Origin of the sequence: Psychrobacter sp. WY6, from assembly GCF_018448495.1 — a bacterium.
Classification (GTDB): Bacteria; Pseudomonadota; Gammaproteobacteria; order Pseudomonadales; family Moraxellaceae; genus Psychrobacter.
In genome coordinates, this window is sequence record NZ_CP049902.1 from 807402 (window position 1) to 922744 (window position 115343).

The 115343-nt window shown below is 42.5% G+C and carries 84 protein-coding genes, 2 tRNA genes, 24 pseudogenes and 1 riboswitch (2 of these 111 cut by a window edge); of the genes and pseudogenes, 86 read left to right on the forward strand and 24 right to left on the reverse strand.

Annotated features, from left to right (window positions below):
* Positions 1 to 846, reverse strand: a pseudogene (gene pilB / locus G7Y90_RS04070) (type IV-A pilus assembly ATPase PilB) (it extends 862 nt beyond the left edge of the window).
* A 639-nt stretch (positions 847 to 1485) separates the two neighbouring features.
* Here pilB and G7Y90_RS04075 point away from each other — a divergent pair.
* The 14 genes and pseudogenes from G7Y90_RS04075 to pnp all read left to right on the forward strand — a co-directional run bounded on the left by G7Y90_RS04075 (position 1486) and on the right by pnp (position 15363).
* The gene (locus G7Y90_RS04075; protein ID WP_250163469.1) at positions 1486 to 1677 is read left to right on the forward strand and encodes a hypothetical protein; all 192 of its coding nucleotides are present in this window, start codon (positions 1486 to 1488) and stop codon (positions 1675 to 1677) included.
* Positions 1678 to 1691: 14 nt separating this feature from the next.
* Positions 1692 to 2300 carry a triose-phosphate isomerase gene (gene tpiA / locus G7Y90_RS04080; protein WP_250163470.1) on the forward strand — a complete coding sequence of 203 codons (609 nt, stop codon included), beginning with the start codon at positions 1692 to 1694 and terminating at the stop codon, positions 2298 to 2300.
* Between the two features lie 214 nt (positions 2301 to 2514).
* Positions 2515 to 2823 (forward strand): preprotein translocase subunit SecG, encoded by a 309-nt coding sequence (secG, locus tag G7Y90_RS04085; protein WP_025652589.1) that lies wholly within the window; start codon positions 2515 to 2517, stop codon positions 2821 to 2823.
* Positions 2824 to 3009: 186 nt separating this feature from the next.
* Positions 3010 to 3093, forward strand: a tRNA-Leu gene (locus tag G7Y90_RS04090).
* A gap of 125 nt (positions 3094 to 3218) precedes the next feature.
* Positions 3219 to 3295: transfer RNA gene (locus G7Y90_RS04095), tRNA-Met, on the forward strand.
* A 445-nt stretch (positions 3296 to 3740) separates the two neighbouring features.
* A pseudogene (gene rimP, locus G7Y90_RS04100) lies at positions 3741 to 4239 on the forward strand (ribosome maturation factor RimP).
* Positions 4240 to 4397: 158 nt separating this feature from the next.
* Positions 4398 to 5882 (forward strand): transcription termination factor NusA, encoded by a 1485-nt coding sequence (gene nusA, locus G7Y90_RS04105; protein WP_055123697.1) that lies wholly within the window; start codon positions 4398 to 4400, stop codon positions 5880 to 5882.
* A gap of 180 nt (positions 5883 to 6062) precedes the next feature.
* Positions 6063 to 8724, forward strand: a pseudogene (gene infB, locus G7Y90_RS04110) (translation initiation factor IF-2).
* 203 nt (positions 8725 to 8927) lie between these two features.
* Positions 8928 to 9332 carry a ribosome-binding factor A gene (locus G7Y90_RS04115; protein WP_045443024.1) on the forward strand — a complete coding sequence of 135 codons (405 nt, stop codon included), beginning with the start codon at positions 8928 to 8930 and terminating at the stop codon, positions 9330 to 9332.
* A 16-nt stretch (positions 9333 to 9348) separates the two neighbouring features.
* Entirely contained in the window at positions 9349 to 9486 is a 138-nt protein-coding gene (locus tag G7Y90_RS18845) for a hypothetical protein (protein ID WP_502937452.1), read from the forward strand.
* Positions 9443 to 10424 (forward strand): annotated as a pseudogene (gene truB, locus G7Y90_RS04120) (tRNA pseudouridine(55) synthase TruB). The gene G7Y90_RS18845 and the pseudogene truB overlap by 44 nt, the downstream one beginning before the upstream one ends.
* Before the next feature lie 449 nt (positions 10425 to 10873).
* Positions 10874 to 11323 (forward strand): annotated as a pseudogene (locus G7Y90_RS04125) (type 1 glutamine amidotransferase domain-containing protein); the annotation flags it as partial.
* 924 nt (positions 11324 to 12247) lie between these two features.
* Positions 12248 to 12514, forward strand: a complete 267-nt coding sequence (rpsO, locus tag G7Y90_RS04130) for a 30S ribosomal protein S15 (protein ID WP_045443035.1) — start codon at positions 12248 to 12250, stop codon at positions 12512 to 12514.
* A 746-nt stretch (positions 12515 to 13260) separates the two neighbouring features.
* Positions 13261 to 15363 carry a polyribonucleotide nucleotidyltransferase gene (pnp, locus tag G7Y90_RS04135; protein WP_060490177.1) on the forward strand — a complete coding sequence of 701 codons (2103 nt, stop codon included), beginning with the start codon at positions 13261 to 13263 and terminating at the stop codon, positions 15361 to 15363.
* Positions 15364 to 15491: 128 nt separating this feature from the next.
* Here the strand turns inward: pnp and G7Y90_RS04140 are convergent, their stop codons facing one another.
* The 4 genes and pseudogenes from G7Y90_RS04140 to G7Y90_RS04155 all read right to left on the reverse strand — a co-directional run bounded on the left by G7Y90_RS04140 (position 15492) and on the right by G7Y90_RS04155 (position 19190).
* A complete protein-coding gene (locus tag G7Y90_RS04140; protein WP_250163471.1) occupies positions 15492 to 16082 on the reverse strand; it encodes a hypothetical protein in 591 nt (196 codons plus the stop codon).
* 287 nt (positions 16083 to 16369) lie between these two features.
* Positions 16370 to 16636: a hypothetical protein gene (locus G7Y90_RS04145; protein ID WP_250163472.1), complete on the reverse strand. Its 267-nt coding sequence runs from the start codon at positions 16634 to 16636 to the stop codon at positions 16370 to 16372.
* Between the two features lie 113 nt (positions 16637 to 16749).
* Positions 16750 to 17007, reverse strand: a complete 258-nt coding sequence (locus G7Y90_RS04150) for a YheV family putative zinc ribbon protein (RefSeq protein ID WP_250163473.1) — start codon at positions 17005 to 17007, stop codon at positions 16750 to 16752.
* Positions 17008 to 19190: pseudogene (locus G7Y90_RS04155) on the reverse strand (M3 family metallopeptidase). It lies immediately after the preceding gene.
* A gap of 577 nt (positions 19191 to 19767) precedes the next feature.
* Here G7Y90_RS04155 and G7Y90_RS04160 point away from each other — a divergent pair.
* From G7Y90_RS04160 to G7Y90_RS04175, 4 genes are all read left to right on the forward strand, one after another.
* On the forward strand, positions 19768 to 20751 hold the full coding sequence (locus G7Y90_RS04160; RefSeq protein ID WP_250163474.1) for an AOC03_06830 family ribosome hibernation factor: 984 nt from the start codon (positions 19768 to 19770) through the stop codon (positions 20749 to 20751).
* A 242-nt stretch (positions 20752 to 20993) separates the two neighbouring features.
* Positions 20994 to 21659 carry a M949_RS01915 family surface polysaccharide biosynthesis protein gene (locus G7Y90_RS04165; protein WP_250163475.1) on the forward strand — a complete coding sequence of 222 codons (666 nt, stop codon included), beginning with the start codon at positions 20994 to 20996 and terminating at the stop codon, positions 21657 to 21659.
* Positions 21660 to 21663: 4 nt separating this feature from the next.
* Positions 21664 to 22422, forward strand: coding sequence for an endonuclease/exonuclease/phosphatase family protein (locus G7Y90_RS04170; protein WP_045443058.1), 759 nt, complete (start codon positions 21664 to 21666; stop codon positions 22420 to 22422).
* 87 nt (positions 22423 to 22509) lie between these two features.
* Positions 22510 to 23514, forward strand: coding sequence for an NADP-dependent oxidoreductase (locus G7Y90_RS04175; protein WP_250163476.1), 1005 nt, complete (start codon positions 22510 to 22512; stop codon positions 23512 to 23514).
* 185 nt (positions 23515 to 23699) lie between these two features.
* On the opposite strand, the gene G7Y90_RS04180 is transcribed toward G7Y90_RS04175, so the two are convergent.
* From G7Y90_RS04180 to G7Y90_RS04190, 3 genes are read right to left on the reverse strand one after another with little or no spacing between them, the layout of a single operon-like run.
* A complete protein-coding gene (locus tag G7Y90_RS04180) occupies positions 23700 to 24332 on the reverse strand; it encodes an alpha-ketoglutarate-dependent dioxygenase AlkB family protein (RefSeq protein ID WP_250163477.1) in 633 nt (210 codons plus the stop codon).
* A 17-nt stretch (positions 24333 to 24349) separates the two neighbouring features.
* Positions 24350 to 25240, reverse strand: a complete 891-nt coding sequence (locus tag G7Y90_RS04185) for an alpha/beta fold hydrolase (RefSeq protein WP_250163478.1) — start codon at positions 25238 to 25240, stop codon at positions 24350 to 24352.
* A gap of 51 nt (positions 25241 to 25291) precedes the next feature.
* Positions 25292 to 27196, reverse strand: coding sequence for an ABC transporter ATP-binding protein (locus G7Y90_RS04190; protein WP_250163479.1), 1905 nt, complete (start codon positions 27194 to 27196; stop codon positions 25292 to 25294).
* Positions 27197 to 27514: 318 nt separating this feature from the next.
* Between G7Y90_RS04190 and G7Y90_RS04195 the strand changes: the two genes are divergently transcribed.
* The 4 genes from G7Y90_RS04195 (at position 27515) to G7Y90_RS04210 (ending at position 31782) form a co-directional block, all read left to right on the forward strand.
* A complete protein-coding gene (locus G7Y90_RS04195) occupies positions 27515 to 28363 on the forward strand; it encodes an EamA/RhaT family transporter (protein WP_250163480.1) in 849 nt (282 codons plus the stop codon).
* 200 nt (positions 28364 to 28563) lie between these two features.
* A complete protein-coding gene (locus G7Y90_RS04200; RefSeq protein WP_349773412.1) occupies positions 28564 to 29427 on the forward strand; it encodes a fructose bisphosphate aldolase in 864 nt (287 codons plus the stop codon).
* Positions 29428 to 29734: 307 nt separating this feature from the next.
* A complete protein-coding gene (locus tag G7Y90_RS04205) occupies positions 29735 to 30412 on the forward strand; it encodes a hypothetical protein (protein WP_250163481.1) in 678 nt (225 codons plus the stop codon).
* 404 nt (positions 30413 to 30816) lie between these two features.
* A complete protein-coding gene (locus tag G7Y90_RS04210) occupies positions 30817 to 31782 on the forward strand; it encodes a hypothetical protein (protein ID WP_250163482.1) in 966 nt (321 codons plus the stop codon).
* A 161-nt stretch (positions 31783 to 31943) separates the two neighbouring features.
* On the opposite strand, the pseudogene thiC reads toward G7Y90_RS04210, so the two are convergent.
* A pseudogene (gene thiC / locus G7Y90_RS04215) lies at positions 31944 to 33794 on the reverse strand (phosphomethylpyrimidine synthase ThiC); the annotation flags it as partial.
* Positions 33795 to 34043: 249 nt separating this feature from the next.
* A riboswitch (TPP riboswitch) is annotated at positions 34044 to 34188 on the reverse strand.
* A 292-nt stretch (positions 34189 to 34480) separates the two neighbouring features.
* On the opposite strand from thiC, the gene pstS reads away from it, so the two are divergent.
* The 5 genes and pseudogenes from pstS to phoU all read left to right on the forward strand — a co-directional run bounded on the left by pstS (position 34481) and on the right by phoU (position 39717).
* A complete protein-coding gene (gene pstS / locus G7Y90_RS04220; RefSeq protein ID WP_250163483.1) occupies positions 34481 to 35644 on the forward strand; it encodes a phosphate ABC transporter substrate-binding protein PstS in 1164 nt (387 codons plus the stop codon).
* Positions 35645 to 35818: 174 nt separating this feature from the next.
* The gene (gene pstC, locus G7Y90_RS04225) at positions 35819 to 36772 is read left to right on the forward strand and encodes a phosphate ABC transporter permease subunit PstC (protein ID WP_198330500.1); all 954 of its coding nucleotides are present in this window, start codon (positions 35819 to 35821) and stop codon (positions 36770 to 36772) included.
* A 91-nt stretch (positions 36773 to 36863) separates the two neighbouring features.
* Positions 36864 to 37769 (forward strand): phosphate ABC transporter permease PstA, encoded by a 906-nt coding sequence (gene pstA / locus G7Y90_RS04230; RefSeq protein ID WP_250163484.1) that lies wholly within the window; start codon positions 36864 to 36866, stop codon positions 37767 to 37769.
* A gap of 97 nt (positions 37770 to 37866) precedes the next feature.
* On the forward strand, positions 37867 to 38793 hold the full coding sequence (gene pstB, locus G7Y90_RS04235) for a phosphate ABC transporter ATP-binding protein PstB (protein WP_427549924.1): 927 nt from the start codon (positions 37867 to 37869) through the stop codon (positions 38791 to 38793).
* Between the two features lie 119 nt (positions 38794 to 38912).
* Positions 38913 to 39717: pseudogene (gene phoU / locus G7Y90_RS04240) on the forward strand (phosphate signaling complex protein PhoU).
* 89 nt (positions 39718 to 39806) lie between these two features.
* On the opposite strand, the pseudogene G7Y90_RS04245 reads toward phoU, so the two are convergent.
* Both G7Y90_RS04245 and argH read right to left on the reverse strand, forming a co-directional pair.
* Positions 39807 to 40096, reverse strand: a pseudogene (locus G7Y90_RS04245) (oxidative damage protection protein).
* A 305-nt stretch (positions 40097 to 40401) separates the two neighbouring features.
* Positions 40402 to 41775 carry an argininosuccinate lyase gene (argH, locus tag G7Y90_RS04250; protein ID WP_250163927.1) on the reverse strand — a complete coding sequence of 458 codons (1374 nt, stop codon included), beginning with the start codon at positions 41773 to 41775 and terminating at the stop codon, positions 40402 to 40404.
* Positions 41776 to 42026: 251 nt separating this feature from the next.
* On the opposite strand from argH, the gene G7Y90_RS04255 reads away from it, so the two are divergent.
* The 7 genes and pseudogenes from G7Y90_RS04255 to G7Y90_RS04285 all read left to right on the forward strand — a co-directional run bounded on the left by G7Y90_RS04255 (position 42027) and on the right by G7Y90_RS04285 (position 48058).
* Positions 42027 to 43052, forward strand: coding sequence for a histidine kinase (locus tag G7Y90_RS04255; RefSeq protein WP_250163485.1), 1026 nt, complete (start codon positions 42027 to 42029; stop codon positions 43050 to 43052).
* Positions 43053 to 43355: 303 nt separating this feature from the next.
* Positions 43356 to 44093 carry a LytR/AlgR family response regulator transcription factor gene (locus G7Y90_RS04260; protein ID WP_045443089.1) on the forward strand — a complete coding sequence of 246 codons (738 nt, stop codon included), beginning with the start codon at positions 43356 to 43358 and terminating at the stop codon, positions 44091 to 44093.
* Between the two features lie 230 nt (positions 44094 to 44323).
* Positions 44324 to 45335, forward strand: a pseudogene (gene hemC / locus G7Y90_RS04265) (hydroxymethylbilane synthase).
* 98 nt (positions 45336 to 45433) lie between these two features.
* Entirely contained in the window at positions 45434 to 46048 is a 615-nt protein-coding gene (locus G7Y90_RS04270) for a uroporphyrinogen-III synthase (RefSeq protein WP_250163486.1), read from the forward strand.
* 93 nt (positions 46049 to 46141) lie between these two features.
* On the forward strand, positions 46142 to 46435 hold the full coding sequence (locus tag G7Y90_RS04275) for a hypothetical protein (protein WP_250163487.1): 294 nt from the start codon (positions 46142 to 46144) through the stop codon (positions 46433 to 46435).
* A gap of 174 nt (positions 46436 to 46609) precedes the next feature.
* Entirely contained in the window at positions 46610 to 47512 is a 903-nt protein-coding gene (locus G7Y90_RS04280) for a hypothetical protein (RefSeq protein ID WP_250163488.1), read from the forward strand.
* 58 nt (positions 47513 to 47570) lie between these two features.
* Positions 47571 to 48058, forward strand: a pseudogene (locus tag G7Y90_RS04285) (acyl-CoA thioesterase).
* A gap of 105 nt (positions 48059 to 48163) precedes the next feature.
* Here G7Y90_RS04285 and ribBA read toward each other — a convergent pair.
* Positions 48164 to 49276 carry a bifunctional 3,4-dihydroxy-2-butanone-4-phosphate synthase/GTP cyclohydrolase II gene (ribBA, locus tag G7Y90_RS04290; RefSeq protein ID WP_055123670.1) on the reverse strand — a complete coding sequence of 371 codons (1113 nt, stop codon included), beginning with the start codon at positions 49274 to 49276 and terminating at the stop codon, positions 48164 to 48166.
* 320 nt (positions 49277 to 49596) lie between these two features.
* A pseudogene (locus G7Y90_RS04295) lies at positions 49597 to 50885 on the reverse strand (replication-associated recombination protein A).
* Positions 50886 to 51323: 438 nt separating this feature from the next.
* Here G7Y90_RS04295 and G7Y90_RS04300 point away from each other — a divergent pair.
* Together G7Y90_RS04300 and G7Y90_RS04305 are read left to right on the forward strand one after the other, a co-directional pair.
* Positions 51324 to 51830, forward strand: coding sequence for a type IV secretion protein Rhs (locus G7Y90_RS04300; RefSeq protein WP_250163928.1), 507 nt, complete (start codon positions 51324 to 51326; stop codon positions 51828 to 51830).
* Between the two features lie 72 nt (positions 51831 to 51902).
* A complete protein-coding gene (locus G7Y90_RS04305; RefSeq protein ID WP_250163490.1) occupies positions 51903 to 52847 on the forward strand; it encodes a hypothetical protein in 945 nt (314 codons plus the stop codon).
* Between the two features lie 70 nt (positions 52848 to 52917).
* On the opposite strand, the pseudogene G7Y90_RS04310 reads toward G7Y90_RS04305, so the two are convergent.
* Both G7Y90_RS04310 and gltA read right to left on the reverse strand, forming a co-directional pair.
* Positions 52918 to 54014 (reverse strand): annotated as a pseudogene (locus G7Y90_RS04310) (RNA-guided endonuclease InsQ/TnpB family protein).
* A 189-nt stretch (positions 54015 to 54203) separates the two neighbouring features.
* Positions 54204 to 55482, reverse strand: a pseudogene (gene gltA, locus G7Y90_RS04315) (citrate synthase).
* A 1029-nt stretch (positions 55483 to 56511) separates the two neighbouring features.
* Here gltA and sdhC point away from each other — a divergent pair.
* The 15 genes and pseudogenes from sdhC (at position 56512) to G7Y90_RS04395 (ending at position 77030) form a co-directional block, all read left to right on the forward strand.
* Positions 56512 to 56898 carry a succinate dehydrogenase, cytochrome b556 subunit gene (gene sdhC, locus G7Y90_RS04320; RefSeq protein WP_083475612.1) on the forward strand — a complete coding sequence of 129 codons (387 nt, stop codon included), beginning with the start codon at positions 56512 to 56514 and terminating at the stop codon, positions 56896 to 56898.
* A gap of 20 nt (positions 56899 to 56918) precedes the next feature.
* Complete coding sequence (gene sdhD / locus G7Y90_RS04325) at positions 56919 to 57305, forward strand: succinate dehydrogenase, hydrophobic membrane anchor protein (protein WP_227500963.1); 387 nt, start codon at positions 56919 to 56921, stop codon at positions 57303 to 57305.
* 463 nt (positions 57306 to 57768) lie between these two features.
* Positions 57769 to 59619: a succinate dehydrogenase flavoprotein subunit gene (gene sdhA / locus G7Y90_RS04330; protein WP_087813903.1), complete on the forward strand. Its 1851-nt coding sequence runs from the start codon at positions 57769 to 57771 to the stop codon at positions 59617 to 59619.
* A 209-nt stretch (positions 59620 to 59828) separates the two neighbouring features.
* Positions 59829 to 60539, forward strand: coding sequence for a succinate dehydrogenase iron-sulfur subunit (locus G7Y90_RS04335; RefSeq protein ID WP_055123743.1), 711 nt, complete (start codon positions 59829 to 59831; stop codon positions 60537 to 60539).
* 504 nt (positions 60540 to 61043) lie between these two features.
* Positions 61044 to 62344, forward strand: a pseudogene (locus G7Y90_RS18400) (RNA-guided endonuclease InsQ/TnpB family protein).
* A gap of 737 nt (positions 62345 to 63081) precedes the next feature.
* A pseudogene (locus G7Y90_RS04345) lies at positions 63082 to 65960 on the forward strand (2-oxoglutarate dehydrogenase E1 component).
* 152 nt (positions 65961 to 66112) lie between these two features.
* Positions 66113 to 67353, forward strand: a pseudogene (gene odhB, locus G7Y90_RS04350) (2-oxoglutarate dehydrogenase complex dihydrolipoyllysine-residue succinyltransferase).
* Positions 67354 to 67574: 221 nt separating this feature from the next.
* Positions 67575 to 69023 (forward strand): annotated as a pseudogene (lpdA, locus tag G7Y90_RS04355) (dihydrolipoyl dehydrogenase).
* Between the two features lie 154 nt (positions 69024 to 69177).
* Positions 69178 to 70346: pseudogene (gene sucC, locus G7Y90_RS17705) on the forward strand (ADP-forming succinate--CoA ligase subunit beta).
* A gap of 149 nt (positions 70347 to 70495) precedes the next feature.
* Entirely contained in the window at positions 70496 to 71371 is an 876-nt protein-coding gene (gene sucD, locus G7Y90_RS04370; RefSeq protein ID WP_250163492.1) for a succinate--CoA ligase subunit alpha, read from the forward strand.
* A gap of 189 nt (positions 71372 to 71560) precedes the next feature.
* Positions 71561 to 72811 (forward strand): sulfate adenylyltransferase, encoded by a 1251-nt coding sequence (gene sat, locus G7Y90_RS04375; RefSeq protein ID WP_250163493.1) that lies wholly within the window; start codon positions 71561 to 71563, stop codon positions 72809 to 72811.
* Between the two features lie 495 nt (positions 72812 to 73306).
* The gene (locus G7Y90_RS04380) at positions 73307 to 73969 is read left to right on the forward strand and encodes a sulfotransferase family protein (protein ID WP_284143860.1); all 663 of its coding nucleotides are present in this window, start codon (positions 73307 to 73309) and stop codon (positions 73967 to 73969) included.
* A gap of 454 nt (positions 73970 to 74423) precedes the next feature.
* Positions 74424 to 74663: a galactosyltransferase-related protein gene (locus G7Y90_RS04385; RefSeq protein ID WP_250163494.1), complete on the forward strand. Its 240-nt coding sequence runs from the start codon at positions 74424 to 74426 to the stop codon at positions 74661 to 74663.
* Positions 74645 to 76084: a hypothetical protein gene (locus tag G7Y90_RS04390; RefSeq protein ID WP_250163495.1), complete on the forward strand. Its 1440-nt coding sequence runs from the start codon at positions 74645 to 74647 to the stop codon at positions 76082 to 76084. The genes G7Y90_RS04385 and G7Y90_RS04390 overlap by 19 nt, the downstream gene beginning before the upstream one ends.
* A gap of 172 nt (positions 76085 to 76256) precedes the next feature.
* Entirely contained in the window at positions 76257 to 77030 is a 774-nt protein-coding gene (locus G7Y90_RS04395) for a hypothetical protein (RefSeq protein ID WP_250163496.1), read from the forward strand.
* A gap of 178 nt (positions 77031 to 77208) precedes the next feature.
* On the opposite strand, the gene G7Y90_RS04400 is transcribed toward G7Y90_RS04395, so the two are convergent.
* Positions 77209 to 78090 (reverse strand): IS982 family transposase, encoded by an 882-nt coding sequence (locus G7Y90_RS04400; RefSeq protein ID WP_250163497.1) that lies wholly within the window; start codon positions 78088 to 78090, stop codon positions 77209 to 77211.
* 150 nt (positions 78091 to 78240) lie between these two features.
* Between G7Y90_RS04400 and G7Y90_RS18850 the strand changes: the two genes are divergently transcribed.
* From G7Y90_RS18850 to G7Y90_RS04435, 8 genes are all read left to right on the forward strand, one after another.
* Positions 78241 to 78591 carry a glycosyltransferase family 2 protein gene (locus tag G7Y90_RS18850; RefSeq protein ID WP_284143824.1) on the forward strand — a complete coding sequence of 117 codons (351 nt, stop codon included), beginning with the start codon at positions 78241 to 78243 and terminating at the stop codon, positions 78589 to 78591.
* Entirely contained in the window at positions 78579 to 79271 is a 693-nt protein-coding gene (locus G7Y90_RS04410) for a glycosyltransferase family protein (RefSeq protein WP_284143825.1), read from the forward strand. Before G7Y90_RS18850 ends, G7Y90_RS04410 begins: the two co-directional genes overlap by 13 nt.
* 1 nt (position 79272) lies before the next feature.
* Positions 79273 to 79839 carry a beta-1,6-N-acetylglucosaminyltransferase gene (locus tag G7Y90_RS17715; protein ID WP_284143826.1) on the forward strand — a complete coding sequence of 189 codons (567 nt, stop codon included), beginning with the start codon at positions 79273 to 79275 and terminating at the stop codon, positions 79837 to 79839.
* A complete protein-coding gene (locus G7Y90_RS17720) occupies positions 79791 to 80222 on the forward strand; it encodes a beta-1,6-N-acetylglucosaminyltransferase (protein WP_284143861.1) in 432 nt (143 codons plus the stop codon). Before G7Y90_RS17715 ends, G7Y90_RS17720 begins: the two co-directional genes overlap by 49 nt.
* A 68-nt stretch (positions 80223 to 80290) precedes the next feature.
* Positions 80291 to 80839, forward strand: coding sequence for a hypothetical protein (locus G7Y90_RS04420; RefSeq protein WP_250163498.1), 549 nt, complete (start codon positions 80291 to 80293; stop codon positions 80837 to 80839).
* 30 nt (positions 80840 to 80869) lie between these two features.
* Positions 80870 to 81460, forward strand: coding sequence for a hypothetical protein (locus G7Y90_RS04425; RefSeq protein ID WP_250163499.1), 591 nt, complete (start codon positions 80870 to 80872; stop codon positions 81458 to 81460).
* Between the two features lie 235 nt (positions 81461 to 81695).
* The gene (locus G7Y90_RS04430) at positions 81696 to 82478 is read left to right on the forward strand and encodes an IS30 family transposase (protein ID WP_250163930.1); all 783 of its coding nucleotides are present in this window, start codon (positions 81696 to 81698) and stop codon (positions 82476 to 82478) included.
* A gap of 443 nt (positions 82479 to 82921) precedes the next feature.
* The gene (locus tag G7Y90_RS04435; RefSeq protein WP_250163500.1) at positions 82922 to 83974 is read left to right on the forward strand and encodes a polysaccharide pyruvyl transferase family protein; all 1053 of its coding nucleotides are present in this window, start codon (positions 82922 to 82924) and stop codon (positions 83972 to 83974) included.
* Between the two features lie 52 nt (positions 83975 to 84026).
* Here the strand turns inward: G7Y90_RS04435 and G7Y90_RS04440 are convergent, their stop codons facing one another.
* Both G7Y90_RS04440 and G7Y90_RS04445 read right to left on the reverse strand, forming a co-directional pair.
* Complete coding sequence (locus tag G7Y90_RS04440) at positions 84027 to 84545, reverse strand: IS630 family transposase (protein ID WP_250163931.1); 519 nt, start codon at positions 84543 to 84545, stop codon at positions 84027 to 84029.
* Positions 84520 to 84870, reverse strand: coding sequence for an IS630 transposase-related protein (locus G7Y90_RS04445; RefSeq protein WP_201541006.1), 351 nt, complete (start codon positions 84868 to 84870; stop codon positions 84520 to 84522). Before G7Y90_RS04445 ends, G7Y90_RS04440 begins: the two co-directional genes overlap by 26 nt.
* An 82-nt stretch (positions 84871 to 84952) precedes the next feature.
* Between G7Y90_RS04445 and G7Y90_RS04450 the strand changes: the two genes are divergently transcribed.
* The 13 genes and pseudogenes from G7Y90_RS04450 (at position 84953) to G7Y90_RS04510 (ending at position 95476) form a co-directional block, all read left to right on the forward strand.
* Positions 84953 to 85558: a hypothetical protein gene (locus tag G7Y90_RS04450; protein ID WP_250163501.1), complete on the forward strand. Its 606-nt coding sequence runs from the start codon at positions 84953 to 84955 to the stop codon at positions 85556 to 85558.
* The gene (locus tag G7Y90_RS04455) at positions 85558 to 86055 is read left to right on the forward strand and encodes a hypothetical protein (RefSeq protein ID WP_250163502.1); all 498 of its coding nucleotides are present in this window, start codon (positions 85558 to 85560) and stop codon (positions 86053 to 86055) included. Before G7Y90_RS04450 ends, G7Y90_RS04455 begins: the two co-directional genes overlap by 1 nt.
* Before the next feature lie 33 nt (positions 86056 to 86088).
* Positions 86089 to 86685, forward strand: a complete 597-nt coding sequence (locus tag G7Y90_RS04460) for an IS630 transposase-related protein (RefSeq protein WP_250163503.1) — start codon at positions 86089 to 86091, stop codon at positions 86683 to 86685.
* Complete coding sequence (locus G7Y90_RS04465; RefSeq protein ID WP_250163504.1) at positions 86613 to 86936, forward strand: transposase; 324 nt, start codon at positions 86613 to 86615, stop codon at positions 86934 to 86936. The genes G7Y90_RS04460 and G7Y90_RS04465 overlap by 73 nt, the downstream gene beginning before the upstream one ends.
* Before the next feature lie 67 nt (positions 86937 to 87003).
* Positions 87004 to 88016, forward strand: a pseudogene (gene galE, locus G7Y90_RS04470) (UDP-glucose 4-epimerase GalE).
* Positions 88017 to 88074: 58 nt separating this feature from the next.
* On the forward strand, positions 88075 to 89802 hold the full coding sequence (locus G7Y90_RS04475) for an SLC13 family permease (protein WP_250163932.1): 1728 nt from the start codon (positions 88075 to 88077) through the stop codon (positions 89800 to 89802).
* A 54-nt stretch (positions 89803 to 89856) separates the two neighbouring features.
* Positions 89857 to 90455 (forward strand): annotated as a pseudogene (gene cysC / locus G7Y90_RS04480) (adenylyl-sulfate kinase).
* Between the two features lie 10 nt (positions 90456 to 90465).
* Positions 90466 to 91221, forward strand: coding sequence for a hypothetical protein (locus tag G7Y90_RS04485; protein WP_250163505.1), 756 nt, complete (start codon positions 90466 to 90468; stop codon positions 91219 to 91221).
* 29 nt (positions 91222 to 91250) lie between these two features.
* Entirely contained in the window at positions 91251 to 91451 is a 201-nt protein-coding gene (locus tag G7Y90_RS04490) for a hypothetical protein (protein ID WP_502937416.1), read from the forward strand.
* A 59-nt stretch (positions 91452 to 91510) separates the two neighbouring features.
* A complete protein-coding gene (locus tag G7Y90_RS04495; RefSeq protein ID WP_250163506.1) occupies positions 91511 to 92395 on the forward strand; it encodes a UTP--glucose-1-phosphate uridylyltransferase in 885 nt (294 codons plus the stop codon).
* 3 nt (positions 92396 to 92398) lie between these two features.
* A complete protein-coding gene (gene pgi / locus G7Y90_RS04500) occupies positions 92399 to 94057 on the forward strand; it encodes a glucose-6-phosphate isomerase (RefSeq protein WP_250163507.1) in 1659 nt (552 codons plus the stop codon).
* A 37-nt stretch (positions 94058 to 94094) separates the two neighbouring features.
* On the forward strand, positions 94095 to 94823 hold the full coding sequence (locus G7Y90_RS04505; protein ID WP_250163508.1) for a hypothetical protein: 729 nt from the start codon (positions 94095 to 94097) through the stop codon (positions 94821 to 94823).
* Positions 94799 to 95476, forward strand: a complete 678-nt coding sequence (locus tag G7Y90_RS04510; RefSeq protein ID WP_250163509.1) for a hypothetical protein — start codon at positions 94799 to 94801, stop codon at positions 95474 to 95476. Before G7Y90_RS04505 ends, G7Y90_RS04510 begins: the two co-directional genes overlap by 25 nt.
* A 113-nt stretch (positions 95477 to 95589) precedes the next feature.
* On the opposite strand, the gene G7Y90_RS04515 is transcribed toward G7Y90_RS04510, so the two are convergent.
* Positions 95590 to 97080, reverse strand: coding sequence for a phosphohexomutase domain-containing protein (locus G7Y90_RS04515; protein WP_284143828.1), 1491 nt, complete (start codon positions 97078 to 97080; stop codon positions 95590 to 95592).
* 156 nt (positions 97081 to 97236) lie between these two features.
* On the opposite strand from G7Y90_RS04515, the pseudogene mazG reads away from it, so the two are divergent.
* From mazG to yjgA, 8 genes and pseudogenes are all read left to right on the forward strand, one after another.
* Positions 97237 to 98114: pseudogene (gene mazG, locus G7Y90_RS04520) on the forward strand (nucleoside triphosphate pyrophosphohydrolase).
* Positions 98115 to 98185: 71 nt separating this feature from the next.
* Positions 98186 to 98485, forward strand: a complete 300-nt coding sequence (locus tag G7Y90_RS04525) for a ComEA family DNA-binding protein (protein WP_320157970.1) — start codon at positions 98186 to 98188, stop codon at positions 98483 to 98485.
* Between the two features lie 166 nt (positions 98486 to 98651).
* Positions 98652 to 100929, forward strand: a pseudogene (gene pcnB / locus G7Y90_RS18855) (polynucleotide adenylyltransferase PcnB).
* Positions 100922 to 101452, forward strand: coding sequence for a 2-amino-4-hydroxy-6-hydroxymethyldihydropteridine diphosphokinase (gene folK / locus G7Y90_RS04540; protein WP_198332284.1), 531 nt, complete (start codon positions 100922 to 100924; stop codon positions 101450 to 101452). The pseudogene pcnB and the gene folK overlap by 8 nt, the downstream one beginning before the upstream one ends.
* A 126-nt stretch (positions 101453 to 101578) precedes the next feature.
* Complete coding sequence (gene panB / locus G7Y90_RS04545) at positions 101579 to 102379, forward strand: 3-methyl-2-oxobutanoate hydroxymethyltransferase (protein WP_198332283.1); 801 nt, start codon at positions 101579 to 101581, stop codon at positions 102377 to 102379.
* A 41-nt stretch (positions 102380 to 102420) separates the two neighbouring features.
* Positions 102421 to 103329, forward strand: a complete 909-nt coding sequence (gene panC / locus G7Y90_RS04550) for a pantoate--beta-alanine ligase (RefSeq protein ID WP_087813877.1) — start codon at positions 102421 to 102423, stop codon at positions 103327 to 103329.
* A gap of 42 nt (positions 103330 to 103371) precedes the next feature.
* Complete coding sequence (gene rapZ / locus G7Y90_RS04555; protein ID WP_087813876.1) at positions 103372 to 104337, forward strand: RNase adapter RapZ; 966 nt, start codon at positions 103372 to 103374, stop codon at positions 104335 to 104337.
* A gap of 100 nt (positions 104338 to 104437) precedes the next feature.
* Entirely contained in the window at positions 104438 to 104956 is a 519-nt protein-coding gene (gene yjgA / locus G7Y90_RS04560) for a ribosome biogenesis factor YjgA (RefSeq protein ID WP_045443152.1), read from the forward strand.
* Between the two features lie 201 nt (positions 104957 to 105157).
* Here the strand turns inward: yjgA and G7Y90_RS04565 are convergent.
* Positions 105158 to 105773 (reverse strand): annotated as a pseudogene (locus tag G7Y90_RS04565) (thiol:disulfide interchange protein DsbA/DsbL).
* 449 nt (positions 105774 to 106222) lie between these two features.
* Here G7Y90_RS04565 and ubiG point away from each other — a divergent pair.
* From ubiG to G7Y90_RS04590, 5 genes are all read left to right on the forward strand, one after another.
* Positions 106223 to 107062 (forward strand): bifunctional 2-polyprenyl-6-hydroxyphenol methylase/3-demethylubiquinol 3-O-methyltransferase UbiG, encoded by an 840-nt coding sequence (gene ubiG / locus G7Y90_RS04570; protein WP_238034385.1) that lies wholly within the window; start codon positions 106223 to 106225, stop codon positions 107060 to 107062.
* A gap of 75 nt (positions 107063 to 107137) precedes the next feature.
* Complete coding sequence (locus G7Y90_RS04575) at positions 107138 to 107848, forward strand: HAD family hydrolase (RefSeq protein WP_238034386.1); 711 nt, start codon at positions 107138 to 107140, stop codon at positions 107846 to 107848.
* Positions 107849 to 107947: 99 nt separating this feature from the next.
* Positions 107948 to 108784 carry a YciK family oxidoreductase gene (locus G7Y90_RS04580; protein ID WP_198332282.1) on the forward strand — a complete coding sequence of 279 codons (837 nt, stop codon included), beginning with the start codon at positions 107948 to 107950 and terminating at the stop codon, positions 108782 to 108784.
* 160 nt (positions 108785 to 108944) lie between these two features.
* A complete protein-coding gene (locus G7Y90_RS04585; RefSeq protein WP_087813872.1) occupies positions 108945 to 109211 on the forward strand; it encodes a DksA/TraR family C4-type zinc finger protein in 267 nt (88 codons plus the stop codon).
* A 210-nt stretch (positions 109212 to 109421) separates the two neighbouring features.
* Positions 109422 to 110729: an RNA-guided endonuclease InsQ/TnpB family protein gene (locus G7Y90_RS04590; RefSeq protein WP_087813871.1), complete on the forward strand. Its 1308-nt coding sequence runs from the start codon at positions 109422 to 109424 to the stop codon at positions 110727 to 110729.
* Positions 110730 to 110784: 55 nt separating this feature from the next.
* Here the strand turns inward: G7Y90_RS04590 and G7Y90_RS04595 are convergent, their stop codons facing one another.
* From G7Y90_RS04595 to ompR, 4 genes are all read right to left on the reverse strand, one after another.
* On the reverse strand, positions 110785 to 110931 hold the full coding sequence (locus G7Y90_RS04595; protein ID WP_250163511.1) for a hypothetical protein: 147 nt from the start codon (positions 110929 to 110931) through the stop codon (positions 110785 to 110787).
* Complete coding sequence (locus G7Y90_RS04600) at positions 110921 to 111271, reverse strand: hypothetical protein (RefSeq protein WP_250163512.1); 351 nt, start codon at positions 111269 to 111271, stop codon at positions 110921 to 110923. Before G7Y90_RS04600 ends, G7Y90_RS04595 begins: the two co-directional genes overlap by 11 nt.
* A 1-nt stretch (position 111272) precedes the next feature.
* Positions 111273 to 112058 carry a CobW family GTP-binding protein gene (locus G7Y90_RS04605; RefSeq protein ID WP_250163513.1) on the reverse strand — a complete coding sequence of 262 codons (786 nt, stop codon included), beginning with the start codon at positions 112056 to 112058 and terminating at the stop codon, positions 111273 to 111275.
* Positions 112059 to 112152: 94 nt separating this feature from the next.
* On the reverse strand, positions 112153 to 112911 hold the full coding sequence (ompR, locus tag G7Y90_RS04610) for an osmolarity response regulator transcription factor OmpR (RefSeq protein ID WP_055123637.1): 759 nt from the start codon (positions 112909 to 112911) through the stop codon (positions 112153 to 112155).
* A 495-nt stretch (positions 112912 to 113406) separates the two neighbouring features.
* On the opposite strand from ompR, the gene G7Y90_RS04615 reads away from it, so the two are divergent.
* Positions 113407 to 115343 carry the 5' portion of a helix-hairpin-helix domain-containing protein gene (locus G7Y90_RS04615; RefSeq protein ID WP_250163514.1) on the forward strand. Its footprint extends 610 nt past the window's final position, so 1937 of the gene's 2547 nt are visible here — the first part of the coding sequence; the start codon lies at positions 113407 to 113409; its stop codon lies off the right edge, out of view.

Sequence of the window (115343 nt, forward strand, 5' to 3'; positions counted from 1 at the left end):
TCGCCAAATAGGGTAGGCAGACAGCTTACTCGAAAGTCGATGGCTTTATCTTTAGATATCTTGAGCTTGATACGTCCATCTTGTGGCACACGGCGCTCTGAAATATCCATCTGCGACATGACTTTTAAACGGGCCGCAATTTTCCCAGCCAGTTGTACAGGTGGATTGGCCATTTTTTGCATCACACCATCGACACGAAAGCGAACGCGATAGGTTTTTTCATAGGGTTCAAAGTGCAAGTCAGAGGCACCCATACGAATGGCATCAACCAGCATTTTATTAACAAATTTTACAACGGGTGCTTCCTCGACACCATCACTAAGCTTGGTCTCGCCTTCCTCTTCTTCACTTTCATCAAAGCCAACATTTAAATCGCTATCAGAGAAGCTATCAAAATTTTGCATAGCATCAGCGTAAAGACTCTCAATACGCTTTTTTAACTTGTCTTCTTCGACGACAATAGTTTCAATAGACAGCCGTGAATTAAAAGCAATAGCGTCAATTGCATCCACACGAGTTGGATCACTTAATGCGACGATAAACGCTGTCCTCGTTTGAATAATGGCAACGCATTAAATTTACGATAATTTTTTCATCTACTAAGTCTTTTGGAATGACATCAACATGTAAAGCATCAAGATCGAAAAGAGGATCGCCAAACGCTTGTGACAACATCTGCGCAAGATGATAAGCATCTGCCAATTTATTGTCGACTAGGTAGGGCACTAGTCCTACTTGTTGCTGTTGCGATTCTGTCTGCGCGATTTTCATATTCGCTTCGCTGACGATACCTTCGCTGATTAGCTGGTGCGCTAAACCACCATACTTGCTCGTGGTGATAGACATTACGACTTCTCCTTAATACCCAATATGCTATATATTTGTCTGAAATCCATACACTTCTGAAAGCCACTTACTATTGTAATTTTTAACAAATACCTGCTATAAGTCATTGTTAGCCTTTGAGCTATCATTAATAACAGTCAATGCAGAGATGCTTATAAGAGATTTAGCAGAGAAACCGTTTTAATAGTGTAGGTTATCAGTAGCTTAGTTGTTAGATTCTTGATAATGTTCTGTTATATATAGACACAATACTATAAAACATTACTTTAGTTTAAAGATTTTATATGGACGATTGAGTGCTTGACCCAAAAAATCATAGCTCGAGACAATGTCTAGAGCATATCCTCAATTTAATAGACTATCCTCTAAATAAGTTGAAAATGGTTGGATTTTGCCAAACATCGTCGAGTAGCCTATCAATATCTCGATAATATTTGCGCTACTTTCATTGTTTGACAGTAATTTATCTCATTTTTATCATCATTTTTTAGAGTAGTGAGGATACGCCCTAGTAAATATTCGCACTGACTGTCTGTTTTTCTGCTGGCGGCAGCATACTATAGCACTTGAGAATTATTTGTTATACTGGCGCGCATATTAGCCAAATTGGCAAGAATAGATGAAACAAGGTAGATGAGTATGCAAGCTTGGGTAATTGGTAATTGGAAACAGAATCCAGCAACGAGTCACGACGTCGATTTATTGTTGAATAATTTGTTGACTACAATTGATGCTAAAGAGCAAGCCGACACAGAACGGTCAAGTAGTCGCTGTCAGTTGATGGTGGCACCAAGCTGTATTCATCTGGCAGCTGTCAGTGCGCGCGTTTAGCTGGTAGTTCGATATTGAGTGCAGCGCAAGACGTCAGTGCGCATAGTGCCAGTGTTGGCGCTTATACGGGTGATTGCTCAGCACAGCAAATAGCAGACGCTGGGGCAACTTGGACGATACTGGGTCATTCTGAGCGTCGCCAGTATCATAGCGAGTCTCACGATACGTTATTGCAGAAAGTGACTCACGCACTCACCCAAGGTTTGGGCGTGGTATTTTGTATTGGCGAAACTCAGGCTCAATATGATGATAAGCAAACCCTTGACGTAATTGACACTCAGTTATCAGTAATAAAAGAAGTGATTACTATCCAACCAGATCTCATGTCATCACTATCTAATCGACTGATCATTGCTTATGAGCCAGTGTGGGCGATTGGTACTGGCAAAGTCCCAACCGTGAGCGAAGTCAGTCAAACGCATCAGCATATTAAGCAAACCATCACAGGCTTTGCAGAATCACTAAAGATAATGAGTGTGCTATATGGTGGTAGTGTCAATGCGGACAATGCCGATAGCTTCGCTGCAGATCCTATGATTGATGGGGCATTGGTTGGCGGCGCATCATTAAAGGTAGAGAGTTTTTTGGCAATTGCCAATGCCTTTAGTCGAGCTAAAGACTAGTCAATAAAGATAAAACGTGCATTTCATGGCGGTCTCGATTATAAAATGTCTTTATCAGTTGGCAAAAGTAGGTTTAACAGTGCCCTTGCAATCGTGTACAATGCGCCTTATTTATATAATCGATTTGGCAGCATTACCCGTCAATTGCTATTCCTATTAACCGTAAGATTTATTTTCCGTTATCAGTCGTCATTACGCGGCAAAAGAGGCCACCATGTTTACGTTTATATTAGCCCTGCATATTATCGTGGCGATTGCCATGATCGGCTTGATTTTGATACAGCATGGTAAAGGGGCAGACGCTGGAGCTTCTTTTGGCGCTGGCTCGTCAGGTACGGTCTTTGGTGCGGCAGGAACAGCGAACTTTTTAACGCGTGCGACAGCAGTATTAACAGTGATATTTTTTATCACCAGTATGACGCTAGCCGTTCATGCGCGCAAACAGGCTGAAGATCAGTTCCGTTTAGATGCACCTGTGTCAGCACCACAAACGCCGCGTCCATTGACACAGAATCCTCAATAACTGTACTTTAAAGACACTTGCCTTTACTAGCTGTCTTTAGTCATTGCCTTTTAATTGAGGCAGCTCTTGCTATTTTAAGGCGTTAGATTTACAATGCTTTTCTGTTTTAGCAGTCTGATTCTATCGATGCCTACCTTAAGCATCTATTATGATAGATTAGATAGTAATAGTAGAGCAGTGAAAAATGCGATTGTGGTGGAATGGTAGACACGCCATCTTGAGGGGGTGGTGGCGCAAGCTGTGGGGGTTCAAGTCCCCCCAATCGCACCAAGTTTTTAAAGTTGTAACGTATTAAGTACGGCGTTAGTAATATAGGTAAGAAATTTAGTCTAATTTATTTAAAATAAAGATTGACACTTATATAAAACCCCCATATAATACGCACCATAGATTGATGCGGGGTGGAGCAGTCTGGTAGCTCGTCGGGCTCATAACCCGAAGGTCGTTGGTTCAAATCCAGCCCCCGCTACCACTTTTTATACTGATGTTTTGTACACTAAATTTGTCAGTAACGATTAGCCCACCATTATGTTTGTGGGTTTTTTTGTATCTGACGGTCAGTGGTATCGCGGTATCTATCCTACTTATGCTAAGCTCTAGTTCTATAGAGTGCGATATTATTCGTTATTGGTTGTCACCTGCCGCTATCGGCGCGCTGCTTCTTAAGCACACTATCCTTTATTCCTCACTCCTTTATCGATAGTACTGCTTTGTGAATAATAAAAGCATTGTCTGGCTGAGCTTGATGTTTTTTGTGCTCATCCCTATATAAGCGCATATCATATAAATAATATGTTTGTGATTTAAGATAGTATAATGACTGTGTCTCTTACTAATAAATAAACTCCATGAGTGAGCGACAATTACGCGGTTTACTAAGTACGATAGATACGTGAATAGGAAAAGATAAATAGATTATGAAGCTTTCAACCAAAGTTACAGAACTGACCAATATTATTGCTCCTGCCGTCGCGGCTTGCGATGTGGCATTATGGGGTATCGAGTTTGCACCGCAAGGCAATCGCTCTTTATTACGCATTTATATTGAGGCATTGCCAGAAGAGCAGGCCCAAAATAAACAAGTAACCATTGAAAACTGTGCAGCAGTGAACCATCAAGTGAGCGGTATTCTTGAGGTTCATGATCCGATTGCTGGTGAGTTTATCTTAGAAGTTTCTTCACCAGGTTTCGACCGCATTCTTTTCCGATGAGCAGATGCATGCCTATGTTGGTCAAACCGTCAGCTTGCGTTTAATACAAGCGACTGGTGAAGGTGATCAAAAACGTCGCAAAGCGACAGGTACTTTAGATAGTATCGATGCAAATGTCTTAAATCTGACATCAAGCGATGGTCAGCAGTTTGAGATTGCGCTGAGTAATATTGATAAAGCCAATTTGATTTATGAAGATGCCTAAGCTTTTGTACAGCTTGGTTTGATTTGAAAACTTGAAGTAACAAATCATCCATCAGCATTTTAATATCCAAACAGCTTATATAGCTTACGGTGAAAATATAATAGCAATACATAAATTATAAAATTTAAGTCAATTAAAAATGATAGGACAGGTATAGCATGAGTCGTGAAATCTTAACGGTAGTAGAAACTGTCAGTAATGAAAAGGGCTTAAATCCTGAAGATATCTTTGAAGCGATAGAAGACGCTTTGGTGGTATCGACTAAGAAAAAAGTATACACCGAACAGCCAGAAGTGGCAGTACGGGTTGCTATCGACCGTACAACGGGTGATTATGATACTTATCGTTACTGGACAGTGGTTGCAGATGAAGACCATGAAATGCCTGCTTGTCAGCTAGCCATCAGCGATCTTGATCCAGAAGAATGGTCAATCGGTGATGTTAAAGAAGAACAGATTGAATCGATTGAGTTTGGTCGTATTGCTGCGACGCAAGCCAAACAAGTCATCATCCAAAAGATTCGTGAAGCTGAGCGTAATTTAGTAGCAGATGCTTTTGAGCCGCGTGTTGGCGAGATGATGTATGGCGAAGTCAAGAAGCAGACTCGTGATGGCTATATCATTGATCTAGGTGACAATGCCGAAGGCTATTTGTCACGTGATCAGATGCTGCCGCGTGAGCAATTACGTGCAAAATCACGTATCAATGCTATTTTGTATCATGTCAACCGTGAAAACCGTGGCGCTCAGTTGTTACTGTCTCGTACTCATCCTGAAATGCTTTCAGCATTGATGCAAAAAGAAGTACCAGAGATTGCCGAACAAATTATTGAAATCCGCAACGTCGCGCGCTTGCCGGGTACTCGTGCTAAAATAGCTGTGAAAACCAACGATCATCGTATCGATCCAGTTGGCGCTTGTATTGGTATGCGTGGTACACGTATCCAAGCCGTACAGCAGGAGCTTGATGGCGAACGCATTGATGTGGTGGTGTGGTCAGATGATCCAGCACAGTTCATTATTAGTGCTTTAGAGCCAGCTGACGTCAGTAGCATCATCTTGGATGAAGATACGCAGACAGCTGATATTATCTTTAGCACCAATGATCAGTTGGCACGTGCGATCGGTTCACAAGGTCAAAACGTACGTTTGGCGTCTGAGCTAACGGGCTATAAGCTTAATATGATGCTAGAAGAAGAATATCAGCAGCGTCAACAGAACGAATCGAAAGCCTTTATCGAATTATTCTATGAACGTTTAGAAGTGGATAAAGACTTAGCACAAGCACTGGTCGATATTGGTTTTACCAGTATTGAAGAAGTGGCTTACGTACCAGTTGAAACCTTTTATGATATCGAAGGTCTAGACGATGAAGCGATTGAGATGATTCAAGAGCGTGCAAAAGAAGTCGTCATCGCTGATGAGCTGGTCAAACAACAGAACATGAAAGAGCCAAGTCAAGAGCTACAAGAGCTTGAAGGTATGACAGTCAATTGGGCTTATAAAATGGCACAAAAAGACATTATTACCGTTGATGATTTGGCAGAACAAGCAGTCTTCGATCTCGAAGATATCGAAGGTTTAGACTCTGAAACCGCAGGAAAACTCATCATGAAAGCTCGGGAATCTTGGTTCAATGAATAAGCGGTAACTGCATATCGCTGTCTTTTAGTGATATGCTATCGATAATAAAGTGCTGGTATGAACGCAGTACCAATACCAGCCTTACCCCAATCATTTGTAGCCAACTGAATTGAACATATAGCAAATAATAGACAGTAGGTGATAATAAATGGCAGATAGACCGTCAAAGAACTGGCAGATATGGTAGGCAAACCGCAAGTGCTGTACAACAGCAATTGGTAAATGCTGGACTGCCTGCTCGTGCAGGGGTGACCTAGTCACTGAGCTTGAGCAAGAGAAGTTGGTGACGTATTTAAAGCAAAGTCATGGTCAGCAAGAAAAGCGTCGTATTAGTCTTAAATCTAAGACAACTAGCACTGCGCGCGTGACCGGTCTTCAGGTAAATCTAAGAGCGTCAATGTGGAAGTGCGTAAAAAGAAAGTATTTGAAAAGCCTGATCCAGAAAAAATGGCTGAAGAGTTGGCGCGCGTGAGCAAGCGATGATTGAGTCGCAAGAACGTGCTGCTAAAGATGCTGCTGAGCGTGCTGCTACCAAAGAAATCTGAAGAACGTCAAGCTGCAACCTTGGCGGCAATGCGTGCAAGCTTAGGCTCTAGCAAAAAGTCAGATGATAAAAACGACGATATCTCAACCTCAGTGGTTGTGAAAAAGGTGGCAAAACCACTGTCGAAGTCACCTAAAGACCAAGAAGAAAAAAGTTGCAGCGACGAAACCGAAAGTTGAAACGGCGGTTGAGCGTAAAGCGCGCGAATTGCGTGAGAAAGAGAAGCTCGTTTACGTGAAATCGAAACAGAAAACACGCCGCGCTCAAGCTGAAGAAGCACAAAAACGTACGCTTGAACAAATGCGTAAAATGGCTGGAAAATATACAGATCAGCCTGCTTCTGAAGTCGTAAAGACGAGCCACTAGCTGAAGGTTTGGTTGGTGATGCCTTAGAAGATCGTTTGAAAAAGAACGTCGTGAAATCAAGCGTGGCACCAGTAGTACTAGTGCTCGTGGTCGTGGTCGCCGTAAGAATCAAGATGAGCGTGAGATCAAAACCGTAAAAAACGGTTTGCGTTCAACGCAAGCATCACAGCATAAGTTCGAAAAACCTGTTGAAAAAATTGTTTACGATGTTGAGATTAGTGAACAAATTACCGTTGCAGATCTTGCTCAACGTATGGCAGTTAAAGCGCGCGAAGTCACCAAATTGCTTATGAAAATGGGTGAGATGGCTCGTGAGTCAGATACGATTGATCAAGCGACAGCAAGTTTGCTCGTTGAAGAGATGGGTCACAATCAGTACTGGTTAGTGATACGTTGAAGACGATCTACAAGACGCCGTGATGAGCGTAGCAGTAACGTTCAAACTCGTCCGCCAGTCGTCACAATCATGGGTCACGTCGATCACGGTAAGACATCGTTACTTGATAAAATTCGTGAAACAAAGTGGCAACTGGTGAAGCAGGTGGTATTACTCAGCATATCGGTGCTTATCACGTTAAGACCGATCGTGGTGTGATTACTTGATACTCCGGGTCACGCGGCCTTTAGTGCTATGCGTTCACGCGGTGCACAGGCGACTGATATTGTTGTGTTAGTTGTTGCCGCTGATGATGGTATGATGCCGCAAACAGCAGAAGCTATTGATCATGCTCGTGCTGCTGGTACGCCAATTATCGTTGCAATCAATAAAATGGATAAGCCAAGCGCTGATCCAGATCGGTCCTTAATGAATTGACTGCTAAAGAAGTCGTTCAGAAGAGTGGGGCGGCGATACCCCAATGGCTCGCATCTCAGCCAAAACCGGTGATGGTATTGATGAGCTGTTAGAACTTATTAGCCTACAAGCTGAACTAATGGAGCTAGAAGCACCGTTAGATGGCGCTGCTCAAGGTGTGGTCATTGAATCAAGACTTGAAAAAGGGCGCGGTCCGGTTGTTAGTGTCTTAGTTAAAAAAGGCACATTAAAGCAAGGCGACTTGGTCTTGGCAGGCGAGCATTACGGTAAAGTTCGTGCGATGACTGATGAACATGGTAAGCGTATTCAATCAGCGGGTCCTTCTATCCCTGTAGAAATTTTAGGCCTACCTGAAACGCCAGCAGCTGGCAGCGAGTTCTTAGTCTTAACCGACGAGAAAAAGCTCGTGAAGTGGCAGAGTTTAGAAGCAACCGTGAGCGTGAGCGTCAACTTGAACGTCAGAATGCCATGCGTTTAGAAAGCATGTTTGATCAGATGGAACAAGGTGATGTGTCATTCTTGAATATCGTATTGAAAACCGATGTTCGTGGTTCGCTTGAAGCACTGCTTTCAGCATTGAATGAGCTATCAACTGATGAAGTTAAAGTCAGAGTAATCAGCTCAGGCGTCGGTCCTATCTCTGAATCTGATGTGACACTTGCAGAATCTAGCGAAGCGGTATTGTTAGGTTTCAACGTTCGTGCTGATGCGACCGCACGTCGCAAAGCGGATGCCGCCAACATGGATATCCGTTATTACAGCGTTATCTATGGTTTGATTGATGATGTCAAAGCAGCTATGAGTGGTATGCGCCAGAACATCGTGAGAAAATCCTTGGTGTTGCAGACGTTCGTGAAGTATTCCGTTCTAGTAAGTTCGGTGCTGCTGCTGGTTGTATGGTGGTTGAAGGTACAATTTATCGCAACAAACCTATCCGCGTATTGCGTGATGACCAAGTTATCTTTACCGGTCAATTGCAATCATTGCGTCGCTATAAAGAAGACGTTAATGAAGTACGTACTGGTATGGAATGTGGTATGGCTGTTCGTGGCTATGATGTCGAAGCTGGCGATAAGATCGAAGTCTTTGAAATCCAAGAGTTTGCACGTACTATCTAACGTTACAGTTCGATAGCAGGATATCTAATCATGCAATATGCTTAATCAGCTGAGCAGATTAGTATCTTCTTAATATCTAGCTGTACTTAGGCCTATCAGGTACATCCTGCTAGGCCTTTTTTACCAACTATTAGTCCTAAAATTTGTTAATAAGCCAATATATCAATCAGTGAAAATAAGCCATATTAAAGTAAGGTAACAATATGAACCAACGTCTACAACGCTTAGCCGACCAAATTCAACGTGAGCTTGCTGTTCTCATTCGTGATGCAGTCAATGACCCTCGTTTGACTGGTTTTGTCACTATTTCCAGTGTCAAGGTTAGTCCTGACTTAGGATATGCTGATGTCTATGTCACCATCATGGAGCCTGAGCTTAACGATTCCATGAATAAGACCAATCATGAAGAGAGTATCAAAGTACTTAATAAAGCGGCGGGTTTTTTGCGTACCGAATTAAGCCATAGTCTCAAAACACGTACCACACCACGCTTGCGTTTTCATTATGACGAAGTGACTGCTCGTGGTAATTACATGATGGATTTAATCAGTAAAGCAGTTATTAAGACTGAAGAAAATGAGTCTGACGAGCAAGAAAACGAAGAGTAGAAGGGTAAAAGTCGTTATGTCTATCGCATCTACGCAAGCGGATAAAAAGTCTAGTAATCACTCTAACAAGATTAAAGTCTCAGTGTTATTTAGTCGACAAGCCTCAAGGTATGACCTCTCAGCAAGTCGTATCGAAGGTGAAGTATCTTTTTAAATCGCCAAATCATGATAGTAAAAAAGCGGGGCACACAGGGACACTTGATCCAATGGCAACTGGTCTATTGCCGATTGTATGGGTGAAGCGACAAAATTTAGTCATTATCAGCTAGATGCAGATAAATCTTATCAAGCAACTATTCTACTTGGCGGTCAAACTGATACTGGTGATGCCGATGGTCAAATCGTTGCACAAGCACCCATTCCAAAATTTGATGATGTACTTTTAGACAAAGTCGCCCAGCAGTTTTTAGGTGCTCAGCAGCAGATACCACCGATGTATTCTGCACTAAAAAAAGATGGCAAAAAACTCTATGAGTATGCTCGTGCGGGAATTGAGGTAGAACGAGCGCCTAGAGATATTGTAATCAAGGCCATTGATTTAAAAGCGCTTGATCATGAGAGAATTCAATTGACAGTGACCTGTACTAAAGGTACTTATGTGCGTGTACTCGGTGAAGACATCGCCAAAGCGATGGGTACATTAGGGCATTTGACTGCATTACGCCGTACGCAGGTTGGTGATTTCAAAATCAATGATGCGATTACTTTGTCAGACTTGGAAGCATTAGCGTTTGATAACAGGCAAGAGCAATTGATGCCGGTAGATGCTTGCATTAATATTGAAGCTGAGATGGTGTTGACGTTTGAGCAGTGTGAGCGTATACACATGGGTCAACGCTTGAATGTATTTGAGCAACTGACAGACAGTCTGCGCGACTATATTTCAACTAGTATCAGTCATCAGTCGTCTGTGTCAGAAACGACGATATCCAACTAGATAGTGATATTGTTAGTAGTGACGATGACCAACAACCCTTGATCCATGAGATTCCAGTTGATATTCGTTTGATAAATCAGCAAGGTCAGTTTCTTGGATTGGGTGCCGTAAGTCTCAACGGTAGATTGCAGCCTAAAAAGCTAATCCAGCGTTAATGTTACGGTTCTTATATAACCCTCGTTTAAACACGATTTAGCTTACTAATAGTTTACACTAATCACATATCCTCACATTTTATTGCAGGTTTCACCTATGGTGGAACCTGTTTTTTTTGTACTTTAGATCTACCGGATAGGAAGTCTGGATAGAAAAATAAATCGAACTAAGACTCTAAGAATAAGAACATAAAAAAATAATAAGATAAAAGTCATATATCAAAAATAAAAACTAGGTTCGAAAGAGAATATTTAATAGGAACAAGATGGGTCAGAGGAAGACTATATAGCCAATAATAATAACGACTCATAAAAATAAAGTATGAATAATAAAACAACTAAAAGAAAATCACTCATAACGAAAAAAGGAATATCATGAAAACCATCGCTTTTTACTACACAATAACTTCGAGCAAGCAGAATACGAAGAGGTTAATAATCAACTCAAAGATAAAGGTTACAAGACACTTCTTATAACCACAAATAAAGAAAAAGAAGTGCAAGCCATGCAGCAAGATGTAGACAAAGGCGACACCTTTATTGCTGATATTTTTGCAAAAGACGCAAGCATTTCTGATTATGATGCGTTGGTGCTACCAGGTGGTACTGTCAATGCGGATACGATTCGTGGCAATGAAGAGGCTCATAGTATTATCAATGCTATCAATGATGCAGGCAAGCCATTAGCTGTCATTTGCCATGCTCCTTGGGCACTTATCAATACAGGTATTGCCAAAGGTAAAACGCTCACTGCTTATCATACGCTGCAGATAGATTTAGAAAACGCTGGTGCAAAATTTGTAGATCAAACAGTACAGGTAGACGGTAATTTGATTACCTCACGTAATCCAGATGATATCAGCAATTTCGTTTATGCTATTGATAAGGCATTATCTTAATTTTTCTACCCACTTACTGAGTAATTAATTACTTATATTTCTTAAACATTCACAACTGTAACTGAGGAAAATATTATGTCAAACTCTAACCCAAGCGATACCAAGCTTGAGCAACAACGTTCTGAGTCAGCAACTGCAGCGCTTAAAAGCCAAACTGAGAACAATCATACTGATAGATAGTGAAGCCGCAGCAGATCGTATTGCAGACAATGTAAAAAACGCTAAAGAAGACAAGTAGAGTATGTGACGTGTCATCCATAACAAGGTGACACTGATATATTTGCTGATTATCTCTACATCTCAATATCACTGATGACATTTGCATCTCAATGTAAAAAGTATAAAACAGCTACTTCAAAAAATAATAATTCAGGAGCTAATATGAGTAATTCATTGAATAACATGGATGAGCAAGAAAAAGAGATTGAAAGGCTTGCAGAGACATGAATCCTAGCGAGCATGCTACTCCTGATAGTTTAGCAGAAGTTACCACAGCTGCACCGCTTGAAGATGATGAACTAGGCGGTAACGCGACGGAAGATGACGTCAAGAAATAAGCAAATTCTATTGCCTATTGACGGATGATTTAACTATAAAAAATAAATCTGACTTTACAAGTATTATGAAAAACTGCTGCTAGTTCAGCAGTTTTTTGTTATAATCACCGTCACATTTACATTAGGTTGAGATCAGACATCGTGCTTCATAGACTGTCCAAAACGGATAGTTATATTAAGTGCTCTCTCATCGCAACTTATCCTAAATGGTCGTTATGACTCATTAGCTTGTCGTACACTAGGTCAACTCTAGTAATGCAGGGTTGTCCTGAATGACGTGCAGGCTATTTTATTTACTATTCTACTGCTTTAGATCTTACTCAAATTCGAGAATGTCTTAAAGTTTTTAGCATTGCCGGAGATATTTATGCTAACTAATACCGATCGCGAACAAATCATTGCTCAATACCAACGTGGCGAAAATGACACTGGTTCTCCAGAAGTTCAAGTAGCTCTATTGAGTGCTCGTATCAACGATTTGCAGAACCATTTTAAAGCACATAAAGCTGACCATCATAGCCGTCGCGGTCTTATCCGTATGGTTAACACGCGTCGTAAATTGCTTGATTACCTAAAAGGTAAAGATCTTGGTCGTTACACCACGCTTATCAGCCAGTTAGGTCTACGTCGTTAATCTAACGACAATAGTACGAGTGGATGCTAAAATAAAAGAAGCCATCATATGGTGCTATTTTAGAATTTTTGCTGATTCGCTTGGAACTTGCTTGTTGCTATCGATAAAATAGATTTTTCTAAAAACGGTGTGGAATAGTTTCACGCCGTTTTTTTATGCTTATTCATTTTCAAGATTGATTTTGGATAGCATTGGTATAAAGACCAATTCAAAGTAGGTAATAGAAGTTTTCGTAAAAACAGTAACACTAGAGCCTAGAGCTAAGTGTTTTCTATCGATAATTGCTCTGTTCCGCAATTCATTGGTCAATGGCTATAAATCACTGTAAAATAATGCCTTGTGAGTTTGATAGTATATCTACTACATATATGGTGACTATTTATAAAATACCCGTTTCTTAGCTTATAGAATAGCTAGCTGCGCTAATATCCAACTCTCAAAAGCGCAGAAAAATAGCCTGTAGGGTTTTTAGCACCGAAGTCTTTTGACTTAAGGTCTTTTTGATAGTATTTATAGTAAAGCCAAAATTGAATGACCAAATATACACAATAGTACGATGTCTAGCACCGATAGGCATATGGAATAACTAGGTAATGTTATTGGCACTGGTTGAGATGATTTCTGAGAGAAAGACTGTCAATTATTAGTCATATACACTAGTAGTCACATACACAGAGTTTTAATGAAAAATATCAGCTTTTTATAATGCTGATATTACTTTCGTCAGTCAACATTAGGAAGATTATATGACAATGTTTAACACCATTAAGCGTGAATTTCAGTATGGCAACCAACAGGTTGTGATCGAGACAGGTCGTATTGCTCGTCAAGCAAACTCTATCTTAGTACATATGGGCGGCGTTACGGTACTTGTCGCAGCAGTGGTAAAGTCAGAGGCTAAAGAAGGTCAAAACTTCTTTCCGCTAACGGTTAATTATCAAGAAAAAATGTATGCAGCGGGCAAAATTCCAGGTGCCTATGGCAAACGTGAAGGTCGTGCAAGCGAGTTCGAAACCCTAACCTCGCGCTTAATCGATCGTCCGATTCGTCCGCTATTCCCTGAAGGTTACGTTAACGAAATCCAAATTACGGCAACGGTTGTTTCATCAGATAAGACTCAGTCTGCAGATATCGCAGCCTTAATCGGTGCTTCAGCAGCATTGGCCATCTCTGATGCGCCATTCAATGGTCCAGTCGCAGCTGCTCGTGTTGGCTTTATCAACGGCGAGTACATCCTGAACCCAACGATTGAGCAGCTTAAAGAGAGTGACCTTGACCTAGTGGTTGCCGGTACTAAATCTGCTGTATTGATGGTTGAGTCAGAAGCAGCTGAGTTGTCAGAAGATCAAATGCTAGGCGCGGTACTATATGGTCATCAGCAACAGCAAATCGTTATTGATAACATTGCTTCAATGGCAGAAGAAATCGGTACTGCTAAGCAGCAGTATACTGCCCCTGAGCGTGATCAAGCGCTTACTAGCAGCATGAAAGAGCAGTTTGGCGAGCAAGTTGCTGACGCTTATACGATTACTGATAAGCAAGCGCGCTACACTAAGCTTGATGAAATCAAGCAATCAATTATCGATGCGCTCGCTGGTGATGCTGAGTCAGAAACTTACGCTGATACAGTATCTGAGCTAAAAGAAATTTATAACGATCTTAAATATCGTACGGTTCGTGACAATATCTTGTCAGGTAAGCCGCGTATTGATGGTCGTGATCTTGAGACTGTTCGTGCCCTTGACGTACAAGTTGGTGTATTGCCATACACGCATGGTTCAGCATTGTTCACACGCGGTGAAACGCAAGCATTGGTTACGACCACGCTTGGTAACAGCCGTGATGTCAACATGATTGACTCACTAGGTGGCACGATTCGTGACCATTTCATGCTGCACTACAACTTCCCACATTTCTCAGTAGGTGAAACGGGCCGCGAAGGTATTCCAAAACGTCGTGAAATCGGTCATGGTCGTCTAGCTCGCCGCGGTGTACAAGCGATGCTACCGGATAGCGAACGCTTCCCGTATGTCATCCGTGTAGTATCAGAGATTACTGAGTCAAACGGTTCATCTTCTATGGCGTCTGTTTGCGGCGCAAGTTTGGCATTGATGGATGCTGGTGTTCCACTAAAAGCACCAGTTGCTGGTATCGCCATGGGTCTGGTTAAAGAAGGTGAGCGTTTCGCTGTCTTGTCAGACATCTTAGGTGATGAAGATCATCTTGGCGATATGGATTTTAAAGTTGCTGGTTCTAAAGACGGTATTACTGCGCTGCAGATGGATATCAAAATCGAAGGTATTACGCCTGACATCATGGAGCAAGCGCTTAAGCAAGCCCATGCCGGTCGTATCCATATTTTGGACGCGATGAATAAAGTATTGCCTGAGAGCCGTACTGAAATCAACGCTCATGCACCAAACTATGCGGTAATTGAGATCAATCCGGATAAAATCCGTGACGTAATCGGTAAAGGCGGCGCGATGATTCGTCAGCTAACCGAAGAGACTGGCGCAGTTATCGATATCGATGATGGCGGCACGATTCGTATCTTTGGTGAAAACAAAGCGGCAACTAAAGCAGCTATCGGTAGAATCGAAGCGTTGACTGCAGAAGTTGAAGTGGGCAAAACTTATGAAGGTACGGTTGCTCGTATCGTTGATTTTGGCGCGTTTATTAACGTCTTGCCAAACACTGATGGCTTGGTACACATCTCACAAATCGCTGAAGAGCGCGTTGAGAATGTTTCTGACTACCTAAAAGAAGGTCAGATCGTTAAAGTCTTCGTCCAAGACGTTGATAACCGTGGTCGTATTAAATTGACTATGAAAGGTATCGAACAAAGCTAATCGATATCTAATATAGTCAACATCTAAAAACCGCTTTAAGTCTCTCATCATGAGTGCATAAGGCGGTTTTTTTATGGGTGTAAAATCTTATTTGCAGTAGAATATCTTATTAAAGTAACTGGTCTATATCAAAGTGATTGGTCTATATTAAAGTCTTTAGGAAGATGAATATCGATACGAACTTTAGGCAAATCTTGTAGGTGCTGTAAGAGTAACGGTAAGATATCAGCGTGCCAGTCTAACGCAAGTGAGCCTGCGTTTGCTAAATTGGCTGCGTTGGACACGTTAGCTCTATCATTTCGTGAGTGGTTATGAATAAGTGGGCGTGCGAGGAGGGCAATTCTACGAATACCTTGATAACGGATGAGCGGGATAAGCTGCTCAGATAAATCATTCAGCGCGGCAATCAACCATTGTGACCGTGTGGGGTGGTAAGGATGATTTGATACCACAAGATTAGCGATATAACTGGGCTGATTACCATTACTGCTGATACTTAAACCAGCTTGCTCAAGCGCGCGTTTATGCAGTAAGCAGCTGCCAACACTCAGACTGCCATCGCGGCATGCGCGATAGTAACGTTGATAATTATCAGCAAATAAAGTCTTAGCTTTTGTGAGAACAGGATCTAAAAGAATCCCTGCAGTATTGACTGGTAGAATAAGCAGCTGCGCGCTACTATTTAAGATAGGGGCATGGGTTAGTTGTATATTTGCCATTGTCAGCCCCTTGATAAAAGTCTAATAATTAGCTACTGTTTGTCGCCGTTTGTCTCGGCTTCTAATTGCGCTATTTGTTGTTCAAGTAGGGTGATTTGCTCTGCTTTCATATCAGTTAATTGCTTGTTCATCGTCAGTTGTTCAGCAGCCAGTTTTTCTTGTTCGGCTAAGCGCTTACGCTCGTCTTCTAAGCGATCTATTCTTCTTTAGCAAGACTATCTGTTTCTGGCAAAGCCGCATTTAAGATCGCATCAGCATTAGGTATTTGATTAACTGTAGTTGTCTCATTAGTTTGACGTTAAGTCACTATTGTTTAAACTATTGTCATTATTACCTAAGGACGTAGCATCTAATTGAGTAGCGCTATCTTGTTCGGTCGTCGGTGGTGTACTTTCGATAGGCGCAGTATTAGTGTCTATCGAATTGTTTTTCCAGACCAAGTAGCCAATCAGTAATGCCGCTAATATAATAATTGACCACCATTTCTGGCGTGACTTAGTGGGCTTTTTTTTCAGTGATTTGGTTGACAGAGGACGCATTTTTTGGCTTTTCATACTATAGTCGATTTATGTTAGAAATGTAAGTAGCCATACTATAGCAAACTCAAAATAAAAAGCCTATCTATTGCTAGATAGGCTGGTAGCTATTAAGACTTGACGCTTAATATTTAAGGCTTGAATTTTACTGTGCCGCTAGTACCAGTAGCCATAGCATCACGTATAAGCTGATCTTCCGCATGGTTTTTGGCACTGATTGCATCAGGATCAGGGCGATGTTCGCTATGTCCACATAATGTGCATTCGATGTACTCATCAGGTTCTGGGGCGACGATGTTTATTTGTACCACCGCATCCATCACTTGACACTTAGGGCAGCGAACACCAGATAAAAACTGCCGCTTTGGTCGCGTTGATTGATAGCGCATTTAAATCATTCCATGTGTTGTTGAGGCATTAGCAGCAGCACGGCCTTTTTTAGTATCAGCAAAACCGCTATGACGTAACAACGCATCGATACTGGCACTGCGACCACGGAAGTTTTCAAAGTTGGTCTTGGCAGGGAAGCTACCACCGACTGATAGGATAGTATCACGGAAGGCTTTACCAGTGACAGGGTTAAAAATACCTTCTTCTTCAAACTTGCTAAAGGCATCTGCCGATAGCAGCTCCGCCCATTTATACGAGTAATAACCTGCCGCATAGCCGCCTGCAAAGATATGACTAAAGCCGTTGGCAAAACGGTTGTAGTCAGGTGTCTGCATGATAGCAATGTCGTCTCGAACGCTATTTAGCGTGGCTAATATACCGTCATAATCTAGCGCTGGCGTATGCGCATGAATCAATAAGTCAAACAGTGCGAATTCGATTTGACGTAGGGTTTGCATGCCGCTTTGGAAATTCTTCACCGCCAATAACGCTGCAAGTTTGTCTTTTGGTAATGGCGCACCCGTTTCGACGTGGCTACTAATCAGCGCAATACCTTCGGCATCCCATGCCCAGTTTTCCATAAACTGACTGGGCAGCTCGACCGCATCCCATTCAACGCCATTGACCCCAGCGACATCACCGACCGTCACTTGGGTTAATAAATGATGGAGACCATGACCAAACTCATGGAATAGAGTCAATACTTCATCATGCGTCAATAGACTTGGTTTGCCATCGAGGGCAGGGGTAAAGTTGCCCACCATAAAGCAGACGGGCAATTGCTGATGATTTTTTTCATCATAACTATAACGCGACTGAAAACCACTCATCCACGCGCCGCCGCGTTTACCACTACGAGCAAATAAGTCAAAGTAAAAACCACCAAGCACGTTATCATCAGCATCAAACAACTGATAAAAGCTAACATCATCGTGCCAGCGTGATACGAATGCCGTTTGCTCTTGGACTTTGATACCATATAGACGCTCAACGATGGCAAATAACCCGCCAATTACTTTTGGCAGTGGAAAATATGGGCGTATTTCTTCTTGCGATAAACTAAACTCACTTTGCTTTACTTTTTCGGCGATATAAGCACTGTCCCACGCCTGTAACTCCTCAATACCGTAATCCTGCGCATACTTTTGCAACTGAGCTAAGTCTTGCTTAGCCGCTGGAGTTGCTTGCGTGGCCAAACTCCGTAAAAAGGTTTCTACTTCTGCCACGTTATCTGCCATTTTAGTCGATAGTGAGACTTCTGCATAATTGTCAAAACCCAATAGCTTGGCTTTTTGCTCACGTAATTGCAGGATTTGACCCATGATATCGGCGTTGTTTAGCGACTCACCTTTGGCATTGGTATGCGCATCAAACTCAGAAGCACGGGTGACATAAGCACGGTACATAGTCTCACGCAAACTGCGATCATCCGCATGGGTCATGATGGCAAATAAACAGGAATATTTAAGCTTGCCACGTAATAAGGACTTGGTAACGCATCGACTTCTACTTGCGTAAGCGTACCGTTAGCAAGCTGGCGGGCTTTATATTGTTCGCCAGCGTCTGCGAGTAGCGCCAGCCCACTTTCGGTTAGACCTGCCAATTGCTCTTGCTGCAGCGGTAAGGCATAAGCTTGAGTGGCATCCAATACGTTATCTGAAAAGGTCGCTGATAAGGTGGAAAGCTGACTTTGAATAGCCGCAAATTTTTCTTGTTCATTTTGGTAATGCGACGCCTGACAGCTCAAAACTGCGTAGCGCAAGCTCAATAGCCCGCGCTCGTGCAGGCTCAAGCGTAGCAAAAATGCTGTGTCATTGACGATGGTTTGATAGCGACTAAATAGCGGCTGATGCTGTCCCACTCGTGTGCCATAAGCAGATAATTTAGGTAGCAGTTCATGATGGACATGACGAATGTCGTCATTGCTCATGACACTATTGAGGTGCGATAAAATACCCCAACTGCGATCCAATGCCAGATTAATATGATCAAAAGTCATCACATCGGCCAGTGCTTGCTCAGCACTGATATTAGTCGGGCTGTTATGGCTGTCAGTATCTGCGCTCATCTCATCTAAAAATGTATTGGCTGCATCGATTGCACTGATGACATGGCTTTGTAATGTACTTGGCGAAACGTTGTCAAAATCGACAAGGCGTAAATCTGTAGGAAGGGTTTTCATAAAAGTATCCGATATCTGATCGTAGTGAATGAATTATTATTGAGTAAACGTCGTTTTGTATAAGAGATTGGCTTGTCGCAAAATCTAGAACGTCAGTAGCTTTCTGTTATTTTTCTTTTTTGCTGTCTCATTGATAAGCTATATAAAAGATGGGTTCGTTTGACGAAAATGCAACCTAAGCATTAACTATAAAGAAAGTGAATCGAGAAGATAGTGGATATTTAAGGGGTTTAAAAGGGATCAGTCAGTCTTTTAGAACAATACAGAGTGTTCTACTTACAAAGCGCTATCATTTGCTTGCAAATTAACCCTACAGCGAGTGAGGTTTGACTGCTAGCATCAAGGCAATGGAATAAAAAGATTAAGTACTACTGATAGCAGAAACTATGAATCAGTTGATTCATAGTAAAAATCACAATGTTAAAAGTAAATGATAAAAAACAAGGAGCAATAAATGAAAGCGACTCTCAAAGTTTACGTGAAACCAAAGCCTCCTGCGGTTAGTATCTTTGTTAGACTCATCGCGAGCATCCTGCTAATGATCAAGATCCCATTGCCCTGAAGAAACCAATTAAAAGTGGCTGAAGAACGCTTAACCAACGAATACGATAAGCGCACAGCGACTACCATACTCGATAAGATTCATGATAAGACCAAAGAGCTCAATCACAACTTAAATCTTGATACCTTGGCTATTTTTGCCAGTACCGACGATGTGCAAGTTATCCGTATGCCGATTGACACCACGGAGCGTGTGGTGATTTCACATCGTTTTGCGACTCGAGATTTAGTGCGTGATATGGCAAGCGCGGTGCATTACACCTTGGTGCTCACTCGTGATAATGCCCGTTTGATTGAAGCGTCTAATGATCGCGTGGTGAGAGAGTTCGATAAGGACGACGACCTGCAAAAAAATATGGATAATATTCCATTCCCTATTGAAAACAATGGTCTATATACGACAGGCGACGGTGGATCGGATCGTCTCGTCAATAATGAAAGTAGCTATCTAAAAGAGTTTTTTAATCAGGTCGATAAAAGTGTCCAAGAGCTGTGGGGTGAGCATAAAATGCCTTTGGTCGTCGTTGGCGATGCTAAAAATATCGGCTACTATAAAGAAGTTTGTGATCGTCCAGACAACATCATTGCCACAGTGTCAAATGCGACCAATCTAGAGGATGGTAGTGCTCAGCATATTATCAATAGTGTGCAAGAGGCGGTGGAAGGCTATCGTACATCACTGCATCAAGCTGCCATGGGTGAGATTGATAAAGCACGCGGTGCCAATATGTTACAAACAGATCTACAAGAAGTCTACCGCAGTGCCTTCCAAGGTGCAGGCGAGACGCTTTATGTCCGTCGTGGTTATATACAATCAGCCAAAATTGATGAAAAGGCGCAGACTTTGAGTCTTGCAGATGATGCGGCTTCAGAAGGCGTTACTGATGATGCCATTGGCGAAATCATTGAGCATGTCATTCATAATGGTGGCGAAGCAGTATTTATGCCACAAGATATTATGGGTGAAGATCAACCAATTGCTTTGGTGACACGCTATTAATTGCTAGATAGTGCTTATTGATGACAATCCTTTGCGAATTCGCCATTGATAGAAGATAGGTATAATATGGGAGCATTGGTTCGATAAGAATCAATGCTCTTTTTACATTGATGATATATTAAGCCTTTACCTAAAACATATGCTTGATTGCCGTAGATTGTTAAATGATGCGAAATAACATACCAAATACTCTCATGCTATTTAGCGTCACAGCAATGATAGCCTTTAGCTCCAGTCTCAGTATGGCAGAGACAGATGTGAATAATATATCTGTGAGCCATCTATCATGGGGTCAATTGCCGCCTTCTATTCAAAACTATTATCAAATAGACTCTAAAAAAAATAAAATGAGGCTAAAGACCAAAGATATTGTTGCTATTCGTTCTTGGATTGGCACAGTAGGAGAACAGTATTTAGTTCAATTACAGCGTTTCAATTCAACCAATAGCCCCGGCGAGCCAGCAGGAGAGGTCTTCACGCATTTATATGTTATAGATGAACAAGAGGTTTTACGAGTATGGCAAATATATGATTATGTACCCTGCGATGGGTTAGATGTAATCGCAGAATTCGCTAAAAACACCGCCGTAGTGACTGATATTAATAATAACGGTGTTGTCGAAGTGAGTGTGCCTTATTATCTCGGTTGTCGTGGTGACGTAAGTTACGATGAGATGAAAGTAATCATGTACGAAGGGCAGCAAAAATTCGCCATCCGTGGTAACTCTGCAATTTGTAACGCCAAGACAGGTCAGCCAGTTGACGCTACTGGTTATTATGGTGGCGACTATAAGGTTGATGAAAAATTACTACAGCAATCAGCTTCTCAAAAATCAGTATTTAGGCGTCACTTGCAATCAGTGTGGCGAGATAATCAATGTTCCATTTATTTTAAGTATTATGACTAATTTTATGACTACCACAACCTCTTTTGTGCTAACCAGCTATAACATTCATAAAGGCATGTCGCCGATGAATCGCCAAGTTAAAATACAAGGTATCGCCCAAGCCCTTGATATTATTGGCTCCGATGTACTATGTCTACAAGAAGTGCAAGGTCAGAACCTTAAGCGCAATATGCAATACAACGAATATCCTGATCAATCGCAACATGAATGGTTTGGTGAGTATTTACAGCTGCAAAATAGCTATGGTAAAAACTCAGAGTATGAAAATGGTCATCATGGCAATGCGGTATTGAGCCGTTTTCCATTAGATCCTAAGCATAACGTCAATATCACCGTTAATAAGCTTGAGCAGCGCGGCGTCTTGCACTGCGAAGTACAACCAGTTGGATGGGATGTACCAGTTGTCGTACTGTGTGCACACCTAAATTTGTTTGAGCGTGATCGCATCAAGCAATATGAAGCCATTGCCAACTATGTCCGCAATGAGATTGCACCTGATCAACCACTGATTTTGGCAGGAGATTTTAATGATTGGAAAAAAATGTCTTGTGATAAGCTTGCTACTAGCTTGGGTATGACCGAAGCTTTCAAGCATTGTCATGGCAAACTGCTGCCAACTTTCCCAGCCAAGCTTCCTGTGCTGAGCTTAGATCGTATTTATGTGCGTAATCTAAGAGTGAAAAATGCATGGGTGCATACGGGCAAACCATGGTCGACACTGTCTGATCATCTGCCGCTCAGTGCGGAATTGGCACATTTATAAATGATTATTAGATAAGCTTAAGTTATTCACTAAAAATAAAATTGAATGCAAAAATAAAGCAATAGATACCTATAAGGATATATAACGATGTCTACTCTTTCTCATAACCCGCTACCAACGACCCAACATGCCGTACTCATACGTGAGTTTGGCGAACCTGAAGTGATGAGCTATCAAGAGGATGTGGCCATTCCTGTGTTAACAGATAATCAGGTATTGGTCAAAGTTGCTTACGTGGGTATCAATCCTGTCGATTACAAAACGCGTCAAGGCAAAGGCTGGGGCGCTGATGCCATTCAAAAAGACAAGTTTGATAAAAATGAGCCTGCAATTTTGGGGTTTGATATGTCAGGCACTGTGGTCGATAGTCGTAGTGAGCAGTTTACTATCGGTACACAGGTCGCTGCCCTGACTTTTCATGGTGGCTGTTATGCAGAGTATGTAGCAGTCGATGCTGACATGCTGGCAAAAGTACCGGATTCTGTCACGTTACAGCAAGCAGGTGCGCTGCCTTGTATTGGACAGACGGCGATACAGTTTGTAGAGTTTGCAGATATTCAAAATGGTGAGCATGTGGTGATGAACGCGCCAGCAGGCGGCGTGGGTCACTTGTTGATTCAGCTGCTCATGGATAAAGTGGCTAAAAACAATATCAAGGTGACTGTTATTTGCTCACCAGAAAAATATGCCAAGCTTGATGAAATAATAGATACCAATCAGCTTACAGGTTGGATTGATTATACCAAAGACGATGAATTCCCTGAGTTACAGGCAGATGTGCTACTGGATTTGGTCGGTAATGAAGCAGGCGTGCGAGCGCTTAGCGTGCTCAAATCTGGTGGTCGCGTCAATGTATTACCAACGATTTGGGTGGATAAACTCAAAGAGGCGGGTAGCCAGAAGCAGTTAAAGGTAGCAGGTTATAAGGCGCAGCGTAGTGGTGAAGATATGGCGCGAGTTTTACAGCTCGTTGCAGATGGCAAGCTAACGCTACGTATTCAGCAAACATATCCCTTGTCTGAAGTGGTCGCGGCTCATCATGAGCTGCAAAAAGGTGCTGCTTTTGGCAAGATTGTTTTAAAAGTGAGCTAGAGTATGTGCTTAATCTGAAGGCAAGTGACTAAATGGGCTAAAAATGGTTAGATCTTGCCAAACTGAGTCAAATAGCTGGTTAATATTCCGATATTAACCAGCTATTTTCCTTGTTTGGCTACCATTTCATTTAGCGTATTTTTATCACCACTTTTAAATGAGGATATGCCTTAGGTTATGTTCACTTAATGCGTTCGTATTTGTCGAAACGTGAGGCTGATGCGCCCTGATGCGACAGTTTTGGTTTTCATAATGGTATGCTTCCAAAAATTCTGCGTATCGCCATGCATGACGATAAGCTGACCGGACTCAAGATATAGCTCAACTTTGACGGGCTTGTTCTCTTGTCTAATAGTTTTATGCTTAAAAACAAATTTTCGCCTAGCACCGAGCGATAAAGAAGCAATAATCGGCTGCGCGCCCAGCTCTTTTTCATCGTCTGCATGATAACCCATGCCATCAGTACCAGACGGATAGTGGTTAAGTAAGCAAGAATTAAAATCAACGTTGATACCAATGCTTGATAACTGCTGTTCAATATGTCGTTTTACGTGCAACATCTGCTTTGACCATGGAATGGCTCGACGCGTCTGTCCAGAGTAATGATAACTGACGTCGTGGTCACCCATCCAGACGATTTGGCGAGTGGTAACATGCGTTTTACCAAATAACGTCACGATGTCAGACTGCCAAGGTAGCTCATTTAGTAAATTCTCATACAGAGCGTTAGCCTCATTGATAACTACCCCTAAGTCATTGACCTGACCATCATAAGGCAACAGATTGTCAATCGGTGTAGGCGCAAAAAGGTCAGTCATCACTTAGACGGCTCAGCTTATTTATGACTATGATAATGCTCATTGATAACTTGAGCACATAATTCAGGTGCTTCCATCGGCAGTAGATGACCATAATCTAACAAAGATATAATGCTGTCATCAGGGACGAATTTTTGCCATTGTTGTCGCACTTTATGGTTGATAAACAACGTCGGCTTGCCAGTGATAAGTGTATAAGGACAGCTCAATTGCTTGAGGGCGGTATCGATATGCGGCGCGCCGAAATAGTTGGCGAGCTCTTGCTCAGGCGCAAATATCAGCGTGTAACTGCCATTGGTATCTTTGGATAAACTTTGTTCTGCAAATACCCTCAAATGCGCATCACTCATTCTTCTATAAGCACGTTGAGCGCGTAAGTTCTCATAATAATCATCGATGCTTGCCCAAGTAGATAGTTTGGTGAGGGTGCTTTTAAACGGTTCGCGACTGAGCAGAAGCTTACGCGGCAATAGATTATAGAGTCTGGCTTGTGGTTTGGTAAAGGTCACAGGCTCTATTAAATATAGCTGTGAAAACAGGTCTGGGCGCTGGGCTGCAGCGATGGCGGTGGCAGTGGCTCCTTGCGAATGACCAATACCAACGATGGGTTTGTCTTGCGTTTTTTCTAAAAATTCAATAAGTATCTCGGCATCCTGCTCGCGCGTAAGACGACGGCGCTGCGGCTTGTCATACCAATAGCCACGAAGCGCAAGCGAGCTGATTTTGAAGTCAGTTGCCAGCGCACTTAATAAGGGACTATAAGTACCAACGGTAAAACTATTGCCACCATAAAAGTGTGCTGGCACGCGAGAGGCAGTACTTGACTGTATCGATGGCGTAAGCTGGCTAAGGTTATAGTAGCGCGCTTGTTTTCCACTAATATTAATATTTTTTGCAAATGCTTTCATAATGTACACACCTCCTTGTGTCTGATTTTCAATGAAAATTAATGATTGTACTTAGCTGTCTTCGCCTAAAAATCCGCCACTTTGTCGGTGCCACAAGCGAGCATAAACACCGTGTAGATTTAACAACTCATCATGGCTGCCTTGTTCGATAATTTGACCTTTATCCATGATCACCAATCGATCAAGTGCGGCAATGGTGGAGAGACGATGGGCAATCGCAATGACCGTTTTACCTGTCATGATGTCATTCAGGCTTTCGGTAATGGCAAATTCAATCTCAGAGTCAAGGGCGCTGGTCGCTTCATCTAGTAAGATGGGCGCATTTTTCAGCATAACACGTGAGATGGCGATACGCTGACGTTGACCGCCAGAGAGCTTGACGCCGCGCTCACCGACTTGGGTATCAAGTCCTGTATTGCCTTTATCATCATATAAGTCTTTGATAAAGTCCCATGCTTGCGCTTGTTTGGCAGCGGTAATAATTTCTTCATCGGTTGCATCAGGACGACCGTAAGCGATATTTTCACGTACTGTCCGATGTAGCAAAGACGTATCTTGCGTTACCATACCTATCTGTTGGCGCAAAGACTCTTGGGTGACTTCATCAATTGCTTGTCCATCGATTAGGATTTTACCGCTATCAACATCAAAGAAGCGTAACAATAAATTAACCAAGGTGGATTTACCGGCACCTGAGCGCCCAACCAAGCCTATTTTTTCGCCAGGTTTAATATCTAAATAAAAGTTATCGAGCAGTTTAGTCTTCGTAGTAGGCGTTGCTGATGTTTTCACTGTATCTAAGCTATCGCCTTCAACAGCGTCGCTATCATTCTCATAACTGAAATCAACATGATCAAAAACGATACGACCTTCGGTGACTTTCAAAGCGGGTGCGTTGGGCTTATCAATGATTTTTTGCGGCGCTGATAAGGTACGCATGCCATCTTGTACGGTTCCGATACTTTCAAATAGGCTGGCAGTTTGCCACATGATCCAACGAGTCAAACCGTTTAAACGTAGTGCCATGGCTGTCGCGGCAGCAATCGCACCGACACCGACCGCGCCTTGTTGCCATAAATATAAACCAATAGCCGCAGTGCTACTAACCAAAATCACACTGATCATATGGGTTGATACTTCTAAATAACTGACCCAGCGCATCTGTGCATGGACGGTACCTAAAAATTGCCCCATGGCGTTTTTGGCATAACTCAGCTCACGGCGTGAATGGCTAAATAGCTTGACGGTCATGATATTGGCATAAGCATCGGTAATGCGGCCAGTCATTAAAGCACGAGCATCGGCTTGCACAATGGCAGTTTGTTTGAGCTTAGGGATAAAGTACCAAATGGTCAGCGCAACCAAGACCAACCAAACAATGAACGGGATTAATAATAGGCTGTCCAGATTGAATAAAATGATACCTGACGTAATAAAATAAACGGTGACATACATAAACATGTCGGTGACGGTCATGACCGTATCGCGTACGGCCAGTGCGGTTTGCATTACTTTGGCTGAGACGCGTCCAGAAAATTCATCTTGATAAAACTGCATCGATTGCCCAAGCATTCGCTGGTGAAAGCGCCAGCGCATTTGCATGGGAAAGACGCCTTGCAAGGTCTGAAAATGGATGAATGATGACAATGCAATCCATAGCGGACTCATGATCATGACGGCTAGCATGAGCAGTAGCATATCGCCTTTTTCTAACCACAGATTCTGCGGTGTATAGACGCCTAGCCAGTCAACAATATTCCCAATCCAAGCAAATAGCATCGCTTCATAGATGCCAATGCCCGCAGACAAAATCATAAATATCAATAGCCAGCCACGTAAACCGTTGGTACACGCCCACAAGAACTTTAGCATGCCATCACGGGGTGAAGGTAGCGGCATAGGGGTTTCAGGAAAGGCAGGGAGGCGAGTTTCAAAAAATCGAAATAGAGCATTCATAGGCAGTCATAAAACATCAATAGCAGTACGCCAAAATCAACGAAATTACTCGTTATTTTGAATCTTTACTTTTGTTATTAGGATTGATTACTATTTTAGCAAACTTCCCAATCAGACCTGCATGCTAATTGTAAATTGAAGGCTAAAGAGCTACTTGTCAGCAGTCGAATAAAAGCCAATAAATAGATTGCTGTGTAAGAAATACTTTGTTACATTCTATGGCTTTATCCCAATTGGCAGTTCGCGCTTTGTCTTCAGTATATGAATGATGAGCGAATAATACCCCCGTAAAGTGGCAGTTTAACAAGGTAAGAGCTCATGATATATTTGACGATTGCGGTGCTTTGTAGTGTCGCCGTTTCAGTATTGCTAAAAGTGTTACGACAGAAGAATATAGACATACGCCAGACCATCGTCGCAGGCTATCCGGTGGCTTTTCTGCTGACGTGGTTTTTATTGAAGCCAGACGTCAGTGGCATGAATGCACTTGGCGGTGCATGGGGCATTATTATTGCGCTTGGTATCCTGCTTCCCGCCGTGTTTATTATCCTTGGAAGGGCGATTGAATCTGTAGGAATAGTAGCAACCGATGCGGCTCAGCGGCTGTCGTTGATTATTCCTATCGTCGCGGCTTTTTTATTGTTTGGTGAAGTTCTGACCGGCACGCGAATATTTGGACTGTTATTAGGCTTTCTAGCACTCGGAGCGTTGATTTATCGTCCACAGCAGGGTCAGATTAGCAGACAAGCGAAGCATACACCGCTTTGGCTATTTGGCGTCTGGGCAGGCTATGGCATTATTGATATCTTGTTCAAGCAAGTTGCCAAGCAGGGCACTGCTTTTCCTCTGACATTATTTGTCAGTTTTGGTTTAGCAGGATTATTGCTGTTTATTTATTTGCTGATTACGCGGGTGCGCTGGCAGGGGAATGCGCTCACAGCAGGATTGTTATTAGGTGCGCTCAATATGGGCAATATTTATGCTTATGTACGTGCGCATCAAGTATTGTCCGAGTCGCCTAGCATCGTCTTTACCGGTATGAATGTCGGTGTCATTGCAGTGGCAACCTTGATAGGGGTCGGTGTGTTTAAAGAGTCGCTTAACCGTATTAATGTCTTGGGTTTATTATTAGCCATTTGCTGTGTGGTAGTGCTATTTTTGGCATAGGATTTCGTCTGCATTTATGACTATATTTATTATTTTATATAAGTGTTAACTTATCAGATATAGGCACATAGGGCGTCCTATGGTAAGGTTATTGGCAAACAGCAAGGCTGGCAAAAAAAGTGCTTTGTTAAACATCAATAAATAAAAACAGGATGCATATTAAATGGAATATCAAAGCCATATAAAAACAGCTACAACGTATCAAAGATGGTTCGGGATTTATCGCTGCCCTCGACCAAAGTGGTGGCAGCACGCCAAAAGCGTTAGAGAATTATGGTGTCACAGGCGATGATTATGACAATGACGAAGCCATGTTCGACCAAGTGCATGAGATGCGCGCGCGTATCATGACTTGCGAGGCTTTTGATAATGAGCGTGTGCTTGGGGCAATTTTGTTCGAAGACACGATGGAACGTGAGGTAAATGGCAAACCGACGGCCAATTATCTATGGGAAGAGAAAAATATTGTACCGTTTTTAAAAGTGGATAAGGGTTTGGCTGAGCAAATGAATGGCGTCCAAGTGATGCGTCCGATGCCAAATTTAGATTTGCTACTCGATAAAGCCAAAAACTATCCAGTATTTGGCACCAAAATGCGCTCAGTAATTTATGAGCCGAATGTCGATGGCATTGAGCTGGTTGTGCAACAGCAATTCGATGTGGCAAAACAGATACTCTCAAAAGGTCTGATGCCAATCGTAGAGCCTGAAGTCGATATCAACAGTAGCAAAAAACATGAATGTGAAGTCATACTCAAGACCAGCATTTTGCACAATCTGGATCGTTTGACTGACGACCAGCAAGTGATGCTAAAACTGACCTTGCCACAAGAAGCGGGTTTTTACCAAGAGCTAATCGATCATCCAAAAGTGCTAAAAGTTGTGGCGTTATCGGGCGGCTATAGCCGTGGCGATGCTTGTGCCAAGCTTAAGCAAAACCCCGGTATGATTGCTAGCTTTTCACGGGCCTTTACTGAGGGGCTGAGTAAGCAGCAAAGTGATGATGAGTTTGCTAATACTATCAACACATCTATCGAAGAGATTTATGAGGCGTCGAAAGTTTAAAGCCTTATACTTTTATAATTGATTTTGAATCCCAGCTGACTTTAGGTTTGCTGGGATTTTTTTAATGGCATTCACAGTAGATATTTATTAAACTTGTGTTTGTTTTCATGGTTTCTGGAGAGGTTGTGTTTCGCTTTATTACTTCAGGGTTGTTTTTATTAAGTTGGAGTGTTTCTAGTCAATCTATGGAGCCTGTAGGCTATTCAGGTACTTGGGCAAGTGCTGCTTATTTTAATAATGCCATCGATGTTATATCAGAGACAGTTATATCGATATTACAGATGATGCTAATAATGCTGGTTATACAGTGAGCTATAAGCTGTATAACAATCGTGAAGGGCTTCAATTCCCATTGGTTTTTGAAGTATTCGATGAATTTGGACAAAGTAATGAGTTCGAAATTACTGTTGATGGTCAATCGGTGCCTGTTGTAACGGTTACTGAAGATAATAACGGGCTTGAGACATCTGACTTCTATATGCCAGCCAATACTGGTTTAGAGCAATTCAGAGCAGATTCAAAGTATATCAACCTGGATTTGTCGTCAGGGTTGCATACTATTACAGCTACTTATGACGTCCAGCCGCATTATTATGGCAGTGATTGGACTGGGATAAGCACTTACTCTTATTCGTTAGTGCCGATGAAGGAGAGCGTCAGTGATGATAAGCAGTTTAAAGGGTCATTTATTAAGCTAAATTTCAATGGTAGTTTAGACTATATCAGTATGGATATCGATGGCACGAAGAATACTTTACCTTCTAATAACCAATGGCATTTCAACGATAATCTTGCGAAAGAGATTGATTTTATTATTCAAGCACCTCTGAATCCTGTGGCAAAAGTTTTGACGGCTGTTTCACCATTCATAACTATAAGTTTCGCGCTATTTGTATTGGGTGGACTGCATTTACGTATGATGAAACGTAGACAGCAAGCCCAGCCCGAAACCCTTTGGACAGTCATGCTGGTGGGTGTTTTCTAGTGCCTCTGCTTAGCCTGATAATTTATTACCTCTATCTACTGGTGACAGATATGATCATTGGTCAAGGCGCAACAGGAGAAAGTCGCGATTTGTTCTTTATATGGGTTTTGCCGTTAGGCTATATAGTAATAACACCTATTTATTTGATAATTAGTTTTGTGGTTTTTATGATGGTTAAACAGACGGTTACTAAAACAGTAAAGTAATTATAGTTGAAGGCTGTAAATAGCTTTGTGATTCGCGAACAGCTAGCTGACGAGCCATTTGAGAGAATATTAATGCGTAGGATCATTTTAGAATTGCTTTTATTAAGCCACAGTATGTTTAGCTATGCCAATATGGCGTCTCCCATTATCGACGGTACTAATGCCAGTACGGCATATTCAAGCAAAGATATCGATATATTGTCTGAAAACATAGATATCAATATTGCTGAAGGTTTTAATCAAGCTGACTATGATGTCACTTATGAAATTTATAGCGCTAAAGAAGGCGATCGAATACCTTTGGTTTTTGAGGTGTTCGATAACATAGATAATGATGCAGACAAAAGCTTTATAGTCGAAGTCGATGGGCAAGCGGTACCAGTACTTATCAATTATGATTATGAAAGTCATTCAAAATCATTGCCTGCTTATCATGATCCAGAAACGGATATGGCTGTGCCGTTCAATAATGACGCTAAATACTTTGAGATACACTTAAGCGAAGGCAATCATGTCATTAATGTTAAATACTCTGCCTATCCTACAATAAACCGTAGTGATTGGACCAATCAATATATCTATAGCTATTCATTAAAACCTGCCAAAACTTGGAAAAGCTTTGGTGACTTGACCGTTACTTTAAAGATTGCTGATGAGTCGAAATATTTGAAGACTAATCTTGGCGAACCTTTAAGTGGGATGATAAAAGCTGATTCGAAGTGGGTCTTTGATCATCTGCCTCAAGATGTTCTTGAGATCTTATCAACCACAACCAAGCCTCCTCTAGCACAGTGGTTAATTAACTTAGACTCATTAATACTTCTGTTGTTTTTGATATGTTTGTTAGGGGGTGCTCACTATGGACTTATGTATTGGAGCCGGAAGAAAAGCCTTAAAAAAGCATGGATGGTCACATGGTTAGGGATTCTGATAGTTCCATTTATCGTATTGATGATAGTTTTCTATAAGATTTGTCTTATAGATTGGTTACTGGGCGAGCATGCCAGCAGGTATCATGGTTATACTATTTTTATTATTATCTTTGGCTATCCACTGACTTTGCTTGTTTATTTAGTCATTATGAAACTGTGCGACTCTTACTTCAAACGAGTTTTTCCACGAGACTCAAAAATAAACGTAAAAAAGCTTAAACCTAGCAACTAGATTTAAGCTTAAGTATTAAATATTGAAAAATCAAATTTCTCTATACAATTGACTCCCTGCCGCCTTATAATTTTGTATCATTTCACTCATTTCTTGTTGGATACCCACTGCTCTCATAGCGTCTGCGCCCAAAGTAGCTGACTCCTTCGTATCCAACCCCTTGGCATAATCCCGCACGTTCTGAGTGATTTTCATTGAGCAGAATTTCGGTCCACACATCGAGCAAAAGTGCGCCGTCTTATGCGCGTCTTTGGGTAAGGTTTCATCATGGAACTCACGGGCGGTATCTGGGTCGAGCGCCAGATTAAACTGGTCGTCCCAGCGGAATTCAAATCGTGCTTTCGATAACGCATTATCACGTGCCTGCGCACCGGGATGACCTTTAGCCAAATCAGCCGCGTGGGCTGCGATTTTATAGGTGATGATACCGTCTTTAACATCTTTTTTATTAGGCAGACCTAAATGCTCTTTTGGCGTGACATAGCACAGCATGGCCGTACCGAACCAGCCAATCATTGCCGCGCCAATCGCACTGGTGATGTGGTCATAACCGGGTGCGATATCAGTCGTTAATGGTCCCAAGGTATAAAAAGGCGCGTCGGCACAAACCTCAAGCTGCAAGTCCATATTTTCTTTAATACGGTTCATCGCGACATGTCCCGGACCTTCAATCATGACCTGCACGTCATGCTTCCAAGCGATTTGAGTCAACTCGCCAAGGGTACGCAGCTCACCAAATTGCGCCTCATCATTGGCATCTTGCAAGCAGCCTGGGCGCAAGCCATCGCCTAGACTAAACGCCACGTCATACTGCTTCATGATTTCGCAGATATCTTCAAAATGAGTATATAAAAAGCTCTCTTTATTATGAAACATGCACCACTGCGCCATGATAGATCCGCCACGCGAGACGATGCCCGTCAAGCGTCCAGCAGTTAGCGGCACATAACGCAGCAGTACACCGGCGTGAATGGTGAAGTAATCAACGCCTTGTTCTGCTTGCTCAATGAGTGTATCCCGAAATATTTCCCACGTTAAATCTTCTGCTACGCCATCGACTTTTTCGAGCGCTTGATAAATGGGTACGGTACCAATAGGTACGGGCGAGTTACGAATCAGCCATTCACGCGTTTCATGAATATGGTTACCAGTGGATAAATCCATGATGTTATCCGCACCCCAACGTGTGGCCCACGTCATCTTGGACACTTCTTCATCGATAGAAGAGCCTAGCGCTGAGTTACCATATTGGCGTTAATTTTAACCAAGAAATTGCGTCCGATAATCATCGGCTCAGATTCAGGGTGATTGATATTGTTTGGAATAATCGCTCGCCCAGCCGCCACTTCACTCCGCACAAACTCAGGGGTAATAACCGTCGGCGTATTAGCGCCAAAGTTATCACCGTCATGCTGACGCATATCGGTCAATTCGTGCTGCTTTTGGGTTTCGCGAATGGCGATATATTCCATTTCTGGGGTGATGATGCCGCGGCGTGCATAGTACATCTGCGTGACGTTGCCAGCTTTGCCATCGACATCTTTGGCGCGGCGAGGTTTGTCGATATGAGCAAATCGTAGATTGGCAGTGCTGATATCGCGGGCGCGTGCCATTCCGTAAGAGCTAGACAGTCCGCTTAATTGCTCGGTATCACCGCGCTCATTTATCCAACCTTCACGCAGTTTCGGCAAGCCTTTCGTCAAATCAATCTCGACGTTGGGGTCGGTATACACGCCTGATGTGTCATATACATAAAAGGGTGGGTTCTGTTCCCATTCGTTCTCAGAAACGCCTTGCACAGGGGTAGGATCAAGGGTGATTTCACGCATGGGTACTTGAATATCGGATCTAGAGCCTTCGATATAGACTTTACGGGAGGCGGGGAGTATGCGGTGTAAATCGCGAGCGTCTTCTTCGAAACGAGCATCACTGGCACTGCGGTGAGCAGGGGTCTTTAACGCATCTGTCTTAGAAGGTTTTTGAGAAGGAGAAGTGGCTAATAAAGTTGTCATATGCTGTCCTAGCGTGTTGGTTTTTGAATAAAAGCAACACCGCCAGTAGCTGCGGGGGGTAGCACCTGTGATCCAGACAAATTCAGCTCATGAGCATTAGCCTACGACCAAAAAACATAGTCGCGGATGATGCTCATCAAACGTTGGACGCAGCTTTATATCAGTCTTCACTACTTAATAGTACATCAGGCACATTAAGGGAGTAATGAGGATAAAAAAGGCATTTCTGCACGTCCTTTGCCATAAATAACAAAGTGCTTAAGACTTCCCTGCGTCGGTACTAACCGCATCAGGTTCGGCGGGTGATCTCTCAGCGAATGTATAAAGACGACTACTTTAATAAAGCAAGTTTAGTAAAGCGAGCCAATAATACACCGCACCCCGAGTCTGTCAGTGTTGTAAATCAACTCAATACTAACAAAGTTCTGCAATGAGGGCTAATGATATTTAGATGAAAATATCAGGCGTTGAGTTTGAGGTTCGATGTTTTTATGAGAACGACTCTAGAGTACCAGTGATTGAAATCACTTGATATTACTGAGCTGTAGATAGCTTATCTAAATATTATGTAAAGCGAATGAAAGATTCTGGAGGTTGTCATTAAACTGTCATAAAAATTTGGCAAGATAGCACGCATGTCACAAACAATGCTTTTTTGTATCGTTGTTAAACTTTAGGAGTCCTACATGCGTTATTCGTTATTAGCAGTGGCCGTTAGTTGTACATTAGTGCTTACGGCATGTAATAAATCGACTGAAACGACAGAGCCAGCTGCGGATAGCAGTAGCGCTGTCACCACCACTGAAGCAACTACTCAGACAACCTCTGCTTCTGCAGCAGGTTTTAAATCTGCTGAGAATATCGCTATGAATATCACGGGTGCAGGGGCATCGTTCCCGCAGCCTATCTATGCTAAATGGTCTTACGACTATAACGCTGCTACCGGTGGTCAAGTCAATTACCAGTCGATTGGCTCTTCTGGTGGTATCAAACAAATCGAATCAAAGACAGTCGATTTTGGGGCGTCTGACGCGCCGATGACGCCTGAAGAGCTAGACGCAGCAGGCTTGATTCAGTTTCCGACGGTTATCGGCGGTGTTGTACCTATCGTAAACATCGACGGTGTTGAGCCGGGCGCGTTGAAATTAGACGGTGCAATGTTGGCAGACATCTATTTGGGTAAGATTAGCAACTGGAATGACCCTGCTATCAAAGCCATGAACCCAGATTTGACTTTGCCTGATGCCGCTATTACGACAGTATTCCGCTCAGACGGTTCAGGGACAACGTTTAACTTTACGGATTATCTTGCCAAGGTTTCACCAGACTGGAAAGACACAGTTGGTGTTGATAAAACAGTCAAATGGCCAACGTCTGCGACTGGTGCAGGTGGTAAAGGTAACGAAGGGGTTTCAAGCTACGTCAACCGTATGAAAAACTCTATCGGCTACGTTGAGTATGCTTATGCTAAGCAAAACAACATGTCACATACTGCGTTGAAAAACGCTGCTGGCAACGTCGTTCAGCCATCTGCTGAGACATTTGCTGCGGCAGGTGATATCGATTGGTCAAAACAAGCAGGCTTTTATAAAGTCATCACCAACTCTGAGACTGAGCAAGCATGGCCGATAGCTGCTGCGACCTTTATCTTGGTACATAAGCAGCCAGAGAATCCTCAGCAAGTGGCTGGCGTGCTGAACTTCTTTGATTGGGCTTATACCCAAGGCGACGATGATGCCATGGCACTCGATTACGTACCATTCTCTGATGCAGCGGTTGCCTTATTTAAGGAAAAATGGAACGAGGTAAAAGGCAGTGATGGACAGCCTGTTTATAAGCCTGCTCAGTAACCTATCCATGCTAATCATGAATCAATAATTTTCTAATTATCCTCTCGAATAACTATTCTCCGGTAGTGATTTGAGAGGTTTTATCACAGCAAATTTGATGACAAGTTTGTTGTGATAAAACCGAATGAATGCTTCTACTATTTTGACTTGATTCTATTTAATGCTGAGACACTTATGAATGATTTAAGGTCCCAACTGGCTAAACAAAAGCGCTATGACTTATTGTTTGTGAATGCTACTAAGGCTTTTGCCATACTGGTACTCTTATCGTTGGGCGGCATTTTAGTCTCCTTGATTATCGGAGCATGGCCGAGCATTCAAACATTTGGTCTAGGATTTTATACCAGTAATAATTGGGATACGGTCGCCAATGAGTACGGGGCTCTTGCCCCTATTTATGGCACGCTAGTAACGTCATTTATAGCTATTCTCATTGCAGTACCAATCAGTTTTGGTATTGCCATATTTTTGACCGAGATGTGCCCAATCTTCCTCAAAAAACCACTTGGTATCGCCATTGAGCTATTGGCTGGTATCCCTTCTATCATTTACGGTATGTGGGGTTTGTTTGTCTTTGCACCTTTCTTCGGTGATCACATTCAGCCATGGTTTATCGAGCATATAGGGCCATTGCCTATCATCGGTAAGCTATTTACTGGTGCACCAATGGGACTGGGTATGTTTACCGCCTCGCTGGTACTTGCCATCATGATTATTCCATTTATCGCCGCCACCATGCGCGATGTTTTTTCGGTCGTGCCAGACCTGCTTAAAGAATCAGCATATGGCATGGGCGCGACGACTTGGGAAGTCATGTTCAAAATTATCCTGCCGTATACCAAAGCTGGCGTGGTTGGTGGCGTGATCTTAGGACTGGGTCGGGCATTGGGTGAGACGATGGCAGTGACTTTCTTGATTGGTAATGCCTTTAACATCAGTCCGAGTCTATTTACCTCAGGTGTGACTATTACCTCAGCTTTAGCCAACGAGTTTGCCGAAGCGTCGAGTGAGCTACATTTGGCTTCCTTATTACATTTAGGCTTAATCTTATTTGTCATCACCTTCATTGTACTATCTCTAGCAAAACTCATGCTCATGCGCATGGATCACAAGGCAGGCAATCGGTAGTCGTTTGACAATCTCGATAGGTGTTTTACGGATTTATTGGACATCAATAAACATTGATAGATATTGATAAAAGATATGGGAAATAAATAGTATGGCTGCTAACAATGCGATCAATGCACCACTACCGACTCAGCCAAACAGCGCTAGCCGCTACAATCAAAGCCTTTATAACAAGCGCCGTTTGACCAACAAGTTAGGTCTAGGCTTTGCCATGTCGGCGATGGTTTTTGGACTATTTTGGTTGTTTTGGATTTTGCTTACGCTTTTCGTGGAAGGCTTTCAAGGTATTGTGCAGCTGCCTATTTTTACTGCTGATACACCGCCACCGATGAGTGCGGGCGGGCTGCGTAACGCCATTGTCGGTTCAGTAATGCTCGCGTTTTCAGGATTGTTTATCGGTGCACCTATTGGCCTCATGACGGGTATTTATTTATCCGAGTTCGCTCAAGGCAGTATGCTTGGCAAGGTAACGCGTTTCTTAAATGATATTTTGTTATCCGCACCCTCGGTTGTGATTGGTCTCTTTATTTATGCATTGATGGTAAAAGGTCAAAGTTTCTCTGGTTGGGCAGGCGCGTTAGCATTAGCATTAATCGTTATTCCTGTGGTCGTGCGTACCACTGAGAATATGCTCAATCTGGTTCCTAATAGCATTCGTGAAGCGGCTTACGCACTTGGCACACCCAAGTGGAAAATGGTGACTCAAGTAACGATTAAGGCGGCTAGAGCAGGACTGACCACTGGGGTGTTACTGGCATTTGCTCGAATCACTGGTGAGACAGCACCGTTGCTATTTACGGCGCTTAACAACCAATATTTCAGTACCGATATGAGCCAGCCTATTGCTAACTTACCCAATACCATCTACCAGTTTGCGATGAGTCCTTATGATAACTGGCATACCTTAGCGTGGGCGGCAGCGTTGCTGATCACGACCTCTGTCTTGGTATTAAACATTTTGGCAAGGTTCATCGGTAGTAGAGGTCAGGCTAAATAAAGACTGATGGTAAATTAAGGCTTGTCCTAGATTATCTCGAGAATTTACTTCCATTTATATTCATTGAGCTGGGTTGGAACATATTATGAATGACGTCATGAGCAAAATCCGTACAAAAAAGCCTGTCGATAAATTCAATGCGGCAGATAAATTTAATCCAACAACAGACAGTTTATTAAACAGACCGATGTCGACGGCAGCACAAATGGAGCAGCCAGATATTGCCAGCCTAACCAAACAAACGCTTCATGATATTCCCAAAAACATGCCTGCAGCAAAAATGCAAATTCGGGATCTGAATTTTTATTATGGTGACTTTCAGGCGCTAAAAAATATCAATATCGATATTCCTGATAAAAAAGTCACTGCTTTCATTGGTCCTTCAGGTTGCGGCAAGTCGACGCTATTACGTACCTTTAATCGGATGTATGACTTATATCCGGGTATGCGGGCAGAAGGCAATATTAATCTTGATGGCAACAATATCTTGGGCAAAGACATCGATGTCAATTTGCTACGCGCCCAAGTCGGTATGGTTTTTCAGAAACCTACCCCATTCCCGATGTCAATCTATGACAATGTCGCCTTCGGAGTACGCCTTTATGAAAAGTTGAGCAAAGCTGAGCTGGACAATCGGGTAGAGTGGGCACTCAAAAAATCCGCATTATGGCCAGAAGTGAAAGACAAGTTAAAGGCTTCTGGATTGTCTTTATCAGGTGGTCAGCAGCAACGCTTGTGTATTGCGCGTAGCGTCGCGACCAAGCCTGAAGTGTTATTGCTTGATGAGCCGACATCAGCGCTTGACCCTATCTCGACCGGCGCGATCGAAGATTTGATTGAAGACTTAAAACAGGATTACACCATTGCCATCGTTACGCATAACATGCAACAGGCCGCGCGTGTGTCTGACTATACCGTCTATATGTACTTAGGCGATATGATTGAGATGGGCGAGACCGACCAGATATTTACCAAGCCTGCCCAAACCGCCACAGAAGACTATATTACGGGTCGTTATGGCTAACATCGCGGTCTGAGCAAGGACGACGTGCTCGATACGTTCAATAAGATATCGTGAGCCAATCTGTTCGACTCAACAGCCACACCGCGCTACCAAAATATGGATTTTAGGGAATACCTCTTATGCAAAGCGATAAGCATATCTCCAAAAGTTTTGACCAAGATCTTGATGAAGCTATCCGTTTGTTTTATACATGGGCGATAGCGCGACCAACCAAGTGGCGAAAGCAATCCATGCGCTTATCGATAAAAATGAGACACTGGCGCAAGAGGTGATTGATATGGACTTTGATATCAATCGAATGGAAGTCGAGTTGGATGAGCATATCTTGCTATTGGTCGCCAAACGCCAGCCCGCTGCCAGCGATTTACGCTTGGTCATGTCTATCAGTAAAGGCGTGGTTGATTTAGAACGCATCGGTGATGAAGCCGTCAAAATCGCTCAGATGGCCAAAAAAATTGCGGCACAAGGTAAACTGTCGTATGGCTATGCAGAAGTTCAACATCTCAGCAATCAGGTTCGTTTGATGCTGCACAATGCGCTAGAGGCATTTAGCCAATCGAATGCTGAGCAAGCGTTTGAGGTCATGCGTAACGATAGCATGGTCAATGATGAGTATCAGTCAGCCATCCGTGCTTTGATGACCTATATTATGGAAGATTCACGGCACGTTTCAAAAGTTATCAATATTATGTGGGTATTGCGGCGCTTGAGCGGGTAGGCGATCATGCACAAAATATTGCAGAACTGGTGATTAACTATATTAGTGGGCAAGATGTGCGTCATTCCGACTATGCGCTGGTCGAAAAAGCGGTGCAAGAAGCCAATGACCGTATGGCGGCGCGCCAAGTCAGCACCCTGTCTGCCACTAAACCTGCCGTCAAGTCAGCCACAGATTTTGTAGACTCAAACGGTGATGAGGGCTGAAAAAAACAGTTCATCGTTAATTTACATCCAAAAAAAACGCGCTATATTAAATAGCGCGTTTTTTATATTGTGGCAATAATAAAAAGCAACTAGCTCTCTGGCGTCCAACCTTGTGCACGCTCATAATCTTCATTATCTAAAAATTTATCCCGTTGTTCGGTGAGGAATTTTTTGGCAGCAGGATCTAACATACTTAGATGGTTTTCGTTAATCAGCATCGTTGCTGTTCAAGCCATTCTTTCCACGCTTTGTCAGATACCGTTTCTTGTAGCTCCTGACCTTTTTTATTAGGAAAAGGCGGGTGCGGCATTTTGGGCAATTCTTGCTGATATTTACGGCAAAATACCGTATTGGCTTGAGGATTAAAAGTCTCAGTCATGAGGCACTCCTTATTAGGGTTTAGTTATTAAAAAATATATTATTGAATCACTCATGAGAATAGTTATACCAAACCCAAAAAGTAAGATTGGCTGTGTCAAACTCGCTTAGCCTACAAGGCGTAGTACATTCACTCGTTTTCCTTGCTACTCTAATTTCTGTGAATGGTATTAGTTAGCACTTATTCAGCATAAGTGACTTAAATATTATTAGCTGAATTTACTTTACCTCATCATGGTATCAAAAACACCCGCAGCAGGGGCGGGTGTTTTTGATGGTAAAAGCTGTCTGGTCAACAATGCGCTTTTACGCAAATACCTCTAAACGGCTGCGACCGCGAGCAACTGCTTGCTTAACTTGATTTGGCGCTGTACCACCTAAGTGGTCACGGGCTGCTAATGAGCCTTCTAGCGTTAGATATTCAAAGACATCTTCACCGATAGCATCGCTAAACTGCTGTAGCTGCGCCAATGATAAATCGCTCAAATCAACACCTTCTTTGATACCCAAAGCAACGGCATTACCCACCACTTCATGGGCATCACGGAACGCTACGCCTTGGCGTACCAAATAATCTGCAAGGTCAGTAGCGGTAGCGTAGCCTTTCATTGTGGCAGCGCGCATGTTTTCTTTATTTGGGGTGATATTCGGTAGCATATCAGCAAAAGCCAATAAACAGCCGGTAAGCGTATCGACGCAATCAAACAACGGCTCTTTGTCTTCTTGGTTGTCTTTGTTATAAGCCAGTGGCTGACTCTTCATTAGACTTAATAGCGTCATTAATTGCCCAAAGACACGTGCTGCTTTACCGCGAACCAACTCTGGCACATCAGGATTTTTCTTTTGCGGCATGATAGATGAGCCAGTACAGAAGCGATCTGGAATCTGTACAAAGTTAAATTGCGCTGACATCCATAGGATAATCTCTTCGCTCATCCGTGACATATGCATCATTAAGATAGAAGCGGCTGAGGTGAATTCAATCGCAAAATCACGGTCTGATACGGCATCCAGCGAGTTTTGGCAAATACCTTCGAAACCTAACAACTCAGCAGTAATGGTACGATCGATTGGGAATGTCGTGCCAGCAAGGGCAGCACTACCAAGTGGCATCTGATTGATACGGCGGCGCGCATCGACCAGACGTTCGGTATCGCGATATAACATCTCAAACCACGCCATGACGTGATGACCAAAGCTCACTGGCTGCGCCGTTTGTAAATGCGTAAAGCCGGGCATAATAGTGTCAGTATGCTGCTCAGCCAAATCAAGCAAACCACTTTGCAAGCGTACTAATAAGGTAATGATATTATCAGTCTCTTCGCGTAGCCAAAGACGAATATCGGTGGCAACCTGATCGTTACGGCTACGACCCGTATGCAGTTTTTTACCAACTGCGCCGATGATGTCAGTCAAGCGCGACTCAACATTCATGTGCACGTCTTCTAGCGCGATTGACCAGTTAAACTCGCCAGCCTCAATCTCGCGCAGTACCTGATGTAGACCATCAATAATGGTGGCTACTTCGTCAGCGGTCAAAATGTCACATTCTTTAAGCATGGTCGCGTGGGCGATTGAGCCTTGAATATCGTGACGCGCAAAGCGTTGGTCAAAGCCAACAGAGGCGGTGAAGGCAGCGACAAAGCTGTCCGTCGCTTCACTGAAGCGTCCGCCCCACATCTGCTGGCCTTGGCTGTTTGAAGGACTGCTTACAGGGTTGTTTTGTGCAGCGTTATTTGTTATCGGAGCATCTGTGCTAGAATCAGAGACAGATGGGTTTACATTTGATTCGGGACTACTAGGTTTTGAAGAATTGGCGTTCATATCGGTACAAGACAAGTCAGCAGAATAAGAGCTCAAGTATAGCAAAGGATGAGGTTGCCTTACTAGCGGAGCGCTTAGAGTTTTTTATTCCCAAGCTCATGGAAGTCATGAAGCCTTGGCAGTGGTTCATTTATATCTTTTTTTGGTCACTATTCGTCACGGTAATAAATCGCTATGATATTGCCACGTGGTCAGATTTTTTGATTCAGTTGTTTAGCAGAGTCCTGCAAAACACCTTGAGTATTATTCCTTCCTTATACATCATTGATTATTTGCGCCCCATTTTAAAGAGCATGAGCATACCTAAAGCCAGCATGTATGTGCTTGCCTTACTCATGGTGGCATCTACCATATCCATGATTTTAGTCATGCTGGTGATGATTAACATTGGTTGGTTTGAATATGATCGTCAAACTTTTATTCTAAATATATTATTTGATGCGGTGATTAGTGGTGGCTTTACCTTGGTGTTCTTACTGTATTTTTTACGCCGTTATCGTGAGACGAATGCGCTCAAACAATCGTTTGAGCAGAAATTGAGTGCACAAAATGATGTGATCAAAGCACGAATCGCTCCGCATTTTTTCTTTAATACCATTAATACCCTTGTGTCACTGATAGAGTCCAATCCAGCAAGAGCTTCTGCTTTATTACAGCACGTTTCTGCCTTATTCCGTGCCAGTTTCAATGGGGCACGAGAGATTAGCTTTGAAGAAGAAATTGCTCTTTGTGAGCACTATCTAGCGATTGAGTCTAGCCGCTTAGCGGATAAGCTTGAAGTGAGTTGGCAATTGCCTGACGAAGATGTCATGTATGACATGGTGATTACCGCCTTGACCTTACAGAGCGTGCTAGAAAAAATGCTGCTGAATGTGGTGGAGATGACCACTGAAACCATTTATATCAATATTAGAGTCACTTGGCAGCAGCATCGGGTTGTGATTACGATTGGTGTCGCGCTGCCGAAAAAAACCATGATTATTAACCATGATTTACGTCAGCACATGAACTTTTATATTCAAGCGGAACGTTTACGGGCTTATTTCGGTCAAAGTGCGGATATTAAAAGTAGCGTTACCAGTAGTCGAATTATTACCGTCATCGACTATCCGCTGCAAGATGTTAGTTTATGACCGTTTTGTTGGGGCTTAATTTTGTATTTTATTTCTCAAGAAATAGGTATGGCATAGTTATTGCACCATCTTTATAGCTAATGGGTTGTTTTACTTTATATTTAGCCATGATTCCCCATAAAAATTATTATCGATAAATGCATCGCAATAAAACTCAATGCACAAGGCTATCAACGTCAATATAGCCAGTTATTGTTTTATGAAATAATTAAAGGTTTTATGCTAAGTGATTGGTAATGAGTGCTAATATGTTGGTAAGGCCATTGAAAAAAATACTAAGTTTATCCTGGGATTGGAGTTTGCATGCGTATCGTAGTTTGTGATGATGAGCCACTAGCACGTGAGCGTTTGGTTAGAATTGTACAGGAGTCAGGTCATCAAGTCGTTGCTCAAGCAACCACGGGTGCAGAAGCCATTATCGCTGTCAAAACTCAGCAGCCAGACATCATATTATTAGATATTCGTATGCCTGAGATGGATGGGGTGCGCTGTGCGCAAGAGCTTGCCAAGCTTGAGCATCCGCCAGCTATTATATTTGTCACCGCTTATGATCATTATGCCATTGCCGCGCTAAAAGCCAATGCGATTGGTTATTTATTAAAGCCTGCCAATAAAGATGAACTACTAGAAGCACTAGATAAAGCGAAAAATTTGAACGCGGCGCAGCTAAATGAGATTCGTAAACTAGAAGACCCAACAGCGCGTCCAGTACGTGAGCATATCGCTGCTCGTACTCACCGAGGCGTTGAGCTCATCAAGCTCAAAGATATCTATTATTTTACCGCCGATCAAAAGTACGTCAAAGTCCGTCACAAAGATGGCATTGTCCTGATTGATGAGACGCTAAAAGAGCTTGAACAAGAGTTTGAGGATCGGCTGTTTCGGGTGCACCGTAATGCCATCATCAACCTTAGCTTTTTGGACTTTTTAGAAACGTTGGATGCAGGACAATATCAAATACGCTTTAAAGGCATTGATGAGACACTCGCGGTTAGCCGCCGTCACTTACCTGCATTACGTGACAAGATTCAAAGCATGTAAGCTGCGGTTTGCATAGTGAAATAACCGTGAAATAATCACCCCATATCATCAAACCCTTATTTATGCTTAAATAGGGGTATTTTTTTGCGTCAGCATTGACTATATATGGTTTATATCGCCCATTTTTTGTGGAAAATTTGCAGTATTGTCTAATACTGACCTGCATAGTACTGACGTGAACAGTATCGAATTTATTGAGGCCCTTTATGAGCAATCCGCAGCAAACTGCTTTGACTACCTTGAATATCGCCACGCGTCAGAGCCCTTTAGCACTATGGCAAGCTGAGCATATCCGTGCTCGTCTACTAGATTTGTATCCTGAATTGACGATTAACTTGCTAAAAATTGTCACTAAGGGTGACAAGATTTTGGACCACACCTTTGGCTAAAATTGGCGGTAAAGGTTTGTTTGTCAAAGAGCTTGAGCAAGCTCTATATGACAAACAAGCGGACATCGCGGTACATTCATTAAAAGACGTACCGATGCAGCTTCCTGAAGGCTTGATGCTGGGCGTCTATTGCAAACGCGCCTCACCGACTGATGCTTTTGTGTCTAACACCTATAATAGTATTGATGAGTTGCCGCAAGGGGCAGTCGTTGGCACGTCAAGTTTGCGTCGTCAGTGTCAGCTTAAAGCCTATCGCCCAGACCTACAAATCAAAACCTTACGCGGTAACGTTGGTACACGTTTGGGCAAGCTGGATGCTGGCGAGTATGATGCGATTATTTTAGCGACCAGTGGTTTGCAGCGTATCGAGCTGGATGAGCGCATACGCGGCGAGCTTGATATCAATGCCTGCCTGCCTGCGGTTGGTCAAGGCGCCTTAGCGATCGAATGCCGCGAAGGTGATGATGAGGTGTTAAAATTACTGGCACCACTGAATGATGATAAAGCTCGTATCCGTCTCATTGCTGAGCGCGCGCTGAACCGTCATTTAGAGGGTGGTTGCCAAGTACCCATTGCTGCTTATGCTGTGTTACAAATGGCGGATGAAACGAGCAGCAACAATGATGATAACGGTGACAATGGCAATAACGACAACGGCAATATGTTATGGCTACGTGGCCGCGTCGGTCAAGCGGATGGCAGTGAGCTGCTAAAAGCAGAAAAACGCGTCACGTTGATTGGCACACAAGCCGAGCAAGAAGTACAGGCTAATCAGCTTGGTATTGATGTTGCCAATATACTGCTTGCCGATGGCGCGGGTGATATCTTATCCGCGATTTATCATCCTGAATAACAGGCCAGTATTTTGATTATCTTAGTCATAGCCCCAGTATTATTGATGCTAGGGCTATCGTTAAGCCAATTCTATCAGTCTTTTGTCATGGTACGTCTATGTCATCAACATTAAATCACGCCCAGCTTATTGCTAACAGTCAATCAAATAATGAGTCATCACCCACGCAAGTAGTCATCAATACTCGCCCAGTGGAGCGTGCCGCTGCATTGACAGATCATCTACAAGCAGCAGGGCTAACGGTGGTAGAGATACCGATGTTGACGTTACAACCGCGCCCAACGACTGAGCAAGACATGACGCTGATGCGGCATTGGCTAGCAGGCGATTATAAGGCGCTTGTGATTATTAGCCCAACGGCGGCCGCTTCAGGACTGGCTGTTTGGCAAGCGCTTGAAGATGAGCGTCAAGCTCAAAACCATGACGATGACGATGATAATGACGGTGAGCGAAAAGATATAGCAATTAATGCTCTGCAAGCGCCGAGCTACTTGATTGCCGTGGGTGAAGCGACTGCGTCGGTATTAAACAATGCCAAAATCGAGGCGTCGAATTATCAAGTACTTCAGCCTCACATTGCCAATAACGAAGGTATGCTAGCGATGCCTGAGATTGGGCATTTGCAAGCAGGTGACAAGTTGCTCGTGTGGCGCGGATTGGGTGGTAGGCGACTATTGGTCGATACGTTGCTGGCACGCGGTGCATATCGATAGTATTGCTTGGTATGAGCGCATAATGCCAGTCGAGGCGATGGCTCATATGAGCAGTGGCTAAAAGAATTTTTAACCGATAATTTAACGCATAATATGATGCAAGATGCGTTGGCAGCGCAGCAACCAAAGCCAATCGTTGTGATCAGTAGCGGTACAGCCTTTGAGCATTGGGAAAGCATCGTTCGGGCTGTAGCAGAAAAGGCATTAGAGCAAGAAACAGCCAGAGAAACCTCTGCTATTTTGCCCTATAAATTGTCAGACTTTTCTTATGTGGTGTTGGGTGAGCGTTTAGCCAATATGGTCGCTGAGCAGCAATTAAGTTATTGGCGTGTGGAAGATTTGGCGCCAGAAACCATTCTTACTGCTATTCATGCTAAAGCCTGTTGAATGTATAAATGTACCAACCGATAACCTGTCCTTATCTATTATGTTTCACTTTTTATTTATTTGCTTTAAACCTGTTTTAGCCAAAATAACGGTGCTGCCTTATGTCAATCAATTCTGAATCATTATCTCAGGAACCTTCTGCTACTCAGCAGCGCCGACAAGCAAATGTGTTTTTTGCGCCTGCAGTGGCTGGTTATCTTGTTGCTTATCGCCGCCCTATTGTGGCTCTACATCAGCCAGCAGCGTTTCCAGCATAGTGTTAATGAGCGTTTGCAAAGCAACGAGCAAGTCGTCAGCCGTCTGAATGAGATGGATGACCGTCTATTTGCGATGAGTCAGCAGACGCTGCCAGAGCCTCGATCTGCCGCCAGTAGCCAAGCGCAAAACCAGTTAGATTTATTGCGTATTCAGATACAAGCCGCTGATAGATTATTGGCAGACAATAACGACAGTGCAGCGATTGATTTGTTGCGTGGTCTACACTGGCAGCTTTCGCAAAGTAGCAATGAGATTGCTCCAGCGCTAACGGTTGTGATCAAACAAAGCTTGATGAAAGACATCGAACGTTTGCAGGCGAGCAGCAATCAGCCCAGTCCTTGGCAGCTACAAAACCTCGCCATCCAAAATATTCAAGAGTTTTTGCACCGCTATGAGCGTGTGAGTAGTGAGGCGACACCGCACAATAGCGCCGATAATAATATGAGCCTCTCGCGCAAACAACTGACTATTCACGAAGTGATTATGACCTTAAATCTGGCCAGTCAAGCCAGTAATATGCGCGAACAAGAGCAGCTGGTTGGTTATCTGCGTCAAGCACGAAATCAACTACAAACCTTGGTGCCGAAGTCTGATATTCCTCAAGAGTCAGCGCCAAAGGCAGCCATGACTAATACTGAAAACGCCTCTAATGATGCGTCCGCAGGCAAAAAGCAAACCTCTACCGACAAGAACCTACAAACCAGATCCTCTCCGACAAATATCGCAGAAGTTATAGATTGGTTAGATAAATTGATTGCCAATGCACCGAAACCAACGCCATTGTTGACCACTCAGATTTTGGATAAATCTCAGCGTTAGTGGTTCAGTGGATGTTGATTGATAGATTTATGAATATAAAAATAAGAGAAATGACGTTATGGACAGTTTGAATCAAGCAGCACATGTAGCCTCTAATATCGCAGATAATCATCCTGACGAATTGTCTCATTATCCCATTATTCATCATCAGCCCATTCACTGGGGCGAGAGGATGCGTTTAACCATTTAAATAATGTGATTTATTACCGTTACGCTGAATCAGCACGAATTGGCTATTTGCAGGCGCTAGGTATGTTTGATGGCAGTATGGTGACGGTATTGGCACAATCTAGTTGCCAGTATTTACGCCCAGTGACTTATCCTGATACTTTGCTATTAGGAGTGCGCTGTCAGCGTTTAGGGAATACGAGTATCGTGATGGAATATAGCTACTATAGCACCGCGCAAGCAGCCATCGTCGCGACGGCTGAGGCAGTCGTGGTACGTCTCGATAGTGAGGGAAAGCGTAAATTAGCTTGGACAGAGGAAGAGCGCGCTCGGCTATTGGCATTAGAAGCGAAAGTTGGTCATATACCGAAGCTTTAGCACTAAATATTAAATTAAATGAAAAAAAGCACGCTAACGTTATGTTAGCGTGCCTTTTGCTATGTAGCTGATATCGAATCAATCAGCCAGCCAATCAGTCAAATATTAATCTTGCTTTGGCGCATGTACGAAATCGATGACGTTCAAGTCAAAGCCTGATAATGCGTAAAACTTCATGGGTGATGATAATAAACGCATATCACGAACGCCTAAGTGACGCAAAATCTGTGCACCGACACCAATGCTGCGATACGGCTGCTGAGTAATGGTCGATTGCGATTCATTGTCTGCCGCTTTGTCTAACGCCTCTCCTAAATCTATTGGCTGATTGCTACCAATCCAAACTAATACGCCGCGATCTGAATTACTGATTTCCTCCAGTGCTGAGCGCACGCTCCAGCCACTACGACCCGTCATATCATTTTTGGCAGCAAACAAGTCGCGTAGTGGGTGAAAACCATGGACACGGACGGTGCTGACGCCTTCGCTTACATCGCCTTTTACCAAAGCCAAATGCGTTTCATCAGCGCCAAATTCGCGGAAGCGATGTAGCGTAAAGGTGCCGTATTCCGTTTCAAAAGGACGCGACTCAATTTCTTCTACCGTTTGCTCGTTCGCGATGCGGTAGTTGATGAGGTCAGCAATTGTACCCATCTTGATGCCATGCTCTTCGGCAAATATCTCAAGGTCATCACGGCGCGCCATCGTACCATCGGCATTGATGATTTCGACAATCACTGCTGCGGGCTCAAGTCCTGCTAGGCGTGCTAAATCACAACCAGCTTCAGTATGTCCAGCGCGGTGCAAGACGCCACCATTTTGAGCCATGATTGGGAAGATATGTCCAGGCTGGACGATGTCTTCAGGTTTTGCCGAAGAAGAAACCGCGGCTTGAATCGTACGAGCACGGTCAGCAGCAGAGATACCTGTCGTAACGCCTTCAGCGGCTTCGATAGAAACCGTAAAGTTGGTACTAAATTTTGCCTCGTTACGATCAGACATCAGCGGCAACGCCAACTGTTGGCAGCGTGCTTGTGACAAGGTCAAGCAGACCAAACCACGTGCATGAGTAATCATAAAGTTAATATCTTCAGGGCGCACATGGGTCGCTGCCATAATGATATCACCTTCATTTTCACGGTCTTCATCATCCATTAAGATGACCATCTTGCCAGCACGAATGTCTTCGATAATCTCAGGAATCGTATTTAAACTCATAGTAAGTCTCATATTTTATTATTTATAGATAGGTGTGATTTGGAATATAAAGCATTCTCTGTCTATTGTAGCAGATGCTACAGAGCGCTGTTGCGGTTAGGCAAAGTGCATTGGATCAAATTGATCCACCGTAGACGTTATCTAATCATTGCTCATATATCAATATGAGGACTTTTAACGCTTTTCAGCCCACTGTGCTGCTTCATCTCAAAACTATATGGGCCAGACTGTCAAATATAGTGATAAGTATTATTAATGGTCACGACGATTCATGTATTCAATGGCGTATTAAGCAAAGGGCTAATCGACCATGTGAGCCATCAGTCATTACTGGCTGCTTGGCTTTTTAGCCAATCCATAAACTGTTTGCTGTGTTGCTCGCGTTGGTTGTCGGCAAATTCATAAAAGCTGCTCCCAACTAAATTGTCTGGCAAATAGCTTTGCGGATAATAGTGATTGGGATAATCGTGTGGATAGGCGTAACCTTGACCATAGCCTTGATTACGCATCAGTTTGGTCACGCCATTGCGCAGGTGTAGCGGTACTGGAGAGGCATCTTTTTCTGCCAACGCCATCGCCGTATTGATGGCTTTATAAGTGCTGTTACTTTTGGCACTGGTCGCCAAATAAACCACTACTTGCCCCAAGATAATACGCGCTTCTGGCATACCAATTGACTGCACATACGTAATGCTGCATCGGCAAGCAGTAAAGCATTAGGGTTGGCATTACCAATATCTTCACTGGCCAAGATGACCAAGCGCCGCGCGATAAAATCGGCAGGCTCACCGCCAACTAACATCCGCGCCATCCAATAAAGCGCGGCATCAGGGTCTGAGCCACGTACGGACTTTATCATCGCCGAGATAATATCGTAATGCTGCTCGCCATCTTTGTCATAGCGTACCAACGCGGTCTGAGCGACACGAGCGACCAATTCATCGTTAATGACGAGCGGTGATTGCTTAGTGTCCGCCGTTTGAATAGCAAGCTCTAATAAATTTAGCGCCTTTCTAGCATCGCCATGCGCCAGTTGGCTGATAGTGTCCTGTGCTTGTAAATTAACCGTCAAACTCTTCAGAACTGAATCTTCTGAAATTGCCCTTTGCAATACCGCACTGATTTGCTCAGGCGTCAGTGGCTCTAAACGATATACTTGGCAACGTGATAGCAGCGCATTATTGACACTAAAGGAGGGGTTTTCAGTTGTCGCACCAATCAAGGTAATATCACCAGATTCGACCGCGCCCAGTAAGGCATCCTGCTGAGCCTTGTTAAAGCGGTGTATCTCATCGATAAAAACCACTGGCGATTCAAATGCCAATGAGTCCTTATTCTCTAACACTTCTCGCAGCTGTTTGACCCCAGTATTCAAGGCAGACAAGGCATGAAAAGGCCTGCCAACAGCATCAGCCAACAGCATGGCAATAGTCGTTTTGCCGATGCCAGCTTCACCATGCAAAATAATCGATGGCAGATGCCCTTGTTCGACCAAACGCAGCAAGGGCGCACCTGCCGCTAGTAGATGTTCTTGACCAATGATTGCATCAAGTGTCGTTGGGCGCATACGCTGGGCAAGGGGTGTATCGGCATGAAAATTAGGCGGCATAGAAATCTCTATTATCAATTTAAACAGCTATCAATTAGTTCATAACGACAGTGATTAATGGGTTTTTATTGCTGCATCTAAATGACTACATCCTAGATTTCATCATTGCTATGGAAAAAGACCATATCTGTCTGTTTGGCATGATTTTCGCACTAATGAATATTAGACATGAGTAGTAAAAGTAGGCTAATTTATAAAGATGCTATTTAGTATGTGTCTTGGTATGTGTCTTGGTATGTGTCATACACGATAGGCTAACGCAGATTTACGTTAATAAAAGTCAATCAAGTGTACAGCTTATGTCCCAAATACTTTGATTTTTATGCTTTTATCCCTATTAACGGTTCAACAGCATTGATAGATCGCAGATATCACGCGCGATTTACGACCTATCATTTGTGATCATCCATTCATTAGGCATAAGGTATTACCGTCATGATGTCTCCGCCGATATTGCAGCGCTTGTTCGCTCGCTATTTATATCGCAGTGCCAAGCAGCAATCACGTTTGCTTACTACAGGTGAGATAGCGCTGGCGCGTTCAGTATTTGGCGACAGTATCAATCTCGATGAGGTTCAGCTCAAGACTGCTTGGTGGGTGTTGAAACATTATGCCGTTAGTCCTAATGGCCATATTTATTTTAACCGAGCAGATTGGATAATAGATTTTAGCGATGCTTCATTGAGTAAAAAAAGCTGGCTGATACATGAATTAACCCATGTATGGCAATTACAGCAAGGCTTAAAAGTGGTGCGCGGTGCACTTATTGATCGCCGTTATGATTATGTGCTCAAGACAGGCAAATCCTTCTTTAACTACGGTATCGAACAGCAGGCGCGTATGGTTCAGGATTATTTTATTCGTCGTCAGCGTGGACAAGACTGTCAAACATTAGAAACTTGTATTCCATTTTTGATCGTAAAGTCTGACGACAATATGAAGTGATATCCATTGGCAATGGATTGCCATGACGACTTTGGTTTTTATTATTTTGCCTTAACAAGGACACGTACCCTTATGTTTAAATTTTTGCCAAAAAAGCCCAATTATAAAATGAATAAAGGTGTGGTTGATGATTCTATCAATCAAAAAAGCACCCTTTTACAGCACTCGTCAACCTTGCTTGCGGCAACACTCAGCGGCGTATTGCTGTTAAGTGGTTGTCAGCAGCAAGCAGAGACTCAACCTGCGCCAGAAGACAGTCAGAGCGTTGAGAAAACGAGCATTGAAGACAGTCAGCCTATGCGCCCAAGTGATTCTGCTGCCCGTATAAAGCAGTTTCAGCCTATATATGTCGCGCAAGCACAAAGGCTACAGCGTCGTTTACAAGCAGAGTATGAATCCCTACAAGCCGCTGATAGCTCAGATAGTGAGGATTCATTGCTGCTGAATGATACTGCTGCTAGCGATACTAATACTAATAACGTGATGAAGAATAACAGCGATACAGCTGATAGCAGCTCACTATCTGCTGACACCACAGATGATGAGGTGGATATCCCCGCTGAGGCTGATATCAATACCAGTACGGAAGTTGGCGAGCGTGATTTAACGGTGTTAAAGCGAATTAGCCTTGAGCCGCGTAAGCCTGTCATGCTAACAGAAGATCAAATCATCGAAAGCTACCAGCAAGCGATGGAAGCGCTTTATCAGCCTGTGACGACGCCTCTTAGCGCAGAAGATGTGGATACGTTAATCAATATCGCAACGTTAGTACCGCAATTATTTGAGCATGCAGAAATTGCCGGTAGGCTCAGTGCCAAGAGCCCAGCATTAGCGCGTTTGATTATTCAGCATCAGGTTTGGGAGCAGATAGAAGCTCAGCAAGTGATTGATATGCAGCAGATGAAACTGAATCAACAAAAAGAGTTTGAGACGCTTATGACTAAGTTTAATGACACCATTAAAGGTTATGATGAGCAAATTGCCAAATATGAGCAGACACTAAAAGAATTCCAGTAGCCGCAATTCTGTCACTCACTCAGTTATTCATTCAGTAACGGATAGGGTTTCTTTGACTTCCTCCCCGCCCTCAAAGGACGGGGATTCCTACTAAAGACGGCCAAGCCCGACCGCGAGAATGTTTTTTGCTCCATTAACGTCTCTGTTATGGGTCGTTTTACAAGAACGACAAAACCATACTCTTATACCAAGCGCTGATCTACCTTTCGGACTGTCTTGGCGAGAGCCGCAACACGAGCAGGTTTGGGTGGTGTACGCTTCATTCACTTCGATATAGTGGCAACCTGCGTTCGCGCATTTATAATCCAGTTGCCGCTTAATTTCAAACCAACCTGCGTCATAGACGGATTTGGCAAGTTTGCCCTTAGTGAATGATGTTGATTTGATTTTACCAACAACAATTAGGCTGTTGGCTTTGACAAGCTTTGATGTGAATTTATGAATAAGGTCTTGACGGGTATTTTTAATCTTGGCGTGAATGGCCTTGACCCGCTTTTTATTCTTAGCTCTTTGAGCAATGGCCAGTTTTTCAGCATATTGATGAGTGACTTTGGTTTGTAGTTTGTCGCCATCACTACTGACTGCTGAATCTTTGCAACCTAAATCAATACCGACTTGACCAGTGCCACACGCTGTTTTTGGAAATTCTTTAACCGTCACACAGACGTACCAGTTACCGCGATGGTCCTGTACCAATTCGCAAGTATTGATGGTGTAGAGCGCTAAGTTATAGCTGTCCCATAGGTCAATAGTGAGTTTTTTACCTTTAGCTAAGCTGAATTGCAGGGTGCTTTTTAGACACTTTTTACCACTTTGGCGGGTGCTGATATGCTTAATAGCGGTCTTTTTAAACGGAATTCAACCAAGAGAACTACGTTTGGCTCTAGGATTATTGGTGCGCCAGTTGAGTTTGGCTTTTTTAAACTGTTTACGAGCCTTGGCGTGGGTTTCGGTCACTGCTTGTAAGGTTTGGCTGTGCAGGTTTAGATATTCACCCGCACCTTTGGTGTAAGTAGCCAAATCATAAGCCGAAAAGAATTGACCAGTACGATTGAGGTGTTTAAAACTTAGCTCATTGACGTAATTCCATACAAAGTTAACCGACCCCGCTAAGATATTTAGCTGAGTGGCATGTTTGTCTTTGATGCGTAGTTTGAGCGTTTTCATGGGGTAATTATGATCTCAATGTATTTGGTTATCAAAGGTATGTTCAATCTTAGGTGACAACGGTTGACGCCTGATATCCACGCCCTAGAAGGACGTGGTTTTACGGCGTTTGATGATAAAAAGTGAACCATAAAAAATCCCGCACGATGGCGGGATTTTTTATGGTTCTAAAAACTAAAATATAAGTGACTATTTGCGGTCTTCAACTTTAACGAAGTCGCGATGCGTTTCACCAGTGTATAACTGACGTGGACGACCGATTTTGAACGGTGTGCTGTGCATCTCTAACCAATGGCTGATCCAACCAGAGGTACGAGCCAATGAGAAAATAACGGTAAACATTGACGTTGGGATACCGATGGCTTTAAGGATAATGCCCGAGTAAAAATCAACGTTTGGATACAAGTTACGCTCAACGAAGAACGGATCTTCTAAAGCGATTTTCTCAAGTGCCATGGCAAGCTCAAGCTTAGGATCATTGATGCCCAATGCGCCTAATACTTCGTCACAAGTTTCTTTCATTACTTGTGCGCGTGGATCAAAGTTTTTATAAACGCGATGACCAAAGCCCATCAGTTTCACTTCACGGCTTTTCACTTTTTCCATGAATTCAGGCACATTTTCAACTGAACCGATCTCATCTAACATCTCAAGCACGGCTTCGTTCGCGCCGCCATGTGATGGTCCCCAAAGGGCAGCGATACCAGCAGCGATACACGCGTAAGGGTTAGCGCCAGTAGAACCAGCTAGACGTACCGTAGACGTTGACGCGTTTTGCTCGTGGTCAGCATGCAAAGTAAAGATTTTGTCCATGGCGCGAGTGATGACGTCATTGGTTTGGTAATCAACATCAGCAGGCGTGGCAAACATCATGTATAAGAAGTTTTCAGCATAGCTAAAGTCATTGCGTGGATACATGAACGGTTCGCCTTGCGAGTATTTATAACTCATCGCAGCAAGCGTTGGCATTTTAGCGATTAAACGGATAGCCGTGATTTCACGATGCTCTTCGTTACTGACGTCTAATGCTTCATGATAAAACGCGGAAAGCACCAACGACACCAACCATAATGGCCATTGGATGTGCGTCACGGCGGAAGCCTTCAAAGAACTTACGCAATTGATCATGAACACCCGTATGCTTACGGATTTTTTCAAAGAAATCTGCTTTTTGCTCAGCGTTCGGTAAGTCGCCATGAATCAAGGCATAAGCCACTTCTAAATATTCAGCATTGTTTGCCAATTGATCGATAGGGTAGCCGCGGTGTAGTAGCTCACCCTTACCACCATCAATATAAGTAATCTTTGATTCAACAGGAGCGGTTACTTTAAAACCAGGGTCATAAGACCAAAATCCTGATTCTTGTAGAGCAGCAATATCTAGAACTGGACGCCCTAAAGTACCTTCGATAATAGGAAACTCGTATTCTTTACCATTGACGGTTAGTTTGGCATTAGTGTCAGCCATAAATTGCTCTCCATTGGTTTTAGCTTGTTAGAATAAAATTACGACAGACGCATACCCTCGGTCTATCGTTAGTCAAATCATAAAAATGCATTTAACTCATTTAATACGCAGGGTATATTAGCAGTAATTACTTATGATTTGAAAAGACTTTTACCATCAATAGCACCAATTGGCACGGTTTAGTCGTGTTTATTCACTGTAATTTTTGTATCAAAATATGTCTGATTGGTTATTTTGCTTAGAAAGCTTGTTTTTATGACAGTAAGTACAGCTACATTATCCGCATAATTTTTAAAGAATTTTACGATAATAATGTAGCAGGTTTTATTAATATTCGGGTTAAAAACAGACAGAGTATGCGTAGTAGACGAATTGAGTTTGGCGTAAATTTCCTCAAAATTGAGCAATTTTGGCAAATACGTATGACCGCTGTCTATTTATTTGTTAACCCAGCGTTTGCCTTTTACTACTTAGGGGATAAATTTGTAATTATCGCCCAGTCATTTTATAATTGTAGGAACTTAACTGGCACTCGCTTTGTGCGAATTGATAAGTGGTCATGATGTAGTGTCGTTTTTCTATTCATACTCGGTTATGGCTGAGTAGCACAAGAGCAACGACGCACTAGCGTTTTGATAGACAATATCTGTAATCCATGGTTTGAATGCTTTTGTTAACTGTTCTATTTTTAAGTCATTAGTAAAAGGGCTGTATTGATATCGATGACGGAGTAGCGTTGTTTCTATTGATATGACCAGTAAAAACAGACTAGTTAATCGATCTTACTCATGTTTATTTTCTTTGTTGTATAATAGACGGGTTGTTTTATAGACCTGTCGATTTGACGAGCGATATTAAACAGTTTATCAATACCTTGTACCCCACGATCCTTTCTTCATATTTAGCGCAAACTAAACGAAGTCAGCTAGCTCTTCCTTACTTTATTCGTCTCGTGTGTTGCTCAATGCTTAATCGACATCAGTGATATCAAGCGTTGATAGCAGATACAGGAGTATAACCGCAAAAAGGATGCCCGCTGTGAAAAGCAACCGACCTATTGATCTGCCTTTAAGCCAAGTGATTAGCGTTAATCGCTCACCGATTGCGATCGCCTCTATCTTGCATCGTATCTCTGGCATTATTTTATTTTTATTGATTCCTGTCATGCTGTGGTTATTACAGAACTCATTGGCTTCGGCTGAGAGCTTTGAGACCGTATTTGACAACGTACTTGTGCGCTTCTTAGCATGGATATTTGTTGCCGCGATTGCTTATCACTTTGTGATGGGTATTAAGCACTTATTCGCTGATATGGGCATGAACGAAGAGCTAAAATCTGGCCGCACTGCGTCTATGGTTAGTTTTGTGATTGCAGCGATTCTAATTGTCGCGTCATTTGTATGGGTGATGTTCTAATGATAAAAAATGATTCAGGAATCAAAAGTGCGACTGGTCTGACAGGTTCAGGCTCACGCGATTGGATTATCCAGCGTATTAGCGCTGTCGTTTTAGCTGTTTATAGTGTGGTATTGCTGGGCTTCTTTTTGACGCACGGCGATGTTACTTATCTTGAATGGTCATCATTTATGACCAGTTTACCTATGCGCCTATTTAGCTTGGTGGCGGTACTTGCCCTAGCTGGTCATGCTTGGGTTGGTATGTGGACCGTGTTCACCGACTATATCACTACTGGCAAATTGGGCTCAAGCGCAGCAGGTCTACGCTTAGTGCTACAGTCATTGATGATTATCGCTATTTTAGTGTTTCTATTTTGGGGCATTATGATTTTTTGGGGTACTGGTTTCGGCGTGGTTGCTGTTTAACGATAGCCAATCCCCTATAATCTGGATACGGTGTCAGGCTCGCTTAGTCAACTATTTGTAGTTCTGGTGACTCGCCTTCCTTGTATCCATATTATATTGAACAGACTATGTATTGATAATATGTATTTATCTGTAACTTGATTTATCTATAAACAATAACGGACGCGACTAGCAAATGTCAAAGTCATCCGTTAGTAGACAAAAATAGTCATAGCCAATCATAGCGTTGGACATCATTGACTTAGTCAGTCACTTATATAATAGGTGCGCTATGGTTTAGTCAGTGAACGAACCCAATATAACGATAGATATGCAAATTAGGTGGTTAAGGGTTGTGAGCGTCATCCACTTTGATCATTGCAAATAGTGGCAAGACAATAAAGTGTTTTGTTCAGCAATAGGATGATTTTGAGACAGCCTTTTTATTTACTTCTAAGCATTAATAGGCATTAGGAAAACCGTAATGGCAACTAGACAAGATAATACCATTAGTAATATTAAGACGCTAAACTACGATGCAGTCATCGTTGGTGGTGGCGGCTCAGGTATGCGTGCTTCACTACATTTGGCAGAAGCAGGCATGAAAGTTGCCGTTTTGACCAAAGTATTCCCAACCCGTTCGCACACGGTTGCGGCTCAGGGCGGTATCGGCGCAAGTTTGGGCAACATGAGCAACGATAACTGGCATTTCCACTTTTATGACACCGTTAAAGGGTCAGATTGGTTGGGTGACCAAGACGCGATTGAATACATGTGCCGTGAGGCGCCTAAAGTCGTCTATGAGCTTGAGCACATGGGCATGCCGTTTGACCGTAACGAAGACGGCACGATTTATCAGCGCCCATTCGGTGGTCATACCTCAAACTATGGCGAAAAAGCCGTACAACGTGCGTGTGCTGCAGCTGACCGTACGGGTCACGCGCTATTACATACGCTATATCAGAAGAATTTGCAGCAAGGCACTGAGTTCTTTATCGAGTGGATTGCGCTTGATTTGATCAAAGACGAAGCGGGTAATATCAACGGTGTTATCGCGCTTGAGCAAGAAACAGGTACGGTTGCCGTATTCCAATCACCAATTACTGTCCTAGCGACAGGTGGTGCAGGTCGTATCTTCGCCGCTTCTACTAACGCTTATATCAATACTGGTGACGGTATTGGCATGGCCGTTCGTGCTGGTATTCCATTACAAGACATGGAGTTTTGGCAATTCCACCCAACAGGTGTCCACGGTGCAGGCGTACTGTTAACTGAAGGTTGCCGCGGTGAAGGCGCTATCTTACGTAACAAAGATGGCGAAGCGTTCATGGAGCGCTATGCGCCAACCGTGAAAGATTTGGCACCACGTGATTTGGTTTCTCGTTCTATGGATCAAGAGATCAAAGAAGGTCGCGGCTGTGGTCCAAACGCTGACCATATCGTAATGGATATGACCCATTTGGGTGTAGAAACCATCATGAAGCGTTTGCCATCGGTATTTGAGATTGGTAAAAACTTCGCTAACGTTGATATCACCAAAGAGCCAATTCCCGTTATTCCAACCATTCACTATATGATGGGCGGTATTCCAACCACTATTCATGGTCAAGTCATTAAGCCTGATCTAGAAGCAGGTACGGATGAAGACGGTCTATATGCAAAAGGCAACGTGGTTAAAGGTCTTTATGCTATCGGCGAATGTGCTTGTGTCAGTGTTCACGGTGCCAACCGCTTAGGTACCAACTCTTTGCTTGATCTATTGGTATTTGGTCGTGCTGCTGGTAAGCATATCGTTGATGAATTCCATCATGCCGATCATAACTATAAGCCTTTAGATCCACGCGTGCTAGATTATACGGTCGGTCGTTTAGACAAGCTGCAACAGTCGACTGAAGGCTACAATGCCCAAGACGTGGCTGACGAGATTCGTGCAACCATGCAAGCGCATGCGAGTGTGTTCCGTACGCAAGCGATGATGGACGAAGGCGTTGACAAGATTTTAGCGCTTGGTGACAAGATTGAAAAAATCCATTTGGCTGATAAATCACAAGTATTTAACACAGCGCGCATTGAAGCATTCGAAGTGGCTAACTTGTATGAAGTGGCCAAAGCGACGATGGTATCAGCGGCAATGCGTCACGAAAGCCGCGGTGCTCATAGCGTGTCTGACTATGACCGTCCAGAAGATGATGATTACGCACCAAATGGCCGTAATGACCACGAGTGGATGAAGCATACCTTATGGTATTCTGAAGGCAATCGCATCATTTATAAGCCAGTTCGTAAAGTACCACTAACGGTTGATTATATCGAACCGAAAGTTCGCGTCTATTAATTTTAGACTGCGCAATTTAGCGATACGAACAGCGTAAAAGTTTTATTTTTTATTCATTTATTAAAAGGTGACCGCCAGCTACATGCTCATGCCAGCGTGACAATATGATTAGTTGATATTTGATAATTACTGTCAATATGGGCTAATCAATAGCGCTGATGCTGCAACCTTTGTATGCCCGCCATCACCTACGTGTGGAGTTTAGCATTATGAGCCGAGGTACTCGCACCATCGAAATCTATCGCTACGATCCTGATCTGGACGCAGCGCCGCGCATGCAAACGTATACGATTGAGTTGCTAGACTCAGATCGTATGTTGCTTGACGTGTTATTACGCCTGAAAAAGGAAGACGAAACACTGACCTTCCGTCGCTCTTGCCGTGAAGGTATTTGTGGCTCTGATGGCATGAACATCAATGGCAAAAATGGCCTAGCGTGTCTCATTAACATGAACACTCTGCCAGAAAAAGTCACGGTTCGTCCATTACCAGGTCTACCTGTTGTTCGCGATTTGGTTGTTGATATGAACCAATTCTATGAGCAATATGAGAAAGTACATCCGTACTTGATCAATGACCAGCCAGCGCCGCCAACTGAGCGTTTGCAGTCACCTGAGCAACGCGAAAAGCTAAACGGTTTGTACGAATGTATTCTATGCGCATGCTGTTCAACCAGCTGCCCATCGTTCTGGTGGAACCCTGATAAATTCTTAGGTCCATCAGCACTACTGCATGCTTATCGCTTCGTGGCTGATAGCCGTGATGGTGATACGCAAGCACGTTTGGCGCGCTTAGATGATCCATTTAGCCTATTCCGTTGCCGCGGTATCATGAACTGTGTATCAGTTTGTCCAAAAGGTTTAAATCCAACCAAAGCAATTGGTCATTTACGTAATATGCTCATTGACCAAGCAGGTTAATCGTTTATAATTGTCTGGTTTTTTTGCAGATAGCGTACGAAAGACACCACCTAATCATTAGGTGGTGTTTTTTATGAGCAATATATCTGAGATTCTTTGATTGTCTTTCAGTGTCAGATAGGGCTTATAGAGACGATTATTCGACATGGTTAAAGGTAAGGCTGGGCTATCAATACGTTGGTTGTATGTAAGAAGGCATGATATATACGTCAGCAATCTATCAAAAAAGCGAAATAGGACTCCACCCGACATTAGGGCGGAGGGGAATGTCGCTTAGTATTATATTCGGTGGTGTGTCAAAAAATATGTTGACTAAAATTTGAACAATTTTGAAGCCTTGAAAGCTCTATGGAATCAGAGAAATTAGCATAGACTTCGTATTAAATTTTTTCGTCACCATACTTTTTAGAACACCGCCTTATATTTTTATACAGATTAGTTACTGAAATAAATCGTGTTAATCTTTAGTATTGATAACATGTCAGACGAAAACGAATTGGTGTTATGAAAATCAGTAAAGCGTATAAGTTTAGGCTTGAGCCTAACGCAGAGCAAGAGGTTATCTTAAATAACCTTGTTGGTTCTGCGCGCTTTGTTTGGAATCAAATGCTGGCCATATCGTTTGAGATGTTTGCTAAGAATGAGTTTATTAATGCAACGAATTTGGTTAATAAAATCATGGATATTAAAGCCAATCCTGATTTTGCATTCTTAAAAACAAGCTCCAATGCGGTATCTTTACAACAGAAAGTTCGTGATCTCGCTTCTGCTTGGTCGCGCTTTTTTGACCCTAAAGTTCATGCAAGGCTGAAAGAAAATAACAGAAAACCTAGAAAAACTAAATGCCTCAAGCTTGCCGACGGCACTGAAATCCAACTACGCCCACTCATGCCGCGTTTTAAACGTAAATCAGATGGTCGAGATTCAATCCGCTTGGTTCAGTTTGATAAATATTGCCGCGTTAATGGCAATCGCGTCAAATTACCGAATGGTATTGGCTTGGTGAAGTTTAAAAAATCTCAAGAGATCATAGGTGTCATAAAGAATATCACCATCAGTAAGAAATCCGGCCAATGGTACGTGTCTTTCGGTACGGAGCGTGAGGTTGAAACACCGACCCATCCGTCCAAAACCGCCATTGGTATTGATTTAGGGATTACTAAATTTATCACTACCTCAAACGCTGATATTATTCAGCCCAAAAATAGCTTCAAAGCTAATCAAGTCAAGATAGCAAGGCTACAGCGCCAATTAAGCCGCAAGGTCTTATTTAGTAATAATTGGAAAAAGCAAAACCGTAAAATCCAAAAGCTTCAATCATATCGCCAATATTCGCCATGACTACTTGCATAAGATCACCACTGACATCAGCAAAAACCACGCCATGATTGTATGTGAGGATTGAAGATAGCTAATATGTCGAATCAGCAAGTGGTACGCTTGAAAACAAAGGTCGCAATGTCAGAGCCAAATCAGGATTGAATAAATCAATTCTTGATCAGGGTTGGGGTATGGCGTTGACTATGCTTGAGTATAAACAGCAGTGGCAAGGTGGATTATTGATCCAAGTAAACCCAAGATTTACTAGCCAAACCTGTTTTGAGTGCAAGCATGTTGCCAAAGAAAATAGACGCACCCAAGCAAAATTTGAGTGCGTTGAATGTGGTTATATTGCGAATGCTGATGTTAATGCAGCTCGTAATATTCTTACGGTAGGACATGCCGTTTTGTCTGTGGAGGGAGGACGCGGTAAAGGTCGCCCGATGAAACAGAAAGCTTGTGACCTTCGTGAGAAAGTCACCTAAGAGCTTTTGCTTTTAGAATCCCACACTTGAGCTTGTCGAAAGTGGCGGGAGTATGTCAAATAATTGGTGTTAGAAAAAAGCATTCACCAAGAGATATTCACCACGTAAAATGTTAGAATAGCGTATTATTTTAATAATTAGTTGTTTGAAGAGCAGCTATCAGTTGCCACTATTCTGTCTTACTAATAAATTCGTAGTAAACTGGAATGATGTACCTGAAATGATAGTAGATATTCATTACCTAAATAGTTATTGAACAAACAAACTATGGCGCAAAACGCTGTCATGCTATTCTATACAGCAATGTATGTTTGCCTCAAAAGCAATGATAGCTCGGAAGTAACCATACGATTCAGCGAGAGTAGCCAAGTGATAGGCTAGTTGAACGATTCATTGGATGTTTATCTTCAATGAATTGGTTATGACTAATTGCAGTATATATAAATTAATGTTGTGAAACGAGTCAGATAAGAAAACTGGACGTTCACAAATAATTGTATTTTTAATAATAGGTATTGCAATGACACTTATCACTATTTAGAATCACTGTCTGTCATAAGCAAAATGACAGACAAATGTACTACTCTTTTATAGTGATAACTGTGGTTTTATAAAGCAGTACTGAATAGAAGACGATTGAGTTTTTATAGCATTAAGTATGTATATATCTAACATACGACAGATTACACAATAATAAGCACGATTCCATTCATTTATCTATCAAATAGACGATTATTATGAATAGTATAACTAAAGAAGCCGCAAGCCTAGGACATACAGAACTGGCTGCTGACAACGCCAGCTATATAGAAGCTCTTTATGAGCAATACCTAAACGACCCTGATAGCGTCGATACCGATTGGCAAACGTATTTTGAACAATATAAATCGCCAAACGATGCACAGCACAACGCTATTAAGGATCAGTTTTTATTGCTGGCTCGCAATCAAACCGCCAATAAAGTCAACACCGACACCAGTAGCGCGTCTGCTGGCAGTGCCGACTGTGCGGATCCTAAACAAATGGGTGTGCAGCAGCTGATCTCAGCTTACCGCCGCCGTGGTCATCGCCGCGCCAAGCTAGATCCATTAGACCTGCATCCGCGTGCAGAAGTGGAAGATCTGACGCTAGAGTATCACAACCTATCAGAGTCCGATCTCGATACGGTATTTCCGACCAATGATTTAAACATCGGTAAAGATGAAGCGACACTCCGTGAGATCATCGAAATCATGGAGCGTGTTTACTGCCGTCACATTGGTGCTGAATACATGCACGTTACCACCAGTACCGAAAAACGCTGGATGGAAAAGTATCTAGAATCCAACTTAGGTTACATCAAGTTTGATAAGAAAAACGCTTATCTATTCTTGAGCGCTTAACAGCAGCTGAAGGTCTAGAAAAATACTTAGCACGTAAATATACCGGCGTCAAACGTTTCGGCCTAGAAGGCGGCGAGAGCTTTATCCCAGCCATCAATGAAATCATCCAACGTGCTGGCGGCTATGGCACCAAAGAGATGGTCATTGGTATGGCGCACCGTGGCCGTCTAAACCTATTGGTCAATATCTTAGGTAAAAACCCTGCCGATTTGTTTGATGAATTCGATGGTAAGGTACAGCCAGAAAAAGGCTCAGGCGACGTTAAGTATCATAACGGTTTTTCTTCTAACGTCATGACACCAGGCGGTGAGGCGCATTTGGCTCTAGCCTTTAACCCATCGCACCTTGAAATCGTAGCGCCCGTCTTACAAGGCTCGGTACGTGCACGTCAAGTTCGCCGTAACGATCTGCCGTTTATGGACAAAGGCGGTAACTCAGTGCTGCCAATCGTCGTCCATGGTGATGCTGCTTTTGCCGGTCAGGGTGTGGTTCAAGAAACCTTCCAGATGTCACAGACGCGTGGTTATACCACGGGTGGTACGGTTCATATCGTGATCAACAACCAAGTCGGCTTTACGACCAGCCGTCAAGCAGACGCACGCTCAACCGAGTACTGTACTGATGTGGCCAAGATGGTGCATGCACCTATCTTACACGTCAACGGCGATGACCCTGAGTCTGTGGTGTTTGCTGCGCAATTGGCACTAGACTACCGTCATGAGTTTGGCAAAGACATCATCATTGATTTGTTCTGCTATCGCCGTAACGGTCACAACGAAGCCGACGAGCCATCAGCGACGCAGCCTTTGATGTATGCAGTTATCAAAAAATTGCCTACGACGCGTACTATCTACGCACAAAAACTCATCGCCGATGGCGTCCTTAGCGCAGAAGAAGCAAAACAGTACGAAGATGACTACCGTGAGTCGCTAGACCGTGGTGATTATGTCGCCAGCTCATTGGTCAGCAAGCCAAACGAAGCGTTATTTGTCGATTGGAAGCCCTATCTAGGTCATGATTTGGTCGATGAATGGGATACCAGCGTCGATATCGAAAAATTAAAAGAGTATGGCCGCCGTATGGCGCAAATGCCAGAAGGCTACAAGCTACAGCGCCAAGTACAAAAAGTGGTCGATCAGCGTCTAGCCATGCAAACAGGCGAAGAGCCATTGAACTGGGGCGCCGCTGAAACCTTGGCCTATGCGTCATTGGTCGATCATGACAATGTCTTGGTTCGTATCACTGGTGAAGATGTCGGCCGTGGTACTTTCTCGCATCGTCATACTGAGATCTACAACGTCAATGACGGCAGCATGTATGTGCCTTTATCACATATCAGCGAAAACCAAGCATGTTTTGCCACTTATAACTCATTGTTATCAGAAGAAGCGGTACTTGCATTCGAATATGGTTATGCAACGACAGTACCAAATGCCTTGATCGTTTGGGAAGCGCAGTTTGGTGACTTCGTCAACGGCGCACAGGTGGTGATTGACCAGTTTATCTCAAGTGGTGAAACCAAGTGGCAGCGCGTTTGTGGTCTAACTATGTTGTTACCGCATGGTTTTGAAGGTCAAGGTCCTGAGCATTCATCTGCACGTCTTGAGCGTTTCTTGCAGCTATGTGCTGAAGACAACATGCAAGTGATTACGCCAACGACACCTGCACAGATCTATCATGCGCTACGTCGTCAAGCGGTTCGCCCAATTCGCAAGCCATTGATTGTCATGTCACCGAAGAGCTTACTACGTCATAAGTTGGCAACTTCTAATCTTGAAGAGCTGGCGAATGGTAAGTTTGAAACCGTATTACCAGAGATGGACAATCAAAACGCAGACAAAGTCACTCGTATGGTGCTTTGTGGTGGTAAGGTTTATTATGATTTGCTTGAGCAGCGCCGTGCCTTAGGTCTAGATCATGTTGCTATTGTTCGTATCGAACAGCTCTACCCATTACCAGAGCAGCGTTTGATGGCTGAGATTGAAAAATACAGCAACTTGGCTGAGATTGTATGGACGCAAGAAGAGCCGCTTAACCAAGGCGCTTGGTATTATTTAGCACCGCATATGTTCCGTATCGTCGTACCACACCCAACCAAGGCGAAAGTCATGGAGCCAGTGGCACGTCCTGCGAGTGCAGCACCTGCAACAGGTTCACCAAAACTGCATGCTCAGCAGCAGCAAGCGTTAATCGCTGGTGGTCTTGGTATCAGTGTCGATGAGTTGGCTAAGTAACAGATTATTGAAGATAAATGAATCAGGCGATAACAGTCAGTATGTTGTAAAAAATCTAGATAATCTTATTTAAGATGGCTATCCAAGATGGCACTGACTGCCTATCACGACTTAATAACAAATATGAATATCCCAATCTAAGGAGTATATCGATGGCTGATATCAAAGCCCCCGTTTTTCCAGAATCAGTTGCCGACGGTACTATCGTTGAGTGGCATGTCACTGAAGGTCAGCAAGTGAATCGTGATGACCTATTGGCTGAAATCGAAACTGATAAAGTCGTATTAGAAGTTGTGGCGCCTGATAACGGCGTTGTGACCAAAATTGTTAAGCAGGTTGATGATACCGTGTTGTCTGACGAGGTCATCGGTCAATTCGAAGCTGGTGCAAGCGCCAGTGCAGATAGTGCTCCTGCGGTAGATCCAGATCAGCCAGCAGCGCCAGTACAAGCGAAGCAAGCAGCAGATGGTGGCGAGCCTGTACAAGCAACAGATAAAAAGACGAAGCGGATCATAAAGATCAAAGCCCAGCAGTTCGTAAAGCAGCTAAAGAGTCTGGCGTAGATCCTAAAGAAGTGGAAGGTAGTGGTCGCGGTGGTCGTGTCACCAAAACGGATATGGCTAACCCAACATTGAAAGCGGATAGCAGCATCAAGTCTGACAGCGGCCGTCCAGTGGCTGAATCAATGGGTGAGCGTACTGAGAAACGCGTGCCAATGACACGTCTTCGTAAGACAGTCGCAAATCGTTTGCTAGCAGCTTCACAAGAAACGGCGATGCTAACGACGTTCAACGAAGTTAATATGAAGCCGTTGATGGACATGCGTGCTAAGTATAAAGACCAGTTTGAGAAGCGTCATGGCGTACGTTTAGGCTTCATGTCATTGTTCGTGAAAGCGGCAACCGAAGCACTTAAACGCTTCCCAGCAGTAAACGCTTCACTAGACGGTGATGACATTGTTTATCATGGTTTCTACGATATCGGTGTTGCTGTATCATCTGATCGTGGTTTGGTTGTTCCAGTACTACGTGATACCGATCGCATGAGCATGGCTGATGTTGAAAGCCGTATCCGTGAGCTTGGTGGCTTGGCTCAAAAAGGTAAACTTGGTCTAGATGACATGACTGGTGGTACTTTCACTATTTCAAATGGCGGTGTATTTGGCTCATTGATGTCAACACCTATTTTGAACCCACCACAAACAGCTATCCTAGGTATGCATGCGATCAACGACCGCCCAATGGCTGTTGATGGTAAAGTTGAAATTCTACCGATGATGTATCTTGCATTGTCTTATGACCATCGTATGATTGATGGTAAAGAAGCGGTACAGTTCTTAGTAACCATCAAAGAATTGGTTGAAGATCCAGCCATGTTGCTACTAGACCTGTAAGCTTTTAAGCTTGTATTGGCAACCGCTGATACAAGCTTTTTAACTTTAGTCTAAACAGTGGTGCTCGTTGTTTATTAATAAATAAGAATGTTTCGCTGATGTGGTGTATTTACCGTAAAGCGAAAAAAATTGAACCAAAACATGGCATATTTATTAACGAGACAATCCTCAGTTTAAACGATATCTACAATTAGAACGATAATTAGAAATAGGAACGTACTATGAAAGACAATTATGATTTAGTCGTCATCGGCGGCGGTCCTGGTGGTTATGAAGCCGCTATCCGTGCAGGTCAGTTAGGTATGAGCGTTGCTTGTATCGAAAAACGCGTTTATAAAGGTGAGCCAGCACTTGGCGGCACTTGCTTGAACGTTGGTTGCATTCCATCAAAAGCATTACTTGATAGCTCGCATCGTTACGAAGCGACGAAGCATGACCTTGCTGAACATGGTATTAGCACTGGTGACGTTGCTATTGATATTGAGCAAATGATTGCACGCAAAGAAGGCATTGTTAAGCAATTGACGGGCGGCGTTGCTGCACTATTGAAAGGCAATGGCGTTGACTGGCTGCAAGGCTGGGGTACGTTAGAAGACGGCAAGGGCGCTGATAAAAAAGTTAAATTTACTGCCCTTGCAGAAAGCAGAAACGACCATCACTGCTAAAAACGTGATTCTTGCGGCAGGTTCTGTGCCGATCGATATCCCAGTTGCTAAAACTGATGGCGATCGCATCGTTGACTCTACTGGCGCCCTTGATTTCATGCTGTACCTAAACGTTTAGGCGTTATTGGTGCGGGTGTTATCGGTCTTGAGCTTGGTTCAGTATGGCGTGTCTAGGTAGCGGTAGTTGTTTATGAAGCATTGCCAAGTTTCTTAGCTGCCGCTGATAAAGACATCGCTAAAGAAGCGGGCAAAATACTGAAGAAGCAAGGTCTTGATATCCGTGTTGATACCAAAGTAACCAATGCTGAAGTACAAGGTGATCAAGTTGTCGTTACTAGCGAAAGCAAAGGCGAGTCATCTGAAGAAAGCTTTGATAAACTCATCGTTTGTGTCGGTCGCCGTGCTTACTCTGAAAAATTACTTGGTGATGACAGCGGTATTCAGTTGACTGAACGTGGTCTTATTGATGTGAATGATCAATGTAAAACCAATCTTGATGGTGTTTATGCCATTGGCGATTTGGTTCGCGGTCCAATGCTTGCGCATAAAGCGATGGAAGAAGGCATGATGGCGGTTGAGCGCATTCATGGCGAAAAAGCTCAAGTTAATTATGACACGATCATTAACGTCATCTATACCCATCCAGAAATTGCATGGGTTGGCTTGACTGAGCAAGAAGCTGAAGCAGCTGGTTTTGAGGTCAAAACAGGTTCATTTAATCTAGCAGCAAATGGCCGTGCATTGGCTCAAAGCGAAGCGGAAGGCTCTATCAAAGTCGTGGCTGATGCTAAAACAGATCGCTTATTAGGTATGCATGCTATCTCTGCTGGCGCTGGTGATATCGTCCATCAAGGTATGATCGCGATGGAGTTTGTCTCTAGCATCGAAGATCTACAATTGATGACTTTTGCCCATCCAACTATTTCAGAAGCCGTGCATGAAGCTGCTCTGTCTGCCGATGGTCGTGCTATTCACGCCATTCAGCGTAAAAAGCGTAAAAAATAAGTAGTTAGTTTGATAAGTACCGACTTATAACCTGATCGCGGTGGGGTCGTTATGGCTCTCATCACGATCATAAGTGCGCCATATATATGTAAAACATGTATATACGAACTTGTTTTCACTTTTTATTAATTGTAAAAAATAAAGGATACAATCAATGAATTTACATGAGTATCAAGCAAAAGAGCTATTAAAAAGCTACGGTTTGCCGATTCAAGAAGGCATCATTGCCTATAACGGCGACGAAGCTGCTGCTGCTTTTGATAAAACACCAACTGACATTGCGGTTATCAAAGCGCAAGTACATGCTGGTGGTCGCGGTAAAGCGGGCGGTGTGAAGCTGGTTAAGACTCGTGAAGAAGCCAAGCAAGTTGCTGAAGAGCTAATCGGTACCAACTTGGTTACTTTCCAAACTGACGCTGATGGCCAACCAGTTAACTTTGTATTGGTTGCAGAAGATATGTATCCAGTACAAACTGAGCTATATCTTGGTGCAGTTGTTGACCGTTCTACGCGTCGCGTAACGTTCATGGCATCAACTGAAGGCGGTGTTGATATTGAAGAAGTTGCACACAACACACCAGAAAAAATCTTTTTAAAGTACATGTTGATCCTTTAGTTGGTTTAATGCCTTTCCAAGCGCGCGATGTGGCGTTCAAACTGGGTTTAGAAGGCAAGCAAATCAACCAGTTCGTTAAATTGATGACTGGTGCTTATAAAGCATTTGTTGAAAACGACTTTGCGCTAATGGAAATTAACCATTAGCCGTTCGTGAAAATGGCGAAATCGTTTGTGTTGACGGCAAAATCGGCATCGATTCAAACGCACTGTATCGTTTGCCTAAAATTGCAGCACTACAAGACAAAACGCAAGAAAACGAGCGTGAGCTTAAAGCTGCTGAGTTTGACCTAAACTATGTTTGCCCTAGAAGGTAACATCGGTTGTATGGTTAACGGTGCTGGTCTTGCAATGGCAACGATGGACATCATCAAATTGTATGGCGGCAAGCCTGCTAACTTCTTGGACGTTGGCGGCGGCGCAACTAAAGATCGCGTTGTTGAAGCATTCAAGATCATTCTTGAAGACAGCAGCGTTGAAGGTGTTCTAATCAACATCTTCGGTGGTATTGTACGTTGTGACATGATTGCAGAAGCGATTATCGCTGCTATCAAAGAAGTTGACGTAAAAGTACCTGTTGTTGTCCGTCTAGAGGGTAACAACGCTGAAAAAGGCGCGCAAATCCTAGAAGAGTCTGGTCTGAAATTGATTTCTGCCCAAGGCTTATCAGATGCTGCTCAAAAAATTGTCGATGCTGTTAAAGCTTAAGTCTTTAATGATTGGTATTTAGCAATAAATACCAAAGCATAGTAGTCAACGCGTGATAGTGGCTTTTATATAAAAATTGACCATTAATATTGAATAAAAATGGTGTTGAGAGTCGCTATTACAAGACAACCGAATACAAGGAATAAATAATGAGTGTATTAATCGATAAAGATACCAAAGTATTGGTACAAGGTTTCACTGGTAAAAATGGTACGTTCCACTCTGAGCAAGCGATCGAATACGGTACTAAAGTAGTCGGCGGCGTAACGCCAGGTAAAGGCGGTCAAACGCACCTAGGCCTACCAGTATTTAATACAATGGCAGAAGCCATGGAAGCGACTCAAGCGGATGCTTCTGTTATCTACGTACCTGCACCATTCGTACTAGATTCTATCGTTGAAGCAATCGATGCTGGCGTTAAATTGATCGTAGTGATCACTGAAGGCGTACCAACTATCGATATGCTAAAAGCCAAACGCTATCTTGAAGAAGCTGGCGATGTGCGTTTAGTTGGTCCTAACTGCCCAGGCGTTATCACGCCAGGTCAGTGCAAAATCGGTATCATGCCAGGCCATATTCACCAGCCAGGCAAAGTGGGCATCATCTCACGCTCTGGTACCTTGACTTATGAAGCTGTAGCTCAGACCACTAAGCTTGGGTTTGGTCAGTCAACCTGTATCGGTATCGGTGGTGATCCTATCCCTGGTATGAATCAGATCGACGCATTGAAACTGTTCCAAGAAGATCCACAAACTGAAGCGATTATCCTAATCGGTGAGATTGGTGGTACTGCTGAAGAAGAAGCTGCTGCTTATATCAAAGACCATGTAACCAAGCCAGTTGTTGGTTATATCGCTGGTGTTACCGCTCCAGAAGGCAAGCGTATGGGGCATGCTGGCGCTATCATCTCTGGTGGTCAAGGTACTGCTGAAGAGAAATTCAAAGCGTTTGAAGATGCTGGCATTGCGTATACGCGTGACCCATCTAAGCTTGGCGAAAAGCTAAAAGAAGTTACTGGTTGGTAAGATAGGCATAAGTTTATGGTATAAATACCAAAACTGTGTTGAATTATTAAAAAGACATCTCTACAATGGGGTGTTTTTTATATCTATATACAAACGAACTACTCATTTATTTTATACCAAATCACCTGCCTCTATTGGTTATAATGAATCATATGTAGAGATAATACTTATCTTAAAAAGGAAAGATTTATGTCAGACAGTATCGAACAAGCGCTTAATAACTTAGTCACCCCACACGGTAGCCCAGCGCTCAATATCCTGTTACTTGAAGGGGATATGTTAAAAAATGCGCTAAAAAAAGCAGAGACCTTGCCAAGTGTGACGATGAGTTCACGTGAGCGTGGCGATTTAATCATGTTTGGTATTGGTGGTTTCACGCCTTTAGATGGCTTTATGAATAAGTCTGACTGGCAGGGCGTTTGTGATGATATGGCATTAAAATCAGGCGAAAATGCTGGTCTTTTTTGGCCGATTCCCATCACCCTATCAGCGAGTGCCGAACAAGCAGAAGGCTTTTCAGTCGGTGATGACATCGCTCTTAAGGCAGAAGATGGCGAAATCATGGGAATCTTAACGCTTGAAGAAAAATACACCATTGATAAAGAGCATGAATGTAAAACCGTGTTTGGAACCACAGATACAGAGCATCCAGGCGTTAAGAAGGTCATGGAGCAAGCCGCTGTGAATTTGGCTGGCCGTGTTGAAGTGTTTAGCCAAGGTGAGTTCCCAACAGAATATGCGGGCGTCTATATGACACCGACCCAAACCCGTGAAGCGTTTGCAAAAAAAGGCTGGAAAAAAGTTGCCGCCTTCCAAACCCGTAACCCAATGCACCGTTCGCACGAATACTTGGCAAAAATTGCGGTAGAAATCTGTGATGGTGTGATGATTCACTCACTACTAGGCGCACTAAAACCAGGTGATATCCCCGCAGAAGTACGTCAAGAAGCGATTGGTACTTTGATTGATAACTACTTCAGAAAAGACACCGTTATTCAGTCGGGTTATCCGCTAGACATGCGTTATGCAGGCCCTCGTGAAGCGTTATTACACGCCTTATTTAGACAGAACTATGGTTGTTCTGAGTTGATCGTTGGTCGTGACCATGCAGGCGTGGGTGATTATTATGGTGCGTTTGATGCTCAAGACATCTTTGACCAAATTCCAGAAAACGCGCTAAAAACCAAACCAATTAAAATTGACTGGACGTTTTGGTGTAACGCCTGTCAGTCAATGGCATCGACCAAAACTTGCCCGCACGATACAGATCAGCATGTCAAAGTATCAGGTACCAAGCTACGTAAGGCATTGTCTGAAGATCAAGATGTCCCTGAAAACTTCAGCCGTCCAGAGGTGTTACAGATCCTGCGTGATTATTATGCGACGATTGCAAAAGAAGACCGTGCTAAAGTTGAGCTGAAAGGTGCTTCTGCTAAGTAGATTGTTTTAATTAAAAAGCCAAGCCAGTAGAGTTTTTAAAGGTTGGTAGGAAACAAGAGGACATCAGCTGTTAGTTGATGTTCTCTTTTAAGTCTAAAGTAATGGTAATCATGCATATTATTTTTCTATAGTCGTTCCATTATCAAATTTGAGAGCGTTAACCTTGATTGAAATGCCATATGTACTTGTAATTGTTTACCTTATACTTTTTTTAAGCTGAATTAATTATATAAATATAGTCGATCCACTATAAAACAAATACAGCGATACTGGGTGCATTTTGCGTAGCCTCTGTCTGCGCAGGCACAGCAAGCAAGGAAGATTTATACCAGTAGCATGCTGACATCACTGTATTTTTTACTTAGGATTTACTATATTGGAGTAATATATGAACTGGCTTGAAAATATAGTACAACATCTCCAAGTAAAATTTAAAATAAAAAAATAAAAAAAAGTAATTGTTATCCACATTTTTATAATGATAGTTTAAGTATTATTGAGCAGAAAAAAATTATCTATACAGAGGTTTCTAAAGTTGCTTGTACAAAAATAAAAAAAACTTTGTTTAAAATCAGTCAAAATGATGATTTTGCTGTTATTGACTCTACATCTGTACATAGAAAACAGTGCAACAAATTTAAAGGAGCAAATGACTTCCTTGATGTAGATTTATATAAAATTCTGAAATCAGACGATTTTTTTAAATTTTGTTTTGTGCGAAATCCATATTCTAGGGCTATTTCTGCATATAACGATAAAATATTATTTCCTTTTCAAACTAATGAGTATGCTAGGATGCACTATAGGATGTTAAATTGGGCTCAAGAAAAGGGCTTAAGTATCAATAATGATTTTGTAACATTCGATATTTTTGTCAAATATATTTGTCATCAAGAGTTTTTTGAAATGGACCGTCATTGGATGCCTCAACACGTTGCGCTATGGCATCCAATTATTGATTACAGTTTTATAGGTAGGTACGAAAGTTTTGTTGACGATTTTGAATATGTTCTAGAAGAAATACAAGCGTCTGACATATTAATTGATACGATTGGTCTTAAAGAAAATCCAGGAACTGGAATAGTAACTGCCTTTACTGAAGAGACAGCCAATTGTTTTATGCTAAATTTATCAAAGATTTTAAGTTATATAATATAAGAAAAATAGTTGGAAAACTCTGTAGTCTCAAATTGATTTTGAAAAGACATAAATACTCAACAATAATGATGGATATATTAACAATGCTTCCAATACTCAGCATAGTTGTTCCTTATTATGCACTAATGAAAGAAGATCCAGTCTATATAATTTTAAAGATTATTGTAGAAGTATTTTAAATTCCGTGTTGGAAGTTAAGATTCTATTAGTACTAACAGTTAGAAGTGGAAGAAATTATAAAATTTTCTATGGATAGATAAGCTTATCATAGAAGAAAACGATCCTAGATTTAGTTGTCTAAATATAGAAATTGGAGTTATCTTGCTGCTCAGTCTGAGAGGGGTTCTATTAATGGATATAGACTTGCAAATTTCCATTAATAGTTTAGAGAAACTATTAATTTATTTAACCATTTCCGTATGAAAATTCCTTCATGGTATTTCCCACGATATATTTGAAAAATGTACAAAGTATGAGAGAGGGATTTGATATTAGTAGTTTTACTACAGACAATATTCAAACTTATGCTGCTAGTTCATCCACGGTAGCATTGAGAAAAAGCTTCTATCTCGAATTAGGTGGTCAAGATGAAAGGTTTAAAGGATGGGGGTATGAGGATTGGGAATTTGCAAACAGATTAATCACTAATTATGATTTTTTGCCACCAAGCAAAATATGTCCTACTTTGATTTAGAAGGGTATGAGCATATTAATAGTTATTATGGATTAAAAGGTATACTGAGAACTTATGCTGACATCACAAGAATAAATGGATTTTATTTTTATCATAACTGGCATGAGACAAATAATAGTTTTCGTCAGAAGAAATACGTCATTAATAATAGAAATTTATTTCAAAGAGCACTATCAGTATATCAAAAGAAAGGTCATCAGTTGCCTATTAAAAAAGAAATGGATGCAGATAAAGCTCTAGTTTTTCAAAAATCGCCTATTGTGTACAATAGGCAATTATTAGTCAGTTTTAATGTTGTTGATTATATAGATACTACCAGTGAATATTCTGATATAGATCACTCCGATATCAAGGTGCTTCTTTCAGGTGTTGTGTTAAGTAAATACGAATATCAGTTTTTCACTACTAGAGATATTAAAGTGATTGAGCCTTTTTTTTGGGGGCTAAGCCGTCATGTTAACTGGTTGGTTAATAGAACCCTTCCTAATAGGAAATCAAGAAAATCAGAAAAAATAGACCAAGATCCTATAAAATACTTAGTAGTAGAAAACCAAGCTAATTTGTCACATCATTCGCAGAGTACCGTGAAAGAGACTAATAAATCACAGTGCTTGATTATTTTTAACCCTATAGATGAGAGTAGTCAGTTTTTATTAGAGCAACGGGCTCTTCTGTTTTCTCTTGTTTTCCTTCATTTTGATAAGTATAAGTTCTTCTGGTTTGAGCAAGGCAATCATAAAAACCTAAATGATAATTTGGTTTTTGTAGATGATATGGATGATCTTCAGAAACATATCTCTCAGGCTGAAATGGTTATTCATCTAAACACCTCTCTTTTGTTGAAATCTCTCATAAGTAATAAGCCTACAGTGGTTTTAAATAACTTTTTAGGGATATTCAATCATATACATTTAGCGACACTTGATATGCTCGATCAGTTTATGAGTGAACCTATAGTGTTAGATTATGAATTGTATACTTGTATCATTGAATTCTCTAGTGAGTATAGTCTATATGACACTCATAGAAAAAAATATGATGCGGTCTACGCTTTGGAGTCTTTTGAGTTTCAACTTAGATATTATGGTATCTTGATAAATCAATATATTGATAAGCAGTATACTTGGTCAGAACAAGCTACAGTGAATAGAAAGGTAGGGGCACAATATTTTAGTGTCTTGAAAGCTTCGGACTTCAATAGAAAATATAGTTGGGGTAAGCACAATACTGACTTAGAGAATAAAGTTCTTTATAATACTTCTAGTGCTTATTCTGATGATAAAAAACTACTCAAAGGTAGCCTAGTTGTTGATAAAGATAGAATATATAGGCGATATAAAAAGTTTAAAAAAAGTCCAAAGAGATTTTTTGAAGAATCTAAATTTCCATTATTAAATGTATTAGGTAAGCTTTACAAATGACTATGGTGAATCCTAAATCAAAAGAATACAGCGATACCAGCGTGCTATAGTCAATTGAAAGTAAAACGGTTATAAACGTAGACGCGTTACTGGATGGGCTCTGCGTATATCTTCGACGCTGCGCAATATTCATCCCAGTAGCACTGTGTTTATTTTATAGTGGATCGATTATATGTATAAAAATATAACGTTTATAGCAACAACTACTAATAGAGGTATTTGTTTTCAGTCTCTGATAATTAGCATTCGTAAAGTATTTGGATGTGATCCCAAAATTTTATTTACGCACCAAATAGAATCATTAACTGAATCTATCCAGAATTTTAGCCATAAATATGATGTTGTTAGTGTTGCCACGGGCTATGATTCTGGGCTATCGTATAATCGAAATTTTATGATTGATAAAATAGAAACTGAGTTTTTTGTCTTATGCGATGATGATTTTATTTTTGATGCCTCAGTAAAACTAAGTCTCAGTATTGAGCTAATGCAAAAAAGTGATATTGATATACTGGGTGGTGTCTATAAAAACTTTAATTTTGATATTAATAATAGTTTAAAAAGTTATAGTGAATCCAGTTTTGCATTTGATATTGAAATAAATTATGAGCTGTTTGAAAAAAATGAGGTGGACTTATCTAAGGTTTCTTACTATAAAGGCTTGCGTTTTTTGAAGTGTGACTGTGTCAATAACTTTGCAATTATGAGAACGGCGTCATTCTTAAGAGAACCAAAGCTTCGATGGGATGAAGATATGAAGATTAGTGGCGAGCATATAGACTTTTTTACGAATAATAAAATCAAAGAATATGCAAATGTATACTTCTCTCCTGATTTATCAATACTTCATATACGCCGCTCTAGTCCAAGGTATCAAGAGATGCGAGATAGAAGAGATGGCATCAAGTTGTTTGAATCTAAATTGAAACATGTTAATCATATATGATATAGTCGATTCAATTTAAAAAAATACAGTGCTACTGCCATATATTTTTCGTAGCCTTTGTCACGCCTGCGAACAGTAAGCAAGAAAAAATGTATCTCTGTATTCTCTTTTTTAGAATTCACTATATATATTTAAACCTCAGTTCGGGATAAGCCACATTGTAACTCATTGATACTATTTACAATGTAGCCACCTGCCGTTGCTGAGGCATGTTTTTGATGGTGGGTTTATAGGGAAACCAGCAATAAGCAATCAAACCTGACAGCAAGTTTGTAATAAAACCCGTGACACTACGATGGCGTGAATGCTCAATCTGACACAAGTTTTTCAGCTCCCCAAACACCGTCTCAACCAAAGAGCGATGATTGAGTAGCGCCTCATCTATCGGCTTGAGTACTTGCGGTTTCATATTACGCCGAAGTTTCGTTATCAGCCTAGTATCACTGTGTTTTGTGAGCCACTCGTTCAGTGCTTTACTGATGTAGCCTCTATCACCGAATAGCTTACCAAACAAAGGTGTTGCCATATCCTTAACAGGCGCTCTATCATCGGTATTACCCGCAGTGACTTTGACGGAGACCAGCTCACCTTTATGATTGATAATGGCGTGTAGCTTAAAGCCGTAAAACCAACCCATGCTACTTTTACCTCGGGTTGCAAGTCCTTCAAAGACTTTATGACGGTAAATACGCTTGTTATGACAAACCGCTATCTTGGTTGAATCAATATAGCTGATACCCGTACAGTCGCCCATCATGCTTTGCAAGTAGGCACATAAAGGCATGACACTACGCGGCACAAGCTCTATAAATCGCGAGTAGCTCGGCAGATTTGGAAACGCCCGTTTCATCATGCCAAGCATGTGATGGTAGTAAAACGCCTTAAACTGTCGATAACGTAATTGATGAAACAGTATCAAGACCGTCATTATTTCTGCTACACTTATCTGGCAGGATCGATGCCGCTGACCGCCAGTTGCGATTAAGTGAGCGTCAAACTCAGGTTTGAATTGCTGATAAAAGTCGTCAATATGGCAGTATAGTTCGGTTAGGTTGTCCATGTAAGAAGTCCTTTTGTGAAGTTTGTCTTGGTAAACTTACTTTAGCAATTTTGGGATTCTTTTTTTATCTTTTTTTTGAGCGCTTATCCCGAACTGGGGTTATTTAAGCGAAAAATGAATTTATATAGATCTGATATTAGGTAGCTCATTATGTTAAAAGAACTCAAGCATGCGCTAAGAAGAGATAGGTTGTCGATGGCACGTGAAATGGCAGAGTATCTAAAGCTATCGACAAAACATGGGTTAGATCTTAATCTGGTACAAAATAATCTTAAAAACTTAGGTAAAAATGATATTGTGCTTTTTAGTACTTTTCGTAACGAGAAAGTTAGACTGAAATTTTTCATCGAATATTATCGTAATTTGGGAGTCAAACATTTTATATTTGTAGATAATGATTCTGATGATGGTTGTATGCAGCTATTATCACAGTATCCTGATGTCAGTGTTTCTTCACAGAATCAGGTTATAAAGACTCAAATTTTGGTATGCATTGGATGAACTATCTCCTAAGACAATATGGTACTGGTAGATGGTGTGTTACTTGTGATCCTGACGAATTCTTAGTATTCCCCCATATAGAATCAAGAGACTTAATCGACCTGACAGAAATGTTAGATAGAAATAAGAAAAAAGCTTTTTTTACGTTAATGATAGATATGTATGGAAAAGGACAGGTTGAAAGCCAAGCCTATATCGAAGGAAAAAATCCATTAGATACTTGTTCGTATTTTGATGGTTATGGTTATGTCAGTCAAGATAGGGGGCACTACAAAAACTTATGGGCCAGAGGTGGTGTTAGAAGTCGAGTTTTTTCAAAAAATGAACCAAAAAAATCACCTGCTATAAACAAAACACCATTAGTCAAATGGGACTGGAACTATAGTTATATATCATCCATGCATATGCTGATTCCTGCTCATCTAAATACGTACTATCGTAGTGATAGAGCCACTGTTACAGGATGTTTGTTACACTTTAAATTTATTTCTACTCTTAAGCAAAAAGTCGAAGAAGAGATCTCTCGAAAGCAGCATTACAATGATTCAGCAGAATATAAGCTGTATAAAGAGAGCTTAGAAAATGAGTTAGCACTGTATAACGATGAAATATCTGTACAATATAAAGGATGGCAGCAGTTAGCATCACTAGGCTTGTTAAGAAATGAATCATGGGGCTAATATGAAAATCGTATATCTAATGATGGTACATGAACATATTAATCTGAGTGATGATTTGATATGTTTGTTACTAAAAGATCCAGAAGCAACCGTGGTCTTACATGTTGATGCCAAATATAATGTACCTCTACCAAAAAGTCTGGTGAATGCTAAGTCTTATCTAGATAAGCGTGTTTTCTTAGCCGAGAGAACGCATGTCGAATGGGGTGAATGGGGAATGATTGAAGCAAGCCTTAACTGCTTCGAAACATTGCAGAAATATCAAATCGCTTATGATTATGCTATGTTACTCAGTGGTGCCTGTTATCCTATCAAGCCTTATCAAGATTTAAAGAGGTTCTTAGAAGAATCAAATAATACCAGCTTTATTGAGCATGTGGATGCGACCAAGGAGAGGTGGATTTTTGATGGTATTCAACAAGAAAGGTGGGAGCATCTACACTATATTAACTGGAGAAAAATCCAAAGTTATTTTCAAAGTCAATTGAGCTTCAGTCTAAATTACGCTTCAAAAGAAAACTGCCAGATAATTTTGTTCCATATATGGGCTCACAATGGTGGACATTAACAAAGAGTGTTGTAGACCAAGTTTATGAATATTCAAAATCACCAAAAATCCGAGGATTTTATAAACGAACTTGGATTCCGGATGAGCTTTACTTTCAGACTATTGTTGCAAACTTATGCTATAAAGAACCATTAGAAACGTTTAATTTGACTTATTATCACTTTGAGTTGAGAGGTGCGCCTAAGGTATTATACGAAAGTCACCTGTCTGAATTAATAAACAGTCATAACAAATTCTTTGCTAGAAAGCTTTCTCCAAAAGCTAATAAACTGCGTGCCAAGTTAGCTGACGTGTATTGTATGAGTAGTAAGGAGTTTGCTGATTATAAGAAGCAAATACAGCCTACTATCGATGATAGCACGTTACCCAAAAAAGAGTTTTAAATCCAACTTCTTATGTAGGTGATAAGTTTAAATCGCTAGAAAATAAATTTTTAGTCGTGATTGGTGATTTGGATGAACAACTAAAAGAAGTTCAGAAAGCGTTGAATGAGCTACCACAACTGTTCATACATGGGTTGCTGACTAAAGAAGAGCCAAATGAGGCCTATCATAAAGACTATCCAGGCTTTAAGAAAAAGCTGACTATAGATGATAAGCATTTCACTACTGATGATTTAGTTGATGTATTATCTCAGACCCCAAAGGGTATGATAGGCGGCTTGTTGATTAACTTCCCTGATCCTATAACGCCTAAGTTACTAGGAGATATCATCGAAGCAGATAATGCAGTGATCCTACACTTGCTATCGACAGATGCAGGCTATGTAAATGGTGACGCCTATCAACACGATGTGGCTCTAATCGATAAGATGGTTGATGATGGGGTGATCCCAGCAAGTGATTGTGATGGCCTAAAAGATAAGATATTCCAGAAGCATTTTACTTATGATTATGGGTTTATGCAGTGGGTGTCTAATAAACCATGTAACTATCATTGTATATTATATTCGACAAAAACTTCATACTATAAAGACTATATGCATGTTTCTTTAGAGTAATTAAAATCTAATTTATTAGGATTGTTTTTTATGAAAAATTTTATTGTATTTTGTTTTGCCAGAACTGGCTCATATAGGCTTATTGATGTCTTGAATCATCAAGACGATGTTATCGCATATGGGGAAATATTTAAACCAAACTCTTTCGAGGTTAGTCAGGATATTTTAGAACAAATAAATTACGAAAAAAGTAACTTCTTAAAAAGAGATAAGGCACCTATACATTTTTATAAAAAGCTTGCTAGGCTGCATGAGGATAAAAAGTTTGGGTTCAAAATCTTTCCTAATCATAATGATCGAGTTTTAAAGTATCTAGCAAAGCATGAAGATATTATTAAAATTTTTTTAGTAAGGAACCCAGTACAAACTTATATTTCAGAGAAAGTAGCTAGAGCATCTGATCAGTGGGTAGTTAAGGAGGGTTTTAAAAGAAGAAATAGTGAGGTAACTGTCAAGTTTGATGTCGAAAGTTTTTCACAACACTTACGTTATAGAATAGCATGGTACTCATACATTAAAAGCTTGTCGACATTAAGCGGTTCAAAAATTCATACAATAGATTATTTTGACTCTTTAGATGATGATTATCTAAACAATTTCTTTAATTCAATTGGTACTTAGATTAACACATGAAGTGCAATACCAAATGTGAGGTGAAAAAAAACCTAGATGCGCTAGCATCAAAGTCTTTATCCACCGACCAAAGTGAGATTGCAACCATGAACTATACGCATCTAAGCCTAGGGGAACGATACCAGATTTATGCCCTTATAGGGGCAGAACATAGTATTAATTTTATAGCGCGGGCGTTAGAAGTCCCAGTACCATATTAAGAGAAATCAGACGCAATAAAAGCCTGCGCGGTTACCAAGTCAATAACGCTCATAAGAAAGCTTGTGCAAGACGATCAAACAATGCGCTCAGCATCATCGCTAACGTATGGGACTGGGTCACAGACAAGCTTAAAGAGAACTGGAGTCCCCAGCAAATAGCAGGTGTTCATGGTGGACTCAGTCATATGAGCATTTATCGCTATATATGGACAAACAAGCGTAAGGGCGGCAGGTTATGGCAGTGTCTCAGACGTAAAGCCAAGCCTTATCGGCAGCGTTTAACTGCTGAGACTCGTGGTCGTATTAATGACAGAGTCTCTATCCATGAGCGCCCCTCCATCGTTGATGCGCGCACGCGGATTGGCGACTGGGAGGCGGATACCATTATCGGTCAGCATCACAAGCAAGCGATTGTCACGCTCGTTGAACGTAAAACAGGGCTGCTGAAGATGAAACGTGTGGATAATAAAACGGCACAGCAAGTATCAGAGGCAATGATAGAGCTCTTAAAGCCAGTGAGGTTGCAGGTTAAGACCATTACCTCTGACAATGGTAAAGAGTTTGCTCAGCATAAAAAGGTGAAACAAAAGCTCTTTAGCTCTTTCTTCTTTGCCGATGCTTATGCGTCATGGCAGCGAGGAACCAACGAAAATACCAACGGCTTGATCAGAGAGTATCTGCCTAAAGGCTGTGACTTTAGACAAGTCTCTGATGATGAGATGCAGGACATTGAGAACAAACTAAATAACAGACCAAGAAAACGCTTAGGGTTTAAAACGCCTATGCAGGCGTTCTATATTAATTAGCGTTGCACTTGGTGTGTTAATCTAAGGTATTAAAACTTCTACTATAGAAACTACACATAGAAAAGCTATATTAAAAAGCTACGAAGATATAGTAGAAAAACTGGTCTGATTTGGAATATATCTTGATAATATCAGTTGATGAGAATACAAGATTTGTCGAGTTTTGTGAGAGGTTTATAAAATCTTAAAGTATATTTCCTATAAGTATAACTTAAGCATTATTAGAGAAGTAATTATTTATACTTAGTAATGATTAATTTTCTATGAGACCTAAGATAAATTATCTTTAGACATTTTCGTATGATCAGGTTATATGAAAAAATTATAACTTCGATTAAATAATATTTTTAGTGATTACAACTGGACGCAACTATGAGTAGAAATATTGTATTTATTGGTGGAGCTGGCGCACCAAATTATGGCGATGAGTTAATAGTCAGAGGTTGGTTAAATTACTGTCAAGAAAATTTTCTGATGATAATGTAGTTTTTTATGAAAATATAGCTAGTAATGCTCTTAAGTTACATGGTGGCTCTCATTGCTTGTTTTCAGACTCTCTTGTCAAAGTTGCTAAGTCTTACACTGGTATTGGGTTTTGGGAGCAAGTTAAAAGAGGTTCTGACTTTATTGATATTGGAGGTATAGATAAATATAAAAAATATGATTTAGAGCCATTAATTAATGCTGACTTAATCCACTTGCATGGGGGTGGGTATTTAAATAACTACGATCCTGAAAAAGGATTTTATATAGGGTTACTATCATCATTAAATGATAAATATAATACTAGAATTCAGGCAACAGGAATAGGCTTTGGTCCCGTACCAACTCCTAATACTGATGATGTGGAAACCATAAGAAAGATCTTTTCTAGATTTCATTCGTTTGAATTGAGAGATGTTGATAATTTTAGAAGTCTAGCTAGTCTATTTCCTGGAATAAATTTTATATATGGTACTGATGATTCATATCTACATCCTATAAATGACTTAGTCTTTTTTGATGATTCACAGAAACGTCTTTATTTGTCTTTACTTCAATACAATTTAGATAAATATACTGAATCTTTTTGGGACGAACTAGTAAGTGTTTCTAAAGATTTTGATGAGATTTACTTTGTTGAAAGTTACCCATGGCAAGATTCAGATGTTTTTGAAAAGTTAAAGAGTAAGATAGGACAATTGCAGCTTATTACGGTTCAAGAGATGTTAAATAAAAGAATATCGGTAGGTGTAAATGATTTAGCACTTTGTGCAAGGTTTCATGTTCATTACTTATTTGCTAGATGTAATATTAGTGGTGTCTATTTTCAGGATAGTAAGTACTATGACATAAAACATCAATCAATTGTTGATAGAGGTTCTAATCTAAACCATTGCAGCTATAAGAACTTAGATTATAAGAAGTCACAAACAAGATCTTATATTAGTTTACAAGATGAAAATTTAGTCTTACAAAAAAAGAAATTTGTTGACTATTTGTTTTCTGATTTTTGAGTTGTAAGTTTATATTAATTTCATAAAGCTATTAAAATAGCTTATAGTCAGTTCAAAACAAAGTGTTATGTCTAGGACAAACATCATAAAATAATTTGGATAAGTCATTTTCCATCCACCCTTGGCGTAGAAACTTCACTTGAGCCCATTTTTTCTCAATAGGGTTCAAGTCTGGGCTGTACGGCGGCAGCCATAGGATACGATGACCATGCCTGTTCAGTAATTTTTGGATACGTCTACTTTTATGAAACCGAGCGTTATCCATGACAATCACGCATTTGGTTTTAAGGCTTGGGATTAGGGTGTGTTTGCACCAATCGTAGAATATGCCGCTGTTAATGTTGTGTTCAAAGTAATCCAGTGCAAATAGCATCTTTTCATATAGAGCCCCAATGACGTTGGTTCGCTTTTTACCTTGCCAGTTGTAGCTGTCGATACAGGGTTTGCCTATCGGTGCATAACCATGAGGACGAATGGTCTGGCTTTCAAAACCGCTTTCGTCCATATACACAATGGGATAACCTTGCTGTTTAAAGTTATCAAGCTTACTCTGATACGCCGCTCTTTTTATTGGACATGCTTTTGGATGCTCTAAGGTCTTTTTTTTGACTGATGCCTAGGCGTTTTAAAGCCTCACAAATGGCTGGGGCAGTACAGTTGAACCGTCTTGCTCTCTCATAGTGATAGTCATCAGGGTAACGCTCAACGTCTTTGCGTAGTGCATCATCCGGTATTTTTGATGGCGTAACATTGCGAGTGCTCTTACTATGCAGCCGTTTCTTCCACTTTTGAATAGTGGTTGGACTAATGTCATAAAAAGAGGCTGCCTCGGCAAAGGTCATGCCATCTGCTAAGCTTTTAAGAACTTGTTTGCGATAATCTAGTGAGTAAGTCATGATAATTGAGTATATCTGTTGAGATGTTTTATCTTATAACATTTTTATACTTAATGCACTATACTAAGTTAGCGAGTATTATATGATTGTAAGACTAGTATCTTTTTCTGAAAGTAAAGTGACAGTACAAGTTCAGGGAGTCCCAACATTTATCAGATTTAGCCTAGATGATAGCTCTCAATATAAATTTAGTAGACGAAATATAGGCTCATTTTTAGCTATAATATCCTTCCCTTTTGCCGCTAGAAAAAGTCTTGACCTCGAGGTGCCATTTGGTATTCCTGCTGAGCTAAAACTTAATTTGGAATTGTTATCATTATTTTGGCATCAAAACAGACCAAAAATCTTTAAAAAGCCAATCAGGATAAGTTCTAGTGAGGAGTTTTCTCAAGAGTTATTACCGCGACAGGGTAGTATTGTAGCTTTTAGTGGCGGTGTTGACTCTACCTACGGTTTAAGTTCGTTTATAGATTCTACCAAACTAGCAGAAAAGTACTATCCTAAAGCTGCAATTATGATTAATGGCTTTGGGTTTGAATTGGATGAGCAACAACTATTTAGCCGACAGTACAAGCTAAATGAACATTACTGTGGAAAAAATAATATTGAACTAATATCAGTTAAGACTAACTGGAAAGAAGTAGCTCCAGCTTATCAAATATTCACATTCTTGGTATTGTTGGGGTAATGACACTTTTTTCTAACAGCTTTTCAGCAGGAGTTGTAGGTTTGGACTTCACTCTAAAAGAAGAGTTCGAACTTGGTGCATGGGGTAACATGGCAATTGTAAGTAAGTTACTATCTACTGGAGAGTTCAATATATTTCCTGCCGGTGCTGAAAAAAGTAGAGCAGAGAAATTGGAATACCTGTTTCGTAACAATAAGTATCATCACTTGAGTGTATGCAATAATAGTAATAGAGTTCGATCTAACTGTGGGGTTTGTGACAAATGTATACGGACGAAACTAATGCTGTTGTCTAGAGGAGTAGATATTCCTGTTGAATTATTCGATAGTATTGATGTTGAAAAGTATCTTTCTAGAATATCAATCAACAAGAGTACTGAGGCTGTATTTTATAACGAAATAACTCATGGCGATAGTAAACTGAGTTCAGAAATCAAAAGTAGTTTAAAAAATAAGCTTGAAAACTACTATAGTGTATTAAATATAAAAATGTTATAAAATAAAACATCTCAACAAATATACTCATTTATCATGACTTACTCACTAGATTTCCGCAAACAAGTACTAAAAAGTATAAATGATGGTATGTCCTTTGCTGTGGCGGCTGAGTTTTATAATCTCAGCCCAACCACTATACAGAACTGGAAGAGACGTATTCATAGTAAAACAACCAGGCAAACCAAACCCTATAAAATATCCGATGATGCATTACGCAAAGACGTTGAGCGTTATCCTGATGACTATCACTATGAGAGAGCAAGACGGTTCAACTGTACTGCCCCAGCCATTTGTGAGGCGTTAAAACGCCTAGGCATCAGTCAAAAAAAGAGCTTAGAACATCCAAAAGCGTGTCCAATAAAAAGAGCGGCGTATCAGAGAAAGCTTGATAGCTTTAAACAGCAAGGTTATCCCATTATCTATATGGATGAGAGCGGCTTTGAGCATGAAACCATTCGCTCTCATGGTTACGCGCCGATCGGTAAGCCTTGTATTGATCGCTACAACTGGCAAGGTAAAAGCGAACTAATATTATTGGCGCTCTGTATGACAAGAGGTTGTTTGCGCTTGAGTACGTTGAGACAAACATCAACAGCATCGTCTTCTATCAATGGTGCAAACACAAGCTAATCTCAAGCCTTAAGACCAAATGCGTGATTGTCATGGATAATGCTCGATTTCATAAGAACAAGCGTATTCAAAAACTACTCAATAGACATGGTCATCGCATTCTATGGTTGCCGCCCTATAGCCCTGATCTGAACCCTATCGAGAAAAAATGGGCACAGGTGAAATTTCTACGCCAAGGCTGGATGGAAAATGACTTATCTAAATTGTTTTATGATATTTGCCCTGACCATAACACTTTTATTTTGAACTGACTATATAATAATCTTTAATCCGTATCATCAAGCATAAACCTATGCGAATAAAAGTTGAGACCAAACAATGATTCTATTAACAGGCGGAGCAGGTTACATCGGTTCACATATGCTTTGTGAGCTACTTGAGGCTAATCATGAAGTTATAGTGTTAGATAACCTCAGTAATAGCAGTGTTGAGGCTGTCAAACGTGTAGAGTCTTTGACCAACAAGCGTTGCACCTTTATCGAAGGTGATATTCGAGATCGTCACTTGCTTGATGAAATTTTTTCTCAATATACAATCGATTCAGTATTGCACTTTGCAGGGCTTAAAGCGGTTGGCGAGAGTGCTGAAAAGCCATTAATGTATTTTGAAAATAACATAACAGGCAGCTTGGTGTTATTAGAGGCGATGAAGGATGCTAATGTTAAAAAATAGTATTTAGCTCTTCAGCGACTGTATATGGTGATCCTGAACAACTTCCTATCACAGAAGATTGCCCGACATCTATGCCAACCAACCCATATGGTTATACCAAATTGGCAGTAGAACAAATGATGATGCAGTTAGTAAAATCAGACAGCTCATGGTCTGTGGCTGCATTACGCTATTTCAATCCCGTTGGAGCTCATGAAAGTGGTTTGATAGGCGAGGACCCTCAAGGTGTTCCTAATAACTTACTGCCTTATATCGCGCAAGTAGGTGTTGGTCGTCGTGATAAGCTCTCTGTCTATGGTGGCGATTATGATACTCACGATGGGACTGGTGTTAGAGACTATATTCATGTGGTTGATTTAGCAAAAGGGCATCTGCGTGCTCTAGATTATATTGCGGAAAAAACCGGTTATTTTGTATGGAATCTAGGCACAGGCAATGGTTTCTCAGTTTTAGATATGGTAAAAGCGTTTGAAAAAGCCAGTAGCAAAACCATACCTTATCAGATCGTTGGCAGACGTGATGGTGATATCGCCGCCTGCTATGCAGATTCCAAAAAAGCTGAAAATGAGCTGGGCTGGAAAACTCAAAAAACGATCGATGACATGATGGTGGATACCTGGCGTTGGCAACGTCAAAACCCTGAAGGTTATAGCGGATAGCTAGGTTTGACTAACTGTCTAAAGATATAATAAAGAAAGTATCTGGATAAATGAAGTGATGACCTTATCAATGTGGTTGATGGTAGCGCTACTTGCTGTCTTAATATTTTTACTGATTAGATTTCAGCAGTATACCACCACAATATTTGGTGGTGTGCTGCTCATGGTATTTGCGCTAGGCTGGATCAGCTCAGATGACTTACTCAGTAATGCCTCTAACCAAGGGTTAGCAACGCTCGTTCTACTCATATTAATATCTTATGCCTTAGAAAAAACCAGCTTGTTAACCCACCTCACACGCTTACTATTCTCTGAATCTGAGCGATCTTCTTTGATACGTACGATTGCCTTTTCAGGTGTATCATCCGCACTGCTTAATAACACGGCCGTCGTTGCCGCCATGATCAATGCCATTCAAAATGACACTCGTGTAAATGTATCGAGAGTACTGCTTCCCATGTGTTTTGCTGCTACCTTAGGTGGCACAATGACACTGATAGGCACGTCTACCAACCTTGTCGTGAATAGTATGTGGGTAAAGCAAGGTCATGAAGCGATTGGTTTTTTTGACTTAACGCCTATCGGGCTGGTCATTTTTGCCGTAGGTTCTGTTGTGCTGTATTTTACCAGCAAGATATTGCCCAAAGTAACCATCGATAAAGCGCCTATTGATGAATACTTTGTAGAAGCAGAAGTCGAAACAAAATCTCCCTTGGTGGGTAAGACGGTAGAAGAAGCCAAGCTACGCAATCTAGTCGATTTATTCTTAGTAGAGATTGTCCGTGGTAATCGCACCATCACGCCTGTATCTCACTATGATGAGATACAGGCGGGTGACAAACTGATCTTTAGCGGAGATGTAAAGCGTATTCAAGTGCTTAGTCAGTTTGATGGCTTGAGGCTCTTTGCTGAAGATAGTGGTCTACCGACACAAACATTGACCGAAGTTGCCATCAAACAAGACTCAAGCCTAGTGGCCAGCACCCTCAAGTCAACGGGATTTAGAGCAAAATTCGATGCCGCTGTGGTCGCTGTGCGCCGAGACAGTGGTAAATGTAGTGGTAAGCTTGGAGAGGTTAGGCTGCGTGCGGGTGATATCTTGATTTTGGCAACTGGACCTGACTTTTCAAGTCGCAATAATATCCGTAAAAACTTTTTTGTACTTTCAGGCGTTAAGCCACAGAGTATGATTACAGGATGGCGTGAAAAATTGGTTATTTTTGGTTTTATCGGAATGATTATTGCATCAGTCGTTACGGGACAGCCATTGTTTAACCTAGCGCTCTATTTGTTTGCAGCCTTACTGATAACAGGGTGTATAGAAGTCAATGAAATTAAGCAGCACTTTCCAATGTCTATTTGGTTGATAGTCGTCAGTGCCTTATGCTTAGCAAATGCTATGAACACAGTGGGACTGGATACCAAAATTGCTGAACTTGCAGCATCTGGATTGTCAGGTCTAGCACCTTCATGGACGTTACTAGGCGTGTTATTATTGACGACGTTGATAACTGAGCTGCTCACAAATAATGCGGCAGCGGCACTGATGTTTCCTATTGCCTATAGTATTGCAGTCGGAATCGGCATTGACCCGTATCCTATGATTTTAGCGGTTTGTTTTGGCGCATCTTGTTCTTTTATTAGCCCTTTTGGCTACCAGACAAACCTCATGGTATTCAATACAGGGGTATATCAAATTCAAGACTTTGCCAAAGTAGGGGCGCTCGTCACACTGGTTGTGACAGTCATTTGTGTTATGATTATTCCCATGGTTTACCCGTTTTAGACGCACATAAAAAAACCATCTTATATTATTTACCCAACCTTGTGAGACCGTTTTATGATTAAAGCCACCAATATCGTTTGGCATGACGCCGCTGTTACGGCAACTGAACGTCAACAGAAGCTAGGTAATAAGCCTTGCGTTTTATGGTACACAGGGCTTTCTGGCTCTGGAAAATCCACAATAGCCAATGCAGTCGATCGTATGTTGCATGATAGGGGGTATTCTACTTACTTGTTAGACGGTGATAATGTTCGCCACGGATTGAACAAGGATTTGGGGTTTACAGATGTAGATCGCATAGAGAATATTCGTCGTATTGCTGAGGTCAGTCGCTTGTTTAATGATGCAGGATTGATTGTTTCTACCGCTTTTATCTCTCCTTTTACGACAGATAGAGACTCAGCTAGAGCGCTGGTGGGTGCTGATTTCATTGAGATTTTTATTGATACACCGCTTGCAGAGTGTGAGAAACGTGATCCTAAAGGCATGTATAAAAAGCTCGGGCGGGTGAAATAGCCAACTTTACGGGTATTGACTCTCCTTATGAAGCACCTAAAGCACCTGAAGTGCATGTTAAAACTGCAGGTAAGGCAATTGAAGAAGTTGCTAACAAAGTGGTCGAGTATTTGCTAGACAATGGCTATATTAAATAAGTGACAGACGATGACCTATATAGATATATTTAATGGCGATGCTGATGGTATTTTTTCGCTGATTCAATGGCGAAAAGCACACCCTGTTGGTAGCAATGATAAACAGCATTTGGTGACAGGTGTCAAAAGAGACATCGCGCTCGTACCGAAATTAACTGAAGCATTGGCCTCTGAGGCAGCCATTACGGTCTTAGATGTCTCTTTTGATAAGAATGTGGATGGCGTTAAACAGGTTCTAGAAGTCTGTCAGAACCTATTTTATTGTGATCATCATAAAGCAGACAAGCTCTTTGAGCATGAAAAACTAATCGCTAATATAAATACTGAGCCAACCGTCTGTACTGGCTTGTTGGTAAATGCCTACTTACAAGATAGATACCCCTTATGGGCAATAGCAGCGGCATATGGTGATGGGTTGGATCATATTGCTGAACGTCATGTTAAAAGATTGCAGCTAAATGAGCGCCAACAGAACCAGCTTAAACAACTGGGTGTGTTGGTAAATTATAATGGTTATGGTAGCTCAGTGGAGGATCTATATTTTGATCCAGCTGAGCTATTTACTTCGTTAGCCAATTATCAAACGCCATTTGATATCATTCAGGACAGAGAGTCGCCTTTCTTGCCACTCAAACAAGGCTATATAGAGGATATGAGCAAGGTTGAGTCATCTGAAAATATCAGCTCAAATGATAAGTTAATTGCTCTGCTGCTTGAGGATGCTGCTGGGCTCGTCGCATCAGTGGTACTTATGGCAACCAGCTAGCCGCACAAAATCCCGAAAAGCCTGTCATAATAGCCTCTTATAATGCAGAAGGCACACTGGCTATCAGCTTGCGTGCTCCTAAAAATAACCCATATGGTGCTAGTACTATATGTAGCCAGTTTGCCACGGGTGGTGGTCGAGAAGGTGCTGCTGGTATCAATAGCTTGCCTCAGTCGGAGATTGATACTTTTATTGATGTGGTGAGTAAGTACTATTTGCTATCACAGTGATTGAATAAAATAATAAGCTCAGTGTAGATGTTATCTCTAATAAAGCCAGAGGAAGGATTATGAGAAAAGTGAAGTATGCTGTACTGCCAGTGGCAGGCTTTGGCACGCGTATGCTGCCATTGTCTAAGTCTGTGCCAAAGGAGCTGTTGCCACTGGGCAATCGCCCTGCGATCCACTATGTGGTCGAAGAGGCCATCGCAGCCGGTATCAAGCATATCGTACTGGTCGGACATGCACAAAAAAGCGCGATTGAAAACTACTTCGATATCAATGCAGAGCTGGACAATCAATTACGCCATAAAGGAAAAGAGGCGCTGGCCGATAGTCTCAACTGGCTACCAGAGGATGTGAGCATATCGGTGATCCGTCAAGGCACAGCATTAGGTCTCGGTCATGCGGTACTGGCGGCGCGCCCTATCATCGGTGCGCATGACTTTGCCGTACTACTGCCTGATGTCGTGCTTGACCCTTTTTCGGGTGACATGTCGGCTGATAACCTAGCCTTTATGATAGATGCGTTTGCCACCGATGGGCACTCACAGATATTGGTTGAGACCGTCGCGGATGAGGACGTGCACAAATACGGTATCGCTCAGTTAAGTGAAGACCATAGCGCTACGAGCGATATGGAGGATCAAGCAGAGGCGAATGCGAGCTTTAGCGTTGCTGGGTTTGTAGAAAAGCCGAATCTGGCCGATGCCCCATCGAGGTTAGCGGTCGTGGGTCGTTATGTCTTTAGCCATCACATCTTTGATTATTTGGCCAATACCACAGCCTCGGTCGGCGGTGAGATTCAGCTGACCGATGCCATTGATGCCTTGATTAGCGAGCACGGGGTGAGTGTCACCACCATGCGCGGCGACAGCTATGATGCAGGAGACATGCGCTCATACATGCAGGCATTTATCTACTTTGCCGAGCAGCAATTGGCACAAGGTCAGTAGTCTATGAGAACAGACAATTCTTGCTGCTGTGGTCCTCAGTCGCCAAATTGGCAGCGCTTGCAATCGCTTGCCAAGCAAACATGGTCCCTTGAACGTTTGTTTGTGCAAGACCCTCATCGTACCGCGCGCTTTAGTGCCCAAACAGGCGCGCTGTATATGGATTATAGCAAACAGCTTATTGACGAGACGGTTTTGACAAGCCTGCTGAGTTTGGCGACTGGTTGCGGCTTGTCCGACCGTATTGAGGCACTGATGCAAGGCGCTGCGGTCAATACCAGCGAGGAGCGCGCCGCACTGCATACCGCCCTACGCTTGCCTGCGACAGCGACGCTCAATGTGGATGAACAAGACGTCGTCGCTGATGTGCATCGCAGTCTGGCACAAGTGGCTCATATTTCTGAACGTATCCGCAATGGCACATGGCGTGGGTTTTCTGGCAAAGCCATGACAGATGTGGTCAATATCGGGGTGGGTGGCTCAGATCTTGGGCCCTTGATGGCGACGGCAGCGCTTGATGAATGGGCAAACACACAGGTAAAGGTGCACTTTGTTTCTAACATGGATGGCACCCAACTGGACAATTTGCTCAAACACCTGAACCCTGAGACCACGCTGTTTATTGTCTCATCCAAATCCTTTGGTACCGTCGATACCTTATCCAATGCCAAGACCGCTTTGTCATGGCTACTGACCACGGCCAAACTGCGGGCAGGTACAAAGCGCAGCGTCTTACGCCGACATTTTATTGGCATCTCAGCCAATCACCAAAAAATGAGCGCGTGGGGGATTCATCCTGAGCATCAGTTGCAGCTGTGGGAGTGGGTCGGTGGTCGCTTTTCTTTATGGTCGGCGATTGGACTGGCGATTGCTATTCGCATAGGCATGGCGGGCTTTAAAGCGCTGCTGGCTGGTGCTCACAGTATGGATGCGCATTTCTCGCAGGCCGATTTTTCAGAAAACTTGCCCGTATTATTAGGGCTGCTGGCCGTCTGGAACAGCACCTTTTTGCAGGTCAATGCGCATACCGTATTGCCCTATGATGGTCGTCTCAGCTATTTACCAAGCTACTTAACTCAGCTTGAGATGGAAAGTAATGGTAAGTCCGTCACTCAGCATGGGGATCGTATTGACTATAATACTTGTCCAATATTATGGGGTGAGATTGGCTCAAACGCTCAGCATGCTTTTTATCAGCTATTGCACCAAGGGACGCAGCAAGTCTCGTGTGACTTTATCGCTTGTGTGCGCCGCTACCATGGTCCATTAAAAAACACAGCACTACAGCAGCAGCATGAGTTATCGTTGGCTAACTGCTTGGCGCAAAGTCGGGTATTGGCATTTGGTAATGCCGCTATTAGCGACAATAAAGTAGACGCCTGCGTAGAGACTGATAAGTATAAGCATTATCACGGTAATCAGCCTTCTACGACGGTGCTGATCGATGAGCTGACGCCGCATAGTTTAGGGGCGCTGATTGCGCTTTATGAGCATAAGGTTTATGTCATGGCCAGTATCTGGGACATCAACCCGTTTGATCAATGGGGCGTGGAGATGGGCAAGCAGATGGCAGAGTCTGTCCATCAAGCGATGCAGCAAGAGAGCTCGGGATGCTTTGATACCTCCACAGATCAGTTGTTACAACACATCAGGCAGCGCTCTTAAGGCTGCAGATACGTTAACATGGTTAAAAGATGAGCTTATGAACGCTAATAATACAAAAAATGATAGGCCTAAATATACGCAGGCACTAAAACAAACAAGTGTCAAAAATCACGAAGTCTGCGTACTGATCGGGCACAGTATTGAGGCCATCACAAGTGCGGTGGTACTGGCCAGTTTGGGCAATACGGTGCACTTATATTCAAACACTGAGCTGCTAGAGCAGCAGTTGCAACAGTATGATTTTGAGCGACATTTACCTGCATTATGGCAAATGTATGTCCAGCAGCATCAAATTGTTATTCAAACGTTGCCTGATAGTGCAGAGCATTTATTACAAAGCTATTCTGTTTTTTATAACAATAAAGATAGCGAAAAAGTGATACTTTACTGGCTGTTTTTGGACAGTATCAAATCAGTATGGCCTGAAGAAAGCTGGATTGCGGCTTTTAATCATAGCAATCAGCAAGCATTGCCGTTGGTTATGAGTGGTATCGAGCAAATTGGATATATATCAGCACTGGCGCAGCGGTTAAAGCGCGCATGGGTATATTACATACCTTTTGCTTTTTTGCAGGAGGGTGCCGCCTACAGCTCGATGCTTGCCCCTTCTTTATGGTTAGTCGGTGAAAAAACGCCACAGAGTAGCAATCAGTATTTATCCGCCTTGCAACCTTTACGACTGGATGCCCGTGCTTTTATTTTGCTGACATTGCAACGATTGAGTTTGCCCGCAGCAGCATCATGGCGATGCTGGCAACACGGGTGAGCTTTATGAATGAGATGTCGCGCCTAGCCGATGGTTATCATCTCGATATTCAGCAGGTCAGTAATATTATTGGGCTTGATGACCGCATTGGTAGCAGCTACTTGCAAGCAGGCTGGGGGTTCGGTGGCAATACCTTGCCCACTGAGCTGACCAAGCTATCACAATCAAGCCAAACGCACAGTTTAGACATGCCATTATTACAATCCGTTATGCGCATCAATGAAGATCAAAAAGAGCTGATATTTCGTAAGTTTTGGCAATATTTTGATGGTTTTATTGACCATAAGACAGTGATGATTTGGGGCGGCAGTTATAAGCCAAAATCTGGGCGTACAGTCGGCTCTGCCATCCATCCGCTATTAGCGCTATTATGGTCTTATGATATCCGCACGCTTATTTATAGTGACAAATCACAAGCAGAGCTTGCGACACGATACGGTCAACAGTCATTGTTTCAGCTGGTGGTTGACCCTTATGAGCAGTTACCAAACACACATGCCATTTTTATTGTTAGCTGGTCGCCACGAGATCAGTTAGATATGGCTAAAATTAATCAGCAAGCCATGCCAATATTTGATGCGCAAAATGCACTGACACGATTGCAGATCGATAGTCTGGTAGGCGACTATATGGGCATTGGTCGGTCTAAATAGCTTTATCCAAGTTTGTCAGTTGCTAAAAAGCTCGTTGACAATTATCAGCGAGCTTTTTTAATTTTTAGCGCCTTAATTTTTAATCGAATTTGTACGTATTAAATCGTACTTATTTACGCTGGTACAGCACCTTGTGCCTCTAGCCACTGTTGAATCTCTCGAATTTTAATAGTTAACAATTCTTCATCGCCGCGCGTTTCGATATTGAGTCTGATCAGCGGCTCGGTGTTGGAGGCGCGCAAATTAAAGCGCCAGTCGCCAAAGTTCAAACTGAGGCCATCAAGGGTGGATTTAATCGGATTTTTGCTGCTAAATTTTTCCTCAATAGCACTAATGATCGTTGCTGCATCATTTGTTGTGAGACGAAAATTGAGCTCACCTGAGCTGGGGTAGGCCTCGATATAGTCACTGACCAGCTTTGATAGCGTCTTACCCGTGACGGACAATAGCTCAATGGTCAGTAGCCATGGAATCATGCCGCTGTCACAATAGAAAAAGTCGCGGAAATAGTGGTGGGCTGACATCTCACCGCCATACACTGCGCCAGACTCGCGCATGACTTGTTTGATAAATGAGTGCCCAGACTTACTGATGACGGCTGTGCCACTGTGCGCTTGGATCACAGCTTCGGTATTATAAATGACACGCGGATCGTAGACGATTGACTCATTTGGGTGCTTATTCAAAAATGCTTGAGCGAGCATCCCAACAATATAGCTACCATCAATAAATTCACCCTGTTCATCGAACAAAAAGCAGCGGTCAAAGTCGCCATCAAAGGCAATCCCAAGGTCGGCTTTGTTTGCCAAAACCGCTTGCTGAGTGGCCACTCTATTGGCATCAATCATAGGATTGGGAATGCCATTTGGGAAGCTGCCATCAGGGGCATGATGCAGTGTAATCACTTCAATTGGCGCACCAGCTTGTGCAAGCTTATCAATCAATAAGTCAACCACGGGTCCCGCACTGCCATTGCCTGAGTTAATCACTAATTTAAGCGATTTGAGCTTATCGGTATCAATAAAAGTCATGACATGATCGACATAAGCGCTTTTATTGGTTAATAACTGCAACATTCCTGATCGGTTTTTAGTAGTAAATTGCCCAGACTCTGCCAGTGCCTGAATCTCTGCCAAACCATCATCGGCGCTAATGGGCTTTGAGTGCTCTTTGACTAGTTTTAGGCCGTTATAGTTGATGGGATTGTGACTGGCAGTGACCTCGATACCGCCTAGGGCCTGATAATGACTGGTGGCAAAATAGACCTCTTCAGTGCCGCTCATGCCCAAATCAATCACATCGACACCGGCATCTATCATACCGCAGATAGCGGCCTGTTTTAGCGGCTCGCTTGAATGACGGATATCGCTACCGATGACGATGGCAGGTCTTAGTACGGCAAGCTCACTCTGTTGATCGTCCGTCACGGCGGCGTGATAACGCTGAGACAAAATCTGAGCAAAGGCGCGACCGATACGATAAGCGATGGCATCATCTAGGGTCACCCCAAGCTCGCCGCGAATATCATAAGCTTTAAACGAGCCAATGCTCATAGGATAAAATTCAGTTGCTGGCTGGTAGCCTGTGGCCATAGAAGTTGACATAATAATAAGGTTCCTTGCAGATAAGTGGTGGTAAAATAACGAGGCAGACCACGCAATTATAAGCCAATAACCCACCAATGCCACCTTATCATCCGCTTTATATTTTATAAAAGAGTCATCACGCCCCAAGCCATCTATTAAACAGGAGCCTGCCTTATGAGTAACCCAGTAGCCAACATATCAGCCCCCCAACCGGTACAAGGTACACACCTGCTAGTGGTGAATTAGACGATTTATTGGCTTTGATGGCACGGCTACGTGTTGACTGTCCGTGGGATAAAAAGCAAACTAATCACAGTCTTATTCCGTATGCCATCGAAGAGGCTTATGAGCTGGGCGAAGCGGTACAAGTAATGACGATGAGGATATCAAAGGCGAGCTAGGCGATGTGCTGCTGCAAGTGGTGTTTCATTGTCAGATGTATGCGGAGCAAGGTCGCTTTAATATGAGCGATGTTATAGCCACTTTACAAGAAAAGCTGATTCGTCGTCATCCGCATGTGTTTGAAGCCGAAACTTTAAAAGACGATGTGCAGCAGTAAAATTACGCTGGGATGAGATTAAAGCAGAGGAGCAGCAATCGCGCGAGGCACGAGGCAAACCCAAACGTCGTTTAGACAATACCAAGGCGGGCAGTGCGCTTATGCAAGCGCAAGATGTACAAAACAGGCGTCAAGTTAGGTTGACTGGGAGGGCGTTGGCGGTGCTTTTGATAAGCTAGATGAAGAGATTGCCGAGTTAAAGGCTGAATTGATAGATAAATCAAAAGACGCTGCTGAATATGACATAAGCAAAGCCAATATTAGTGATATTGAAAAAGAGCTGGGTGATTGTATGTTTGCGCTGGTCAATGTCGCCCGTAAACTCAATCTTGATGCAGAAGTAGCTACCTTAACGTGTGTGCATAAATTCAAATCACGCTTTGGTTATATTGAAGCGCAGTTAGCTGCGGCTGGCAAGCGTTTAGAAGACAGCGATATAGCAGAGATGGATGCACTGTGGGAAGCGGCGAAACAACATGAACGATCGTCATGAACGTTTATCATAAGGTCTCATTTTTTAGCTTAGTCAATATGGCTGTTTTCAGTCTAATATTGGCGGTCTTTATGTTGAACAGTGTTCAAGCTGCGCCTTGTTTTGATAGTCCTCAAAGGGCTTATGAATATCTATTGGTGCAAGAAAGTGCCAAAATACAGGTACGTGACCAAGCCACCATTAATATCAATCGTGCTAGTGAAGGCGAGCTCGTTTCATTAAACGGTATCGGCAGCAGCAAAGCCCAAGCGATTATTTTATATCGTGAGATGTTTGGTGATTTTAAGACAGTGGATGAGTTAGCAAAGGTCAAAGGTATCGGTGCAAAAACGGTTGAGAAAAATCGAGGACGTTTACGCGTACAAGATTAAGGGCAGTATTTTGCTTTAATTAACCCCAATATTGACAAAATAGCACGTAAGTATCAGTCATAACACACCTACTAGGCGCAAAATTTGTTAAACTAGCAGGTACATCCGCCTGATAAACGCTGTGTTCATCAGGGGTGGTTAAAGAATACCGGCGAGGAGTAGATGCATGGCCGAGCGTGCCGCCAAGCAGTTAGAACTGAATAAATCTGAATTACCCAATTCCATTACTGAAGTGATTGCCACCTTGAACCGAGCTGGGTTTGATGCCTATATCGTCGGTGGCGGCGTGCGTGATACCTTATTGGGTTTACGTCCAAAAGACTTTGACGCTGTCACTGATGCCAAGCCGCATGAGATCAAAGACGTCTTTGGCAAGCGCTGCCGCATTATCGGTCGCCGCTTTCAGTTGGCGCACGTGTATTCAGGCCGTGAGTTGATTGAGGTTGCTACCTTCCGTGGTCCACCAACCAATGATGCTAATACCAATCAAGACGGTATGATCCTGCGTGATAATGTTTGGGGTGATATCAAACAAGACTTCTCTCGTCGTGATTTTTCTATTAATGCGCTTATTATCAACCACTTAAAGGCGTGGTTCATGATTTTTGCGGTGCGCTTGACGACATTGATAATAAAATCATTCGTCTGCTCGGCCATGCGCCAGTGCGTATCGAAGAAGATCCAGTACGTTTGTTGCGTGCTTTACGTTTCAAAGCCAAGCTCGGTTTTGAGTTTGATGACGAGTTAGCCGATCAGTTTCATGATGGCAACTGGGCATTGCTTGAGCAAATATCACCGCATCGTCTCTATGATGAAACCCAGAAGATGTTTACTGGTGGTTATCTGGTGCCATTATTGCCGCTATTGTTTGAGTCAGGGGCGATTGATAGCTTAATTATCTATCCACCGTCTGAGCCAAGTGCACTGGTCAATCAAGTCGCTATTAATACCGACAAACGTATTGCTGCGGGCAAAAGTATCAATCCGGCGTTCTTTTATGCCGCGCTATTATGGGAAAACTATCTGCATCAGTTGGCAAAAGCCAAGAAGCGCAATATGCCGTTTGCTGAAGCGCAAATGCACGCCGCTGGTAAAGTGATTGATCGTCAACGTATCAAGACCGCGATTCCTAAATTTGCAGAGCAGTTTATCCGTGATATCTGGATATTGCAGCCAAGACTTGCAGCCCCGCGTAGCAAACAAATCGTCCAGCTCTCTGAGCATCCACGTTTTCGCGCAGGTTTTGACTTTTTGTTATTGCGTGAGCAATGCGGTGATGCTGAGCATCCGTTATCAGAGTCGACCAATGGTATGGGCGATTGGTGGCAGACCTATCAGACATTGTCTGAACGAGAGCAGCAGCAAGCCATTGATGATTTTGATGAAAATATTCGTCGCGGTGCCTATAAAAAAGGGCAACAAGCGCAGCGTGGTCGGGGCGTAATCATCAAAATTCAGAGTCAAATAGCATCGATCACTCAATATCTCATCAAAAAAATACCAAGCACAGCAAAGCCAATGATACTGCTGAGCAGGGTAGGAATGATCAGAATATGGTAAATGACCCGTCAAATATTCCAGCACGCCGTCGCCGCGCTGCCAGTCAATCAGACTCTGTTAAGCAATCTGGTGGCAGTAACAACAAGCACTATGAATCGCAGCAAGTAAGTCAAGATAGTCATGAGCTTGCTCAGTTACGACTGCTATCTCTTGCCAATAGCAGCAACCAAGCGGCAAATAAACGCCATCATTCCAAGCCTGCACCACTTTTTGTAATCGAGCATGAAAAAGTCGTGCCGCTATTAAAAAAGCAGCTATCAAATGGCGATAAGCCTGATAGTCGTCAAGAGGCGGCGCAGAAAAAACCTGCCCATAAGAATGTATCGGCTGAGAAAGCACTAAAAAATCAGGATGCCAGTTCTGATGCCAACTCTTATAGTAGTAAGGCTGACAGTAAACCTGATCGCTCAAATCAAGCTCAGCAGCCAAAAGCAACACAGTCAGAGGTTATGCCTTCATCTGTGGCTCGCTCGGTAGCAAGATCGCCATCGCTCGTCAGTATGAATAATGAGCCGATACCGCATAAGCGTCGCCGTCGTCAGCCGAGTGTAGATAGTATAAATCTTGCTAGTAATACAGAGACGCAAGTAACGACTAACAACGATGTTAAAGCTGTAGCAAAGTATGCAAAAAAAGCACCTAAGCCCGCAGCCCAGCCTACTAATAAAACAGATATTCCGGCTAAAAAAACGGCTGAGCGCAAGAAAGTGGCGAAGGTTACGACACCTGCAAGCGCTAAAAAACCAACCAAAGCGACAGAAGCAAAGTCTGCTAAAACCAGCCAAGCTGCAAATGGCAATGTTGGTACGAGTAGTGTGAATGACAATAAAGGCCCTATCCCATCGAAACGTCGCCGTCGCCAGCCTAGTACTGACAATGTCTAATATTACTAACGATGCGGGCAACGCGAATTGGGTAACCTGCTACGTAGGTCTGGGTAGCAATTTGTCTAACGACTTGGGTTCACCAGTAGAACATTTGCAGCAGGCAATCGCAGCGATGCAAGAGCATAAGCAAATACGTGCGGTTCGAGTTTCTTCGTTTTACGCTTCAGCGCCTATGGGGCCGCAAGATCAGCCTGATTTTGTTAATGCCGTCGCTGGGTTTGAGACGATATTGCTGCCTTTTGAGTTGCTTGCTTACTGTCAACAGTTAGAAAAAGAGGCTAAGCGTGCACGAATACGGCGTTGGGGTGAGCGTAGTTTGGATGTCGATATTTTGTTATACGGTGAGATACAGATTACTGATCCAACACTGACAATACCGCACGCTGGCTTAAGTGAGCGCAATTTTGTCTTAATACCACTGCGAGAATTGGCGCCAAATTTAACCATCGCCGGTAAGTTGATAAGTGACTATTCACAAAGTCGCGATTGGACAGGTTTAACATTATTATCAAGCGATTGATTATAAGTAAATGATGCTGAGTGATAGATGTTAAATGTTTGAAAGATTCATCTAACGTATTTCAAGTCTAGCTCTGATAGTAGCAATATTGATAATTAAAGGCATTGCAGATTAATTGAGGGTCATATGACGACATTATCTACTCTAAATAAGTTTAAAAAAGACGGTACCAAGTTCACTTGCTTGACCTGTTATGACTCGATGTTTGCACGAATGATGGAAAAAGCCGAAATTGATACGATTCTAATTGGGGATAGCTTGGGCATGGTGGTGCAAGGTCACGACTCAACGTTACCCGTGACTGTCAATGACATGGCTTATCATACAGCCAATATTGCCCGTAGCAATAAACACGCGCTGATATTGGCTGACTTGCCATTCATGAGCTATGTGACCCTGCCAGAAGCGGTTGCCAATAGTCGTCAGCTGATGCAGTCGGGCGCGCATGTGATTAAGATTGAAGGTGGTAGTGAGCTTTGCGATTTAATCACGACTTTGGCGCAAGCAGGGACGCCTACTTGTGTGCATTTAGGATTAACACCGCAATCAGTCAATGTGTTTGGTGGTTATAAAATCCAAGGTCGTGGTGACGAAGCGGCTGATCAATTGCTTGCTGATGCGAAAGCAGTCGTTGCGGTAGGTGCTGCGCTGTTAGTGTTAGAGTGCGTACCTGCTGAGCTTGCAAAAGCAGTGACGGAAGCCGTCGCAGTGCCAGTTATTGGGATTGGTGCTGGCGCAGATACAGATGGTCAAGTGTTGGTCATGCATGACATGCTAGGTATGGCACACGGCCGTGTCCCGCGCTTTATTCATGACTTTTTGACCGATGAGCGTAATAGCGCGCACAGTATCGAAGGCGCATTTGCCCTTTACCAGCAGTCAGTACGTGAAGGCAGTTTTCCAACCGAGCAGCACCAGTTTAGCTAACATTTTAGTTTTTACGATTATCAGTAGAAGAATAGTTAACCATGCCAATCATTCATCATCATATCTCCGCATTGCGTACGGCTTTACAGTCTTATCGTGGACAAAAAAATGACAATCAAGATAGCCCACAGCGTATCGCTTTAGTGCCAACGATGGGCAATCTGCATGCTGGTCATCTTGAATTAGTGAAAATAGCCAAGCAACAGGCTGATATCGTGGTGGTTAGTATTTTTGTCAACCCTACTCAATTTGGCGCGGGAGAGGACTTTGATAGTTATCCTCGCACGCTGGATGAGGATGTCGCTAAGCTAGCAACGGTCGATACTGATTATGTGTTTGCGCCCAGTATTGAAGAGATGTACCCAGTCTTACCGCCGCCAACCTCCGTTCTCGCGGGAGCTATTACCACTCAATTATGTGGTCAATCACGCCCTGGGCATTTTGACGGTGTTGGTATTGTCGTCTCTAAACTGTTCAATATTGTACAACCGGATATGGCTATTTTTGGACAAAAAGATTATCAGCAATTAGCGATTATTAAGCAATTGGTACGTGATTTAAGTTATCCCATTGAAATTATAGGGGCACCTATTGTCCGCGCTGCAGATGGTTTGGCGCTTTCATCACGTAACCAATATTTAAGTGCTACTGAACGTGAGGTAGCGCCTGTTATCCATCAAGCGCTACAATATTTAGCAAAGCAGCTAGAGAGAGGCGAACAGAGCCAACAAGCTGTTCAGTCGTTGTTAGCAGAAACGCATCAGCGTATTACGGATGCTGGCTTCATTATTGATTATTTAGACATTAAAACCGATACGCTAGAGTCACTCGCTAATGATACTGTAACTTTTAATGCAGAAAATAAGAGTTTGATGATTTTAGTCGCTGCTTGGCTAGGACGCGCACGTTTGTTAGACAATCAATTGGTGACGGTGGATCAATCGTTGTGACATAGTAATTTTCAGGATGCAATGGACTAGAATGGGTGAATCATGGATGTGAGTCAGGGTGAAAATAACAGTCAATCTGAGCAGGTAGCGTGTAAAATAGCAACCGATAAGCTCAGTATTCTGGTGGTATCAGGGCGTTCAGGCTCAGGTAAAACCTCAGTATTAAATATTTTAGAAGATTTAGGATATTATTCTATTGATAACTTACCGTTATCCTTATTGCCGGATGCTGCGCATAAATTGGTCAATGAAAGTGGGATTCGTCGTATTGCGCTTGGTGTTGATATTCGAACACCGCGAGCGGATCTATCCAAGTTTGCAGAGATGCATGCATCCTTAAAGAAAACATATGGGGCGCATGCGGTCAAAGTGGTGTATGTGACCGCGCAAGAAAGCACTTTGATAGCACGTTTTAATGCGACACGCCGCGTACATCCGCTGATGTCACAGGATATCGATAGTGATAATGCCAAGCACATTGCTTTTAATCTACCTGCCGCGATTAAAAAAGAAGTGGAGCTGTTAGAGCCTATCGCAGGTCATGCCGATATCAGAATTGATACCAGCAATTTGAATATTCATCAACTGAAAGACAGCTTGCGTGAACATGTCGGCGTGGACAATCAGATTGTGATTAATCTGCTGTCTTTTGGCTTTAAATATGGCAGTCCTATTGATGCAGATTTTGTCTTTGATGTGAGGATTTTGCCGAATCCACATTGGAACCCTGAACTGCGTACTTCGACAGGTCTAGACACGGAAGTTGCCGCATTCTTTGCCGACTATCCAGAAGTGGCTGAGATGACTGATGATATAGATAAGTTTTTAACCCGTTGGTTGCCCGAATTTTTACACAATAACCGCCATACAGTGACAGTGGCTATTGGCTGTACTGGTGGTAAGCATCGTTCAGTATTCATCACCGATAATTTACAACGTCGTCTTGCCAATGTTGTGCCGCAAAGTATAAAAGTGCTGGCGAAACATCGTGAAAAAAATCGTTGGTAGTTATTGGTAAACACTGGGGCATATCTTCATTTTTATGACTATTCCTAAAATGAGAGCATGCCCCTGTTAATTTTATTATTTATTATTTTGGAAAGCTTTTATGATTGACTGGAAAGAACAGGATATGCGCGTCTCGCGCACTGAACTTAAAAAAGCCCATGAGCGCTTGCAGAAGTTGTCGATACCACTTGCCAGCTTATCGAAAAAGCAACTCAAAAATCTGCCAGCCAGTGACTATTTTATGGCAGAACTCATGGCATTGGCTGATATCACCAGCGCTAATGCTCGTATTCGCCAAACCAAGCGCGTTGGTAAGCTGATTAGTGAAGAAAACCGCCACGAATTGGTAAAAGCATTATTTGATGCGTTTTTCCCTAAAGAACAGGTCTCAAAAATAGAAAGTTGGTTCGAGCGTTTAAATATTAATGATGAAGGGACGCTTAAGCAGTTCGTTAAACAGTACCAAGCATCTGAACAAAATAGTATGTATCAATTACTGTTATGGATTGAGTACGCCAAACATACCCAAGATGATGAGCTGATGGCAGAGTCTAAAGCAGACTTAGCCAGTTATATTCGTGAAGTCACTATTTTGTCGCAATTGAAAAAAGAAAAATAATAAGGTGATAGCGGCTAAATAGCTTTGACCACTATTTATACAATATCTCCACTTATAAACTAAAGTAGTCTGCAAATGCAAAAAGCCAATCATCAAGTGATTGGCTTTTTTATGGGTAAGAGCATTTAGGTGCAAATGACACTTATAGATAAATGCTAGTCCCTAATTTATAACGGTACCTAATTTATATTAGTACTTAACTTATTTCTTTTCAGCACGCACTTTGTCAACCAAATAGTCAACGACTTTAGGTACAGTAGCGCTTTCACCAGTGACAACGTATTTGCCTTGTACGACGACTGCTGGCACACCAGAGAGCTGATAACGCTTAGCGCCTGCTTGTGAACGACCAATTTTCGTCCAACGGCGAATGAATTATAAAGGCTATTGAATTTTTCTCATTAACGCCTTTCGATGCATACATTTGCTTAATGATGATTGGTCAAAGATTTTCTACCATCTTTGGTGAATGGCATCAAATAGCGCGTCATGGGTTTGTCTTCAAACCCTAGCAGCTGCGCGGCTAGAAACCACGCGCGTTGGCTTCCCAAACAGGGTTAAGCGCTGCTGGCGTTTTGAAAAAGGCAACGTCTTTGTCTTTGTTTTTAGCCCATTTTTCCATATGTGGGTTAAGAACGTTACAATGCGGGCAACCATACCAAAAAAACTCACGAACAATGATAGCATCACCGCTGATTTTTTCTGGATTGTCTAGCACGCGATAGTCTTTTCCGGCGACATAGTCGGCAGCTTGTGCGCCCATAGTGGCAAGTCCAATGGCCATGGCCAGACCAGTCAGTGTGATAACACGTTTCATACTTTATCCTTGAGGTGTGAAAACTTAGGGTTTGTTGAGATGTTTTAGTACCGTATGGTTTTGGGTATAGCGCACAGGTTTTTAAAGTGCCCAAACGAGACAGCGTCGAGTATAATCGAACTATAGTGACGTATCGACTATAATAACGTAAAACATGATCGCTTGTGAATCCGATTCTTAACTAACGGTTGTAAAGCTGTGAGCCATTATTTAAGGCTCATTTCACCAAGTTTTTGGGAATTATTTTAGCGTCTTATTATTTAGATTTTAAGCTGTTTGAAGCATCTATCCTCTAAAAAAACGGTACAGAAAGTATGAACGTTTGCTAAGACCATTCACAATCGGTGACGATGTACTCACGACAAAGCTGCCGCTCTCATGCTAATATTAGGTACATAATTGTGCACTGTATATGATTATAACGATAATGACAATAAAGGAAAAATGCAATGAGCTCAGCTCTATCTTCCTCGCCTTCTTTGAATGAGCAAGCAAACAGCGGTCTTGATGATACAACGGCTACCGCCATTAATGTAGATCCTAGCGAAGTCGACAAATTTAATAAGTTGGCAAGCGAATGGTGGAGTAAGACGGGTGCCTTTGCGACTTTGCATGAAATAAATCCACTGCGTTTAAATTGGATAGAAGACAACGTCAAGCGCAGTTATCAAAATGACAGTGCTGATACAGATATTCATAAAACGGCTGGAACTGGCTTGGCTGGAAAAAAAGTGCTCGATGTCGGCTGTGGCGGCGGTATCTTGTCGGAGTCTATGGCACGTCGCGGTGCGGATGTGATAGGGATTGATTTGGGTACCGAAAATCTGAAAGCGGCAGCGCTGCATGCAGAGCAAAGTGCTTTACATGAGACGTTGCGCTACAAGCATATACCAGTAGAAGAACTGGTTAAAACTCATGCAGGTCAGTTTGATGTAGTGACTTGTATGGAGATGCTCGAACATGTGCCTGATCCCAGCTCGATTGTGCAGGCTTGTTTTGAGTTATTGGCACCAGGTGGTGTTTGTGTGCTATCGACGATCAATCGAAACCCTAAATCATACCTATTTGCCATCGTTGGCGCAGAGTATGTGTTGCGTTTGCTCGATCGTGGCACTCATGACTATGCCAAATTTATCACGCCAGCCGAATTAGATAAAATGGCAATTGATGCGGGATTCACACGTCAAGATATCATTGGCTTGCATTATAATCCGCTGACCAAGCGTTATTGGCTGGCTCAAAATGTCGATGTTAATTACATGATGGCAGTACACAAGCCACTGGCTTAAGCTGAATGCCGTATTTGGTTGTTTTCATGTCATACTATTTCACTCAACACCTTATCTATATTAAGAGCATTCACTATGAGCCAATTTGTAAAAGCGGTTTTATTTGATCTCGATGGGACATTAATCGATACGGCTGCTGATTTTGTCTGTATTATCGGTAAAATGAGCCGCGAAAATGATTGGCAAGCACCCCCTGAAGCAGAAATTCGCGAGCAAGTTTCTGCTGGTGCTTCAGCGATGGTACAGTTGATGCTACGTCATAACGATCAAATTGAGGTTAGCGAAGAAGCTTTGCAGGAGTTTCGCCAACAGTTTTTAGATGATTATGAAGCTGAGATATGCGTCGATAGTTGTGTGTTCGCTGAATTAGAAGATGTGTTGACTGCTCTTGAAGAAAAAGGGGTGCCATGGGGTATTGTGACCAACAAGCCGCGTTATCTGGCAGAGAAGTTACTAGACAAGATGCAGTTAGACGGGCGCTGTTCTGCTTTGGTCTGTCCTGATGATGTGTCTCGCTCAAAACCCGATCCAGAGCCTATGTATGCGGCGTTAGAGAAGCTTGGTATCCCTCGCGGCGCCGCTGAAAGCGTGATTTATGTTGGCGATCATATCCGTGATATCGAAGCTGGTAATGCCGCTGGCATGCCGACGATTCTAGCTGCTTATGGTTATATTCCGCCTGAAGATCAAAAAAACCTAAAGAAATGGGGTGCAGATTATATTACTGATACGCCTGAGCAATTAAATAAACTGTTGCTCTCTTCTGGTAAATTTGACTATTTATAAATAAAATTATAAATCGAGTCCGCCACACTCTATGTTTTTAAAGAAACACGATAAATACTTAGCATCCCAACTATTAAACGATAAGCAGTGAGCAATGCCATGAGTGACAATATTAACCAGTCAGCTAGTCAGCAAGACCACCAGAAAACCGTTCAAAGTCTAACTCAACCGTTAACTCATAATGATATTCGCAACTTTGTACCATCTGATAATTGTTTAGATGGTAAGACTATTTTGGTCACGGGGGCAGGTGACGGTATCGGCCGCGTTGCCGCGCTGACTTATGCTCGTTATGGAGCGACAGTCCTGTTATTGGGACGTACCAGCAGCAAGCTTGAATATGTTTATGATGAGATTGAAAGTCTTGGTGGCAAACAGCCTGCCATGCTACCGATGAATCTAGAAGGGGCAACCTATGCTGAAATGCAGCAGTTAGAGGGGTTGATTAATAAAGAAGTCGGTCAGCTCGATGGCATCTTGCACAATGCGGGTATGCTTGGGCAGCTAACCCCACTTGAGATGTATGACGTCGATACTTTTGCACAAGTTATGAAGGTGAACTTTACCTCGACGTTTATGCTCACCCAAGCACTGCTACCACTACTTAAAGATGCTGAGAATGGCTCTGTTATTTTCACCTCTAGCACGGTCGGTACACATCCTCGCGCGTTCTGGGGTGCTTATGCGCTGTCCAAGCAAGCCGTAGAAGGCATGAGTGATATCTTTACCCAAGAGACACAGAATACAACTAATTTACGTTTTAACTGTGTCAATCCTGGTGGCACTCGTACCAATATGCGCGCCCATGCTTATCCAGGAGAGAGTCCTATGAGCCTAAAAACACCTGAAGATATCATGGCAGGCTATGTTTGTCTGATGAGTGATGCCAGTATCGGGGTACGCGGGCAAGTGGTTGAGCTACAGCCAAAAGGTTAGCCATGTGATTTTTTGCTAGGAAATGTCATTATTTAGCGTATTTATCGCATACTTTCAGATTGAGGCATGCTCTAGTAGGTTGCAATTAATTATAAACAACCCCATCTATTTGTTATTAAAGCGATTTGTAATATCTAATTATCGTAAATAGGATAGAGTTATGGCAGGTGGTTGGTCAAGAGATGGTGCTGAGCATGAGCAAATGGATGCAACGGTAAATGATGCATTAGAGCGGGCAAGACGTGCGTTGCCAACTGGCATCAGTGCCGAGACGTGTGATGAATGCGGCAAGCCTATTCCAGAAGCACGGCGGTTAGCAGTGCCTGGTATTCAGCATTGCGTCAGCTGTCAGACAGAACTTGAACAAGAGGCGAGAGCCGCTGAGCTGTTCAACCGGCGCGGTAGCAAAGACAGTCAATTACGTTAAAAAAGAAAAAGGGCAGGCATTGCTATATCGAACAGCAATGTCTGCCCTTTTTTTGTCTATTACTATCAAAACCGCGAAAGAGGACGCCATCCGACATTAGGGTGGCGGTGAATTTCGCATCATTTTTAATGTTTAAATTACATAATATGCGCCTGAATCTGGTAGAATAATTAATTATTATAATACCTTGTAACTTATAAAGAGTGTTAGATGAAAATCAACAAAGCGTATAAATTTAGGCTGGAGCCTAATACGGAGCAGGAGATTATTTTAAATAATCTTGTCGGCTCTGCACGTTTTGTTTGGAATCAAGTGCTGGCAATCTCATTTGAGATGTTTGCTAAAGATGCGTTTATCAATGCCACCAACCTCGTTAATAAAATCATGGATCTAAAAAGCAACCCTGATTTCGAGTTCTTAAAAACCAGCTCAAATGCTGTCTCTTTACAACAAAAAGTACGTGATCTGGCATCGGCTTGGTCGCGTTTTTTTGATCCTAAAGTACATGCCAGGTTAAAAGAAAATAAAAAGAAACCTCGCAAACCTAAGTTCTTTAAATTGGCTGATGGCACAGAGATTCAACGACGACCATTGATGCCACAATTTAAGCGCAAATCAGATGGGCGTGACTCCATTCGCTTGGTTCAGTTTGATAAATACTGTCGTGTTGAAGGCAATCGAGTAAAACTGCCTAATGGCGTGGGCTTGGTGACGTTTAGGAAATCGCAAGACATTATTGGCACGATTAAAAATGTCACCATTAGCAAGAAATTAGGGCACTGGTACGTGTCGTTTGGCACAGAGCGCGAACTGGATGAGAACCCACGTCACCCTGCCACAAGCGCCATTGGTTTGGATATGGGTATCAGTAAACTACTCACCACCTCAAACGGTCAGTACATCAAACCGAAAAACAGCTTTAAAGCCAATCAAATTAAACTTGCCAAATTACAGCGTCAATTAAGCAGAAAGGTTCTGTTTAGCCAAAACTGGAAAAAGCAAAACCGCAAGATTCAAAAGCTACACAGCCACATTGCTAATATTCGCCATGACTACTTGCATAAAATCACCACCCGCATCAGCAAAAACCACGCCATGATTGCTTGTGAGGATTTAAAGGTCGCTAATATGTCGAAATCAGCCAGCGGGTCGGTGGAGAACAAAGGTCGTCATGTCAAAGCCAAGTCAGGATTAAACAAATCAATCCTAGATCAAGGCTGGGGCATGATGGTCGATATGCTTGAGTATAAGCAACACTGGCAAGGCGGCTTACTTATCAAAGTAAATCCACGCTACACCAGCCAAACCTGCTCTGAATGCCAGCATATCGCTGTCGATAACAGACAAACTCAGTCTAAATTTGAGTGCGTCAAATGCATGTATGTTGCGAACGCTGATTTTAATGCAGCTCGTAACATATTAGCGGCAGGACATGCCGTTTTGTCTGCGGAGGGAGGATGCAGTAAAGGTCGCCCGTTGAAACAGAAAACTTGCGACCTTCGTGAGAAAGTCGCCTAAGAGCATCTGCTTTTAGAATCCCCCACTTGAGCTTGGCGAAAGTGGTGGGAGTGTGTCAAATAACCAGTGCCATTAGTTCACGGTCGCAGGTATCCCAATCGATAGAAGGTAGCGTCTTTATAGAAGATAAAAATGCTGTCCTATCTTTTTCTTCTGAGCGGTCGCTTTCTACCGCTGTATCGTTGTCGTTATTAGTTTGCATCCAACTGTAATATAATCTCTAGCCGACTATCAACTTGTGCGCTGACCGTACTGGTGGTTAAGCTGTCAGGGGTAAAATTGATTTGTAGCCAGCCATCAGACGTATGAACCACGCCTTTGATACGTTGCCAGTTCGGTAGTGTTAATAACCAACTCTGTAACTCATCCGCTTTTAATATGTAGTGCGCTGGCAGTCTCCAACCCGCCAACTGTAACTCTTGCTGTTTTTCATGATAACGATAAGGTAGCTCAATATCTGTGCTGGTCTGCGAATCTTTGTTTGTAAAAGCGTCGGATGACAAGGTGGTCGATATCGATAGGGCATTACTCTGCGGTTGCAAGCTAGTAGTCGATTTTTGAGGGTGAACAATATTGACTGTACGTTGTTTCGAGATAACCTGACTGGGCTTGGTTAGCTGAGTTTTCAACTCTGACACGTGATTCTGATAAAAGAATATTGGATGAGTCGTTTGTATCATGAGATATCTGCTCAGATGCTGCCCAAATAATTTTTACCTGTGCATTGAGCTTGGCTATCCATTGTTGCAGTGCTTGCTTTTCGCTATCGCTCAATTGAGCATAACGATTAATGACTAACACATCGGCATCACGGACATGCGCTTGAAAACCGTCATGATGACGATATTTATCTTGTTGCCATTGCACGCCACTCAGTACCGTTATTACTGCCTGCATATTGAGCGCTGTTTGCCAATGCGGTGCACTGAGCTGCATGATAAGCTCACGTGGATGAGCAAGCCCTGTAGGTTCGATGAGCAACCGCTGTGGATGATGCTCACTAAGTAGCCGACTGACGGCAATTTGTAATGGCAGCTGACTGGTACAACAAATACAGCCACCACTGACTTCGCGTATCGCAATATTATCTTGCTCAGGCTTACTATCTTGCGCGCTTGCCAGCAGCGCACCATCAATACCGATACGACCAAACTCATTGATTAGTAATGCCCAGCGCTCATCGGCAGGTTTGATAGCAAGCAGCTGATTAATCACTGTGGTCTTGCCAGCACCCAAAAACCCTGTCACCAAGGTGCAGGGTATGTTTTGAAAAATAATAGTTTTTTCACAGAGACACTCATCATATAGGCCGTATTTGTGAGTAATCAAACACGGCCTATATTAAATGGAAATGATATTAGCGTGTGTCCTCAATTCAATCGATAATCGGAATTTTCGAAATGAGGACACACATAGTCAAAAGTTACTCACTTTTAACGGTTTCTACTTCAGCTTCGTCAGGAACGAATACGTAGCCTACACCCCAAACGGTTTGGATGTAACGCGCTTGTGAAGGGTTGTCTTCAATCAAACGACGCAAACGTGATACCTGTACGTCGATAGAACGCTCCATCGCACCCCATTCACGACCACGCGCAAGGTTCATCAATTTATCACGTGTCAACGGCTCACGTGGATGCTGCACCAGTGCTTTTAGCACCGAAAATTCACCTGTCGTTAAAGTGACAACATTGCCGTCACGTTTAAGCGTACGTGTCGATAAATCAAGCGTCCACGGTCCAAACTCAACCACTTCAAGCTGATGGCTTGGTGCGCCAGGCAGCTCGCGATTTTGACGACGTAATACCGCTTTGATACGAGCCAACAGCTCTTTTGGGTTAAATGGTTTTGGCAGATAATCATCTGCGCCCGCTTCTAGACCAGCGATACGATCGGCATCCCCACCTTTGGCTGTCAGCATAATGATAGGAATGTCGCCATTGTCTTCGCGCAGACGCTTACAGATACTGATGCCGTCTTCGCCTGGTAGCATCAAATCGAGTACCACCAACGAGAAAAGCTCACGCTGCAACAGCTTATCCATTTGACTACCATCATGAGCGGTACGAACGACAAAACCGTCGTCTTCTAGAAAGCGCTGTAATAAAGAACGCAAGCGTGCATCGTCATCAACGACTAAAATTCGTTGAGTTAAGGTATCAGGGCTGTTATTTTCAGACATACAGGCATCCTCTTATAAAAATTATTATTAGTAGAAATTATCGTTAACAGTCAAGGCTAAAGGTTATATAGTCAAAATGATATAAAGACAATACGGTGTCAGGTTCGTTGAGTCTACTATTTATAGTATTTTAACGTGCTGTCCTCATCGCTAAATTATCTTGAATCGACTATACAAAAAAACTGTCTTTATTCAATGAGTGGTCAAAAGTAAAGGTCCGTCTCAATCCATCATAAATTTGAATACTATTGTTCAATGCGTCAGCGCGTACCAATATTTGCGCCTTCGATACTTTAGTGTATAAGATTGCACCACTAATTGCATCACCCATCAGGACAAATGCTGTATGCGTTTGTTTAATAAAGCGACAGAACCTATGATATGAGACGATTTTCGTCATAAAACTAGCGATAAATAACGAAAAGATAAAAGGATTTTTATTCATGCAGCTTTTGCTATAATGCAAAACTACATTTCTCAACGATTGATACGTCTATGAGTAGCACTGATACCTTAACGCCATCTCAAACCTCGACAAATGCACAGGTTTTGGATGCAACCACACACGCGAATATTCACGACAAGCTTGCTCGCGCGCTTGGCATTAAGACTGCTCAAGTCAATGCGTTTGTCAAACTTTACGATGAAGGCGCGACCGTTCCATTTATTGCCCGTTATCGTAAAGAAAAGACGCAGAATCTTGATGATGCGCAATTGCGAGCTCTAGAGAAGTCACTCAATTATGAGCGTGACATGGCAACCCGTCGCCTTAAAATTACTGAGCTGCTGAGCACGCAGGGCAATTTGACTGACGAGCTGCAGACGCGTATCGATAATGCGACGTCGAAACTTGAGCTTGAAGATATTTACTTGCCATACCGCCCGCGTCGCCGCTCTCCTGCCGCCAAGGCACGTGCTGCTGGTCTTGATGTGGCAGCGCAAGCCGTCTTGACGCAAGAAATCACGCCGACCGATGCGCTAGCAGACTATCAAGTACAATCTAGCATTACCGATGATAGTGGTAATGAGATTGAGGTTGATTTTAGCGATATCACCAAGCAATTGGCTGGTGTACAAGCCATCATCGTTGATGAATGGACGCAGGCTTTGGCTTTACTAGACAACTTGCGCAGTGGCTTTGCCAAGACGGCCAGTATCGTATCTGCCGTTGCAAGTGAAGAAAAACGCGAAGTCGGCGAGAAGTTTAAAGATTACTTCGAGCATAGCGAAAGCCTTGCGCGTCTGCCGAATCATCGTTTATTAGCGATGCTACGTGGTCGTCAAGAAAACGTCTTAGGTCTTAAAATCGAAGGCGAAGACGCGCCATTTATCGAAAAAATCATTAAGCATTTTGAGATTGATTCTAAAGCACCTGATGCCCGTCAAGAATTTTTGACAGAAGCTGCTACCAGTTTATGGAAAGACAAATGGCGTCCGCATATCGAGCATCGTTTATTGACTGCAAAACGTCTGACTGCTGAAGCAGATGCGATTGTGTTTGCTAATAATTTACAGCACTTATTAATGTCAGCGCCTGCCGGTCGTAAAGTGATTTTAGGTGTTGATCCTGGCATTCGTCATGGCGTAAAAATGGCCATCGTCGATGCTCAAGGTCACGTCATGTTAGACAGTGAAGACAAGCCTGTCGTCGCCACAGTTTATCCATTTGCCCCTGATAATAAAATGGATGAAGCCAAAAAAGTCATCGATGAATTATTAAGTACTTACAACGTTGATTTGGTGGCTATCGGTAATGGTACAGCGAGCCGCGAAACAGATGCGATGATTAAAGAAATTTTGGCTGCCAACTCTGAGTTACAAGCCAAATCAGTTATCGTCAATGAATCTGGCGCTTCTGTCTATTCAGCTAGTGAGCTTGCCACTGATGAGCTTGGTAACTTAGACGTTTCGGTACGTGGTGCGGTTTCTATTGCCCGTCGCTTGCAAGATCCATTGTCAGAATTGGTCAAGGTTGATCCAAAAGCCATTGGCGTTGGTCAATATCAGCATGATGTCAACCAAACGCAATTGGCAGATAGTCTTGATAAAGTTACGCAAGATAGCGTAAATGCGGTTGGCGTTGATGTAAATACCGCAAGCCCTGCTATCTTGGCACATATCGCTGGTTTGAATAAAAACGTCGCGCAGCAAATCGTGACCTATCGTAAAGAGCATGGTGCTTTTGACAGTCGTGAATCATTGAAAAATGTCCCACGCTTAGGCGCTAAGACCTTTGAGCAAGCAGCAGGCTTCTTGCGTATCCATGGTGGTAGTAATCCCCTTGATGCCACTGGTGTGCATCCAGAAAGCTATGCGCTGGTCGATAGCTTATTGGCACAAACTGGTAAAGCATTGCCAGAAGTCATCGGCAATGACGGCGTACTAAATACGATAGATAGCACTGCACTGGCTGCTAATGATGACAATATTAG

Coding starts and splice junctions, on each gene's coding strand:
- G7Y90_RS04075 (WP_250163469.1), top strand. CDS start 1,486: ATGCAAGCTTGGGTAATTGGTAATTGGAAACAGAATCCAGCAACGAGT.
- secG (WP_025652589.1), top strand. CDS start 2,515: ATGTTTACGTTTATATTAGCCCTGCATATTATCGTGGCGATTGCCATG.
- nusA (WP_055123697.1), top strand. CDS start 4,398: ATGAGTCGTGAAATCTTAACGGTAGTAGAAACTGTCAGTAATGAAAAG.
- G7Y90_RS04115 (WP_045443024.1), top strand. CDS start 8,928: ATGAACCAACGTCTACAACGCTTAGCCGACCAAATTCAACGTGAGCTT.
- G7Y90_RS18845 (WP_502937452.1), top strand. CDS start 9,349: ATGTCTATCGCATCTACGCAAGCGGATAAAAAGTCTAGTAATCACTCT.
- rpsO (WP_045443035.1), top strand. CDS start 12,248: ATGCTAACTAATACCGATCGCGAACAAATCATTGCTCAATACCAACGT.
- pnp (WP_060490177.1), top strand. CDS start 13,261: ATGACAATGTTTAACACCATTAAGCGTGAATTTCAGTATGGCAACCAA.
- G7Y90_RS04140 (WP_250163471.1), bottom strand. CDS start 16,082: ATGGCAAATATACAACTAACCCATGCCCCTATCTTAAATAGTAGCGCG.
- G7Y90_RS04145 (WP_250163472.1), bottom strand. CDS start 16,636: ATGAAAAGCCAAAAAATGCGTCCTCTGTCAACCAAATCACTGAAAAAA.
- G7Y90_RS04150 (WP_250163473.1), bottom strand. CDS start 17,007: ATGCGCTATCAATCAACGCGACCAAAGCGGCAGTTTTTATCTGGTGTT.
- G7Y90_RS04165 (WP_250163475.1), top strand. CDS start 20,994: ATGGCAGAGACAGATGTGAATAATATATCTGTGAGCCATCTATCATGG.
- G7Y90_RS04170 (WP_045443058.1), top strand. CDS start 21,664: ATGACTACCACAACCTCTTTTGTGCTAACCAGCTATAACATTCATAAA.
- G7Y90_RS04175 (WP_250163476.1), top strand. CDS start 22,510: ATGTCTACTCTTTCTCATAACCCGCTACCAACGACCCAACATGCCGTA.
- G7Y90_RS04180 (WP_250163477.1), bottom strand. CDS start 24,332: ATGACTGACCTTTTTGCGCCTACACCGATTGACAATCTGTTGCCTTAT.
- G7Y90_RS04185 (WP_250163478.1), bottom strand. CDS start 25,240: ATGAAAGCATTTGCAAAAAATATTAATATTAGTGGAAAACAAGCGCGC.
- G7Y90_RS04190 (WP_250163479.1), bottom strand. CDS start 27,196: ATGAATGCTCTATTTCGATTTTTTGAAACTCGCCTCCCTGCCTTTCCT.
- G7Y90_RS04195 (WP_250163480.1), top strand. CDS start 27,515: ATGATATATTTGACGATTGCGGTGCTTTGTAGTGTCGCCGTTTCAGTA.
- pstS (WP_250163483.1), top strand. CDS start 34,481: ATGCGTTATTCGTTATTAGCAGTGGCCGTTAGTTGTACATTAGTGCTT.
- pstC (WP_198330500.1), top strand. CDS start 35,819: ATGAATGATTTAAGGTCCCAACTGGCTAAACAAAAGCGCTATGACTTA.
- pstA (WP_250163484.1), top strand. CDS start 36,864: ATGGCTGCTAACAATGCGATCAATGCACCACTACCGACTCAGCCAAAC.
- pstB (WP_427549924.1), top strand. CDS start 37,867: ATGAGCAAAATCCGTACAAAAAAGCCTGTCGATAAATTCAATGCGGCA.
- argH (WP_250163927.1), bottom strand. CDS start 41,775: ATGTGGGGCGGACGCTTCAGTGAAGCGACGGACAGCTTTGTCGCTGCC.
- G7Y90_RS04255 (WP_250163485.1), top strand. CDS start 42,027: ATGAAGCCTTGGCAGTGGTTCATTTATATCTTTTTTTGGTCACTATTC.
- G7Y90_RS04260 (WP_045443089.1), top strand. CDS start 43,356: ATGCGTATCGTAGTTTGTGATGATGAGCCACTAGCACGTGAGCGTTTG.
- G7Y90_RS04270 (WP_250163486.1), top strand. CDS start 45,434: ATGTCATCAACATTAAATCACGCCCAGCTTATTGCTAACAGTCAATCA.
- G7Y90_RS04275 (WP_250163487.1), top strand. CDS start 46,142: ATGATGCAAGATGCGTTGGCAGCGCAGCAACCAAAGCCAATCGTTGTG.
- ribBA (WP_055123670.1), bottom strand. CDS start 49,276: ATGAGTTTAAATACGATTCCTGAGATTATCGAAGACATTCGTGCTGGC.
- G7Y90_RS04300 (WP_250163928.1), top strand. CDS start 51,324: ATGTCTCCGCCGATATTGCAGCGCTTGTTCGCTCGCTATTTATATCGC.
- G7Y90_RS04305 (WP_250163490.1), top strand. CDS start 51,903: ATGTTTAAATTTTTGCCAAAAAAGCCCAATTATAAAATGAATAAAGGT.
- sdhC (WP_083475612.1), top strand. CDS start 56,512: ATGCCCGCTGTGAAAAGCAACCGACCTATTGATCTGCCTTTAAGCCAA.
- sdhA (WP_087813903.1), top strand. CDS start 57,769: ATGGCAACTAGACAAGATAATACCATTAGTAATATTAAGACGCTAAAC.
- G7Y90_RS04335 (WP_055123743.1), top strand. CDS start 59,829: ATGAGCCGAGGTACTCGCACCATCGAAATCTATCGCTACGATCCTGAT.
- sucD (WP_250163492.1), top strand. CDS start 70,496: ATGAGTGTATTAATCGATAAAGATACCAAAGTATTGGTACAAGGTTTC.
- sat (WP_250163493.1), top strand. CDS start 71,561: ATGTCAGACAGTATCGAACAAGCGCTTAATAACTTAGTCACCCCACAC.
- G7Y90_RS04390 (WP_250163495.1), top strand. CDS start 74,645: ATGTCCTACTTTGATTTAGAAGGGTATGAGCATATTAATAGTTATTAT.
- G7Y90_RS04395 (WP_250163496.1), top strand. CDS start 76,257: ATGTATAAAAATATAACGTTTATAGCAACAACTACTAATAGAGGTATT.
- G7Y90_RS04400 (WP_250163497.1), bottom strand. CDS start 78,090: ATGGACAACCTAACCGAACTATACTGCCATATTGACGACTTTTATCAG.
- G7Y90_RS18850 (WP_284143824.1), top strand. CDS start 78,241: ATGTTAAAAGAACTCAAGCATGCGCTAAGAAGAGATAGGTTGTCGATG.
- G7Y90_RS04410 (WP_284143825.1), top strand. CDS start 78,579: ATGCATTGGATGAACTATCTCCTAAGACAATATGGTACTGGTAGATGG.
- G7Y90_RS17715 (WP_284143826.1), top strand. CDS start 79,273: ATGAAAATCGTATATCTAATGATGGTACATGAACATATTAATCTGAGT.
- G7Y90_RS04425 (WP_250163499.1), top strand. CDS start 80,870: ATGAAAAATTTTATTGTATTTTGTTTTGCCAGAACTGGCTCATATAGG.
- G7Y90_RS04445 (WP_201541006.1), bottom strand. CDS start 84,870: ATGACTTACTCACTAGATTATCGCAAACAAGTTCTTAAAAGCTTAGCA.
- G7Y90_RS04450 (WP_250163501.1), top strand. CDS start 84,953: ATGATTGTAAGACTAGTATCTTTTTCTGAAAGTAAAGTGACAGTACAA.
- G7Y90_RS04455 (WP_250163502.1), top strand. CDS start 85,558: ATGACACTTTTTTCTAACAGCTTTTCAGCAGGAGTTGTAGGTTTGGAC.
- G7Y90_RS04460 (WP_250163503.1), top strand. CDS start 86,089: ATGACTTACTCACTAGATTTCCGCAAACAAGTACTAAAAAGTATAAAT.
- G7Y90_RS04475 (WP_250163932.1), top strand. CDS start 88,075: ATGACCTTATCAATGTGGTTGATGGTAGCGCTACTTGCTGTCTTAATA.
- G7Y90_RS04485 (WP_250163505.1), top strand. CDS start 90,466: ATGACCTATATAGATATATTTAATGGCGATGCTGATGGTATTTTTTCG.
- G7Y90_RS04495 (WP_250163506.1), top strand. CDS start 91,511: ATGAGAAAAGTGAAGTATGCTGTACTGCCAGTGGCAGGCTTTGGCACG.
- pgi (WP_250163507.1), top strand. CDS start 92,399: ATGAGAACAGACAATTCTTGCTGCTGTGGTCCTCAGTCGCCAAATTGG.
- G7Y90_RS04505 (WP_250163508.1), top strand. CDS start 94,095: ATGAACGCTAATAATACAAAAAATGATAGGCCTAAATATACGCAGGCA.
- G7Y90_RS04510 (WP_250163509.1), top strand. CDS start 94,799: ATGGCGATGCTGGCAACACGGGTGAGCTTTATGAATGAGATGTCGCGC.
- G7Y90_RS04515 (WP_284143828.1), bottom strand. CDS start 97,080: ATGTCAACTTCTATGGCCACAGGCTACCAGCCAGCAACTGAATTTTAT.
- G7Y90_RS04525 (WP_320157970.1), top strand. CDS start 98,186: ATGTTGAACAGTGTTCAAGCTGCGCCTTGTTTTGATAGTCCTCAAAGG.
- folK (WP_198332284.1), top strand. CDS start 100,922: ATGTCTAATATTACTAACGATGCGGGCAACGCGAATTGGGTAACCTGC.
- panB (WP_198332283.1), top strand. CDS start 101,579: ATGACGACATTATCTACTCTAAATAAGTTTAAAAAAGACGGTACCAAG.
- panC (WP_087813877.1), top strand. CDS start 102,421: ATGCCAATCATTCATCATCATATCTCCGCATTGCGTACGGCTTTACAG.
- rapZ (WP_087813876.1), top strand. CDS start 103,372: ATGGATGTGAGTCAGGGTGAAAATAACAGTCAATCTGAGCAGGTAGCG.
- yjgA (WP_045443152.1), top strand. CDS start 104,438: ATGATTGACTGGAAAGAACAGGATATGCGCGTCTCGCGCACTGAACTT.
- ubiG (WP_238034385.1), top strand. CDS start 106,223: ATGAGCTCAGCTCTATCTTCCTCGCCTTCTTTGAATGAGCAAGCAAAC.
- G7Y90_RS04575 (WP_238034386.1), top strand. CDS start 107,138: ATGAGCCAATTTGTAAAAGCGGTTTTATTTGATCTCGATGGGACATTA.
- G7Y90_RS04580 (WP_198332282.1), top strand. CDS start 107,948: ATGAGTGACAATATTAACCAGTCAGCTAGTCAGCAAGACCACCAGAAA.
- G7Y90_RS04585 (WP_087813872.1), top strand. CDS start 108,945: ATGGCAGGTGGTTGGTCAAGAGATGGTGCTGAGCATGAGCAAATGGAT.
- G7Y90_RS04590 (WP_087813871.1), top strand. CDS start 109,422: ATGAAAATCAACAAAGCGTATAAATTTAGGCTGGAGCCTAATACGGAG.
- G7Y90_RS04595 (WP_250163511.1), bottom strand. CDS start 110,931: ATGCAAACTAATAACGACAACGATACAGCGGTAGAAAGCGACCGCTCA.
- ompR (WP_055123637.1), bottom strand. CDS start 112,911: ATGTCTGAAAATAACAGCCCTGATACCTTAACTCAACGAATTTTAGTC.